Genomic DNA, 113,022 nt, shown 5'->3' with positions numbered 1-113,022 from the left:
ACGAGCCGCCGTTCAGCACCGTCTTCGCCTACTTCGCCAAGCAGGACACCGAGCTGGGCGGTCAGCGCATCCGCAAGGGCGACGGACTCCTCCTCGGTATCGCGCCAGGCAACGTCGACCCGCGGGTGCGGCCCGACCTCAACGCCAACATGCAGGGCAACCGCGCTCATCTGGCCTTCAGCGGCGGACCCCACGAATGCCCGGGCCAGGACATCGGCCGTGCCATCGCCGACGTCGGCGTCGACGCGCTGCTGACCCGGGTCCCGGACATCCAGCTCGCCTGCGGGGAGCACGAGCTGCGCTGGCACGAGTCCATCTCCAACCGGCATCTGGTGGAGCTGCCGGTACGGTTCGCGCCCAAGCCCCCGCAGGACGTCATCCTGCGGCCCGGCACCAGGCCGGTGCCGCCGCAGCGCCGGGGCACCCTGGGGGCCGCCGCACCACAACCCCGGCCCGCCGCCGCGGAACCCGCCGTCCCGGCGGCCGAGCCGATGACCGCACCCGAACCGGCCCGCCGGCCTGGCCTGTTCCGGCGCATCCTGCACTGGTGGCGGACCGGCTGACGCCGTCGTCGTACGCGCCTACTCCGCCCACGCGTCGTACGACGACCAGGCCCGCAGCGCCCGAGGGCTGACGAACCGGTGCGCGCGCCCCGTGACCGGATCGGTGAACTCCAGACTCCGCGCCAGCAGTTGGAGCGGACGTCGGAAGTCACCGGCCGCCACGGGGCCGGTCACCACCGGATAGAGGGGATCCCCGAGGATGGGCACCCCCGACGCGCTCATGTGTACCCGCAGTTGGTGAGTCTGCCCGGTGTGCGGCGTCAGCCGGTACCGGGCGCGGCCCTCACGGTGCTCCAGCAGTTCGATCCGGCTGACGGCGTTGGGCTCGCCCTCGACCTCACGGGCGGTGAGGACCCCCCGCTCCTTCACGATCCGGCTGCGCACGGTCCGGGGCAGCGTCAGCCGGGGGTCGTACGGTGCCACCGCCTCGTACTCCTTCGCCACCCGTCTGTCCCGGAACAGCGACTGGTAGGCGCCGCGCTCCTCGGGACGCACGGTGAAGAGCACCACGCCGGCGGTCAGCCGGTCCAGCCGGTGGGCCGCGGTGAGCGTCGGGACACCGAGCCGCCGCCGCAGCCGGGCCAGGGCGGTCTCGGCGACATGGCTGCCGCGTGGGGTGGTGGCGAGGAAGTGCGGCTTGTCGGCCACGACCACGTGTTCGTCGCGGTACAGGACGTCCACGTCGAACGGCACCCGTTCCTCGGCGGGCAGGTCCCGGTGGAACCACACGAACATGCCCGGCACGTACGCCCTGTCGCGGGACACCGGACGCCCGGCGGCATCGACGATCAGCCCCGCGTCGAGCATGCCGTCGATCACCCCGGCCCCGGCGGAGAGCCGTGCCACGAGGTGGTCACGTACCGTCGCCCACGCGTCCCCGGCGGGCAACCGCACCCGCACCGGATCCACCCCGTCGCGCTGCGGCAGGGGAGAGGGCGGGGCAGGGGCACGGCGTCTCATCAGGTCAAGCATACGAGCGGCGCGACGGGCCCGGCCGGGACGGCCTGAGTCCCGGCCCCCCTCGACCACCGTCACCTGGCGCTGGCCGTCCGGCGCTCAGGCGGGCAGCCTCGTGGCCCGCGTCGACTCCTGCCTGACGCCCGCGTGGAGACGGTGGAGACGCTCCACGTCCTGCGCTTCGCCGGCGCCGGGCGACTCCGTGAGGCGCACGCGGTTGGCGGCGGTGAACGCCTCGTCGAGCCATTCGTCCGTCGGTTTCTCACCGAAGAGCCGGGTGAGTTCCCGCAGCATGGGCGGCGCGAGCGGAAATCGTATTCCCCGTCGCCGCTCCTGGTAACGGTCCTGCAGTTGTACGAAGAGGAATCCGCTGCGACCGAAGTGAACCAGCGATTCCGGTGCGCCTGAGAAGACCAGGTCGTCGATGAGATCCAGGTAGATCGACCGGTAGCTCGCCTTCCTCGACTCCGACCGGCGGTCATGCGAAGTCGGCTGGTGATTGTCCACCGAGTAGACGCCGAGTGCGGACTTGCTCAGATCCATGGAGAGGCAGTCACAGATGGAGCTGTCCATGAGCCACGGGAAGGATACCGGACCAGTCCCGCTGTTCCGGACCACCATGATGGCGGTGCCGTATGCATTTCCGGTATTCCCCCGGAATATGACACCGTCCCACATGTTCGGAGAGCTGTTGAGCGCCTCATGGAGTCCGACGTGTTCGTCCCCCGGGCGGAAGTCCATCTTCTCCGCGTACTGGACGACGGCCTGCCTCACCAGCGACAGCAGTGCGTGCACGCCGTCGCGTCCCCAGCCGGCCGCGTCCATCCGCCGCATCAGGTCGCCCACGGACCTGCCGTACATGCGGAAGCGGCCCCTGACCAGGTCGAGCGGGGGGATGCAGATGTCGTCGATGATGGTGGCGAAGGCTATGTAGTGCAGGCCCAGCGGGTCCGCGTCATAGTCCTCGCCGCACCAGCAGGCCATCCACTGGACCGTGTCACGGCACGCGCGGGACACCGTGTCGGCTGCCTGGGCGTCATGCTTCTTCGTCCAGTCGGAGTAGTGCGACGGGATCCTGCCCCGTCGCTCTCCGGCCGCGTCCCACCGCTCCACCACCTTGTCCAGCAGTGGCCACACGTTCACCTCGTGGTATTGGGGTACGGGGCCCGCGTACCCGCCTTCTCCCATGACGCCGTACAGGTGTGCGGTCTGCTTGTTGTAGCGCGAGCGTGTGGTCTGCGGGGCGGTGGTATGCAGCCTGTTTCGCGGGTAATGGAGGAAGGTGCATGTCGTGTTGCGTGCGCAGTCCGAACCGCACCATAAGTCATGGGCGAGGTTCAGCATTTCCTGAATTCCGCGGGTGCCTGACAGCTGTTCCAGTGCCTCGTGCGCCGTACCCTTCCAGGCGAGCATGTCCGGGGTTACCGTCGCGCTCTGAACGCCACTTGATGCCATAGCCGAGCCTCCGCAAGAAGTTCCCACTTCTGGCTGCGATCGCAGCGTGCGCGCGACGCTGTTTTCCGTTGAAGAGCGTACGGCGAGCGTACAGCGGCAACAAGGGGCGCATTTGACTGGAAAACTGTCACGGGTGGTGTTCGAGGTGCCTGGCGATGCGCAGGGCTGATCGTGACTGAACGCGGGGCGGCTGTGTGAAAAGTGGACCGGAGCGCCCCGTTCAGCCGTTGCCCGGTCCGCGGCGCGGGTGACGGGGATGCCTCGACGGCCGAGGGGAAGCGCGGTCTGCCGGCGGCTCTATGCTGAGCGGCCTCGGTGAACCAACTCCACGACGAGGAGCCGCGGATGAATGACGCGTCGCCCGCCCACCGGCTCCTGCCGGGTGCGCCGGAGTCACCCGTGCTCCTGCATGTGCCGCACGGTTCACGGGTGATACCGGCGGCCGTGCGGGAGGGGATCGTCCTCGACGACGCCGCGCTGGAGCGGGAGCTGGACCACATCACCGACGCGTACACGGACCGGATCGCGGCGCGGGCCGCCGCCCGCGCGGGGATGACGCCCTGGCGGTTCGTCAACCAGCTGTCGCGGCTGGTCGTCGACCCCGAGCGGTTCCCGGACGAGCGGGAGGAGATGCTGGCCGTGGGCATGGGAGCCGTCTACACGAGGACCACGCACCGGGAGACACTCCGCGCGGACGGCCACGACGGCCGGCCCCTGATCGACACCTACTTCGTGCCGTACGCCGCTGCCATGACCGACGCCGTGACGAGGCGCCTCGAGTCCGCCGGGCGGGCCGTGGTCGTCGACGTCCACTCGTACCCGACCGAGCGACTCCCCTACGAACTCCACGGCGACGGCCACCGCCCGCCGGTCTGCCTGGGGAGCGATCCCTTCCACACCCCGCCCGCGCTTCTCGCCCTCGCGGAGGAGGCCTTCGCCGGCTTCGGCGGGACGGGCGTCAACAGCCCCTTCGGGGGTGCGTACGTGCCGCTGGAGTACTACGGGAAGGACCCACGGGTCGCCGCCCTGATGATCGAGATCCGCCGGGACCTCTACATGGCCGAACCGGGCGGCCCGGCCGGCCCCGGCCTGGAGGAACTCGCCGACACGCTGGCCGACTTCGTCGACGCGGTGACGAACGCCTGAACCCCACCTGGCGGAGGTCGCGGGTCCCGGCGGTCGTTTCGGACGTCAGGCCCTCGTGTCCGGCGGCCGGTTCAGGCGGAGGCGGCGGCGCCGTCCTGCTCGGCCTCCACACGGGCGTTCCACTCCTTCTTCGTGGCCTGCCAGCCGTCCTCGTTGTGGCCGAGGCGCCAGTAACCGGAGACGGACAGGTCCTCACGCGGGATCTGGCGTTCCACGCGGAGCAGTCGACGCAGCTCCTTCACGAAGCCCGCCTCGCCGTGGACGAAGGCGTGCAGCCGGCCCTCGGGAAACTCCAGTGCGCCTACGGCCTCGACGAGCAGCGAGCCGACGGGGCGGTCACCGCGGTGCAGCCAGACCACCTCCACGTCGGAGTCGATCTTCTGCTCCTCCTCGGGCCCGGCGACCTCGATGAACGCGTAGGCGCGGGCACCGTCGGGAAGAGCCTCCAATGAGGCGCCGATCGCGGGCAGGGCACTCTCGTCCCCGACGAGCAGATGCCAGTCGGCCTCGGGGTTGGGCGCGTACGCGCCGCCCGGACCCAGGAGCCGGACCGCTTCGCCCGGCTGGACGCGGGTGGACCAGGGGCCGGCGAGGCCCTCGTCGCCATGGAGGACGAAGTCGAGAGTGAGCTCGCGCAGTTCGGCATCCCAGGCGCGCACGGTGTACGTCCGGGTCACCGGCCACTGGTCTCGCGGCATCTCCGAGCGGATCCGCTCCAGATCGAACGGTTCCGGGTAGGTCACGCCTTCAGGGCCGAAGAGGAGCTTCACGTAGTGATCGGTGCTGCCGCGCGTGGCGAACCCGGCGAGACCGTCGCCGCCCAGGACGACTCGCTGCATGTGCGGGGTGAGTCGCTCGGTGCGGACGACTCGTGCGGAGTGGGGCTTGGGGCTCCTGCGTTCCGGACGCTCTGCCATGACGGCCTCCCGAATACCTAGTAAGGCTTACCTAAGTTATCATCTCCCCCTGGCATTCGCCCCATGCTCAACCACCGGACGACAACTTCGTGATGTGACTCGTGCCTCAGAGCCTCACCGCCGAAGGGTCATCCCAACCCCGGCGTACGCCCCACCGGGACCGGTTCGCGGCATTCCGGCCGGCCGTCGCGCTGCCGCAGGACCGGCCGCACGGCTGTCACCCCTGGAGCGTGGTGAGCAGTCGCTGCAACGATCCTCCCAGGCCCCAGCGAGTGGCAAGGGTCTCCAGCGCGGCCGGATCCCGAGGTGTCCTCGGCAGCACGGTCTCCACGTCCGGCAGCGGTACGTCCGAGGCCACCCGCACCACCTTGGGCGCGACGGCCACATACGCGCGGGCCCCGTCCAGCCGCTTGCGCTGCGACGGCGTGAGCGCCGCCGCCGGATCGTCGACCGCGGCCATGATCCCGGCCAGGTCGCCGAACTGCGCGAGCAGCTTCGCGGCCGTCTTCTCGCCGATGCCGGGCACGCCCGGCAGACCGTCGCTCGGGTCGCCGCGCAGCAGTGCCAGATCCGCGTACCCCTGGCCGACCACTCCATACTTCTCGCGCAGCACCGCCTCGTCGGTGAGCTGGAGGGTACCCACGCCCTTGAGCGGGTACAGCACGCGGATGCCGCGCTCGTCGTCGACGAGCTGGTACAGGTCGCGGTCGCCGGTGACGATGTCCACCGGGTCCTTCGCGAGGGCCGTGAACGTGCCGATCACGTCGTCCGCCTCGTACCCGGCGACGCCGACGCGCGCGATGCCGAGCGCGTCCAGCACCTCCTCGATCACCGGCACCTGCGGCGACAGGGTGTCCGGCACCTCCTCCTCGTCGGGCCCGGCCTCGTGCTCCTCGGCCACGCGGTGCGCCTTGTAGGAGGGGATCAGATCGACCCGCCACTGCGGCCGCCAGTCCGCATCCATGCACGCCACCAGGTCCGTCGGGCGGTGGTCCTTCACCAGGCGGTCGATGAAGTCCAGCAGCCCGCGCACCGCGTTCACCGGGGTACCGTCCGGGGCCTTCACGGACTCCGGCACCCCGAAATAGGCGCGGAAGTAGAGCGAGGCGGTGTCGAGAAGCATCAGGCGTCCAGTCACGTCCCGCATCATGCCGTACGGCGCCGACAGCGGGCCCCTGACGCAACCGTCCGCGCACCGTGCGTGCGGGGTGCGGGGAGGTCGGTGCCCTGGTCGACGGCCAGGCCCGGAGCCATCGCCTACCGGTCAACGCGCCGCACCGCCGCGACGCTTGACGGCGCCCATGCGGCGACCGGACGCGGCCGCACCGCCGCCCGTTCCGAACGAGCGCAGCGGCCACGTACTGACGTACGGGAAAGATCCGGACAACCGCTGCGAGGTGTGCGGCCATGCCGGGCTCGAACGCATCGACCGGTACCGGCACGCATGCGCGACCCGGCGTCAACCACGGTCCGACTGAATACCCGGACCGGTGACAGGCCGTGTTGGAATGATCACACTCGGCATCCGGCCTGGCGGCCGGAGCGCCTTCCTTCCTGGCGTGAACTGTGAGCATGGCCCCTCGCCGGGTTTACGGGGATGTGATGGGCGCGTGAAACGGTTTGCCGAACATGCGTAGGGTGCAGAGAACTCATCAGGAGAACCGCACCGGATGAGTGCCGGGCCGTCGACCATCCGTACTCGGAGCCGTAGGCGTCCTCGAACCGACCTGCGAACGAAGTCCCCGGGCGAAGAGCTACGAGTGAAGGAGGGAGCCGGAGCTATGGGCGACCACAAAGAGCAGCCCCTTCGGGTGGGCGCGGCCGTCCGGCGGCGGCGCCGGGCACTGGAGCTCACGCTCTCGGCCGTGGCCGAGCGCAGCGGCCTGTCGGTTCCCTTCCTGAGCCAGGTCGAGAACGAGCGCGCCCGCCCCAGCAAACCCTCCCTGGAACGCATCGCGGACGCCCTCGGCACCACGGCCGTCGAACTGCTCGCCGCGGCCGACCCGGCCTGCAGCGTCGACGTCGTACGCGCCGAGGACGACTCGGTCCCGCCCCCCGTCTCCAGCGCGCGCTCCCTGGTTCGTGGTCACCACCAGTTGCACGCCATGGAGTTCACGGGCGACCACGACGAGGGCCGCGAGGTCCAGCACCGCAACGACGAGCTGATGTACGTCGTGGAAGGCGCCGTCGAGGTCGAGGCCGAGGGCCGCGCCCACCGACTGGGGCGCGGTGACACGCTGTACATGTCCGGTGGCGTACGGCACCGCTGGCGGGCCACTGTCCCCGACACCCGGGTCGTCGTGGTGGCCGTCGCCGACCACATCGAGGCGCTGGAGGACCGGCACCGCCGGGGGGCGTGACGCGATGCGGCGCGTCGTCTCCCTCGTCCCCTCCCTGACCGAGGCCGTCGCGGTCACACTGCCCGGAGCCCTGGTCGGTGCCACCGACTGGTGCGCCCATCCGCACGATCTCGATGTCGTACGGATCGGCGGCACCAAGAACCCCAGGACCGATGCGATCCTGCGGCTCGCCCCCGACCTGGTCGTCGCCAACGAGGAGGAGAACCGCGCCCCCGACCTGACCGTCCTGCGGGAGGCGGGCGTCGAGGTCCTCGTCACCGAGGTGCGCAGCGTCCCCGAGGCCTTCACCGAACTGGACCGGGTCCTTCGTGCCTGCGGCGCCCGGTCGCGGCCCGGGTGGCTCGACGAGGCCGAGTCGGCATGGGCCCGGCTGCCGGCCCCCGACCGCCGCAGGACCGCAGTGGTGCCCATCTGGCGACGCCCCTGGATGGTGCTCGGCCGGGACACCTTCGCCGGTGACGTCCTCGCCCGGCTCGGCGTGGACAACCTGTACGACGGGCACGCCGAGCGCTACCCCAGGGTGCCCGTCGAAAAACTGCGTGCCGCCGCCCCCGACGTCGTGGTCCTCCCCGACGAGCCGTACAGGTTCACCGCCGACGACGGCCCCGAGGCGTTCCCCGGACTGCCCTGCGCGTTGCTGAGCGGCCGCCATCTCACCTGGTACGGGCCGTCGCTGGCCGAGGCTCCGCGGGTGGTCGGCGCGGCCCTGCGAGCAGCTCTCCGCTGACCAGCCCGCGCACGGTGCGGACGGCGGCCGCCGCCCAGGCCGCCAGCAGCAGAGCGCAGAGCGCGACGGCGAGGACGTCGAAGGCGACGAGCCCCGTGTGCCGGGCCAGCCCCTCCGCGCCGGTCGCGCAGGTGCCCACCGGGAAGGTGAACGCCCACCACGCCATCGAGAACCCCATGCCCCGCCGCCGTGCCCGCCCGGCCAACGCCCCGGCCAGGGCGAGCCAGAGCAGCGCGAAGCCCATGACCGGCACGCCGTACAGGACGGCGAGGACGGCCCCGTACGGTGTCGACGCCGTCAGGGCGGTGGGCGCGGCGTCGGCGAGGTTGCCCGCCGCGGTGGTCGACTGGCCGAGCGGCCCGAGGACCAGGAACAGGCTGGGGGTCAGAGCGAGCGACAGCGGACCCGTCGTCACCAGCCGCGCGACGACCAGCGGCAGTACGAGCAGCGTGGCCAGCAGACTGAGCCCGAACAGTGCGAGACAGCCGAACAGGAGGGTCTGCCGGGCCTGACCGGGCGGCAGGTGCGGGACGAGCAGCGGGCCGAGAGCGGCGGACACCATCGGCGCGACGAGGGGGAGCAGCAGGACGGGGGTGACCCGGCCGGGCTCCACACGGTGCCGGACGATCAAGAGGTACGGCACGACGACCGCCGCGACGACCCCGACGAGTGTGCCGGCCCCGAAGAGCACGGCGTCCAGCAGGACGGCGCCCCGCACACCGGTCCAGTCCCGCCCGACGACCAGCGCTCCGCCGCCCACGGCGAGCAGGGCCATGGAGAGGCAGCCGTAGAAGGGGGCCACGGCGGGGTCGAGGAGATGGGCGCGGGCCTGGTCGGGGTGGCGGCACCAGTGCAGGACGCGGGCGCCGACCACGGTGACCAGGGCGAGCAGAGCGAGGGCCCAGACCGCCGCGCAGACCGTCCGTACGCCGGGCAGGTCACCGGGGAGCCCGGCACCGGCGGTGGCCACGATCGCGGTGCCCATGACCGGGGCGTACCACTGGGGGCCGAAGTGACGGAGGGACACGGCCCGCGGGCCGTTGATGAGGGGAGCAGCGGGGACGGTGCGGACTGCGGTGACCATGCTACGAGCGTCCCGTCGGTGTGCGGGCCCCACCAGGGAGTTCGTGTGTATGAGGACATAAGCTGGCGTTATGAGTGAGCTCGGGGAGCCGCGGGGCGGCGGGCTGGGGCATCGGGTGCCGGACCTGGGTGCCCTCGAACTGCTGCTGGCCGTCGCCCGGCTGGGCTCGCTCGGGCGGGCGGCGCGGGAGCTGGGGATCACCCAGCCGGCCGCCAGCAGCCGGATCCGCTCGATGGAGCGGCAGCTCGGCGTGGCCCTGGTCGACCGGTCGCCGCGCGGCTCCCGGCTCACCGACGCGGGGGCGCTGGTCACCGACTGGGCCCGGCGGATCGTGGAGGCGGCCGAGGCCTTCGACGTGGGCGCGCAGGCGCTGCGGGACCGCCGGGACTCGCGGCTCCGGGTCGCCGCGAGCATGACCATCGCCGAGTATCTGCTGCCGGGGTGGCTGATCGCCCTGCGGGCCGAGCGCCCGGACACCGCGGTGTCGCTGCTCGCGGGCAACTCCACGATCGTCGCGGAGCGGTTGCTGGCGGACGAGGCGGACCTGGGGTTCGTGGAGGGGCCGACGGTGCCGGCCGGGCTCGACGCGGTGGTGATAGCGCACGACCATCTGATCGTGGTGACGGCCCCCGGGCATCCGTGGGCGCGTCGGCGCAGGCCTCTGGACGCGGCGGAGCTGGCCTCCACGCCGCTGATCCTGCGGGAGAAGGGGTCCGGGACGCGGCAGGTGCTGGAGTCGGCGCTGGGTGGGCTCGCCCGGCCCCTGATCGAGCTGTCGTCCACCACGGCGGTCAAGTCGTCCGCGCTCAGCGGGGCCGGGCCGGCCGTCCTCAGCGAGCTGGCGCTGGGCGAGGAGCTGTCCGCCCGTCGGCTCGTCCGTGTCCCCGTCGACGGGGTGCGCCTCCGGCGTGCCCTGCGGGCGGTCTGGCCCACGGGGCACCGGCCGGCGGGCCCGGCCCGTGACCTCCTGGGGTTGACCCGGGGCGGCACGCCGACCGCCGACTGACCGACGGTTCCCGCCTCCGCCGCCCCACCGTCCCGTCCCAGGGGCGCTGCCCCTTCGACCCCGTAGGTCAGCCCTGTCGTCGGCCGCGGGTTCGTCGTGGCTTGTCGCGCAGTTCCCCGCGCCCCGAGAGGCCGGGCCGCGCCTCGGGCATCTCAGACCGTCGGCGACCCCGACGCCAGCGTGAGGGCCCGCATCACTCCCAGGTCCTCGCCCATCTCCGGGTGCCACTGCACGCCCAGGACCCATGAGCCGCCGGGTGGTTCGATCGCCTCCACCGTCCCGTCGGCCGTGGCGTACGCCGACGCGATCAGCCCCTCGCCGAGCCGGTCGACCGCCTGGTGGTGGTACGTGGGCACATCGGTCTCCTCGGGCGCGATCTCCGCGTAACGGGTCCCCGGCACCGGCTTCACGGAGTGCCGGCCGAAGACCCCCACCTCGACCACGTGCCCGTCGAGGTGCTGGACGAGCGTGCCGCCGAGGGCGACGTTCAGCAGCTGCATCCCCCGGCAGACGCCGAGCAGCGGCGTCCCGGCCTCCAGTGCCGCACGGATCAGCGCCAGCTCCCAGGCGTCCCGCGCCGGCGCGGGCGGCCCCGTGCGCGGCGACCTCTCGGCACCGTAGTGGGCGGGGTCGACGTCCGGTCCGCCCGCGATCACCAGACCGTCGAGGCGCGCCACCGTCGCCGCCGCGTACGCCGGATCGTCCGGCGGGAGCATCGCGGCGAGACCGCCCGCCGCCTGCACGAGCCGGGGGTACCCGACCGGCAGCAGTGCGGCCTCCATCTCCCACACGCCCCAGCGCGCCCCGGACTCCAGATACGTACTCACACCGATCAGCGGCCTGGCCACGCGTGCTCCCTCGTACTCCCTCGTGCTCAATGGAGCACGTTCATACCTTTGCGGGGCCGGTGGTGGCAAGGCCTGCCGCCGACCGCTCCGCCGTCCTCACGTCAGGAACCCCCGCAGCAGTGCCGCCGTCCCCGAGCAGTGCTCCCGCATGATCTCGCGCGCCCCGTCCGCGTCCCCGTCGAGTACCGCGTCGACGAGCGCGACATGCTGTCGCTGCGAGTGCTCCAGATTCCGCACGAGAAGCGGAATGCAGTCGAGGAGGTCGTTGACGGAGGCCCGTACGGCCGCGTACTGGGCGGTGAGCGAAGGGGAACCGCACAGCTCCGCGAGGGTGAGGTGGAGCAGGGTGTCCTGGCGCCGGTACTCGGCGAGTGGCGCCTCATGGGTGCGTGACAGCGCCTGCCGCAGCCGCGCCGCCTGAGCGTCGTCCAGGCCGTGCGCCGCGCACAGACCGGCGGCGCCCACCTCCAGCACCTCCCGGAACCGCAGCACATCCTCGATGTCGACCTCGGCGATGCGGCGGCGTAGTTCGTCCTCGCCGCCCGCGTCGGTGCGCGGCAGCACGAACGTGCCGCCGTACCGCCCGCGCCGCGCCTCCACCAGGCCCTGGTCCTGGAGTACCTTCAGCACCTCGCGCAGCGTCACCCGGCTGATCCCGAGCCGTTCCGCCAGCTCGCGCTCCGCGGGCAGCCGCTCCCCGCCGGGCACCAGGCCCAGCCGGACGATCTGGAGGATCTGCTCCAGTGCCTCCTCGAAGCCGTTGCCGGCCCGCACCGGCCGCAGCACCGGTGTCAGCCGGTCCTCCGGTCCGCCGTCGGGTTCCACCGACATATGGCCGTGCCCCCTTCCCAAGCAATGGTTCTCGGCAATACCTTATGACTTCCGGCCCGGCGGATGAAGCGCGCGGTACGACGCAGTACGAGCAGAAGTGCGCAGCGACCGAAGAAAGCCCAAGGAGGCCACCCCGTGGCAGACCGCACACCCCCGCTCTCCGTCGAGGAACTGCACGCCCTCGTCGCCGGCGGTGAGATCGACACTGTCGTCCTGGCCTTCCCCGACATGCAAGGGCGACTCCAGGGCAAGAGGTTCGCCGCCCGGTTCTTCCTCGACGAGGTCCTCTCCCACGGCACCGAGGGCTGCAACTACCTGCTCGCCGTCGACACCGAGATGAACACCGTCGACGGCTACGCGATGTCCTCCTGGGACCGGGGCTACGGCGACTTCGCCATGCACCCGGACCTGTCCACCCTGCGCCGGGTGCCCTGGAACGAGGGCACGGCCATGCTGATCGCCGACCTCGCCTGGAACGACGGCTCACCCGTCGTCGCCGCCCCCCGCCAGATCCTCCGCCGCCAGCTGGAACGCCTCGCCGAACTGGGCTACACCGCCAACGTCGGCACCGAGCTGGAGTTCATCGTCTTCAAGGACACCTACGAACAGGCCTGGGACGCCGGCTACAAGGGCCTCACCCCGGCCAACCAGTACAACATCGACTACTCGGTCCTCGGCACCGGCCGTATCGAGCCCCTCCTCAGGAGGATCCGCAACGAGATGGCGGGCGCCGGACTGACCGTCGAGTCCGCCAAGGGCGAGTGCAACCCCGGCCAGCACGAGATCGCCTTCAAGTACGACGACGCCCTGGTCACCTGCGACCAGCACGCCATCTACAAGACCGGCGCCAAGGAGATCGCCTCCCAGGAGGGTGTCTCCCTCACCTTCATGGCCAAGTACAACGAGCGCGAGGGCAACTCCTGCCACATCCACCTGTCCCTCGCGGACGCCGACGGCACCAATGTGATGGCCGACGGTCACGGGATGTCCCAGGTCATGCGGTACTTCCTGGCCGGGCAGCTCGCCGCGCTCCGCGACTTCTCCCTGCTCTACGCGCCCAACATCAACTCCTACAAGCGGTTCCAGCCGGGCTCCTTCGCCCCCACCGCCGTCGCCTGGGGCTACGACAACCGGACGTGCGCGCTGCGGGTCGTCGGCCACGGCCGCTCGATGCGGTTCGAGAACCGGCTCCCCGGCGGCGACGTCAACCCGCACCTCGCCGTCGCCGGGCTCGTCGCGGCCGGGCTGTACGGCATCGAGCAGAAGCTGGAGCTGCCGGAGGTGTGCGAGGGCAACGCGTACACCGCCGAGTACGCCCATGTGCCGACCACGCTGCGCGAGGCCGCCGAGCTGTGGGGGAACAGCCCCATCGCCAAGGCCGCCTTCGGCGACGAGGTCGTCGCCCACTACCTCAACATGGCGCGCGTCGAACTGGCCGCCTTCGACGCCGCCGTCACCGACTGGGAGCTGCGCCGCTCCTTCGAACGCCTGTGAACCGCCCCGCGCTGAAAGGCCCTTACTTGTCCGGACAGTCCCCGCAGTACGAGCAGCAGCTCCAGGTGCTGAACCCCGCCACCGAGGAGGTCGTCGCCACCGTCCCCGCCGCCACCCCGGCGGACGTCGACGCGGCCGTCTCCCGGGCGACGAAGGCCCAGCGGGCGTGGGCCGCGCTGGCCCCCGCCGACCGGGCCCGGCTGCTGCGCCGCTTCGCCGTCACCGTGGACGAGCACCTGGAGGAGCTGGCCCTCCTGGAGGTCCGCGAGGCCGGGCACACCATCGGCAACGCCCGCTGGGAGGCCGGCAACGTCCGGGACCTGCTCGACTACGCGGCCGGCGGCGTCGAACGGCTCACCGGACGCCAGATCCCCGTCTCCGGCGGCCTCGACGTCACCATCCTCGAACCCCTCGGCGTGGTCGGCGTGATCGCCCCCTGGAACTTCCCGATGCCCATCGCGGCCTGGGGCGTCGCCCCCGCGCTCGCGGCGGGCAACGCGGTGCTCCTCAAGCCGGCCGAGACCACCCCGCTCACCGCCCTGCGCCTCGCGGAGCTGGGACGCGAGGCGGGGCTGCCCGAGGGGCTTTTCCAGGTACTGCCCGGACACGGCCCCGTCGCGGGCGACGCCCTCGTCGAACACCCCGGCGTCGCGAAGATCGTCTTCACCGGGTCGACGACCGTGGGCAAGCAGGTGCTCGCCAGGGGCTCGGCGCTCCTCAAGCGCGTCACCCTCGAACTCGGCGGCAAGAGCCCCAACATCGTCTTCGCCGACTCCGACCTCGAAGCCGCGGCGGCCGCCGCCCCCATGTCGTTCCTCGACAACTCCGGCCAGGACTGCTGCGCCCGCACCCGCATCCTCGTCGAGCGCTCCGTCCACGACCGCTTCCTCGACCTCATCGCCCCCGGCATCGAGTCGGTCCGCGTCGGCGACCCGGCCGACGAGGCCACCCAGATGGGCCCGCTGATCTCCGCCGTCCAGCTCGACCGCGTCCGCTCCTACGTCGACCCGGACGCGCCCGGCATCCGCGGCAAGGCCCCCGAGGGCCCCGGCTTCTGGTTCCCGCCGACCGTCCTCACCGGCGTGGAGCCGCACGCGCGCGTGGCCGCCGAAGAGGTCTTCGGCCCGGTCGCCGTGGTCCTCCCCTTCGACGACGAGGCCGACGCGATCCGCCTCGCCAACGACACCCCGTACGGCCTGTCCGGCTCCATCTGGACCCGGGACGTCGGCCGCGCCCTGCGCGTCTCGCAGGCCGTCCGCGCGGGCAACCTGTCGGTCAACTCCCACTCCAGCGTCCGCTACTGGACCCCCTTCGGCGGCTTCAAGCAGTCCGGCATCGGCCGGGAGCTCGGCCCGGACGCCCTGACCGCCTTCACCGAAACCAAGAACGTCTTCATCAGCACGGAGGGCCCCGCACAGTGACCCAGCCCCAGGACACCATCTGCCGCCGACTCGTCGGCCGCACCGCCGTCATCACCGGCGCGGGCAGCGGCATCGGCCTCGCCGCCGCCCGCCGCCTCGCCTCCGAGGGCGCCCACGTCGTCTGCGGCGACGTCGACGAGGCACGCGGGAAGGCCGCCGCCGAGGAGGTCGGCGGGACCTTCGTGAAGGTCGACGTCACCGACGCCGAGCAGGTGGAGGCGCTGTTCAAGACCGCGTACGACACCTACGGCAGCGTCGACATCGCCTTCAACAACGCGGGCATCTCCCCGCCCGACGACGACTCCATCCTGGAGACCGGCCTGGAGGCCTGGAAGCGGGTCCAGGAGGTCAACCTCACCTCCGTCTACCTGTGCTGCAAGGCGGCCATCCCGTACATGCGGCGCCAGGGCAGGGGCTCCATCATCAACACCGCCTCCTTCGTGGCCCGGATGGGCGCGGCGACCTCACAGATCTCGTACACGGCCTCCAAGGGCGGTGTGCTCGCCATGTCCCGCGAACTGGGCGTGCAGTTCGCGCGGGAGGGCATCCGCGTCAACGCCCTGTGCCCCGGCCCGGTCAACACCCCGCTGCTGCAGGAGCTGTTCGCCAAGGACCCGGAGCGGGCCGCGCGCCGCCTCGTGCACATCCCGCTCGGGCGGTTCGCGGAGGCCGAGGAGATCGCCGCCGCCGTGGCCTTCCTCGCGAGCGACGACTCGTCCTTCGTGAACGCCACCGACTTCCTGGTCGACGGCGGCATTTCGGGCGCCTACGTCACCCCGCTCTAGGGCATCCGGAACACCGCGCCGGGAACACCCGCCTCCTAGGTGTGATTAAAGTGCCGGGATGAGCAGTTCGCCGCCGCCCGGCTGGTACCGCGACCCGTCCTACCCGCTCACCGAACGCTGGTGGGACGGGTCCGCGTGGACCGACCACCGGCGTCAACCGGAGCAGCCTCCCGTCCCGCCGCCGGTCCAGCCCCGGCCGCCCAAGGGCCTCGGGCGCACCAAAGTGACGGCGCTGGCCGTGACCGGGGCCGTGCTGGTCGCCGGCGCGGTCACCGGCGGCATCCTCGTCCTGGGCGGCGACGGCGACGGGGGCCGGGAGCCGCGGACGGCCCCCACCGCCCCGTCGTCCGGCGGCGAGAGCCCGTCCCCCACCGCCCCCTCCTCGTCCCCCTCCGGGGCCGGCGGTGACGTGTCCGTCGTCGTGGACGACCTGAACGGCATCACCTTCCCGGTCCTCGACGGCTGGACCGACGGCGCTGACGCCGACGAGGACGCCGTCCTCGTCACCGACGGCACCTACGACTGCCCCGGTGACGACGGCCTCTGCCGCAGCGGCTGGGTCTACTCGCGCACCGTCACCCAGAGCGAGGAGACGTCCCCCAAGGTCCTCGCCGAGAAGGACATCGAGGACGCCGCGAACGACGCGTACGAGCGCGACGACCTGGACCGGCGCCCGTACAACGGCATCACCGGCCACGAGGTCGTCGCCTCCGGCTCGGTCGCCGTCGCGGGTCGCGCCGGATACTTCGTGCGGTGGCGCGTCACCACCGACGCCGGACCCGGCGGGTACGTCCAGTCCCTCGTCTTCCCCTCCAGCGTCGGCTCCGAGGCGCCGGTACTCGTCCGGTTCGCCCTCGACGCGGGGGGCGACGGCCCGCCGGTCGGCGACATCGACAGGATCGTCAAGGGCATCCGAGCCGTGGGCGACGAGGGGACGGGCGGAGGAGTGGGCAGCAGCCTGGGCCCGTGACGTCCTGGGCCCAGGCGCCCGAAGCGGGCTCTACAGGAAGGTGTGGCCCTCGCCCCGGTACGTCGGGACCGTCGCCGTCACCTCGTCGCCCTCCACCAGGTGCAGCACGTCGAAGCGTTCGCACAGCTCCCCGGCCTTGGCGTGCCGGAACCACACCTTGTCGCCGAGCAGCAGATCGTCCGCGGGGGCGCCCAGCAGCGGCGTCTGCACCTCGCCCGGCCCCTCCTGCGGGTCGTACTTCAACCCTTCCGGCAGATACGGCACCGGCAGCCGGTCCGGTCCCGCGGCACCGGACGCCGGGTACCCGCCGCCGAGCACGGTGACCACGCCGACCCCGGGCCGCCGGACGACGGGCATCGCGAACAGCGCGGCCGGACGCCCGCTGAACGACGTGTAGTTGTCGAAGAGCCGGGGCACGTAGAGCCCGGAGCCGGCGCCGATCTCGGTCACCGCGTCCTCCGCCGCCGTGTGCTGCACGCTGCCCGTGCCGCCGCCGTTGACGAACTCCAGGTCCGGCGCGACCCGCCGTACGGCACGGACCACCTCGGCCCGGCGGGCGGCCAGCTCCTTCTTCGCGGTGGCCTGCATCAGCCGCACCGCACGCGAACGGAAGGGCCGCCCGGCCACCGAGTCGCCCACACCGGCGATATGACCCTCGTACGCCATGATCCCGACCAGCTTGAACCCCGGCCGCTCGGCGACGGCCCGCGCCACCTCGGCGACCTGCTCGGGGGAGTGCAGCGGCGAACGCCGCGCCCCGATGCGCACCCGGCCCCCGAGGAGCTTCAGCGACGTGTCCAACTCCAGGCAGACGCGCACCACTTCGGTGCCGCCGCGCCGGGACTTCTCGATCAGCTGGAGGTGGGCGGGGTCGTCGACCATCACGGTGACGGCGGCGGCGAGCTTGGGGTCGCCCGCCAGCTCCGCGAAGGCGTCCTGGTCGGCCGAGGGGTAGGCGAGGAGGATGTCGTCGAACCCGGAACGGGCCAGCCACAGGGACTCGGCGAGGGTGAACGACATGATGCCCCGGAAGCCCTCACGGGCCAGGACCCTCTCCAGTAGCGCCCGGCAGCGAACGGACTTGCTCGCGACGCGGATCGGCTTGCCGCCGGCCCTGCGGACGAGGTCGTCGGCGTTCGCGTCGAAGGCGTCGAGGTCGACGATCGCCAGTGGTGCGTCGAGATGAGCGGTGGCCCGGTCGTAGCGGGCCCGGTCGGCGGCGCGCGCAGTCATGAACGAAGCCTGCCAGACATGATTACCGCAGGGTAGGGGGACGTTCCGGGCTAAAGCCCCGGTGCCGCCGACTGGTTCCCGCTCGACCCCGGGCAACCCGTAGAGTGACGCGAACGCAGGGGACGACCTCGACGGGGATGCCGATCCGCTGCCACGGGTATGGCTTGCGTGTGGTGTGACCACGGGTGCGGTCGGCCTGTGGTGCGGCGCTTGCCCAAGGGACGGTCCCGTCGCATGCGTGCCGGTCGCTCCCCACGGGTGACCGGGACCCGGACCGCTCCGGGTCGGCCCGGGCACGAGGAAACGGGGGGTGCATGAGCACGGAAGCGCGTCGCGCCTCCATCCCCCCACGTCCACCGAGGCGGCCCTCGACGCCCCCCGTCCCCACACCGCCGAGCACCCCACCCCAGAACACCGTGCCCCCCATCGACACTCCGCCGCCCCGCCGCGACTCCGGCCCCACCGACGACGGCCCGCGAGGCGGACGTCCGCCCGGCGACGGCGCCACCGGCGCACGCCCGACCACCGGTGGGGCGCCGGGCGCACGCCCCTTCCGTGGAGGTGGCTCCGGCCCACGGCCCACAGGCGCAAGCGCCTCTGACACGCGTGCGGACGGCGCAGAGGGCTCGTCCTCGACACCTGGGACGGACAAGAGACTGTTCGGAGCGCGCCGGGTTGTGGGGGGTGCGGCCGGGGCGCGTCCGGCTCCCGGGGGCGCTTCCGGGAGGCCGCCCTCCGCGTGGCCGGGCGGCTCGGTGCCTCCTGCTCCGCGTGGGGGTGAGCCGGGCACGGGGTCGCTTCCCTCGCCCGGTTCCTCGGCGGCTCCGCCGCCCCGGCCGGATCGGGCGCCCTCGACCGGGGAAACGCCGACCGTGCCACGGCGTCCCCAGCGACCGCCCCTGACAGGCGTGCCCGCCCGGCCCACCGCTCCACCTCGCCCGTCCTCCGCACCGACCGCTCCACCTCGCCCGTCCTCGGCGCCGACCGCTCCACCTCGCCCGTCCTCGGCGCCGACCGCGACGCAGGGCGCGCCTCGGAGCGACCAGCGACGGGGCACGGGGGACGGGCAGCGCCCTGCGTACGGCACCGACGCCGCCAACACGACACGACAGCACAGGAGTTCCGGCGAGCGGGGCACCTCGATGTCCTCACGTCCCCAGGGCTCCGGCCCGGTGTCCGGCCGTCAGCCCTCGCAGGGCACGGCAACGGACGACGGTCCCGCGCCGCGCCGCGCCGACCGCCCCCGCTTCTCCGACTTCCGAAGGACCGCCGCGAAGAGCGGTGCCACCCCACCGCCCCCCGCGGCCTCGGCCCGCTTCCCCGACGCCCCGCCCTCCTCGGCGCCCCGCCCCACCGGGCCGCCCGCGGGGCCCACGACCTCGACGCCCCGTCGCGTCGTACGCTCCACCAACTCGGAGCCGACCACCCCCGAACCGCCCGCCGACACCACCCCGCCCCGCCCGGTCGGCCGCCCCACCGCAGGCACCTCCTCGCGTACCACGGCAGGGGATCTCGGCGGTACTCCGCCCCGCCCTGCCGGGCAGCCCGCCGGCGGCACCTCGCCCCGCCACACGGGACAGCACCCTGGCGGCACCTCGTCCCGCCCTGCCGGGATGTCGGTCGGCGGCGTCTCGTCCCGTGCCACGGGAGAGCATCCCGGTGGCGCCTCGTCCCGCCCCGCAGGTCAGCCGGCCGCGGGTGCCCCGTCCCGTCCCGCCGGACAACCTGCCGACGGTTCCCCTCCCCGCCCCGAGGGCCGGCCGCCCGTCGGCCCGTCTCCCCGCCCAGCCGCACAGCCCCCCCGCAGCACCCCGTCCCGTGTCCCCGGGCAGTTCTCCGGCGGTGTTCCGCCCCGGCCCGACGGGGCGCCCTCCGCCTCGACGGTTCGTGGGTCCGTACCGGCCGGGGCCGGTGGCTCGGGGGCCCTTGCGGGAGAGGAGCGGCGTGGCCCTCGGTCCGAGGGAGGCGGGGCCGAGACCGGGAGACGGTCGCGGCCCGGGGACCCCGGTCATCCGGGGGCGTGGCAGCCGCCGTCGGGATCTTCCCGGCGGTCCGCCGACGCCATCGACGAGGCACTCGGCGTCGCCTCCGGGCGGCCGTTCGTGTCGTTCGCCGAGCCCGACACCTCGTCCTGGACCCCGTCCGAGCCGGACGACGTACGGCGCAGACCGCGCCCCACCGGCGCCCGTGCCGCGGCCGTGGCCGCGTGCGTGGTGCTGGGCGTCGGGCTCGTCGGCGGCGCGGCGGCGGGCAGCTGGCTCACCGGCGACACGGGCCCGGACGGCACCCGCGTCGGCTTCGCCGCGGCCGGTGCCCTCTGGCACGGCGTACCCGTCGACGAACTGTTCCCGCCCACCGTGCAGGGAGAGGGCGCCGGCCCCGGCGGCACCGACCGCACCTGGACCCGGGTCGCCGTCGCCCCCGACAGCGGCTGCGCCGACGCCTTCGACCCCCTGCTGCGCAAGGCTCTCGCCCCCGTCGGCTGCCTGCGGCTGCTGCGTGCCACCTACACCGACGCGACCCGCAGCAACGTCACCACCGTCGGCCTGATGTTCACCAAGGGCGACGCCACCGACATGGCCACCCTGAAGGCCCACTTCGCGCGGGACGGCCTCGACCGGCGGACCGACCTGATGCCCCGCACCTACGCCGCCCGGGGCACCGTCGCCGCCGGCTTCGGCGACGACCAGCGGGCCTCCTGGACCATCTCCGTCCTGACCGACGTCCCCGTCGTCGTCTACGCGGTCTCCGGCTTCGCCGACGGCCGCACCGTCACCGAACCGCAGCCCGCCGAGGACGCGATGCGCTCCGACGCCACCACCGCCCCCGCCCAGGCGGGCCTCGGCCACGAGGCCCAAGGCCTCGCCGACCGCATCGAACGCGGCCTCCGCAGAACCGCCGCGTCCGCCACGGAGCAGCCCTCATGACAGCCGAGGAGACAGGGAACATCGACGGATCCGGGAGCGCCGGCGAAACCGGGGGCACCGCCGAGGCCGGGGGCGTCCGGGCCGGCCGCCCCCGGCGCACCGCACTCCTGGCCCTCCCCCTGGCCTTCTCGCTGGCCCTCCTTCCCTCCACCGCCGCCCACGCCGACGGCATCCGGGACCAGCAGTGGGCGCTCGACGCCATGCACACCGAGGAGGCATGGCGCACGACCAAGGGGGAGGGGATCACCGTCGCGGTCCTCGACACGGGCGTGGACGACGAGCATCCCGACCTCGTCGGGAACGTCCTTCCCACGAGGGACCTGGTCGGCTTCGGGGCCAGGCGGGGCGACCGGTCCTGGGCCCGGCACGGCACCGCCATGGCCGGCATCATCGCCGGCCACGGACACGGCGCGAACAACGGCGACGGCGTCCTCGGCATCGCCCCCGAGGCGAGGATCCTGCCCGTCCGCGTCATCCTCGAAGACGGCGACTCCGCCCGCTCCAAGGCCCGCAGCACCCGCGGCAACGCCCTCGCCGAGGGCATCCGCTGGGCCGCCGACCAGGGCGCCGACGTCATCAACCTCTCCCTCGGCGACGACTCCGAGTCCGCCCACCCCGAGCCCTCCGAGGACGCCGCCGTCCAGTACGCCCTGAAGAAGGGCTCCGTGGTCGTCGCCTCAGCGGGCAACGGAGGCAAGAAGGGCGACCACATCTCGTACCCGGCGGCCTACCCGGGTGTCATCGCGGTGACCGCCGTGGACGAGGACGGCAACCGCGCCCCGTTCTCCACCCGCCGCTGGTACGCCACCGTCAGCGCGCCCGGCGTCGACGTCGTCATCGCCGACCCCGACCGCAAGTACTACGAGGGCTGGGGCACCAGTGCCGCCGCGGCCTTCGTCTCCGGAGCCGCCGCCCTCGTCAAGGCGGCCCACCCCGGTCTGACGCCGGCCCAGGTGAAACGGCTCCTGGAGGACACCGCCCGCGACGCCCCCGTCGGCGGCCGCGACGACTCCCGCGGCTTCGGCTTCGTCGACCCGGCCGCCGCCATCCGGGAGGGCGGCAACCTCAGGACCGACGACCTCGCGTCCGCGTCGTACGGCCGTAAGTACTTCGGCCCCGGCCCCGACCCCGTGAAGGACGAGGACACCGGCTTCGGGTGGGCAGCCCCCGCCGCCGGCGGCATCGGCGTGATCCTGCTCATCACCGCGGTCGTCATCTGGCGCGGTGACCGCCGGCGACCGGACGAGTTCCTCATCTGACCGCCCGGGACAGAGGCACCGATCACCGCGATGACCGCTCCCGTCCGCCGCGAGGTGGCCGATCGCCCCTATGACGACGAGGCCGCGCCCACCGTCGGCGAAGCGCCTTCCGTGTCCACCCTGCCCCCTTCGTCCGCCTCGCCCGCGAACACCGACACCCCCGCCCGGGCCGCCGCCTCGACCAGCGCGATGCCCTTCGCCTTCGTCGTGTTGCCGTTCGACACCACCGCGACCAGACAGTCCCGCCCGTCCACCGTGACCCGGCCGATGCTGTTGATGACCCACAGCCCGGTTGCGGTACGCGGCAGCCACCCGTTCTTCAACGCGAACCCCGAACCGCCGGAGCCGTCCGGTACGGCCGCCGACACACCCCAGTCCTGGCCCACCGCGATCTGCTCCATCAGCCCCCGCACATACGCCCGCGAGGCGTCGCTCAGCTCGGACTCGTCGTCGTCCCCGAACACCTGACGGAGCAGGGCGAGCTGATCGGCCGCCGTCGTCCGCGTCAGTCCCCAGTACAGTCCGTCGCCCCCCTCGGTCCGCGTCATACCGAACCGCTTGTTCGCCGCGTCCAGACCGGCCGCCCGGCCGATGGTCCTCCACAGCTCCGTCGCGGCGGTGTTGTCGCTGTCGCGGATCATCGTGGAGGCGTACGCCTTCTCCTGCGCCGTGAGCCGCCGGTCCGCGTCCTGCGCCCGGAGCAGCAGCGCGGCCAGGATGTCCACCTTCACGATGCTCGCGGTCTCGAACCGCGCCTCCCCGTACAGCGCGCTCTGCCCGGACTCCACGTCCAGCACCGCCACCGAGAACGCCGCCCCGTCCTCGACCGGCACTTGTGCGAGGGCCGTCGCGAGCAGCGCGTCGTGCTCCGCCTCGGGCGCCGCCACACGATCCACCGAAGCCTCCTCCGTGACCCGGTCCGCACCCGGCGCTGCGGAAGCGGAGGCCGAGGGCGACACCGAGGATGACGCCGCCGACGATGAGGCCGAGGGCGACACCGAGGATGACGCCGCCGACGATACGGCCCCGCCCCCGCCGTCCTGTGCCCGGGCCGTCACGTACAGCGCCCCGGCGGCGGCCGTGCCGCACACGAGGACGGCGACGGCAGGCGCCGCCGCGCGGAGGAGCGGGAGACGAACGGCCGGACGGGCACGGCGACGGGCTCTGCGAGGAGGCATGCCGCGATGGTTGTGGCCCGTGCTGTGCGGTGGGTTAGGCCCGTGTTAGATGCATGTCAGGACGAGCTGAGAAAACCGTGAGGGGTGTGACCGTCACGTTTCCGGCCCGGCGAACGCCCGGGAGACCGCCCCCGATAGGGTCGGTGACCGTGGCGAACAAGAACATTCCCGACCCCGGCTACTCCGACGACGACGGCTCGGCCGACCCCCGGCTGAGCGCCGCGCTCGCCGCCTGGGCGGAGGACCGCACCGCCGTGGGGCCGGTCCTCGAAGCGCTGAAGGGCGCCCGGCTGCTCGTCCCCGTGGTGGCCGTGCTCGGTGAGGTCGAGGAGGACGAGAACGGGCTGCGCCGCGAGAAGACCAGCGACATGGCCGTGCCCACCCTGAAGGCCGGCGGCCGCACCGCCCTGCCCGCCTTCACCTCCACCGACTCCCTCGTCCGCTGGGACCCCGCCGCCCGCCCCGTCGCCGTACCGACGCACCAGGCCCTCCAGGCCGTCGCCCACGAGAAGGCCGACACGCTCGTCCTGGACCTGGCGGGGCCCGTGCCGTTCGAGCTGACGGGGTCCGCGCTCCTCGCGCTCGCCGAGGGGCGTACGACGGCCGACCCGCTCGCCGACCCCGCGGTGATCGACGCGGTGCGCGCGGCGGTGGCCGCCGAGTCCTCCGTGCTCCGCGCCCACCTCGGGCCCGGACAGGCCGACGGCACCCTCGCCCTGGTCCTCGACCCCGCCGCCGTCCCGGCCGAGGCCGCCCGAGCGGTCGCCTCGCGGCTCGCGGCCGACGAAACACTGAGGGCCCGCCTGGTGCGCGGCCTCGACCTGGCACTTCTGCCGGCCGGGACGACGCCTCCGGGCGAGCCCCTGTACGTGAAGGGTTAGCTCAGCCGTAGACCGGGCCGGTGTACTTCTCGCCCGGACCCTGGCCCGGGTCGTCGGGGACGACCGATGCCTCGCGGAACGCCAGCTGCAGCGACTTCAACCCGTCGCGCAGCGGCGCCGCGTGGAACGAGCTGATCTCCGTGGTGGACGCGTCGAGCAGGCCCGCGAGGGCGTGCACCAGCTTGCGGGCCTCGTCCAGGTCCTTGTACTTGTCGCCCTCCTCGGTCAGACCGAGCTTCACCGCGGCGGCGCTCATCAGATTGACGGCGACCGTCACGATCACCTCGACCGCGGGGACCTCGGCGATGTCACGGGTCATCGAGTCGAAGTCGGGGGACTCGGGGGACTCAGGAGGGGTGTCACTCATGCCTCACACGATAGGCCCCGGCGCATACGCTCCCACCTGGGGGAGTCCGCTGCGCCCCGATTGGCACCCCAGGTTTGAACCCGCTATGGTGGGGTCTACGACCGGCTGGACATCTGTGTGCCCGGCCCGCAAGTGGAGGCTCCGAACTCCCACCTGGCCATCCTCCGGGACGGCAGGTCACCGGTCAGACGGCCACCACCGTTCCGTACGGACGGTGGAGTCGTCCGAATCGCGCCCCGCGGTCACCGCGGCGGTGCTCCGGCAGTCATTGGAGCCCCGCCTGTGTCCCGTCCGGGGCATTTTTCATGCGCCGTGATGGTTGGTCCTTATGTCAACCAGACATGACGCGGCGGTCCGCCAGACCGTCGTGGGGTGCTACCGAGGAGGATCCATCAGCGCCGAGCCCCGCATCAACGACCGGATTCGCGTTCCCGAGGTGCGACTTGTCGGTCCCAGCGGCGAGCAGGTCGGGATTGTTCCGCTTGCCAAGGCCCTGGAGCTTGCGCAGGAGTACGACCTCGACCTGGTCGAGGTGGCCGCGAACGCACGTCCGCCGGTCTGCAAGCTCATGGACTACGGGAAGTTCAAGTACGAGTCGGCCATGAAGGCCCGTGAGGCGCGCAAGAACCAGGCGCACACGGTCATCAAGGAGATGAAGCTCCGGCCGAAGATCGACCCGCACGACTATGACACCAAGAAGGGTCACGTCGTCCGGTTCCTCAAGCAGGGCGACAAGGTCAAGATCACGATCATGTTCCGTGGTCGCGAGCAGTCCCGGCCCGAGCTGGGCTACCGACTGCTGCAGCGTCTCGCGGAGGACGTCCAGGACCTCGGGTTCGTCGAGTCGAACCCGAAGCAGGACGGCCGAAACATGATCATGGTTCTCGGTCCGCACAAGAAGAAGACCGAGGCGATGGCCGAGGCCCGTCAGGCTCAGGAAGCGCGGAAGGCGGAAGCGAAGGCCAACCCTGGCAAGTCGCAGAACGCCGCCGACGCCGAGCACGTCGAGGTCGAGGCGCCGGCCGAGGAGCCTGCCGAGGCGTAAGTCCCCGGGACGAGAGTCCGGGGGAAGCCCTGGACACGAGTCCGGGGTGTCAACCGATAGAAATGACGTTCCGTTGTGCCCGGTTTAGCGACCGGGCACCGGAGCGCCACTGACGAGGAGAGAACGGCGCTATGCCGAAGAACAAGTCGCACAGCGGTGCCAGCAAGCGCTTCAAGGTCACCGGCTCCGGCAAGGTGCTCCGTGAGCGCGCCGGCAAGCGCCACCTGCTCGAGCACAAGTCGTCCCGCGTGACGCGTCGCCTCACCGGCAACGCCGAGATGGCCCCGGGCGACGCCGCGAAGATCAAGAAGCTTCTCGGCAAGTGACGAAGCGGCGCTGATCGTCCGTCGATCACTTCGCGCCGTACGTCAGGACCGGGACCCAATCGATTTCGGGTCGTGTGAGGACAACCACGGCCCCGCTACAAGGAGTTAAAAAGTGGCACGCGTCAAGCGGGCAGTCAACGCCCACAAGAAGCGCCGGGCGATCCTCGAGCAGGCCTCCGGCTACCGCGGTCAGCGTTCGCGCCTCTACCGCAAGGCCAAGGAGCAGGTCACCCACTCGCTGGTCTACAACTACAACGACCGCAAGAAGCGCAAGGGCGACTTCCGTCAGCTGTGGATCCAGCGCATCAACGCCGCTGCCCGCGCCAACGGCATCACGTACAACCGCTTCATCCAGGGTCTGAAGGCCGCGAACGTCGAGGTCGACCGCAAGATCCTCGCCGAGCTCGCCGTCAACGACGCCACCGCGTTCGCCGCGCTGGTCGAGGTCGCGCAGAAGGCGCTGCCGGCGGACGTCAACGCGCCGAAGGCCGCGTGACGCTGCGCTGGCCTTGAGCCGGACGTCGACGTGAACCCCGGACCCGTGGGCCCTTCGAGGCCTGCGGGTCCGGTGTTTGTTTCGCCCAACAACTCGGGGGCCGCTGCTCTCGGGCGACTGCGGGTGGGTGGGGGTTGTTCGCGCAGTTCCCCGCGCCCCTGAAATGCGCCCGGGGCTGCGCCCCGTGCTTTTCATGTGAAGGGCGGGCCGCAGGCCCAACCCTTCAGGGGCGCGGGGAACTGCGCGAACAACCCCACCCACCCGCACACGCCGACCAGATGCGTACCCCCGAGCTCTCAGGCGCCGCCCCCAAACCCACACCCCCGCCCGACCCGAAGGTGATCCATGCCCCCCGCCCCCGAGTTGATCTCCCCCCGTTCCGCCCGGGTCTCCGCCGCTCGACGGCTCACCAGGCGGAACTTCCGGGGCAAGGACCGCCTGTTCCTCGCGGAGGGCCCGCAGGCGGTACGGGAGGCCGCGGCACACCGGGCACCGGCGGACGGCACGCCCACCCTCGTCGAACTGTTCGCGACGGTCGACGCCGCGGAGCGGTACGCCGACATCGTGGGCGAGGCCCGCGCCGCGGGCGCCCGCGTGCACCTCGCCGACGAGACCGTCATCGCCGACATCTCCACGACCGTCACCCCACAGGGACTCGTGGGCATCTGCCGCTTCCTGGACACGCCGTTCGAGGAGATCCTCGCCGCCCGGCCCAGGCTCGTCGCCGTACTCGCCCACGTCCGCGACCCCGGCAACGCCGGCACCGTCCTGCGGTGCGCGGACGCCGCCGGCGCCGAGGCGGTCGTCCTCACCGACGCCTCCGTCGACCTCTACAACCCCAAGGCCGTCCGGGCCTCCGTCGGATCGCTGTTCCATCTGCCCGTCGCCGTCGGCGTGCCCGTCGAGCAGGCCGTCGCGGGGCTCAGGAACGCCGGCGTACGCATCCTCGCCGCGGACGGCGCCGGGCAGGACGACCTCGACGACGAACTGGACAAGGGCACCATGGGCGGGCCCACGGCGTGGGTGTTCGGCAACGAGGCATGGGGCCTTCCCGAGGAGACCCGGGCGCTCGCCGACGCCGTCGTGCGGGTCCCCATCCACGGAAAGGCGGAGAGCCTGAACCTCGCGACCGCCGCCGCCGTATGTCTCTACGCGTCCGCCCGTGCGCAGCGCGCCTTCGGAGGGTGCCGCACCGTCACTCCCAGCTAGTAGGGTGACGGGCTCGGGGGCCCACTGCACAACGGAGAGGTGGGGTACGGGGATGAGGGTCGGCACGAGCAGCACACTGGGGGGACCCGGTGTGCGCGCCACACCCGCGGCGCCGCACGCCGAGATCGCCGGACTCGGCATCGACCCCGACGACCTCCCCGACGGGCTCGTCGTCGCGGACGACCAGGGCCGCGTGATCTGCTTCAACGCCGCCGCCGCCCGGATCACCGCCATCCCCGCCGACGACGCCCTCGGTCTGCCCCTCGAGCGGGCGCTGCCCCTGGAGGATCTCGAAGGCCGCCGCTGGTGGCAGCTGACCGACCCGTACGGGGGCCTCGCGATCCGCGTCGGCCAGCCCGAGCGGAACCTGCTGCTGCCCGGCGCCCGCGAGGTCCTCGTATCGGCCCGTTACATCCGTACGGAACCCACCGGGCCCGTCCGTCGCGTCGTCGTCTCCCTTCGCGACACCGAGGCCCGCCGCCGCACCGAGCGCAGCCACGCCGAGCTGATCGCCACCGTCGCCCACGAACTCCGCTCGCCGCTCACCTCGGTCAAGGGATTCACGGCGACCCTGCTCGCCAAATGGGAGCGGTTCACGGACGACCAGAAGAAGCTGATGCTGGAGACCGTCGACGCCGACGCCAACCGGGTCACCCGGCTGATCGCCGAGCTGCTCGACATCTCCCGGATCGACTCCGGGCGGCTGGAGGTGCGCAGGCAGCCCGTCGACATGGGTGCGGCCGTCGGACGGCACATCCAGGCATACGTCGCGGCGGGACAGCCCGCCGACCGGTTCCTGCTCAGGATCGAGCAGCCGCTGCCCGGCCTGTGGGCCGACCCCGACAAGATCGACCAGGTGCTCAGCAACCTGCTGGAAAATGCCGTGCGGCACGGCGAGGGAACCGTCACGATTGACGTCACGCCCACGGCGTCCCCCCGCGAAGGGGAGGACACCGGTACGTCGGTCACGGTGAGCGACGAGGGCACCGGTATCCCGGAGGAGTCCATGAACCGCGTCTTCACCCGCTTCTGGAGGGGCAGCAAGCGCGGTGGCACCGGCCTCGGGCTCTACATCGTCAAGGGCATCGTCGAAGCTCACGGCGGCACCATCACGGTCGGACGCGCCCAGAGCGGCGGCGCCGAGTTCCGATTTACCTTGCCCGTGGGGGCCCCGGCCTATCTGGCCTAGGGTCGTCAGAAGGGCCCTGGCCGCCCACGGGCACGTTCGCACACCTCAACCCCGTTAGACTCGGCCTTTGGCACCTTTGCGTCCCACTAGCGGAGACGATTCGTCCACGAGTCGGTGTGACGGGGACCTTCAGCCAGCCAATCGGAAGCACGGGAAGAGATGTCGGCACCGAATAAGTCGTACGACCCTGTAGAGGTCGAGGCGTTGAAACCGGAAGAGATCGAGCGCATGCGGGACGAGGCGCTCGCCGCCTTCGCCGCCGCGGACTCCCTCGACGCGCTCCAGGAGGCCAAGGTCGCCCACACCGGCGGCACCTCCCCGCTGGCGCTCGCCAACCGCGAGATCGGCGCCCTGCCCCCGCACGCCAAGGCCGCCGCCGGAAAGCTCGTCGGCCAGGCCCGCGGCGCCGTGAACAAGGGCCTCGCCGCCCGCCAGGCCGAACTCGAGGCCGAGCGCGACGCGCGCGTCCTGGTCGAGGAGGCCGTGGACGTCACGCTGCCCTACGACCGCGTACCGGCCGGCGCACGTCACCCGCTCACCACGCTCTCGGAGCGCATCGAGGACGTGTTCGTCGCCATGGGCTACGAGGTCGCCGAGGGCCCCCAGGTCGAGGCCGAGTGGTTCAACTTCGACGCCCTCAACATCGGCCCGGACCACCCGGCCCGCGGCGAGGCCGACACCTTCTTCGTGCAGGGGCCCGACGGCGGCACCGAATCCGGTGTCGTGCTGCGCACCCACACCTCGCCCGTCCAGATCCGCTCCCTGCTCGAGCGCGAGCTGCCGGTGTACGTGATCTGCCCCGGCCGCGTGTACCGCACCGACGAGCTGGACGCCACGCACACCCCGGTCTTCCACCAGGTGGAGCTGCTCGCCGTGGACGAGGGCCTGACCATGGCCGACCTCAAGGGCACGCTCGACCACATGGTCCAGTCGCTGTTCGGCGAGGGCATGAAGACCCGGCTGCGGCCCAACTTCTTCCCGTTCACCGAGCCGTCCGCCGAGATGGACATGGTGTGCTACGTCTGCCGCGGCGAGTCCGTCGGCAACCCCGACCGGCCCTGCCGCACCTGCTCCAGCGAGGGCTGGATCGAGCTCGGCGGCTGCGGCATGGTCAACCCCAAGGTGCTCACCGCCTGCGGTGTCGACCCGGAGAAGTACAGCGGCTTCGCCTTCGGGTTCGGCATCGAGCGGATGCTGATGTTCCGCCACAACGTCGAAGACATGCGAGACATGGTCGAGGGTGACGTCCGGTTCACCCGGCCGTTCGGGATGGAGATCTGATGCGGGTCCCGCTTTCCTGGCTGCGGGAGTACGTCGACCTGCCGGCGACCGAAACCGGCCGTGACGTCCAGGCCAGGCTCGTGTCGGCCGGTCTCGAGGTCGAGACCGTCGAGCAGCTCGGAGCCGACCTCAAGGGCCCCCTCGTCGTGGGCCAGGTGCTGACCATCGAGGAGCTGGAGGGCTTCAAGAAGCCGATCCGCTTCTGCACCGTCGACGTCGGCACCGCCAACGGCACCGGCGAGCCCCAGGAGATCGTCTGCGGCGCCCGCAACTTCGCCGTCGGCGACAAGGTCGTCGTGGTCCTCCCGGGTGCCGTGCTGCCCGGCGGCTTCGCGATCTCCGCCCGCAAGACGTACGGCAAGACGTCCCACGGCATGATCTGCTCCAGCGACGAGCTGGGCATGGGCGACGACGGCACCAAGGGCATCATCGTGCTGCCGCCGGAGACCGAGGTCGGCAAGGACGCGATCGAGCTGCTGGAGCTGGTCGACGAGGTCCTCGACATCGCCGTCACCGCCAACCGCGGCGACTGCCTGTCGATCCGCGGCGTCGCCCGCGAGACCGCCATCGCCTACGGTCTGCCGCTGCGCGACCCGGCGCTCCTCGACGTGCCCGGCCCGAACGCCTTCGGTCACCCCGTCCAGGTCTCCGACCCGCTCGGCTGCGACCGCTTCACGGCCCGCACCGTCACCGGTCTCGACCCCGAGGCGCGCTCCCCGATCTGGCTCAAGCGCCGGCTCCAGAAGGTCGGCATGCGCCCGATCTCCCTCGCCGTCGACATCACCAACTACGTGATGATGGAGCTGGGCCAGCCGCTGCACGCCTACGACCGCAACCTGGTCCAGGGCACCATCGGCGTCCGCCGGGCCGCCGAGGGCGAGAAGATCGTCACCCTCGACGGCGTCACCCGGAAGCTGCACGCCGAGGACCTCGTCATCACCGACGACCGCGGCCCCATCGGCCTCGCGGGCGTCATGGGCGGCGCCGACACCGAGATCGCCGACCACGACGATCTGGAGAACGCCTCCACCGAGGTCGTCATCGAGGCCGCCCACTTCGACCAGGTCACCATCGCCCGCACGGCCCGCCGGCACAAGCTGTCGTCGGAGGCGTCCCGCCGCTTCGAGCGCGGCGTCGACCCGCTTGCCGCGTCCGCCGCCGCCCAGCGCACCGTCGACCTGCTGGTGCTCCTCGCCGGCGGCACGGCCGACGCGGGCGTCACCGAGGTCATCGCCCCGTCCGCGCCGCACACCATCGCGGTCCCGGCGGACCACCCCGACAAGGTCGCGGGTGTCGTCTACGGCCGCGAGACCGTCGTACGCCGCCTCCAGGAGGTCGGCTGCGACGTCTACGGCCAGGACGAGCTGATCGTCACCGTGCCGTCGTGGCGGCCCGACCTCGCCGACATCAACGACCTGGCGGAGGAGGTCATCCGCCTGGAGGGCTACGAGAACCTGCCCTCCACGCTGCCCAAGCCCCCGTCCGGCCGCGGCCTCACCCACCGGCAGCGGCTGCACCGCCGGGTCGGCCGGGCGCTCGCCGGCGCCGGGTACGTCGAGGCGCCCACCTACCCGTTCATCAGCGAGCAGGTCTTCGACCAGCTCGGGCTGGACGCCGACGACCCGGCCCGCCGTGTCGTCCGGCTCACCAACCCGCTGAGCGACGAGGAGCCCGCGCTCCGCACGTCGCTGCTCCCGGGCCTGCTCGGCGCGCTGCGGCGCAACGACGGCCGGGGCTCGCACGACCTGGCTCTCTTCGAGACCGGGCTGGTCTTCCAGCCGCGCGCCGAGCGGGGCGTCGCCGTCGCGCTGCCGGTCGACCGCCGGCCCACCGACGAGGAGATCGCGACGCTGGACGCCGCGCTGCCCGAGCAGCCGCGCCATGTCGCCGTCGTCCTGGCCGGGGCCCGCGAGCAGGCCGGCTGGTGGGGCAAGGGCCGTCCGGCCGACTGGGCCGACGCGGTCGAGGCGGGGCGCACGGTCGCCCGTGAGGCCGGCGCGGAGCTGATCGTCCGCAAGGGCCAGTACGGGCCCTGGCACCCGGGCCGCTGCGCCGAGTTCGTGGTCGTCGTCGACGGCGCCGAGCGCGTCGTGGGCCACGCCGGTGAGCTGCACCCGCGTGTGGTGAAGGCCCTGGGGCTGCCCGCGCGCACCTGCGCGGCCGAGCTGGACCTGGATGTGCTGGAGCGGGTCGGGGACGACACCCCGCAGGCGCCGAGCATCTCCTCGTTCCCGGTCGCCACGCAGGACGTCGCGCTCGTCGTCGACGAGTTCGTGCCGCACACCGAGGTCGAGGCCGCGCTGCGTGAGGGTGCCGGTGAACTGCTGGAGGGCATCCGACTGTTCGACGTCTACGAGAACGCGGAGCAGCTCGGCGAGGGGCGCAAGTCGCTGGCGTACGCGCTCCGCTTCCGGGCCGGGGACCGGACGCTGACCGTGGACGAGGCGTCCGCGGCGCGGGACGCGGCGGTCGCCCTCGCGGGCGAGCGCACGGGGGCGGTCCTGCGGAGTTAGAGCGCCTGAAGGGGGCGGGGAGCTGCGGTTTTCCGACGGCTGCGGGATGTCCGTGGCGCGTCCCGCAGCTCCCCGCACACCTTTTACGGCCTCGTCCCTCGTGCAGACTCGGCCCTCACCCTCCCCATGGCCTCCGCCTCACTCATTCGAGTGAGAACTTCGGGCGATTGGGCCCGAACAGGGCATCCGGTCGACAGAATCGGACCGGCCTCTCTGGGCCGTACCGCTGTCAGGGCCTGATGGGGGGCCAACGGCATGATTCGAATCAGGACAGGGGCGCCTCCGCGGGCATGGGTCCAAAGGCGCCGCCCGTCCGACCGGCGGTCTGTCCGACGGGCCCTGGCATTGGGGTTGCCGGCGGTGTGGGGCGCGACAGCGATCACCTACAGATGGGCCTGCCCGGTGGCGCGGAACAACGGGCTCGGGGCCAGGCTCGCCGGCGGCGCCGCGTTCCTCGCGGTGGGCGCCGGGCTGGTACTGCAGGTCAGACAGGCGGTGCTGCGGGAGATGCGGCAGGCGCGCCGGGTCGCCGGTGCCGCGCAGAGTGCGCTGCTGCGACCGCTGCCCGCCCGTATCGACGGACTGGCCACCGCCGCCGTACAGCTCTCCGCCGACCGGGGCGCGAGCGTCGGCGGAGACCTCTACGAAGTGATCGCCACCGAGCACGGCGTACGGGTCGTGATCGGCGATGTGCGCGGCCACGGCGTCTCCGCCATCGGCACCGTCGCCGCCGTGCTGGGCAGCTTCCGCGAGGCCGTCCACGACGAGGCAGAACTCGCCGGTGTCCTCGCCCGTCTCGACCGCGCCCTCGCCCGGCATCTGCGGGACCGGGCCCGGATCGAGGACACCGAGGAGTTCGTGACCGTCCTCCTGCTGGAGATCGCCTCCGACGGTGAGGTCCGCGCCCTCAACTGCGGCCACCCCTGGCCGTATCTGCTGAGCGCCGGCCGGGTGGAACTCATGGACCGCGCCGACCCGTTGCCCCCGCTGGGTGTGTTCCCGCTGCCCGCGGAACTGCCACCCACCCCGTGCGGCAGGCTCCTCCCCGGAGAGGCCCTCTTCCTGTACACGGACGGGGTCGAGGACGCCAGGGACGGCCACGGCCGCTTCTTCCCGCTGCCCGCCGCCCTGGCGGGGGCCGTCCGGGGCCGCCCCCTCTCGCCCCACTCCGTGCTGCGTGCCGTCTTCGCCCGACTCCTGCGCCACACCGGGGGAAGGCCCAAGGACGACATCGCAATACTGATCATCCGCAACGACCGGCTCATCAGGGCCGCCGCCGCAGTCCGAAGCGCGGGGAACTGCACGATCGGCCCCCACGGGCCGGCAGCCGACACACCGCCCGTCGCCCCCGGGCCCTGAGGGCTGTCCCGTCCTCGCGACAGGGCCACCGCGCTGTACGAGGGGGAGCCGGTGGCCCAGTCGGCCTCTTGCGAGGCATTCCAGTCAAGCGGCCCGAAACTCTCCGCAACAGCGCGCGTACAGGCTGAATTCGGGCACACCGTTCACACCCCGTGTGAAGAGGGAGGCGCTACGCTGCCAGTCGCCGGCACCGAGCCACCGGAGGGCACCCATGCAGCCCAACACCCTGCTCGACGCGATCCTCGACGAGGCCGGTATCTCGCACGCCGGACTCGCCGCGCACGTCAACCAGGCAGGGCGGGCGCGAGGCCTGTCGCTGAGATACGAACACACCGCCGTGGCCCGGTGGTTGAAGGGACAGCGACCGCGCGGCCAGGTGCCCGACCTGATCTGCGAGGTGCTCGCCGGGCGGCTGCACCGGACGGTCACCCTCGACGACATCGGTCTCGGCGTGCCGGGCGAGCCGACCTCCCAGCACGGCGCCGGGCTCTCCGGGTTCGTGGAGCGCGCCACCGCCCTGTGGCGCTCCGACGAACAGCAGCGCCCCCATGTCCTCGGCGCGCCCGCCGTCACCGGAACCCCCGCCGTGATGCCGGTGTGGGAGTGGGAGAACCCGCCGGAGGACGTCGACGTGTCCCGCGGCGGACGGCATCGCGTCAGCATGGCCGACATCGAGATGCTGCGCGCGGCCCGTTCGCACTACGAGCAGATGTACCGCAAGGCGGGCGGCATAGCGACGCGCACCCGCATCGTCGGATTCCTCAACGCCGAAGCGGCGCCCCTGCTGCGCGGCAGCTACACCGACGCCACCGGCCGCCAACTGCACCGGGCCACCGGCGGGCTGGTGGCCGTCGCCGGCATCTGCGCGTACGACTCCGACGCGCACGGGCTCGCGCAGCGCTACTTCCACCAGGCGCTGCGGCTCGCCAAGGCCAGCGGTGACCGGGGGCTCGGGGCGTATGTGATCGCCCTGCTCGTCAACCAGTCGCTGTTCATGCGGGAGTACCGGCAGGCCGTCGCCTTCGCCGAGGCCGCGCTGCGCGCCGCGGGCAAGCACATCACCCCGGCGCTCGCCGCGGATCTCTACGCGATGCAGGCGAAGGCGTACGCGCACCTCGGCGACGGTACGAGCGCGCTGTCCTGCATCCGGCGGGCGGAACAGGCCGCCGAGCGCATCCGGCGCGGCCATGAACCCGACGAGACCGGCTATGTCCAACCCGGCCTGGTCAATGTGCAGGTGGCGGAGGCGCTGCTCAGCCTCGGCGACCTGACGGCGGCGGCGGAGCACGCCGCGGCGGCTGTCGACACCCCGGCGCACGACCGGGGCCGGGTGCACCGGCTCGCCATGCTCAGCCAGATCGAACTACGGCAGGGCAACGCCGACAAGGCGGCGGAGACCGCCGTGGAAATGGCCGAACGGGCGCGCGGAATGGAGTCCATGCGCCTGCGCGACAGACTGCGGGCGGTACGCGAACATCTCGTGCGAAACAGCTGCGCGGGGACCGCGGAGGCCGCCGAACTCATCGACGGGGCGCTGCGCGTACCGCTCTGACACCGCGCTCCCGGCCGGGTCATGCACCGTCCGTGCGCCTGCTGCCACCACGCTCCTGCTGCGATATTGCCACTTACTCGGCGGAAGGTGGCAGAACCGTGCAGTGGACGAAACAGAGCGAACAAACTGTGTATTCGAACCGCTGGTTCAGGGTCAATCTCGCAGATGTCGCGTTGCCGGACGGGCGGCACCTGGACCACTTCCTCATACGGCTGCGGCCCGTCGCCGTGGCCACCGTGGTCAACGAGGCCAACGAGGTGCTGCTGCTGTGGCGGCACCGCTTCATCACCGACAGCTGGGGGTGGGAGCTGGCGGCCGGCGTCGTCGAGGACGGCGAGGGCATCGTCGACGCGGCCGCCCGGGAACTGGAGGAGGAGACCGGATGGCGGCCGGGACCGCTGCACCATCTGATGAGCGTCGAGCCCTCCAACGGGCTCACCGACGCCCGGCACCACATCTACTGGGCCGACGAGGGCGAGTACGTCGGTCACCCGGTGGACGACTTCGAGTCGGACCGCAGGGAATGGGTCCCCCTCAAGCTCGTGCCCGACATGGTCGCCCGCGGTGAGGTCCCGGCCGCCAACATGGCGGCCGCACTGCTTCTCCTGCACCACCTGAGGCTCGGACAGGACGCGGGACACTGATCCCCGTACGTCCCACCCGTGCCGGTCAGCGGCCGACGGCCTGCCAGATGGCCACCACCAGGGCTCCCACGGCTGTGAGGGCCGCGACCGCGGGCAGCGGCCAGCGGGAGTGCTCCAGGGTGACGACCCGTGTGCTCAGGTCGTCCAGCTCCTTGGCGGTCTGTTCGGCACGGTGGCTCAGCAGGGTGAGCCCTCCCTCGACGCGTGCGTGCGCCACGTCCAGGCGGCGGCGTAACTCTGCGAGTTCACCGTGGACCACGGGATGCTCGGGGTCGATGGCCACGAGTCCGCTCCTCTCTGTAGTCGTCTCGGTAGGCGTCACATCCCTTACATGCGCACGGCAAGTCAACTCGGCTGGTGGGTGCGTGGGGAGCGTGTGCGAGGGGCATATGCGGGTCCGCCGCGCACACGGTGTGTGAATACGACGGGCCCGGCACCCTTATCGGTGCCGGGCCCACGGGGCGGACCACTTCTCACGGTCCGTAGTCCTGGAGTGGTGATCAGCCGTACGTGTAGAAGCCCGAACCCGTCTTCCGGCCGAGCCGGCCCGCGTCGACCATGCGCTGGAGCAGCGGGGGAGCGGCGTACAGCGGCTCCTTGTACTCCTCGTACATCGAGTTGGCGATCGAGACGATCGTGTCCAGGCCGATCAGGTCGGACAGCTTCAGCGGGCCCATCGGGTGGGCGCAGCCCAGCTCCATGCCGTTGTCGATGTCCTCGCGGCCGGCGATGCCCGACTCGAACATGCGGATGGCGGAGAGCAGATACGGCACCAGCAGCGCGTTGACCACGAAACCCGAGCGGTCCTGCGCGCGGACCGTGTGCTTGCCCAGGATCTTCTCGGCGAACAGCTGTGCCCGGCTGAGAGTGCCCTCGGAGGTGGTGAGGGCCGGGATCAGCTCGACCAGCTTCTGCACGGGGGCCGGGTTGAAGAAGTGGATGCCGATGACCTGGTCCGGACGCGAGGTGGCGACCGCGAGCTTCACCAGGGGGATGGAGGAGGTGTTGGAGGCGAGGATGGCGTCGGGGCGGGTCAGCACCTGGTCGAGCACCTGGAAGATCTCGGTCTTCACCTGCTCGTTCTCCACGACCGCCTCGATGACGAGGTCGCGGTCGGCGAACTCCCCGAGGTCGGTGGTGAAGCTCAGACGCGCCTGGGTGGCGTCCCGCTCCTCCTCGCTGATCTTGCCGCGCTCGGCCGCCTTGGACAGGGAGTTGAACAGCCGGGTACGGCCGATCTCCAGGGCTTCGCCGGTGGTCTCGGCGACCTTGACGTCCAGACCGGCGCGGGCGCACACCTCGGCGATGCCCGCTCCCATCTGGCCGCAGCCCACGACTCCGACTCGCTCGATGTCGGTCACATCGTCCCTTTCGCTGGTCTACGTGCCTGGCAGATACCCCGGGTGCGGGCCTGCGCCAAACCTGCACGTTACCTTCGGCCGCTACCGATCAGTATCGCGGGTGCCCCATGGAAGGCTGGCACCATGAACGGTCCGCAACGAGGCGGACACGAAGCGGTACGCGGAGGTACGAGGATGCATCGGAAGCCCCGGATGTCACGTCGGGCGTTCTGGACAACCGCGGTGGCCACGCTCGTGGCGGCGGGCGGGGTGGCGGCGGGCACCGCCATCGCCGGTCAGGACCCTGCCCGCCGCAGGTGGACCTCCGGTGAGCTGCGTGGCATGTGGCTGGCCACCGTCGCCAACCGGGACTGGCCGTCCAAGGCGGGCCTCACCGCCGACGAGCAGCGCGCCGAGCTGCTCGCCCACCTCGACACCGCCGTGGAGCGCCGCCTCAACGCGGTGATCTTCCAGGTCCGCCCCACGGCCGACGCGTTCTGGCCCTCCCCGTACGAGCCCTGGTCGCAGTACCTCACCGGCACCCAGGGCCGGGACCCCGGCTGGGACCCGCTGGGCACGGCGGTCGAGGAGGCCCACGCCCGTGGGCTGGAGCTGCACGCCTGGTTCAACCCGTACCGGGTCGCCAACCACACGGACCCGAGCCGTCTGTCGGCCGGCCATCCGGCCCGCCAGCACCCCGACTGGGTCGTCCCCTACGGCGGCAAGCTCTACTACAACCCGGGCATCCCCGCCGTGCGCGCCTTCGTCCAGAAGGCCATGCTCGACGCCGTACGGAAGTACCCGATCGACGCGGTGCACTTCGACGACTACTTCTATCCGTACCCGGTCGCCGGTCAGGTCTTCGACGACGACGAGGCGTACGACACCTACGGCGGGAGCTTTTCGAACCGGGGCGACTGGCGGCGCGACAACATCGACAAGCTGGTGCGGGAGATGGCGGCGCAGATCAGGTCGGTCAGGCCGGGAACGCAGTTCGGCGTCAGCCCCTTCGGGGTGTGGCGCAACGCCGCCACCGACGAGCGCGGCTCGGACACCCGCGCCGGTGTGCAGACGTACGACGACCTGTACGCCGACACCCGGAAGTGGGTGCGGAAGAACTGGATCGACTACATCGTCCCTCAGCTGTACTGGAACATCGGCTTCGCCGCCGCCGACTACGCCAAGCTGCTGCCCTGGTGGGCGCAGACCGCGCGCGACACCGGGACGCGCCTCTACATCGGCGAGGCGCTCTACAAGGCCGGTGACCCGGCACAGCCGGCGGCCTGGCAGGACCCCGCCGAGCTGTCCAGGCATCTGTCACTGGCCCGTGACGTCCCGGAGGTGCGGGGACATGTGTTCTTCTCGGCCAAGGAGGTGACCGTCGACAGGATCGGGGCGATGGCGCGCGTGGTCGCCGACCACTACCAGCAGCCGGCGGAGCCACCGCGCTGAGACCCGCTGCCGGGTCTACTGCTGCGCTTCCCTGTGCCGGATCTCCGTGTCCGGGCCGGGCGAGCACACGCCCTCGTGGCCGTCCTCGAACCGGACGCGGTACGGGGGGTTCCCCTCCTGGCCCATGACTTCGACGATCTCGCCGACCTTGTCGTGTTGCCCGACCACCCTGCCGTGCTGGACAAGCTGGTCGCCCACGGTTGCACGCATCTCTGGGCCTCCTCACCAGGCGCGGGAGCATCGGTCCGTGGCCTGAGTCTACGGCGGGCGGGCCCGCTCGGATCCTGCCCGGACCCCACTCAGCCACGGGCCCGTTGGGTGACGGCGATGCACACCAGCACCGCCGCGGCCGTCAGCGGGGCGGCCACTGTCAGGTGCTCGCCCAGCAGCAGCACCGACCACACCAGTGTGAGCAGCGGCTGGGCCAGCTGCAACTGGCTGGCCCTGGGTATGCCGATGGCCGCCATGCCCCGGTACCAGACGACCAGACCGAGGAACTGGGACCCGGCGGCCACCCACAGCAGCCCCGTCACGCTGTGCGCGGTCAGCTGGACGGGCTCGTACGACAGGGCCAGCAGCGCCCCCGGCACACTGAGCGGCAGGCAGAACACCAGCGCCCAGCCGATGACCTGCCAGCCGGGCATGACCCGGGCCAGCCTGCCGCCCTCGGTGTAGCCGGCCGCACACACCAGGAGGGCGGCGAAGAGGTAGAGGTCGGCGGTGCCGAGGGCGCCGCCGCTCTGCGCCACCGTGAACGCGAGGACGGCGGCGGCTCCGGCGAGCGCGGCGCACCAGAAGGTGCGCGAGGGCCGGGAGCCCGTCCGCAGCGCCGAGAGCAGCGCCGTGGTCAGCGGGAGCAGCCCGACGACCACGGCGGCGTGCGCGGTGGTCGAGGTCTCCAGGGCGAGCGTGGTGAGGAGCGGGAAGCCGACGACCACTCCCGCGGCGACCACCGCCAGACCCGCCCGGTGCCGACGGCCGGGCAGCGGCACCCTCAGGGCCAGCAGACAGCCGCCCGCGATGACGGCGGCGAGGACACTGCGCACGGCGACGAGGGACCAGGGGCCGAAGCCCTCCAGACCCCAGGCGGTGGCCGGGAAGGTGAGGGAGAAGGCGACCACCCCGAGGGCCGCCTGAAGGGTGCCGCCGCTGCTCCGGGGACGGTGGGCCTCGGCCGGGCCGGTGCCGACCGCTACTGTACGTCGGCCGATAGCGCTACTCTGTACTCTCATGCAAGAGCGTAGCAGTGTCGCAGAACTGGCGGAACAGCTCCGAAAGGAGCTCGACCGCTACTCGCCTGGTGGAAAGCTGCCGTCGAGTCGGGCGCTCGTCGACCGCTTCCGGGTGAGCCCGGTGACCGTCTCACGGGCCCTGGCCCAGCTGGCCGCAGAGGGCCTCGTGGTGACCAGGCCCGGCGCGGGCGCGTTCCGGGCGCGGCCGCGCGAGACCGCGGCGGCCGCGGGGGACACCTCCTGGCAGGAGGTCGCGCTGAGCGCGGACGGCACCGCCGAGCCGACACCACGCACGGTCGACGCCTCGGGCGTTCTGGTCTCGCTCGCCTCCCCGCCGCCCGGAGTGATCGAGTTCAACGGTGGTTATCTGCACCCGGCGCTGCAACCGGAACAGGCCATGGGTGCCGCCCTGTCGAGGGCCGGGCGGCGCCCCGGTGTCTGGGCGCGGCCCCCGGTCGAGGGCGTCCCGGAACTACGCGAGTGGTTCGCGCGGAGCATCGGCGGCGCCATCACGGCGGCCGAGGTGATCGTGGCGGCGGGCGGCCAGTCCGCGCTGACCACGGCCCTGCGCGCGCTGGCGTCGCCCGGCGCTCCGGTGCTGGTCGAGTCGCCCACGTATCCCGGCATGCTGGCCATCGCCCGGGCCGCCGGTCTGCGGCCCGTCCCGGTGCCGGTGGACCCGGACGGGGTGCGGCCGGCCCTCCTCGCCGACGCGTTCAAGGCGTCCGGCGCCCGGGTCTTCGTCTGCCAGCCGCTCTTCCAGAACCCCACCGGGGCCGCGCTGTCCGTCGAGCGGCGAGGCGAGGTGCTGCGGATCGCGCGCGAGGCGGGGGCCTTCGTCATCGAGGACGACTTCGTCCGCCGACTCGTCCACGAGGACGCGGGGCCGTTGCCGCCCCCGCTGGTCGCCGACGACCCGGACGGCGTCGTCGTGCACGTGTCCTCACTGACCAAGGCGACCTCGCCCAGCTTCCGGGTGGGCGCGCTGGCCGCCCGCGGACCGGTCCTGGAACGGCTGCGGGCCATTCAGGTCGTCGATACCTTCTTCGTGCCGCGCCCCCTCCAGGAGGCCGCCCTCGAACTCGTCGGCTCACCTGCCTGGCCCCGGCATCTGCGTTCGGTGTCAAGGGAATTGAAGAACCGTCGGGACGCGATGACCTCCGCCCTTCGACTGCACCTCCCCGAACTGGCCCTGCCCCACATCCCCTCCGGCGGCTACCATCTGTGGCTCCGCCTGCCCGACGGCACCGGGGGCACCGGAGGCAGTGCGGTCACCGCCCAGGCGTTCGGCTCCGGTGGAGAGTCCGCCCTGGTCGCCGCCGCCCTCCGCGCGGGTGTCGCCGTCACCCCCGGCCGTCCCTACTTCAGTGCCGAACCCCCGGCCGCACACCTGAGGTTGAGCTTCGCCGGTGTCAGCGGCACTGGGGAGATCGTCGAGGGTGTACGGCGGCTGCGGGCGGCGGTAAACGGTTCGACAGCGAGGCTCTGACCTGCGAACGTCCGGCCATGACCGACGAGTTCACTTTGCCCGAGGGCTACGAGATCTCCACCGACGCGACCCGTCTGGACGTCCAGCGCGTCCACCGCTGGTTGTCCGGCGACGCGTACTGGGCCCTCGGCCGGCCCCGTGAGAAGCAGGAACGCGCGATCGCCGGATCACTCAACTTCGGTGTCTACGAGACGACTTCCGGCGAGCAGATGGCGTACGCGCGGGTGGTGACCGACAGGACGACGTTCGCCTGGCTCTGCGACGTGTATGTCGATCCGGCCCTGCGCGGCAAGGGAATCGGCACGGCACTGGTGGGTGCCGTGCGCGCCCACCTCGAACCGCTCGGGCTGCGCCGCGTCCTGCTCGCCACCCAGGACGCGCACGGTGTCTACGAGCAGCTCGGCTTCCAGCCACTCGCGGACCCGGACCGGTGGATGGCGCTCGTGTTCGAGTGAGGCGGCGGGCGGTCGCCGGGGGAGGGGTGCGGGTGGTCGCCGGGGAGGTGTGCGGGCGGGCCGCCGGTCAAGGTGCGGACGGTCGGGCAGACGGGCGGCGGGTCGCCCTCGCGGGGGGCCGGACGGTCACCAGGCAGGCCGCGGCGCGTGCCCTGCGACTGCTCGGGGGCCTCTCGTAACCTATGGGTAACACCTCTTGACCTGCCCAGTTCCGGCCACCACGATCGCCGCATGCATCTTCGGGTCACGTTCGTCGCCGCCGCGCGCTGCTCCTCGCTGCTCGCTGAGCGTTTCGAGGACGACCGGCCGCTGGACCAGGCCGGCTGGGACGAGGTGCAGCGCGCCGCCCACGAGCTGGTGCCGTTGGCGGCGGCCGAGCTGCGCTACTGCTCACCGACGCCCCGCAGCCGGGCCACCGGCGACGCCCTCGGGTACGCGCCGCTGGTCCAGCCCGCGCTGCGCGACTGTGACATGGGCCGCTGGCGTGGCTTCACGCTCGGTGAGGCCATGGCGCGGGAGCCCTCGGCGGTGGATGCCTGGCTCGCCGACCCCCGCTCCACCCCGCACGGCGGCGAGTCCCTCATGGCCTTCATCTCCCGCATAGGGGGCTGGCTCGACACCCGGCCGAAGGACGACGGCGGCCGAATCGTCGCCGTGGCCGAGCCCTCCGTGCTCCGTGCCGCCCTGGTCTACGCGCTCAAGGCGCCGCCGTCGACGTACTGGCACATGGACGTCCGTCCCCTGTCGACGCTCACCGTCGCGGGGCAGCCGGGCCGCTGGAACCTGCGGCTGGGCGCCGCCTAGGCGGACCGCCCCGCGGGGCGGGTCACGCCCGGCCGTCAGGCCGGTGGCCGGCGCCGCCGTCCGGCTCGGCGTCCCGGGTGCGTGTGTAGTCGGTGACCAGGAGCTGCTCCTTCGTGGGGCCGCCGACGCGCCAGGTCGTCCGCCAGTGGTCCTCGTCGTACACCTCGAACTCGCCCCGGTAGAGATCGGCGGCGCAGGGGTGGTCCGTCCGCCAGCGGCCCGACGTCAGGTCCAGGTCGTGGAAGGGGCGGCCGTCGGCGAAGCGGACGTCCGCCGTGCCGGGGGTGGGGCCCGGCAGGAAGCACAGCGTGCGTTCGGCGGGGCGCGCGACGCCCTGCCAGACGAAGATCCCGGCCTCGCGGTGGAGCAGGCCGCCGTCGCGCAGCGGGCCGAAAACCGTCGTCCCGGAGAACTCTCCCGTCGCACCGCTCGCCAGATCCCGCACCGAACGCGTGACCCGCCAGCTCCCGGACAGATAGCCCAGCACATCGGGCACTGGCCGGAACTCGCCCATGCCGGGCCTCCCTTGAGTCACATAGGTGGCCGCACGCCCCATTGACGCCTCCAGACCCCCTCCCTATCTTGCCGTTCGATGTGCTGATCATTGTCTGATATTTCGAACAACTCCATGACCCCCACCAAGAGCCGCGGAGTATCCATGTCACGCAGCACCCGCACCCGTTGGAGACTCGGTCTCACCGCCACCGCCTTCCTGGTGGCGGCCGCCTCGCTTCCGGCCCCCGCCCACGCCGAGGACGTCACCGACTACACGATCACCGTCGACCCCGGTGCCAAGGGCGCCAGGATCGACGACACGATGTACGGCGTCTTCTTCGAGGACATCAACCGGGCCGCCGACGGCGGTCTCTACGCCGAACTCGTCCAGAACCGGTCCTTCGAGTACTCCACCGCCGACAACCGCGCGTACACCTCTCTCACCTCCTGGACCGCCGACGGCGCGGCGCAGACACTGAACGACAGCGGCCGGCTCGACGACCGCAACCGCACCTACCTCTCCCTGGGCGCCGGTTCGGCCGTCACGAACTCCGGCTACAACACCGGCATCCGCGTCGAGAAGGGCAAGAAGTACGACTTCTCGGTGTGGGCACGAGCCGAGAGCGGTACGACCCTGACCGTCACCCTGAAGGACGCAGACGGCACACTGGCGAAGGCCCGCCGGGTGGCCGTCGCGACCGGCGGCTGGGCCAAGTACCGGGGCGTCCTCAAGGCGACCCGCACCAGCTCCGACGGCCGCCTCGCCGTCGCCACCTCCAGGGCTGCCGCCCTCGACGAGGTGTCCCTCTTCCCCCGCGACACGTACAGGGGCCGCAGGAACGGTCTGCGCAAGGACCTCGCCGAGAAGATCGCCGCCCTGAAGCCGGGCTTCCTCCGCTTCCCCGGCGGCTGCCTCGTCAACACCGGCTCCATGAAGGACTACAGCGAGGCCTCGAACTGGGAGCGCACACGCGCGTACCAGTGGAAGGACACCATCGGCCCGGTCGAGCGGCGTGCCACCAACGCCAACTTCTGGGGCTACAACCAGTCCTACGGCCTCGGCTACTACGAGTACTTCCAGTTCGCCGAGGACATCGGCGCGATGCCGCTGCCCGTCGTGCCCGCCCTCGTCACCGGCTGCGGCCAGAACAAGGCCACCGACGACGAGGCCCTGCTCCAGCGGCACATCCAGGACACGCTCGACCTGATCGAGTTCGCCAACGGGCCCGCGACCAGCGAATGGGGCCGGGTGCGGGCACGGATGGGCCACCCGAAGCCCTTCCACCTCACCCACCTCGGCGTCGGCAACGAGGAGAACCTGCCGAACGAGTTCTTCGCCCGGTTCCAGAAGTTCCGGGCCGCCATCGAGGCGAAGTACCCCGAGATCAAGGTCGTGTCCAACTCCGGCCCCGACGACGCGGGCAGCACCTTCGACACCGCATGGAAACTGAACCGCGAGGCGAACGTCGACATGGTCGACGAGCACTACTACAACAGCCCCCAGTGGTTCCTCCAGAACAACGACCGCTACGACTCCTACGACCGGAAGGGCCCGAGGGTCTTCCTCGGTGAGTACGCCTCCTGGGGCAACGCCTTCAAGAACGCCCTCGCGGAGGCCGCGTTCATGACCGGCCTGGAGCGCAACGCCGACGTCGTCAAGCTGGCCTCCTACGCGCCGCTCCTCGCCAACGAGGACTATGTGCAGTGGAGCCCCGACATGATCTGGTTCAACAACCACGCGTCCTGGGGCTCGGCCAACTACGAGATGCAGAAGCTGTTCATGAACAACGTCGGGGACCGTGTCGTCCCCTCGACGGCCACCGGCACCCCGGCGGTGAGCGGCCCCATCTCGGGAGCCGTGGGCCTGTCCACCTGGGCCACGACCGCCGCGTACGACGATGTGCTGGTCACGGGCGCCGACGGGGCGACCCTCCTCAGCGACGACTTCAGCGGGGACGCCTCGCAGTGGACCCACACCGGTCGCGGCAGCTGGTCCGTGCAGGACGGGCAGTATGTGCAGACCGACGAGGCCGCCGAGAACACCATGGTCTCGGCCGGTGACCCCTCCTGGCACGACTACGACCTGAAGGTGAGAGCCACGAAGAAGTCCGGCAAGGAGGGCTTCCTCGTCGCCTTCGGCGTCAAGGACACCGGCAACTACTACTGGTGGAACCTCGGCGGCTGGAACAACACGACCAGCGCGGTCGAGCAGGCCGTGGACGGCGGCAAGTCGTCGCTGATCTCCAAGCCGGGGACGATCGAGACGGGCCGCACGTACGACATCGAGGTCAAGGTGCGGGGCCGCAAGGTGACCCTGCTGCTCGACGGCCAGGAGTGGGGCAGCTTCACCGACGACAAGCCGGCGGAGCCGTTCCGGCAGGTGGTGACGCGGGACGCCAGGACCGGTGACCTGATCGTCAAGGTCGTCAACGCGCAGCCGGTCGCGGCGCGTACGGCCGTCGACCTCGGGGGCGCGAAGGTACGGGGCACGGCGCGGGTGACCACGCTCGCGGCGGCGCCGGATGCCGTGAACACGGAGACGGCCACGCCGGTCGCGCCGGTGACGTCGACGTTCCGTGGGGTGGCGAGGAAGTTCGGCTACACGTTTCCGGCGAACTCGGTGACGTTCCTGCGGATCAAGAAGCGGTGAGGTGAGGCAGGGGCAAGGGCAGCCGGGCGTTGCGCTTCGGCTGCCGGTGTGGGGAGCTGGTCGCGCGGTTCCCCACGCCCCTTCATGGGCCTGCGGCCCACTTCGAGGGGCGCGGTCTCTTCTCGGAGACCGCGGTCCCTTCGAGGGCTGAGGGCTCACGAGCGGCGGCGGGGCTTTCCCGTTCTGCCGCCGCTCTTCGCGTTCCTGGTGCCGCCGGAGCCGGTTCGGGGGGTGCGGGCGGCCGGCTTTCCGCTGGAGGACTGGCGGCGGGTGCCGGCGGTGGGCTGACGCTTGGGCTTCGGCTGCTGCTTCTCCTCGGGCGGCTTGGGGCGGCCCCGGGAACTGTTGACCGTGCGGCCACGGACGATGCCGATGAAGTCCTCGACCATGTCGGTGGTCGCGTCCTGCGGCCAGGACAGGGCGACCCTGGACTCGGGGGCGTCGGTCAACGGGCGGTACGTGAGGTCCTTGCGGTGGTGGAGGCGGGCCAGCGACTGGGGGACGACGAGGAGTCCGATGCCGGCCGCCACCAGCTCGATCGCGTCCGCCGTGGTGGCGGGGCGCTCGAACGCCGGCTGCCCCGGCGGGCGCTCCCAGCCGAGGGTGTCGTCGAGGGGGTGCAGCACCACCTCGTCCACCAGGTCTCCGGTGGACACCTGGTCGACGGCCGCGACCACATGGTCCTTCGGGACCACGACCACCGTGGTCTCGGTGTAGAGAGGGATCGCGCTGAGATCGGTCCCGTCCACCGGCAGCCGGACGAAACCGGCGTCCGCGGCGCCGCCGCGCAGCGCACCGAGCGCCTCGGCGGCGGACACCTGGACGAGGGTGAGGGGGATGTCGGGCAACCGCTCGTTCCAGATCCGCACCCACTTCGTGGGCGTCACTCCCGGGACGTACGCGAGCCGGAACGAGGGCGATGCTTCCGAGCCTGTCACACGACCAGGCTATCGGGCGCCGCCGTCGCCTCCGCTCTCCGGGCGTGGTCAGCGGTGGCGCACATGCTCGATACCCTGGACACCATGACGTCGCACCAGACCGCACCCCAGACCATGAAGCCCGCTACCGCGGCGAAGAAGCTGGGTGTGTACCTCGAAGCCACCCCCGCGGAGTTCCGGGAGGGCGTCGTCTCGCGCGCCGAACTGAACGCGCTCCAGGCAGACCCGCCGGCCTGGCTGCAGGAGCTGCGCCGCAGCGGCCCGCACCCCCGCCCGGTCGTCGCCGCCAAGCTGGGCGTCTCGATCGCGGGGCTGGCCCGTGGTGGTGTCACCGAGGCCCTCACCACCGAGCAGATCGAGGCGCTGAAGGACGAGAACCCCGAGTGGCTCCAGCGGGAGCGCGCCACGCAGGCCGAGGTCCGCAAGGAAGGCGCCCGCATCAAGAAGCGGAACGCGGAGCGGGCTGCGGAACGGCCCGGGGGACACCAGGCCTGACCGGGCGGCCCCCACGGCAGGAAGCGGGCGCCCTCGGGCGCTGCGGAAGGGTCGCCCTCAGAGCGTGAGCACCGGCCGTACGGTGAAGTCCTCGAAGAGATCCTCGCCGTCCTCCCCGTACACGAACTCGGCCATTGACGGGTTGATGCTCGCCGTGGCCAGGGGCAGCCAGCCGAGCAGGGCGCCGTAGCCACCGCACACGGACTCGCCGCCGTCGCCGCCGCGCACCACCGAGGGGTCGCTCGTCAGCTCCGTCGTGTACGTGTCGTACGCGATGCGCAGGCCGAAGGCGTTCGGTTGCTGCTGGGGGCCGGTGGGGTCGTCGTACGGGACACGGTCGAGAGGGCAGTCGTCGCCCCAGCGGAAGAGGGTCCCGGCGCCCGCCCCGCAGGCGTGCTCCCACTCGTCCGAGGTCGGCATGCGCAGACCGCGGGCCGCGAGGACGGCCGGCGTCTCGGCGGGCGGCTCCGTCAGGTGTTCGCCCTCCACCGCCATGAGCACGGTGGCCAGCACGACGTCACGGCGTGGGCTGAGCACCTGAGCGAGATGCTTCCGCAGGTCGGTGTCGTACCCGTACCCCTGGGCCGCGCTCCGGGCGTAGTCCGCGGACTGCTCGGGCGTCGGCCGCCAAGCGGCGGCGTCGAAGCCGAGCGTGACCCGGCCGCCCGGTATCAGGGCGAACTCCTGCCCGCCCCGCTCGATCAGCACACGGTGCAGCGGAGCACCGAGATGCTCGACAGTGTCGACGCGGACCACCCGACCTCCCACCTGGGCGGCGGCGTCCTGGGCGACCTGCTGCGCGGTGGCCGGCGCGAAGGAGCGCCATACGTCGAGAGTGAGACCGGCGAGAGACATGCGACGCAGTGTGACACGGGGGTCTGACAACGCCCCGGCGTGTGACGGCGACCGCGATCGCCGATCGGAAAATCTCTCGGCGGCGGCCACCCTCGGTGACAGGATGACCGCCGGGATACGGACGGACACGGGTCACGGGGTCATGGGGGCGCGAGTGGCGGGCTTCGCGGTGGAGGCGTTGGACGACGTGCCGTGGGAGCGGCTGGAGCCGGTGCTCGAACGGCGTCCGGCGGCGGGGACGCGTGGGGCCCTGCGGGCGCTCGCGATGAAGGGCGAGGCAGCGACCGAGGAGGACTGCTACCCGCTGTACGACTGCCTCGCGCTCGAGACCGGACGCCTCTCCCCCCTCGGTACCGCCGCACTCCCGTTCGTCGCCGCCCTCGCCGGCGATCCGGCCTGCGGAGCCCGGCGCACGCTCGTCGAGCTTCTGGGGAGCCTCGCGCGGACGGTCGCCGAAGCCGCGCCGGGCCAGGTGGACGAGGCATGGCGGCGGCAGCGTCCCGCGTTCCTGGCGCTGCTGACGGACCCCGACCCCGAGATACGTCGGGAGGCCCTGCCCCTCGCACAGGACGTCGGCCCGCTGCTCGACCGCTGGCGGACCGAGACCGACCCGACGGTGCGGCCGGCCGTCCTGCTGGAACTGGGGACCGCCGCCGGTGCCGCCGGCCCGGAGGCCGCGGACCGGGTACGGGCGGTGGTGGCCGAGGTGCTGCGGACCGACGACCCCGTCCTGCGGGTCGCGGCCGTGCACGCCTGGGCCGCGTTCGATCCCGAGGCGCCGGTCCGGGAACGGGACCTGCTGACGGAGATCCTCACCGACCCGGCGGTGCGACCGCAGTTCGAGGCGGCCTGGTACGTCCCCGACATCGAGACGGCCTTCACCCGCGAGGACGTCGTCTCCTGGACGGTCGGCCTCTTCGCCCCCGTACCGCCGACGATGCTCGACTTCGTCCTCGGGCTCATCGAGGCGGCCCGCCGGAACGGGGACGCCCCGCTGTGCCGCGTCGCGCTCAACGAGGCGTGGCGGCTGCTGGTCCTCCGGCCGTCCGTGGCCGAGCGACTGCTGCCGTACGCCGGCGCGCTGCTCGCCGACCGGGACGACGGCGTCCGCTACCGGGCTGCCCACCTCCTCGCGGTGCTCGGCCCCCGCGCGGCCCCCTACGCCGACGACCTCGCCGCCCTCCTCGACAACCGGGGCGAGGACGAGGACGACTTCCTGGAGGGCACCGTCGGCGACCACGCCCGCTGGGCGCTGACCCGCATCGGCGACCCGCGCGCCCTGCCGGGCCTGATCGAGCGCCTGTTCGCCCCTTACGAAGGCCGGAATGGGCGCTCCTACTGTTCGGGCGATCCACGTCTGCCGGAGGTCGAGGACGTCCTGACCCCGCTGGCGCCGCACGCGCAGACCCTGGTGCCGGACATCCGCGCACGGCTCCGGAAGGATGGCAAGGGCGGCGGGCTGACCCGCTGTCTGCTCGGCGTCCTCACCGCGTGGGGTGAGGCGTCTGCGCCCGCCCTGCCGGAGGTGGTGGCGCTGCTGGACGACGCCCGGTACTCGCTGGACGCGATCGACGCGCTGGTGGCGATGGGACCGGCCGCGGCGTCCGCCGCATCCGCTGTGCGCCGGGCCACCGTCCCCGATCACCCCGGCAGCCACCGGAAGGTGGCGTGGGCCGCCTCGGTCCTCGACGGTGACGGCGCGTCGGCGCTGCGGCTCGTCGGCGAGAGCATGGTGACCGACAAGCAGCCCTTCCACGGTCCCGTCCACCTCATCGGTCACTTCGGCCCGGCTGCCGCGCCCTACGCCGACCGGGTACGACAGCTCATGGAGCGCGGCGACGGCTGGCTGCGGCTGAACTCCGCGGTCGCGCTCGCGTCGATCACGGGCGAGCCGGAGCCGAGTGTGTCCGTCCTCGGGGAGTATCTCCGGCCGCTGGCCGACGGCGACGACTCCTACGGCTACTTCGTCGACGCGCTGCGGGCCCTCGTCCGTATCGGCGCGGTCACTTCGGAGACCCGGGCGGTCCTGTGCCGGTCGCGGGATTCCGACCGGCGGCTCGCACCGCACGGGGACTACCGGACGATCCTGTTCGACGAGGAGATGCGATCGCTGATCGACGCCGTCCTCGCCCTGCCGTGACGACGGGGCGACCCGGCAGCGCGGTCAGGACGCCGCCTCGCCCCAGCGAGCCGGTGTGCCGCTCCCGTCGCCGTAGGCGAGGTGTGCGGATGCCCGATCACAGGCCCCCAGCAGCCGTGTCCGTACTCCCACGGCGTCTCCCCGTCGCGGCCCACGGCACGTACCGCCCGCTGCCCCGAGAACACCGCCGGCGAGGCAAGTCGGGACCGAAGGCGGGATGCACGTGACCTTCACGTGAGTTGGCCGAGCTGCCGCGAAAGTGACTCAATGCTGCTGCCGGTCCGTCGGGCTACGTACGCCTGATACGGGAGCCCAGCCGGGCGCTGATGCCGACGGAGGGACAGTCAGCGGCGGACGGTTTGTGCCACCAGTGACTGCACCCGTTCGAGCAGTTGCGTTCGCGGCGTCGTCCGTCGGCGATCGCGAGCACCGCGACCAGCAGTCGGAAGGCCGTTCGGCGTTCGTTGCGGGGGGCGAGAGCGGCGGACTTCTACAGTTGATGGTTGATCCGGCCACGTGTGATCAGCACCGCTGGCGTGTGCGTCGGGCGCAGACCGGCACGGCGGATGCCCTCACGTCCGTCCTCGGCGACGGTGCGTGCCTGGGCTCAGTGGTGGCGCAGAAACAGCAGGGCCTCGGACTGCTCCTCGGGGTCGAGTGCGTCGAACCACTTCGATGCCCTGGGACATCGGGCGGTGCCCCTGGGAAGGTTCGTTGAGTATGACGTCGCGTCCGGTCACGCCTGTCTCCCGTCGGGAAAGCGGCGCTTCGCCGCGAAGTCGAGGTCAGTGGAACCATGCGACGAGTCGCACATGGTCCGCTCCATGGAGTTCGCCGAGTGTCCGCATCACGTTCCAGACCGGCCCCCAGTCGCTTCCGTCTCCGGCGACCGATTCTCGGCTTCGCGTGCCGGAGATGTCTGTTTCCTGCCAGTCGATCGAGGCGAGTTCGGCCCACGTGATCCATGTCGTGCCGTGGGTGTCAGGAGATCCGCCATACGCGGCGTACTCGGTCCGGAGCCCCTCGGACGCGTCGCTCGGAAAGCCGCGGCTTTCGGCCAGAGGGCGGAAGCCGAAGTGGTTCCGGATGCCGAAGAGGCAGGCGAGGGCGTCGTAGGCGTTGCCGTTGTTGAGTAAAAAGAGGTCGATGGTGGCGTGCCACACCGAGTCCTCGTCGTCGGGGCCCCAGAGGCGGGCACCTGGCCGACACTCGATCAACCCGCTGACTTCGGTAGACATGCAGGCATGCTGCCCGCACGGCCCGTGAGTCGGCACCTGCTTTTCCTCCGACCCGCCTCACCAGACGCGCAGGTGCCAACTGCAGCGCTCAGCGTGATGTGGTCTGGATGGGGCGGTGGGGTGCTGGGTTATCCGCCATCGCGTGCGAGGGCCTCATGGGCTGAGGCCCAGATGCGTTCGAACTCGACCGCTTTGATTTCAGTTGCGGACTGGGTGTCCTGCCAGCCGTCCAGGCTGCCTTTGGCAAGGATGCCGTGCTTGTGCTCGTAGACGGCCATCGCTGTCTGGTCATGCTGGTCGCGGAGGTCCAGGACCCCGCTCAGGGTGGCTGCGGTGACGGGCTGCAGGGTGGGGCCCTGCAGGTCGACGTGACGCAGTGCCCGGTTCTCGTTGTCGAGTTCGAAGCAGGACCAGGTGTCGAGCTCGTCATTGTAGGAGTGATCCATCGGGTGGCTGATGTGGGCACTCCCTGGGGGCGGCAGGTCGGGGGACGACTGCGGCGGGGGTCAGAGGTGCTCCTGAGCACCTGAATGCGGCAGATCACCTCCGCCCCGGACCTCTTCCGCGCTGTCGTCCACCGCCGGGCCCATCCGGCCCCGTCTCCAACCGCCCGAAGGCCCCCGGGGCGGTGCTGTAGGGCGCGACGAGATCGTCCAGAGTGCACGTGTGTGTCACACCGGCCGGGACCCGGCCGGCGGTGTCCGGACCGATACCTCCATGCCCGCAGCACAGCCCGCCGCACCGGCCTCGGGCACCGGTTTCCGCGAAGACTCCCCATGTGAGAGACCAGCCCGCTACCCTGCCCGCCAGCTCAAGCGCACAGGCCCGCCAAGTCAACGACTCAGTCGCCAGGTGAAGCGCTCAGTCTCAACGGGGCGGCGCCGAACTGGACCGTCATTGCATAAACGTGCAGCGAAACGTATAGTCATGCCATCCAGGAGGAGGGTTTCCATGGCGGTACGTGCAGCGGTGGCGGGAGCGAGCGGTTATGCGGGCGGCGAAGTGCTGCGCCTGCTGCTCGCGCACCCCGAGGTCGAGATCGGCGCCCTGACCGGCAACTCGAACGCGGGCCAGCGCCTCGGCGCCCTCCAGCCGCACCTGCTCCCGCTGGCCGACCGGGTCCTGACGGAGACCACGGCCGAGGTCCTCACCGGGCACGACGTCGTGTTCCTTGCGCTGCCGCACGGGCAGTCCGCCGCAGTGGCCGAGCAGCTCGGCCCGGACGTGCTCGTCATCGACATGGGCGCCGACTTCCGGCTGCAGGACGCGGCCGACTGGGAGAAGTTCTACGGCTCCCCGCACGCCGGGACCTGGCCCTACGGCCTCCCCGAACTGCCGGGCGCCCGCGCCGCGCTGGAGGGGTCCAAGCGCATCGCGGTGCCCGGTTGCTACCCCACGGCCGCGACCCTGGCCCTCTTCCCCGCGTATGCGGCGGGCCTGGTCGAGAACGAGGCCGTGATCGTGGCCGCGTCCGGCACGTCCGGCGCGGGCAAGGCCCCCAAGCCGCACCTGCTCGGCAGCGAGGTCATGGGGTCGATGAGCCCCTACGGCGTCGGCGGCGGCCACCGGCACACCCCCGAGATGATCCAGAACCTCGGCGGGGTCGCCGGCGAGCCGGTCTCCGTGTCCTTCACCCCGACCCTCGCACCCATGCCCCGCGGCATCCTCGCCACGTGCAGCGCCAAGGCCAGGCCGGGCGTCACCGCCGAGGCCGTGCGCGCCGCGTACGAGAAGGCCTTCGCCGACGAGCCCTTCGTCCACCTCCTCCCCGAGGGACAGTGGCCCGCCACGGCGTCGGTCCACGGCTCCAACGCCGTGGCGGTGCAGGTCGCGTACGACGAGGCGGCGGGCCGCGTCATCGCGATCAGCGCCATCGACAACCTCACCAAGGGCACCGCGGGCGGTGCCGTCCAGAGCATGAACATCGCCCTCGGGCTCCCCGAGTCCACCGGGCTGACGACGATCGGAGTGGCGCCGTGAGCGTGACGGCAGCACAGGGATTCACGGCGGCGGGCATTGCCGCCGGGATCAAGGAGAACGGCAACCCGGACCTGGCCCTCGTGGTCAACAACGGGCCCCGCCTCGCCGCCGCGGGCGTCTTCACCTCCAACCGGGTCAAGGCCGCGCCGGTGCTCTGGTCCGAGCAGGTCCTCAAGGGCGGCCAGGTCTCGGCCGTCGTCCTCAACTCCGGCGGTGCCAACGCCTGTACGGGGCCCAAGGGCTTCCAGGACACGCACGCGACCGCCGAGAAGGTGGCCGACGTCCTCGGTCTGAACGCCGCCGAGGTGGCCGTCGCCTCCACCGGCCTCATCGGCGTACTGCTCCCCATGGACAAGCTGCTCCCCGGTGTCGACACGGCAGCCGCCCAGCTGTCCGAGCACGGCGGCGAGAAGGCCGCCATCGCCATCAAGACCACCGACACCGTGCACAAGACGGCCGTCGCCCGGGGCGAGGGCTGGACCGTCGGCGGCATGGCCAAGGGCGCGGGCATGCTCGCCCCCGGCCTCGCCACGATGCTCGTCGTCCTCACCACCGACGCCGACGTCGACGCCGGGACCCTCGACAAGGCCCTCCGGGCGGCCACCAGGGTCACCTTCGACCGGGTCGACTCCGACGGCTGCATGTCCACCAACGACACCGTCCTGCTGCTCGCCTCCGGCGCCTCCGGGATCACCCCGGAGTACGCCGAGTTCGCCGAAGCCGTGCGCACCGTCTGCGACGACCTCGGACAGCAGCTCATCCGGGACGCCGAGGGCGCCAGCAAGGACATCAAGGTCGAGGTGATCAACGCCGCGACCGAGGACGACGCCGTCGAGGTGGGCCGCTCCATCGCCCGCAACAACCTCCTCAAGTGCGCCATCCACGGCGAGGACCCCAACTGGGGCCGTGTGCTGTCCGCGATCGGCACCACTAAGGCCGCGTTCGAGCCGGACCGGCTGAACGTCGCCATCAACGGCGTCTGGGTCTGCAAGAACGGCGGCGTCGGCGAGGACCGCGACAACGTCGACATGCGCTACCGCGAGGTGCACATCGTCGCCGACCTCGCCGCCGGGTCCGAGACCGCCACCGTCTGGACCAACGACCTCACCGCCGACTACGTCCACGAGAACAGCGCCTACTCCTCATGAGCACCACGCGGAAGCACACCGCCCTCCCCAAGGCCCAGATCCTCATCGAGGCGCTGCCCTGGCTGACCCGCCACAACGGCAAGACGATCGTCATCAAGTTCGGCGGCAACGCCATGATCGACGAGGAGCTGAAGGCCGCCTTCGCCCAGGACGTCGTCTTCCTGCGGCACGCCGGCCTCAACGTCGTCGTCGTGCACGGCGGCGGCCCGCAGATCAGCGCAGCCCTCGACAGGCACGGCATCGTCAGCGAGTTCAAGGCCGGTCTGCGCGTCACCACCGAGGACGCCATGGACGTCGTCCGCATGGTGCTCGCCGGACAGGTGCAGCGCGAACTGGTCGGCCTGCTCAACCAGCACGGACCGCTCGCCGTCGGACTGACCGGCGAGGACGCGCACACCATCACCGCCACCAAGCACCAGCCGGAGATCGACGGCGAACTCGTCGACATCGGTCGGGTGGGCGAGATCACCGACATCGACACGGGCGCGATCGAGGCCCTGCTCGCCGACGGCCGCATCCCGGTCGTCTCGTCGATCGCCCGGAGCGAGGACGACGGACATGTCTACAACGTCAATGCTGATACGGCGGCTGCGGCACTCGCTGCTGCTCTGGGCGCCGAGACCCTCATGGTCCTCACCGACGTCGAGGGTCTCTACGAGGACTGGCCGAACAGCGACGAGGTGATCAGCCGCCTCACCGCTTCCCAGCTGGAGAAGCTCCTGCCGGAGTTGTCCTCCGGCATGGTGCCGAAGATGGAGGGCTGTCTGCACGCCGTACGGGGCGGCGTCAACACCGCCCGCGTCATCGACGGCCGGGTCCAGCACTCGATCCTGCTGGAGATCTTCACCGACGAGGGCATCGGCACGATGGTCGTGCCCGACGCCGTGACCGAGGGGGACGCCGAATGACCGGGACCGCGAGCAACGAAGAGCTGACCCGGCGGTGGCAGGGCTCGCTCATGAACAACTACGGCACCCCGAGGCTGCCCCTCGTCCGCGGTGAGGGCAGCAGGCTGTGGGACGCCGACGGCAAGGAGTACCTGGACTTCGTCGGCGGCATCGCGGTCAACGCCCTCGGCCACGCCCACCCCGCGATCGTCGACGCCGTCAGCAGGCAGATCGCCTCCCTCGGCCATGTCTCCAACCTGTTCGTCGCCGAGCCGCCCGTCGCGCTCGCCGAGCGGCTCCTGGAGCACTTCGGCCGGGACGGCAAGGTCTTCTTCTGCAACTCCGGCGCCGAGGCCAACGAGGGCGCCTTCAAGATCGGCCGGCTGACGGGGCGCACCCACATGGTCGCCACCACGGGCGGCTTCCACGGCCGGACCATGGGCGCCCTCGCCCTCACCGGCCAGCCCGGCAAGCAGACCGGCTTCCACCCGCTGCCCGGCGACGTCACCCACGTCCCCTACGGCGACGCCAAGGCCCTGGCCGCCGCGGTCACCGAGGAGACGGCACTCGTCATCATCGAGCCGATCCAGGGGGAGAACGGCGTGGTCGTCCCGCCCCCCGGCTACCTGAAGGCCGCCAGGGCGATCACCGCGGCCACCGGGTCCCTGCTGGTCCTCGACGAGGTGCAGACCGGCATCGGCCGGACCGGGCACTGGTTCGAGTACCAGGCCCACGAAGGCGTCCTGCCGGACGTCGTCACCCTCGCCAAGGGCCTCGGCGGCGGACTCCCGCTGGGCGCGACCGTCGCCTTCGGCCGGGCCGCGGAGTTCTGGCAGCCCGGTCACCACGGAACCACCTTCGGCGGGAACCCCGTCGCGTGCGCCGCCGGACTCGCCGTCCTGGAGACCATCCGCGCCGAGGGCCTGCTGGAGAACGTCAAGCGGCAGAGCGAGCGGCTGCGGGAGGGAATCGAGTCCCTCGGCCACCCGTTGATCGCCCATGTCCGTGGTGCGGGTCTCCTGCTGGGTATCGTGCTCACCGAGCCGCTCGCGCCCCAGGCGCAACAGGCGGCTCAGGACGCCGGTCTCCTGGTGAACGCGCCCGCCCCCGATGTCGTACGGCTCATGCCGGCGCTCAACATCGGCGACGCCGAGGTGGACGCCTTCCTCCGGGTGCTGCCCGGTGTCCTGGACGTGGCCAAGGGGGACGGATGATCCGGGGAATGGGACGACGATGAGCCAGGAGCAGGAGCACGACCAGGCGGGGCCCGCGGTGCCGCAGACCCGTACCGCACGCCACCGGCGGATCGTGGACATCCTCAACCGGCAACCGGTGCGCTCGCAGAGCCAGTTGGCGAAGCTGCTGTCCGACGACGGGCTGAGCGTCACCCAGGCGACGCTCTCCCGGGACCTGGACGAGCTGAACGCGGTGAAGATCCGCAACACCGACGGCGACCTCATCTACGCGGTGCCGAGCGAGGGCGGTTTCCGTACGCCCCGGGCGCCGCTGGGCGAGTCGGCGAAGGAGGAGCGGATGCGGCGGCTCTCCGCGGAGCTGCTGATCTCCGCGGAGGCGTCCGCGAACCTGGTGGTGCTCCGTACGCCGCCGGGCGCGGCCCAGTTCCTGGCCTCGGCCATCGACCAGGCGGAACTGCACGACGTGCTGGGCACGATCGCCGGAGACGACACGCTGCTGCTGATCAGCCGTGATCCGGTGGGCGGGCAGGCGCTGGCGGACCACCTGCTGCGGCTGGCCCAGAACGGCCACTGAGGGGGAGACGCGCGGGGACACCGGCCGCGAGTGGGATGCGGTCGGTCGCCCGCGCGGTCCCGCGCGGTCCCGGCGCGGGCCGGTCGGCCCGGTCAGCCCAGGCGGGAGGCCAGCCCTCCCGTGCAGCGCACCTCGTCGCCCGCCGTGATCAGCAGGGCCTCCACGTCCGGCAGGGACTCCAGCCAGGCCAGGCCCTCCCGCGACCCCATCGCGAAGGCCGCCGTCGCCCAGCAGTCCGCCCAGGTCAGCCGGGGAGCGACCACCGTCACCGACACCAGGTCCGTGACCGCGGACTTGCCGGTGCGGGGGTCGACGATATGGGCGCCCCGCTCGGCGGTGCCCGAAGTGGCGACGGCCAGCCGGTCGGCGCCGGCCGCGGTGACGACCGCGGCCAGCCCACCCGGCCGCAGCGGATCGGCCACGCCCACCCGCCAGGGCCGGTCGGGGCCCGGTACACCGCACAGCTGGACGTCGCCGCCGCCGTTGACGCTCACCCCTTCCGCGCCCGCCTCGACCAGACGCAGGGCCGCCCGTTCGGTCGCCCACCCCTTCACCAGGCCGGTCGGATCGAAGCGGCCCTCGTAGGTCGCGCTGAACCAGCCGTTGCTCACCCGCTCGGCCTCGGAGCACAGTCCGAGCACCTCGGCGACCTCCGGGACGCACTCCTCGATCGTCGTCTCGGCCCGGGCGAGCCGGGAGATCTGGCTCTGCTCGCGGTAGGTGCTGAACACCTCGTTCACGGTGTGGAGCCCGGCCACCGCCTCGTCGAGCGCGGCCCTGATCGCCGTCGGCTCGCCTCCCCGGATGTCGAAGGAGAAGACGGTGCCCATGACCTCCTCGGCGTGCCGCAGCTGGGCGGGCGCGGCGGCCCCGGCGGGTTCGGCCACAGGATCAGCCCGCCTGGTCGAGGGCGGACTGCACGGACTTCTTGTACCCCTCGCTGGTGTACGTGGCACCTGAGACAGCATCGATGTCGGCGCTCCCCGCCGCGACGGCGTTCTGGTTGAGCTTGGGGATGGCGGTGCCGCTGATCTGGGTGGAGCGGCCGCCGCTGGGCTGCTGCAGCGCCTCGGCGTCGGTGATTTTGCCGTCGGTGACGGTGATGCGGACCTGCACCGGTCCGTAGTCCGTCTTGACGGCCGAGCCCGTGAGCACCTGGGTGCCCGTCGCCTTCCCGGCCCCTGAGTCCGCGGCGCCTTCGCCCGCGCCTTCGCCCGCGTTCTGCGATCCGCCCGCCTCGGTACCCGAGCCCTGTGCGCTGCCGGCCTGGTCGAGGGCGGACTGGAGGGACTGCTTGTAGCCGTCGCTGGTGTAGGTGGCGCCGGAGACGGCGTCGATGTCGGCGGAACCGGCGGCCACGGCCGCCTGGTTGAGCTTCGGAATCGCGGTGCCGCTGATCTGCGTTGAACGGCCGCCGCTGGGCTTCTGGACGGCTTCGGCCTGGGTGATCTTGCCGCCGTCGACGGTGATGCGGACCTGGACCGGGCCGTAGTCGGTCTGCACGGCGGTACCCGTGAGGGTCTGCGCGCCCGAGGCCTGGGCGCCGGAGCCCTGTGCGCTGCCGGCCTGGTCGAGGGCCGACTGGAGGGACTGCTTGTACCCGGTGCTCGTGTACGTGGCGCCGGACACCGCGTCGATGTCGGCGTTGCCCGCTGCCACGGCCGCCTGGTTGAGCTTGGGTATGGCGTCGTTGCTGATCTGCGTTGAACGGCCGCCGCTGGGCTTCTGGACGGCTTCGGCCTGGGTGATCTTGCCGCCGTCGACGGTGATGCGGACCTGGACCGGGCCGTAGTCGGTCTGCACGGCGGTACCCGTGAGGGTCTGCGCGCCCGCCACCACCCCGCCCTGGGCCGACGGCGCGCCCCCGGCGGCTCCGGCCTGTACCGATCCGGCCGGGTCCGAGGCCGGTTTCAGCGACAGCAGCAGCACGATGCCCGACACGGTGGCGGCGGTGGCGAGCAGGGTCCGCCGGATGGGGTGGCTCTTCTTCATCGCTCCTTCAGCTCCTGAAGTGTGAAGTCTCGTAAGGGGAAGCCCCGTGGGGAAGCCCCCATGGGCAGGGGTCGGCGGGGGACGGCCCCGTGGTGAGCGCTCGACGGCCCGAAGGCCCGTCGCTCACATCTCGAACGACTCGTGGTGGATACGGCGGGTGGGAACGCCCGCCCCGCGCAGTGCCTCGTACACGCCCTGGGCGAAGCCGGGCGGACCGCACAGGAAGACGTCGTGGCGATCGATGTCCGGGATCTTCCGGCGCAGGGACTCCGCCGAGATGTCCGGGCGCTCGCCCTCCGGGCTGTTCACCGCGTACATCAGCCGCGCCCCGCGCTCCTCCGCGATCTGCGCGAGTTCGTCCCACAGGGCCAGGTCCTGGGTGCTGTTGGCCCGGTAGAGCAGGGTCAGGTCACCGGCCGCGCCGGGCAGCGTCTCGAACAGCGCCCGCATCGGGGTGATGCCCACCCCGCCGGCCACCAGCAGCACCTTGCCCCGGCTGCGCTTCGCGGCGGTGAGCGCCCCGTACGGGCCCTCGGCCCACACCCGGGTGCCGGGCTCCAGGTCGCGCAGGGCGGAGCTGTGGTCGCCGATCGCCTTGACGGTGATGCGCAGCATGTTGGGGCGGGGCGCCGCCGACAGCGAGTACGGGTGCGAGCTGAACCGCATACCCGGCGCCAGGAACCGCCAGCGGAAGAACTGCCCGGCCTCCGCGCCCATCCGGTGCAGCTTGCGCCCGCTCATCAGCACCGAGACGATGCCGGGCGACTCCTCGATGACCGCCTCGACCCGCAGCCGGTGCCTCATGTTCAGCCGGATCGGGGTGAGGATCCGGTACCAGATCACCAGCGCGGTCACCGACCCGTAGAGCGCGTACCAGGCGGTCTTCGCCTCGGGGGTGGCGGCGAACTCGTTGCCGGTGGTGATCTGGTGCCAGAACGTCAGGAACGTCGCCGCGTACGTCAGCAGGTGGGTGTGGTACCAGAGGTCGTACGGGATCCGCTTGCGCACCGGGCCGATCGAGATCAGGCCGATGAACACCAGCAGACCGGTGCCGATGGCGGCCTTGCCCATGTCCGGCAGTTGATTGATGGAGTCGATGGTCTGCTGGAGGATCGCGGTGTGGGTCAGACCGGCCTGCAGGGCGTACCCGTACATCGTGAGAACGACGTGCGCCACGACCAGGCAGAGCGTGTAGCGGCCGGTCATCGCGTGCCAGCGTGCCACCCGGTCGGAGCCGACCCGGCGTTCCAGAGCGGGCACCCGCGCCATCTGGAGCACGACCAGCGCCATCAGGTACCCGCCGAGCAGGCCCGTGATCCGGCCGGCGTTGACCATCTGGCTGCCCTGGTCCGCGATGGACGGCGTGTTGTCCCACCACAGCCACACCACCGCCGCCGCGCCCGCCCAGAAGACGATCAGGAGCGGGACGGCGGGGGAGCGGCGAGGTCGGATGCGGCGCATCGTCTGGCGTCGCGCGGCGCGACCTCCGGCGATCGTGGACACGGTTCCTCCGTGGTGGGCTGGACCCTTGGCCCACACGTACGTGCAGGGAGTGCCGTGTGTTCAACGTGGTGGGGAAACCGCTCGGCGAACGGGATGTTCCGTTTCAGCCGGCCGAGGGCGGCAGCGGCAACGGCAGCCCGGGCAGTCCGTCCAGGCTGGTCTCGATGTGCTCCTTGGAGCGGAAGTACGCGGTGAGCGAGTCGTCGTCCTCGCGCGCGAAGCGGCGCCCGTGCAGATCCCGGTCCTCCTCGTACGCCATGAAGGGCACCGCGTAGCCGCAGCTGTCGCGGACGAGTTCGGCCCGCACGACGACGACGGCGCGCAGACCGTGTTGGGCGGGGTCGATGTCCGGGAAGCGCGCCAGGAGCTCCGGGAAGCGCGGGTCGTCACGGAAGACGGCCTCGCCCTTGCCGTGGACGCGCACGATGGTGGGCGGCCCCTGGAAGGCGCACCACATGAGGGTGATCCGGCCGTTCTCCCGCAGATGCGCGATGGTCTCCGCGTTGGACCCCGCGAAGTCCAGGTAGGCCACGGTGAGTTCGTCGAGGACGGCGAACGAGCCGCGCAGGCCCTTGGGGGAGAGGTTGACCGTGCCGTCGGCGGACAGGGGCGCCGTCGCGGTGAAGAAGAGGGGCTGGGCCTCTATGAACGTACGCAGGCGGCCGTCGATGCGCTCGTAAGTCTTTCCCATGACTCATGATTCTCGGCGTATATCGTTCGCCTGTCTAAGGAAAAACGAATTCCGGGTGGATCGCCATCGCTGGGATCCACCCGGAATCGGAGCCGGTCTTGCATGGCCGCCCCGGCCGGCGCGCGGGGCGGCCACGGCCCCTGTCGCCCACGGGGGCGCAGGAGGTCACTCGCCGGATGAGCGGGTCGGCACGAGCGGCCGACCCGAGCGGCACTCGCCGGGCGAGTCCCCGGCACGGCTCACTGGTTGAGCTGGCAGGGGGCGAGCTTCTCCAGGCCCTCGGGCTTGGCGGCGGCGCGGCCGATCGCGGTCTCGATGCGGTTCAGCGCGGCGACGCGCTTGTCCTCCAGCGGGCCGAGGATGGCGTTGTTGACGAAGTTGGGGCCGCCCTGGCCGGCGGTGTCGACGAGGCGCTTGTTGGCCTCCTGGATCTGGGTGTCGAGCAGCTCCAGGTTGCGCGTGACCTCGGCCTGCGCGGACGCCGGGATGGCGGGCAGGCTGCCCTCGACGGCCGGGCAGGAGATGGTGCCCGGGGCGCCCGCGTTGTTCTCGGCACCGGCGTTGCCCGCGTTGCCCGCGTCCTCGCCCGCACCGGCCTCGGCGCCGGCTCCGGCCTCCTCGCCCGCGCCCGCCTGGTCACCGGCGCCCGCGGCGCCACCCTGGTTGAGCTGGCAGGGGGCGAGCTTCTCCAGGCCCTCGGGCTTGGCGGCGGCGCGGCCGATCGCGGTCTCGATGCGGTTCAGCGTCGCGACGCGCTTGTCCTCCAGCGGGCCGAGGATGGCGTTGTTGACGAAGTTGGGGCCGCCCTGGCCGGCGGTGTCGACGAGGCGCTTGTTGGCCTCCTGGATCTGGGTGTCGAGGAGGGCGAGGTTGCGGTCGACCTCGGCCTTGGCGGAGGCGGGGATGGCGGGCAGGCTGCCCTCGACGGCCGGGCAGGAGATGGTGCCCGGGGCGCCCGCGTTGTTCCCCGCACCGGCGTTGCCCGCTTCGGCCCCGGCGTCCGCACCGGCACCGGCGCCCGCCTGGTCACCGGCGCCCGCGGCGCCGCCCTGGTTGAGCTGGCAGGGGGCGAGCTTCTCCAGGCCCTCGGGCTTGGCGGCGGCGCGGCCGATGGCGGTCTCGATGCGGTTCAGCGTCGCGACGCGCTTGTCCTCCAGCGGGCCGAGGATGGCGTTGTTGACGAAGTTGGGGCCGCCCTGGCCGACCGTGTCGACGAGGCGCTTGTTGGCCTCCTGGATCTGGGTCTGCAGCAGGGCGAGGTTGCGGTCGACCTCGGCCTTGGCGGACGCGGGGATCGCGGGCAGGCTGCCCTCGACCGCCGGGCACGCGATGGTGCCGGGGGACGCGGCGTCCTGCCCGTTCTTCTTGCCACCCTCACCGGCGAGAGCGGAACCCGCGATGACCGCTCCGGAGAGCACGACCGCGGCGGCGCCGCCGATGATCCCTACGCGACGCTTGTTGTACTTCGGAAGAGCCCTGGACATGCGGATGCCTCACTCGGGTCAGGTGTGGTCGGTGTGATCTAACGCGGCGCCTGCGTTCGGGGAGAGGTACGGGTAAGCGGTTTCGCGTGTTCAAGGGTTCTTGCTTTTCTCTTGAACTTCTCTCACATTGACGATTCATGCAGAGTTCTGCATAATCATGCATGGCAAGCGTCGGCCGCCGACGGTCGCGGCGGACGCCCGTGGAAGATCCACACCTCTCTAGGAGCAGCGCAAGTGAGCAGCAACAGCGGTGACGTTCGGCTCTGGGGCGGCCGTTTCGCCGACGGTCCCGCCGAGGCCCTGGCGAAGCTGTCCGCGTCCGTCCACTTCGACTGGCGACTGGCGCCCTACGACATCGCGGGCTCCCGCGCCCACGCGCGCGTGCTGCACAAGGCGGGGCTGCTCACGGACGACGAGCTGACCGACATGCTGGCCGGGCTCGACCGGCTGGAGGCGGACGTCGCCGACGGCTCCTTCGTCGGCACCATCGCCGACGAGGACGTGCACACCGCCCTGGAGCGGGGACTGCTGGAGCGCCTCGGCCCCGACCTCGGCGGCAAGCTGCGCGCCGGCCGCTCCCGCAACGACCAGGTCGCGACCCTCTTCCGCATGTACCTGCGTGACCACGCCCGTGTCATCGGCGGCCTCATCGCCGAACTCCAGGACGCGCTGGTCAGCCTGGCCGAGGCCCACCCGGACGTGGCGATGCCCGGCCGCACCCACCTCCAGCACGCCCAGCCGGTGCTGTTCGCCCACCACGTCCTCGCGCATGTGCAGTCGCTGTCGCGCGACGCCGAGCGGCTGCGTCAGTGGGACGAGCGCACGGCGGTCTCCCCGTACGGCTCCGGCGCCCTCGCCGGCTCCTCCCTCGGCCTCGACCCGGAGGCGGTCGCGAAGGACCTCGGCTTCGAGCACGGCAGCTCGGGCAACTCCATCGACGGCACGGCCTCCCGCGACTTCGTCGCCGAGTTCGCCTTCATCACCGCGATGATCGGGGTGAACCTCTCCCGGATCGCCGAGGAGGTCATCATCTGGAACACGAAGGAGTTCTCCTTCGTCACGCTCCACGACGCGTTCTCCACCGGCTCGTCGATCATGCCGCAGAAGAAGAACCCGGACATCGCCGAGCTGGCCCGGGGCAAGTCCGGCCGCCTCATCGGCAACCTGACCGGCCTCATGGCGACCCTGAAGGCCCTCCCGCTCGCCTACAACCGCGACCTCCAGGAGGACAAGGAGCCGGTCTTCGACTCCATCGACCAGCTGGAGGTCCTCCTGCCCGCCTTCACCGGGATGATGGCCACCCTCACCGTCCACCGCGAGCGCATGGAGGAACTGGCCCCCGCAGGCTTCTCCCTCGCCACCGACATCGCCGAGTGGCTGGTCAAGCAGGGCGTGCCGTTCCGGGTGGCGCACGAGGTCGCCGGCGAGTGCGTCAAGGTCGCCGAGTCCGAGAACAAGGAGCTCGACGAGCTGACGGACGAACAGTTCGCCAAGATCTCCGCCCACCTCACCCCCGAGGTCCGCACGGTCCTCAACGTCCCCGGCGCCCTCGCCTCCCGCAACGGCCGCGGCGGCACGGCCCCCTCCGCGGTCGCCACCCAGCTGGCGGAGGTCAAGGAGAACCTGGCCGTCCAGCACGCCTGGGCGACGGCGAAGCAGGGCTGACGCCGACGCCGGTCGCCCCGGCACCGCACAACCAAGGTCATCGCGGGTTACGTTGGTCGCAAGCCGTAAGGAGCCGACCGAACGGAGCCCGCGATGCCCTTCGCGCGACTGGCCTCAGCGACCACCCCCACCTGCCACATCGGACTCGGCCTCGCAGCCGTCGGCCGCCCCGGCTACATCAACCTCGGCCGGGACGAGGACCTCGGACCCGACCGCGGCGTCGAGGCGCTGCGCACCCGCACCCACGAACTCCTCGACGCCGCCTACGCGCAGGGCGTCCGCTACGTCGACGCGGCCCGCTCCTACGGCCGCTCCGAGGAGTTCCTCGCCGACTGGCTGAAGGCCCGCCCCGACATCGACGACATCGTCGTGGGCAGCAAATGGGGTTACACCTACACCGCCGACTGGACCACCGACGCCGAGCACCACGAGGTCAAGGACCACGGCGTCGCCACGTACGAGCGGCAGCGCGCCGAGACCGCCGAGCTGCTCGGCGACCGGCTCGACCTCTACCAGATCCACTCGGTGACCCCGGACAGCCCGGCCCTCACCGACAAGGAACTCCACGCCAAGCTGGCCGAAGCGGCCGCCCAGGGCATCACGATCGGTTTCTCCACGAGCGGCCCGGCGCAGGCCGACGCCATCCGGGCCGCCCTCGCCGTGACGGTCGACGGCGAGCCCCTCTTCCGCACCGTCCAGTCGACGTACAACGCGCTGGAGACCTCCGCCGCCCCCGCCCTCGCCGAGGCGCACGACGCCGGGCTCACCGTGATCGTCAAGGAGGGCATGGCCAACGGCAGGCTCGCCGAGCCGCACGCGCCGGACGCGCTGCGAGCCGTGGCCGCGGAGACGTCCCTCGGCTGCGACGCGGTCGCCCTCGCGCTGATCCTCCGCCAACCATGGGCGGGCGTCGTGCTGTCCGGTGCCGCCACCGTCCACCAGCTCGCCTCCAACCTGCACGCGGCGGTCGTGGACCTGGACGACGACCAGCTGACCCGGCTCGAGACGCTCGTCGAGGAGCCGCGCACCTACTGGGAGAAGCGCGGCCAACTGCCCTGGCACTGAGCGGCACGGGCTGAGCGGCACGGGCTGAGCGGCCAGGGGCTGAGCGGCACGGGCTGAGCGGCGCGCCGTCGCAGGCTGGCAGTACGCCGGTCGAGCGGTGCGCCGACCTCAAGCCACGCACACCTGAGACGTGAGACATACATGCCCGTGCTGAGACAAGAATGTCTCACGTGGTCTATGGTTGTCTCATGGCTGTCGACCGTGACCACGTGCTGCGCAGTGCCGCGGCCCTGCTGACCCGTAAATCCACCGCGACCATGGACGAGGTTGCCAAGGCCGCCGGGATCAGCCGGGCCACGCTGCACCGTCACTTCGCGGGGCGGGACGCACTCGTCCTGGCGCTGGAGGCGCTCGGCATCGCGGAGTGCGAGACCGCGCTGGACGCGGCCCGCCTCGACGACGGCCCGGCGCGCGACGCCGTACGACGCCTCGTGCGCGAGATCGAACCGGCCGCGGGCCTGCTCGCCTTCCTCTACACCGAGAACCAGCTGTTCGAGGGGGAGGGGCAGAACGAGGGCTGGGCCAGGATCGACGACCGCGTCGCGGCCCTGTTCAGACGAGGTCAGGCAGCCGGAGAGTTCCGCATCGACCTGACGCCGGCCTGGCTCACCGAGGCGCTGTACGGCCTGCTGGCCTCCGGCGCCTGGGCGGTGTCGGAGGGCCGGGTCGCCGGCAAGGACTTCACCCACATGATCGTCGAGCTGTTGCTCGGCGGCGCACTACGGAGAGAGGAATCATGACCAGCACCCTGCAGCCGGCGTCCACGACCGAGGCGGTGAAGCGGCCGGGCCGTTGGCTCGCGCTGTGCGTCCTCGTGCTCGCCGTGCTGCTGGTGGCCGTCGACGCGACCGTCCTCGGTCTCGCGACCCCCTACATAAGCGAGGACCTCAAGCCCTCGGGCACGCAGCTGCTCTGGATCGGTGACGTCTACTCGTTCGTCATCGCGGGCCTGCTGGTCTCGGCCGGCAGCCTCGGCGACCGTATCGGCCGCAAGAAGCTGCTGCTGATCGGCGCCACGGCGTTCGGCGCCATATCCGTGCTCAACGCCTATGCGACGACGCCCGAGATGATGATCGTCGCGCGGGCGCTGCTCGGCGTCGCGGGCGCGACCCTGATGCCCGCCACCCTCGCCCTGATCCGCAACCTCTTCCACGACCCGCGGGAACGCAGCCTCGCCATCGGCATCTGGGGTGCCACCGCCTCCGCCGGAACCGCGGTCGGTCCCGTCGTCGGCGGATTCCTGCTGGAGCACTTCTGGTGGGGCTCGGTCTTCCTGATCAACCTGCCCGTGATGATCGTGCTGGTCCTCGTCGGTAGCAAGCTGCTTCCCGAGTCCCGCCACCCGAACCCCGGCCCGTGGGACCTGCTCAGCGTCGGCCTGTCCCTCGTCGGCATGATCGGTGTGGTGTACGCCGTGAAGGAGATCGCCAGCCACGGCATCGACGGCAACGCGCTCGCCGCGGGCCTGTTCGGCGTCGCCGCCCTGTTCTTCTTCGTGCGCCGTCAACTGGCCCTGCCGCAGCCGCTGCTGGACATGCGTCTGTTCCGGGACCGTGGGTTCTCGGGCGCCGTCCTCGCCGACCTGCTGACCGTGTTCGGCCTGTCCGGCCTCGTCTTCTTCCTCTCCCAGTACCTGCAACTCGTCCAGGGAAGGCGGCCCTTCGAAGCGGGCCTCGCGGAACTCCCCGCCGCCGTGGGCGCGGTGGTGGCCGGTCTGATCGCGGGCCGCACGGCCCGGCGCTTCTCGGTACGGGCCGTCGTCGCCGGCGGCCTGGCGTCGACCGGCCTGGCGCTGGGCGTCCTGACGGTGATCGACGAGTCCACCGGCTATCCGCTGCTGGGAGCCGCCCTCCTGGTCGTCGGCGTCGGCGCGGGCTTCTCCTTCACGGTGACCGCCGACGTCATCCTCTCCTCGGTACCCAAGGAGCAGGCCGGAGCGGCCTCAGCGGTCTCCGAGACGGCATACGAACTCGGCGCGGCCCTCGGCATCGCCCTGCTCGGCTCGATCGTGACCGGCGTCTACCGGGGCTTCGCCGCACCGGCGGGCACCCCGGCCGGGGCCCACGAGTCGCTCGGCGGGGCGGTGGAGGTGGCCGCCGGCCTCCCGTCGGAGCGGGCCGAGGCCCTGCTCGCATCGGCCCGGGAGTCCTTCGTCGACGGCCTCACGCTCGCGGCCGGAGTGGGAGCGGCCATCCTGCTGGCAACGGCGGCCGCGGCCTGGTTCATGCTGCGGGGGCAACGGCTCGACAGCAAGGCCTAGATCGGGTGCAGATCCCGTCGGGGAAAGCCAGGGCGCCGTCGCGGCCGTGAACCACTGCGGCGCCCTGGCGCACGATCGTGCCTTGGCGCACGGCCCACGAGCCCCCTCCGACAGCCCTAGCGCGGTCGCATCAGAGCGAGGTCCTCGCCCCACGCGTCCAGCACGCCGCCGTGCCCGGCTGCTCGCGCCGCCGCCTCGACACGGGCGAAGAGCTGCCGTTGCAGGGAGACGTCGCCGGTGGTCGAGACGTGCTCCACGGCACGAAGCAACACGGTGGTGTCCCAGCCCGGCAGCGGGTGCCGGCCGAGCTCCCACTCCAGGTACTTGTTGTACGGGCGGGGGCGACGGTCGAGAGCGAAGAGCAGTTCGAGCAGAAACCGCACGCTGTCGGCGGCGTCGAGACGCGCGGCGAGTGCCTGGCCGTCCCGGTGGTTCTTGACGGAGCGGTAGAGAGAGTTGGCGTAGGCGTCGAGCCGACCGCCGACGGCCCGGAACGCCTCGTCGGCGTCCAGTCGGGCCTTGTCGGCGAGGATCCGGGCGATGCCTCCGTCGAGGCGGTCGAGCACGATCCGGGCGCGGGCGAGGGCGTAGCGCTCGAAACCGGGCATGCCGGCCGCCCGGAAGGCTTCGAGGGAGAGGACGACGAGGTCCAGCTCGGGGGTGCGATGGCCCGTGAACCGGGTGAGATCGCTTGTCGCCTCATCGGCGAGGACCACGTACAGGTCGTGGTCGGAGTGCTCGGTGCTCATGCCGTCATGAGCCCGCGAGCCCTTGAGGACGAGGCCGACGACGGCTGGATCGGCGCCGGCGAGCCGGACGAACGCGTCGTAGGTGAGCGTCTGCTGCACGGTCATGGTGCGGATCTCCGGTGGTGTGACGACGGGTATGCCTGCGGGACGGCCCCCGTCAGGGAGCCGCCCCGCACCGTCTGCGGCAGCACACGGCTGCCGCCCGGAAGATCAACGCACACCGGGACCCTACCGCCCCTCCGGGCGCCGGGTAAGGGGTCCTTTCACTATGAGCGTCCGATCAGGTCGCGTGGTCCGGTGCCGTGCATAGCAAGGCACCGGAAGGTCCTCGTAGCGGAGCTAACAGGACCTCTGGGCAACGCGGCGAGGTGCGGTGCCAGACCGCGCGACCCGGGCGGGCACAGTGAAAGGACCCCCAAGGCCCGGAAGACGCCGGAGGACTCCCGGCGTCCTCGTCACGAAGCTCGGGGAGTTACGCCGCTTCCTTCGCCTTGGACGCGTACATGTCCACGTACTCCTGCCCGGAAAGCCGCATGACCTCGGCCATCACCGAGTCGGTGACCGCCCGCAGCACATACCGGTCCCGGTCCATCCCCTCGTACCGGGAGAACTCCATCGCCTCGCCGAACCGCACCGTCACCCGGTGCGGCCGGGGCAGCCCCGCACCCCCCGGCTGGATCTTGTCCGTGCCGATCATGGCGAACGGAACGACCGGAGCGCCGGTCATCAGCGTCAGCCGGGCGATACCCGTACGTCCCCGGTACAACCGGCCGTCGGGCGACCTCGTGCCCTCGGGGTAGATGCCGAACACCTTGCCCTCGTCGAGGATGCGCCGCCCGGTCATCAGGGCGGCGACACCGCCGCGTCCGCCGTCGCGGTCGACGGGGATCATGCCGACGCCGGTGAAGAACCACGCCATCAGCCGCCCCTTGAGGCCCTTGCCGGTGACGTACTCGTCCTTGCCGATGAAGCAGACCTGGCGGTCGCAGACCAGCGGCAGGATCATCGAGTCGATGAAGGTCAGATGGTTGCCGGCGAGGATCACCGGGCCGTCACCCGGAATGTGCTCCGCACCCTCCACCCGGGGGCGGAACATCAGGCGCATGATCGGTCCGAGCACTGCCTTGATGAGCGCGAAGCGGGACAACAGGCCCTCCCATGTCAAGGTTCCGGAACAAGTCTGTGCAGGTGAGGACGATACTCCCGCCCCCGAGGCCGGCGCACATCGGTTCACCGAGTGGATACGCACTGTTGACATACCTTTACCTGCGGTATCGCCTGGATGGCGGACGCCCGCCGCCCCGGACCATGTGACGGACATCGCGCCAGACATCCGACACTCCGTCAAACTCCGCCACTCTCATGACACAAGGCGTCACCCGTGTGTTCGGTACCAGGTCTCCCTACGGTCACCTCGCGGCACCTACGATCAACCCGGTTTGACAGGTGCAGGGCACAGCGGTGGGAGGAGCCGACATGGGGACGCAGGAGTCGCGTCAGTCGCAGGACCCGAACGAGCAGGGGCGCGGAACGGGCAGGCGGGCGCTGCTCGGGGCGGCGGTGCTCGGCGCGGGCGGAGCCGTCCTCGGGCTGCCGGCCACGGCGAGAGCGGACGAGGCGAAGGCGGCCGGCGCGTCGTCGCACGGCGGCTACCGGAGCCTGCCGGTGCCGACGGTCATCGCGCACCGAGGGGCCAGCGGCTACCGCCCGGAGCACACCATCGGCTCGTACCAGCTGGCCCTCGACATGGGCGCGCACGTCATCGAACAGGACCTCGTGCCCACCAAGGACGGCCACCTGGTGTGCCGTCACGAGAACGACATCACCGGCACGACCGACGTGGCGGCCCACCCGGAATTCGCCGACCGCAGGACCACGAAGGTCGTCGACGGCGTCTCCTACACCGGCTGGTTCACCGAGGACTTCACCCTCGCCGAGCTGAAGACCCTGCGCGCCAAGGAACGCATCCCCGGCACCCGGCAGGAGAACACGCTCTACGACGGCCGCTGGGCGATCCCCACCTTCGAAGAGGTCCTGCGCTGGGCCGACAAGGAGGGCAAGCGGCGTGGTCGGCGGATCTGGCTGCACGTCGAGACCAAGCACCCCACCTACTTCCGCAAGCTGGGTCTCGGTCTGGAGGAGCCGCTCGCCAACCTGCTGCGCAAGTACGACCGCCACCGGAAGAACTCGCCGGTCTTCCTGCAGTCGTTCGAGCCGAGCAGCATCCAGCGCCTCAACCGCCTGGTGGACAGCCCCCTCGTCGTCCTGCTGTCCGGCGCCGCCACCCGCCCCTGGGACTTCGTCGAGGCCGGTGACCCACGCACCGTCGCCGACCTGGTCAAGCCCGAGGGTCTGGCGTGGATCGCCTCCTACGCCAACGGCATAGGCCCCACCCTCGACCTGATCATCCCGCGCGACTCGGGCGGCCGGCTCACCACGCCCACCACCCTTGTCGCGGACGCGCACGCCAAGGGCCTGATCCTGCACCCCTACACCATGCGCAACGAGAACAGCTTCCTGCCCGCCGACTTCCGCAGGGGCACCGACGCCAACGCCTACGGCGACGCCTTCGGCGCGTTCAAGGTGTACTTCGAGACGGGCATCGACGGCATCTTCACCGACAACCCGGACACGGGCCTGCTGGCCCACGCGGACTTCGTCGGCGACTGACCCGCGGCCCCGGAGCCTCCTCGGGGAGCCTCCTCGGGGAGCCCCCCCCGGTGCCTCCACGTCAACCGATGCACCGCATGCACCGATTGGGGTGACACCCCGCCGCCCCGGCAACCCCCTGCCGGGGCGGCGGCGTCCCGGGGCATATGACACCCGAGATGCTCGCCACCCTCCGCCCCCAGCTCGTCGCCGAGGTGTCGGCCGAGGCGTACGCGGCCGGCACCGAGGAGGGAGACCTGGAGCAGGCGGTCTGGCTGCGTCTGCTGGAACGTCTCGACACCGACGGCCCGCCCAGCGATCCCGAGAGCTGGCTGCGCAGCGCCGTCCGCTTCGAGGCCCGCCTCAGCCGCCGCGCGGCCAGGATCGAACAGCCGTATGGTGCGGAGCCCGTCGACGTCCACGCGCCCGGTCCGGAACAGCTGGCGCTCACCGCGGCCCGCCGCCGGGCCCTGTACGCCGCCGTCCGCCGGCTTCCCGGCCGCTGCCCCCGGCTGCTCGCGGCCCTGCTCTCACCACGGGACCTCACATATCGCGAGATCGCGGGCGAGTTGGGTATCTCACAGGGCAGTCTCGGTCCGGAACGTTCCCGATGTCTGGGATGTCTGAGGCGATTGCTGGCGGCGGAGGTTGCGGCACGCGAACCGCGGGGATAGGAGTGAGGGACAACAGGTGAGCAGGTGAGCGGGAGGCATGCACACATGGGCATGAGCGTGACCATCTCGGTGGCGACCGAGCAGGACGCCGAGCAGATCTTCAGGCTGCAGTACCTGTGCTTCCAGAGTGAGGCCGCGCTGTACGGCAACTACCGCATCGATCCGCTCGTCCAGACCCTCGACTCGGTCCGCGAGGAGGTCGCCTCGGACTGCGTGTTCGTGGCCCGCCTCGGCGAAGAGGTGGTCGGCTCCGTACGCGGCGCCCTCGGCGAGGACGGCGCCGCCTCCATCGGCAAGCTCTGCGTCCATCCGCGCCTCCAGGGCCACGGCATCGGCGCGCGCCTGCTCCGTGCGGCCGAGTCGGCTCTCGTGGAGGAGCACGGGGCCACCAAGTTCCGCCTCAGCGCCGGCCACCGCAGCGAGAGCAACCTCCGGTTGTACCGCCGCGTGGGCTACCAGGCGGTCGGCACGAGCCAGGGGCGCGACGGCGTACCGATGGTGATCCTGGAGAAGCCGGCCCAGGCGTACGTGGCGACGGCCTGACGGCCACCCGTGGAGGTGCGGGGACCGGCTGTGAGCGGCCATGGACGGCACGCGGCCGCCTGACGGACCTCAGGCGGCGTTCCCGTCACGCGCGCTCTTCCGCAACCAGTACATCGCGGTGATCGGCAGGATCACCGGGATGAACAGATAGCCGATCCCGTAGTCCGACCACACCGTCTTGTCCGGGAACGCCGAAGGCTCGACCAGCGTCCAGGTCCCCACGATCAGCACCCCCGCCAGCTCGACCGCGCAGCACACCCGTGCCGCCTTCCGGGCGAACTCCCCGCCCCGCACCAGCGAGTAGGTGATGAACCCGTACACGACGCCCGCGACCGCGGAGAGCGAGTAGGCGAGCGGCGCGTGCTCGAACTCGGTGGAGATCTGGACGACGGACCGCGACACCGCGCCGACGACCATCACGCCGTAGAGCCAGACGAGCAGCATGCCGGGCCCGCCGATGAGACGGGTCCGCTTCGTCTCCCGCGGCTCGTCGTTCTTCTCCCGCTGCTTGTCGTCCGTGGCCGCCACCTCAGCCTCCCCAGATGTCGTAGAGCCGTACCTGCAGCACCGCGAGCACCACGCCGCCCGCCGCGACGGTCACGCTGCCCCACCGGGTGCGCTCCGCCAGGGACATGAACCCCGCCACCGGGATACAGGCGAAGGACCCGAGCAGATAGGAGACGAAGATCGTGGTGCCCTGCTCCGGCTTCTCGCCGCGGGCCAGCAGCACGATCCCGACCGCCAGCTGCACCAGGGTCAGCACCGTCACCACGGCCATCCCGATGAAGTGCCAGTCCTTGGTCGGCTGGTCCCGGTACGCGGCCCAGCCGCACCACGCGGCGAGCAGAAGTGCGGCGACGGCGGTCGCCACCGTCAGGGCAACAAGCATGCCGCGACCCTAGTACGGCGAAAAACGCCCGCCGTCGCCGACCCCGGGCGATGGCGCGCCCGCGCCGGGCGCGGTGGCATTCGACACAGTGGCCGTTGCCCAGAGAATGGACAACGCCGACGTGACCTGCAGCTCTGCCTTTCTGGTCTGTCCAGTATGCGGACAGCCGGCCCTCGCCCCCGACATGCGTCTGCTTTACTGATCTCATGACCACGACGAGCTGCCGCATCTGCGCGACCGAGGCGACCAGGACGCCCGGTGCTCGTTGTATGTGTCGAATGTGCGCCTTCTAGAGGGCCCCCGCACCACCCCCTGAGCCATGGGGGTACCCCCGCTCGAGCCAAGCCGAGAGTGGGGAGCCCCGAAGCGAGCACCTGTGGCACGTCCGTACGCCTCACGCCGTACGTGACCTTCATGCCCCGCGCACACCTTTGTCTCTCGTACCCGGGCACATCCACGCCCGCGTACTCGACAGTGATGGAAACCCAGTGATCACCACATCGGGCCTGACCAAGGTCTACCGCAGCCGCGGCCGCGAGATCACCGCCCTCGACGGCGTCGATCTGCACGTACGCGAGGGCGAGGTGTACGGCGTGATCGGCCAGTCCGGCGCCGGCAAGTCCTCGCTGATCCGCTGCGTCAACCTCCTCGAACGACCCACCTCCGGCACCGTCACGGTCGCGGGCCAGGACCTCACCGCCCTGGCGGGGCGGGGCCCCCGCGCCGGCCGGGAACTGCGCAGGGCGCGCAGCCGTATCGGCATGGTCTTCCAGCACTTCAACCTGCTGTCCACCCGCACCGTCCAGGACAATGTCGAACTGCCGCTGGAGATCCTCGGCACGTCCGGCAAGGAGCGTTCCCGCAAGGGCCTGGAACTGCTCGACCTCGTCGGCCTCGCCGACAAGGCCCAGGCCTACCCGGCCCAGCTCTCCGGCGGTCAGAAGCAGCGCGTCGGCATCGCCCGCGCGCTGGCCGGCGACCCGAAGGTGCTCCTCTCCGACGAGGCCACCAGCGCCCTCGACCCGGAGACGACACGCTCGATCCTGACGCTGCTGCGCGACCTGAACCGGCAGCTGGGCCTGACCGTCCTGCTCATCACGCACGAGATGGACGTCGTCAAGTCGATCTGCGACTCGGCGGCCCTCATGGAGAAGGGCCGCGTCGTCGAGTCCGGCACCGTCGGCGAACTGCTCGCGACCCCCGGCTCCGAACTGGCCTCCGCGCTCTTCCCGGTCACCGGCGAGGCGTCCGGCGACGACCGCACCGTCCTCGACGTCACCTTCCAGGGCGAGACGGCCACCCAGCCGGTCATCTCGCAGCTCTCCCGCACCTACAACATCGACATCTCGATCCTCGGCGCCGCCATCGACACCGTCGGCGGGCTCCAGATCGGCCGCATGCGCATCGAACTGCCCGGCCGTTACGAGGACAACGTCGTCCCGATCGGTTTCCTGCGCGAGCGGGGCCTGCAGATCGACGTCCTCGGGCGCGCCGGCCAGGAGTCCGTTCTCGCGAAGGAAGGTGTCAGGTGAACTGGACCGAGATGCGGCCCCTGCTGGAGCAGGCGTGTGCCGACACCTTGTACATGGTCGGCTGGTCCACGCTGATCGCGGTCGCCGGCGGACTCCCGCTCGGCCTGCTGCTCGTCCTCACCGAGCGCGGCGGACTCCTGCAGAACGTCCTCGCCAACAAGGTCGTCGGGCAGATCGTGAACATCGCCCGCTCGCTGCCCTTCATCATCCTCATGGTCGCGCTGATGGGCTTCACCCGCTGGATCACCGGCTCGACCATCGGCCGTGAGGCCGCGATCGTGCCACTCGCCATCGGCGCCATCCCGTTCTTCGCGCGCCTCGTCGAGACGGCCGTCCGCGAAGTGGACCGCGGGCTCGTCGAAGCCGTGCAGGCCATGGGCGGCAACACCTGGACCGTTGTTCGCAAGGTCCTCGTCCCGGAGGCCCTGCCCTCGCTGATCTCCTCCGCCACCACCACGGTCGTCGCCCTCATCGGCTACTCCGCCATGGCCGGCACCGTCGGCGCGGGAGGCCTCGGCGACATCGCCATCCGGTACGGCTACCAGCGCTTCGAGACCGACCTGATGTGGATCACCGTGGCGGTCCTCGCGGTCGTCATCTCCGTCATCCAGTTCGCCGGCGACTGCGCGGCCCGCGCCCTCCACCGCCGCGGCGGCCGCTCGGGAGCCGCCCCGAGGCTCCGGCTGCTGAAGGCCAGGGCTGCTGCCCCCGAGGTCACCAAGGTCTGACCCCGCATACCTCTCCCGGCACCCGCAGACCTCCCGTCCCACCCACGACGGGACAGCTCCACCCAAAAGGAAAGGCACTTTTCGTGCGTAACACCGCCAAGTTCACCACCGCCGTACTCGCCGCCGGAGCGCTCGCCTTCGGGCTCACCGCCTGCGGCTCCGGCGAGGCCGACACCGCGTCCGACAGCAGCGGACCGCTGGTCGTCGCCGCCAGCCCCACCCCGCACGCCGAGATCCTCACCTTCGTCAAGGACAACCTGGCGAAGAAGGCCGGCCTGGAGCTGGAGGTCAAGGAGTTCACCGACTACGTCCTGCCGAACACGGCCACCGAGGACGGCTCCGTGGACGCCAACTACTTCCAGAACCAGCCCTACCTCGACGACTTCAACAAGAAGCGGGGCACCCACATCGTGCCCGTCGTCACCGTGCACCTGGAGCCGCTCGGCCTCTACTCCGACAAGGTCAAGAGCAAGAACGACCTGAAGACGGGCGCCACCATCGCCGTCCCGAACGACACGGTCAACGAGGCGCGGGCCCTCAAGCTCCTCGACGCCGCCGGGATCATCAAGCTCAGGGACGGCGCGGACAACGCGGCGACCCCCGCCGACATCGCCGAGAACCCGAAGAAGATCGCGTTCAAGGAACTGGAGGCGGCCCAGACCCCGCGCTCCCTGGAGGACGTCGACGCGGCCGTCATCAACGGCAACTACGCCATCGAGGCCGACCTGTCGCCCGCCGACGACGCCCTCGCGGTGGAGCCCGCCAAGGACAACCCGAACGGCAACTTCCTCGCCGTGAAGGAAGGCGGCGAGGACGACCCGCGCGTGAAGAAGCTGGCGAAGCTCCTCACCTCTCCCGAGGTGAAGAAGTTCATCGAGGACAAGTGGAGCAACGGCTCGGTCCTCCCGTCCTTCTGACCGTCCCGCTGAATCGGCGGCACGTATACGGCGTATCGCCACGCATGGGGTCCGCTCCCTCACAGGGAGTGGGCCCCGTGGTGCGATCCAGTGCTTTCATGCTGCATGCTGGGCAGTTCAGCAGCCCCCAAAGGTTTCGAAGGTTACGGAGCGGCGCATGACGAGCACCTTTCCCGACATCTCCATCAGCACGGAGCGGTTGGTCCTGCGCCCGTTCGACGAGGACGACATCCAGGCGCTCACGGAGATGATGAACGACGAGCAGGTGATGGCCTGGACCGACGTCCCGCAGCCTTTCACCGAGGCCGGCGCCCGCAACTGGATCACCGAGTACGCGCCCACCGAACGCACCTCCGGCCGCGGCCTCGACCTCGCCGTCACCGAGTTCCTCACCCAGCGCCTGGTCGGCGTCATCCAGCTGACCAAGACCAACTGGCACGTCCGGTCCACCGAACTGTCGTACGTCGTCGCCCCCTGGGCACGTGGCGAGGGCTACGCTTCCGAAGCGGCCCTGGCCACCGCCCAATGGCTGTTCCGCGAGCAGAAGTTCGAACGGATCGAACTGCGCACCGCCGCCGACAACACCGCCTCCCAGCAGGTCGCGCAGAAGATCGGCTGTATCAGCGAGGGCGTCCTGCGCAACGCCTGCATAGCCCGCGCCCGCACCCCCGAGGACGGCTGGACCGAGGTGCGCACCGACTACATCGTGTGGAGCCTCCTCCCGGAGGACATCGAGGGCGTCAGCGAGGAACTGGCCGACAGCGGCGGTTTCGGCGCGTACTCGGACTGGAACTGACCACCCGCGGGTGCACACGGCCGCCGCCCGGCCGCCGGGCCCCGCCTCTTCACCAGGTACGCTCACGGGACCCCGTGCGGGCTTCCCTGACGAGCTGCGAAAACCTTCTGGAGACTGACGACGATGGCCGACCGGGTCACGGTGATCGGCTGGGACGGCTCCCCCCTGACCGCCGCGGCGCGCTCCGCCCTCGGCGCCGCCACGCTTGTCGCCGGCGCCGCCCACCATCTGGCCCTGCCCGAAGTACCCCCGGCCGCCGAGCGCATCCGGCTCGGCAGCGTCGCCCTCGCCGCCCGCCGTATCGCCGCCCATCGTGGCACGGCGGTGGTCCTCGCCGACGGCGATCCCGGCTTCTTCGGAGTCGTCCGCACGCTCCGGGCCCCCGAGTTCGGCCTGGAGGTCGAGGTCGTCCCCGGTGTCTCCTCCGTGGCCGCCGCCTTCGCCCGCGCCGGAATGCCCTGGGACGACGCCCAGGTGGTCGTCGCGCACCGTCGTACGCTCCGGCGCGCCGTGAACGTGTGCCGCGCCCACACCAAGGTCGCCGTGCTCACGTCACCCGGCGCCGGACCCGCCGAACTCGGCCTGCTCCTCGAAGGAGTTCACCGCACCTTCGTGATCTGTGAGGAACTCGGCACCGAACGCGAACGCGTCACCGTCGTCACCTCCGACAAGGCGGTCGACCACACCTGGCGCGACCCCAACCTCGTCATCGTCATCGGCCCGGCGGGCACGACCGAGGGTGGTGGCTGGGTCGCCGGCCGCGACCCCGGCGCCGGTCCCCGCGGCTGGTCCCTGCCCGCCGACGTCCACGGCGGTGCACTGGGCGAGGGGGAGGGCCGGCTGCTGCGCTCGGCCCAACTGGCCGGCCTCGGACCACGGGTGGGTGACCTCGTCTGGGACATCGGCTCCGGGAGCGGCGCCTTCGCCACGGAGGCGGCCCGCTGCGGCGCCGCTGTCATCGCCGTCGACCGCGACCCCGAGGCCTGCGGCCGTACGGCCCTCGCCGCCCGCCGCTTCGGCGTGCAGCTCCAGGTGGTCCACGGCGTCGCCCCGCACATCCTGGAGAACCTGCCCGAACCCGACGTCGTGCGCATCGGCGGCGGGGGAGCGGCGGTGGTCTCCGCCGTCGCCGACCGGCGCCCCCAGCGCATCGTCACCCACGCGCTCACCCGCCCCGCCGCCGAGCGCGTCGGGCGCGACCTGACCGAACACGGGTACGACGTTGAGTGTGAGTTCGTGCAGTCCGTCGAACTCGACACGAGGGTCTGGACGGAGCGGGAACGGAGCGTCGCGTTCCTGCTCAGCGGGACTTTGCCCGATCGTTCCCAGTGATCCGGTTGTCGTACCGGCGCGGTAGGCTGGCCGACTGTCGTACCGCGCTCCGGCATCCGGCACTTCGTCGGTCAATGTCCGGAAAACGCGCCCGTTTTGAGGGCGTGTGTGGTACGGCGGAACCGGAGGACGCGCAACGTGGCGCAGTCCACAGCGGACCGTCGCCGATCAAGCTGTCGCGACGGCGGGGCGACCGCGACAATGGCCATCGAATGGCTTTGTCGACTTGAAGGCGGGTCGTCACGTGCCGCTGGGCACGCACGCTCGTTCTCCACATGTGGAACGGTCGGTGCGCCGTTCCGGGCCAGCTGGCATAGAGGCACTAACCGATGGGCGAGGGGTACGCATGACCGACACCGGCCAGGTCCCGGGCGAGGGGCAGCCGGAGAGCGCAGGCATGGTGGAACAGCCGGGCGTCGCCGCCCCGGATGCGTACACCTACCTCTCCGAGCCCCCCGTCGAGGACGACGAGCTGCTGCTGCCGGGTGCCCAGGGCGCATGGGGCAACGAAGTGCCCCCACCCGCCCCCGAACCCGTCGTGCAGGTCGTCCATGAGCCCGGTCCGCACGAGACGTCCGGCCGGGACAGCGGCTCGATCGACCTCGGAGCCGTGCGCCACACCGTCGCCACTCCGGTCCCGCAGCCGCCGGTGGCCCGCCGACCGCTGCACCTCGGCCCGCCCACTCCGGACGCCTCCGCCAGCCCGGTCCGCTCGCTCGCCGACCGCGGCCCCGCCGGAGCCCCCGTCCCGCCCGGTGCAGTGCGTCAGCCCGGCCCGCCCACCACCGGACCCGAGTACCTCGATGTGCCCCCGCAGGGCGTGGCCCCGTGGGGCACCCCTGTGGCCGCGGCCGTGACGGCACAGACCGCGCCCGCCGCCCAGGGCCAGGCCGCAGAAACGGTCGTTCCGCAGGAAGTGCCGGCCGTCGTCGCCGAGACGCCGCAGGTGCGGGAGCCTGCGCAGGTCACGGACGTGGCGCAGGACGCCGAAGCCCTGCATGACGCCCAGGACGCCGCCTACGCCCAGGCTCAGGAAGCGGCGGTCGCCCAGTTCTCCACCGGTCAGGTGCAGGTCGCGGAAGCCGTCGCCCAGGCCGCCGCCCCGCAGCCGGCCGAGGCGCCGCCCGTTCCTGAGGCGGCCGTGATCCAGCCCGTCGGCGAGTCCTTCGAGCCCCAGCCTCCCGCTGAGGCCCCCGAGACTCAGCCGGCCGCCGAGGCCCAGCCCGCCCCCGAGGCTCAGCTCGTCGCCGAGGAGGCGCCCGCCGCCGAGACGCAGTCGGCTGGCCCCGCCGTCGAGGACCAGCCGGTCGTGGAGCCCGCCCCCGTCGCCGAGGCCCCGCAGAACCCCGAGCCGGTGGAGACGGCACCCGAGGCGCAGGCACCGCAGGAGGCCGCGCCCGTCGTCCCGGGTGCTTCCGAGCCGTCCGTCGTCGGCACCCCCACGGAGTCGGCCCTCGACGCACTCGTGGCCCGGGACGCCCAGGTTCCGCCCGCCACGCCCTTCCCGCCCGCCGCCCAGGGCCCGGAGCCGATCCAGGCCCAGGTACCCGCCGACGCTCGGGACGTCTCCCCGGTCGCGCAGCAGCCCGACGCCGCCGCGCCCGTGGACGCGTCCGCCGCGCCGCAGGCGGAGGCCGGGACCCCGGCACCGGAGGCCGTGTCGGTCGACGCGGCCGAGCCGCCCACCGAGACCCCTGACCCGCAGGCGGCGCCCGCCGCCCGGGAGGAGCAGGCAGCCCCCGCGGCTCCGGTGGACGAGACGGCCGCCCCCGCTGGTGAGCAGCCCGCGGCTGACGTGCCTGCGGAGCCGGCCGCCGAGGAGGCCGCGCTCGCCGGGGACGCGCAGCAGCAGCCGGACGCGCCGAACGCCCCGGACGCCCAGAAGGCGGCGGAGCCGCAGGAGCCGCAGCCGGCCGACGCTCCGGCAGCCGACGCTCAGCCGGCCGAGCCCTCGGCGGCGCAGCCCGCTCAGCCGGAGCCGCAGGAGACCGCGGCCGAACAGGTCGCTGCTGAGCAGCCCGCTGCCGAGGCGGCGCGGACGCCGGAGCCCGCGCAGCCGCAGCCCCCCGTGCAGGGCCCCCAGGCCACCGAACCGGTCGCCCTCGCCGAAGACGCCGCCGAGCAGGCACCCCAGGTCTCCGAGGCCGCCGTCCAGCCGTCGGAGACCGGGACGGAGGTCGCGGACGCGACCGTGGAAGCACAGGAGGCGGACCAGCCCGGCGAGACCGCTCCCGCCGCGCCCGTCGCCGCCGAGGAGCCGCCCGCCGAGGAGGCTCCCGCGCAGTCCGCCGAGCCGGTCACCGAGGAGTCTGCCGCGCAGTCTGCCGAGCCCGTCGCCCCCGAGGCCGTCGCCCCCGAGGCCGTCGCCCCCGAGGCCGGGGCCGCCGAGGCCCCCCAGGCCGTGGTGGGCTCCCAGGTGGACGCGCCCCAGGGCGCCGTCCTCCAGCCCATGCCTGGGTCCACCGGCGACACCCCGCACGGGGACGAGGCCCATGAGGCCGACGCCGAGCAGCCGACGGGCGAGTCCGTGCCGGAGGAGGGCTCGTTGCCCACCACTCCGCACCCGGCCCCGACCCCGCCCCAGGGCATGGCCGTACCGCCGGTGCCCACCGACGACCGGTCGACGCCCGCCACCGCGCAGGCGCCCGGAGAGACCGCTGACGAGGCACCGGAGCGGGAGCCCGCGGCGGAACCCGTCGCCATGGTGCCCGCCCCCCGCGACTCCGAGGCCGAGACGATCGTCGTACCGCAGCCGGTCGCCGCCGCGGCCGGGGCGCAGCCCGACGTCGTCCAGAACGCGGAGGACCTGGACACCCGGGCCGCCGACCAGGAGGACGGCGAGGAGGCCGAGGCAGTGGAAGCAGCCGACGAGAGCGTGGCCCCGGTGGACGAGGCATCCGAAGACGGGCAGGAAGAGGTACGGCAGCCCACCGGCCCGGCAGCTCCGCCCTACGACGACGCCGAGCGCGAGGCCGTCCTCAAGGTCATGCGCGAGCGCCGTGACATCCGCAACGGCTTCCGCAGCGACCCCATCCCGCACGACGTCCTCCTCCGCGTCCTGGAGGCCGCCCACACGGCGCCCTCCGTCGGCCACTCCCAGCCCTGGGACTTCGTCGTCATCCGCTCCGCCGAGACCCGCCGGACCATGCACGAACTGGCCCAGCGCCAGCGTGAGGCGTACGCCAAGTCGCTGCCCAAGGGCCGGGCGAAGCAGTTCAAGGAACTGAAGATCGAGGCCATCCTCGACACCCCGGTCAACATCGTGGTCACCGCCGACCCGACCCGCGGCGGCCGGCACACACTGGGCCGCCACACCCAGCCGCAGATGGCCCCCTACTCCTCGGCCCTCGCCGTCGAGAACCTGTGGCTCGCGGCCCGCGCCGAGGGCCTCGGCGTCGGCTGGGTCAGCTTCTTCGACGAGCGCGAGATGGTCCGCGCCCTCGGCCTGCCCGAGCACCTGGAGGTCGTGGCGTACCTGTGCGTCGGGTACGTCGACGAGTTCCCGGCGGAGCCCGAGCTGATGCAGGCGGGCTGGGCCAAGCGCCGCCCGCTGTCCTGGGTCGTCCACGAGGAGACGTACGGCCGCCGCGCCCTGCCCGGGGCCGAGCCGCACGATCTGCTCGCCGAGACCGTCGCCGGGATCCGCCCGCTGGACGCCAAGGCGCTCGGCGAGGCGTGGGAGCGGCAGAAGCGCATGACTAAGCCGGCCGGCGCGCTCGGCATGCTGGAGATCATCTCCGCCCAGCTGGCGGGCCTGTCCCGCCAGTGCCCGCCGCCCATCCCGGAGCCCGCCGCCGTCGCGATCTTCGCCGGGGACCACGGCGTCCACGCACAGGGCGTCACCCCCTGGCCGCAGGAGGTGACGGGCCAGATGGTCGCGAACTTCCTCGGCGGGGGAGCGGTCTGCAACGCGTTCGCCAACCAGGTGGGCGCCGAGGTCTGCGTCGTGGACGTGGGCGTGGCGAGCGACCTCCCGGCGACCCCCGGCCTGCTGCCGCGCAAGGTGCGCGCCGGTACGTCCGACATGACCACCGGTCCCGCGATGACCCGCGAGGAGGCCAAGAAGGCCATCGAGGTCGGGATCGAGACGGCCCGCGACCTGGTCGCCGCCGGGAACAAGGCCCTGCTGACGGGCGAGATGGGCATCGCCAACACCACGGCGTCCGCCGCCCTCATCTCGGTCTTCACCGGCGCCGACCCCGCCGAGGTCACGGGCCGGGGCACCGGCATCAACGACGAGACCCTCGCCCGCAAGACCGAGGTGGTCCGCCGGGCCATCGAGCTCCACCAGCCGGACCCCGCCGACCCCATCGGCGTCCTGGCCGCGATCGGCGGTTTCGAACACGCCGCGATCGTCGGTCTGCTCCTCGGCGGCGCCTCCCTCCGTACGCCGGTGATCCTCGACGGCGTCAGCGCCGGCGCCGCCGCCCTGGTCGCCCGAGCCATCGCCCCCGAGGTGCTCGCCGCGTGCATCGCGGGCCACCGCAGCGCCGAACCCGGCCATGTGGCGGCCCTGAAGAAGCTCGGCCTCCGCCCTCTGGTCGACCTCGACCTCCGTCTCGGCGAGGGCACCGGCGCCCTCCTGGCCCTGCCGGTCGTCCAGAGCGCGGCGCGGGCGATGCACGAGGTGGCGACCTTCGACTCGGCGGGGGTCACCGAGAAGTAGAAGGGGAGCGGGTGACGGGCATCCCGATACCCGCCGCCGGGGTTGCGGACGGTCGTTCCGCACGGCGGAGCGGGTGTGGGCACACCTCCCACCGGGCAGCGCACCCGGGGCCCCGCGGCCCCGGGAAGGGGCGCGCGCGGGGGAGACAAATCCCACCCCACCCCCGCCGCCTCCTCTCACGCACCTTAAAATCCGCACGTCAGGGGCCGCTCCAACGCCGCAGGGGCTCCGTCTCGCACCTCCGCCGCAAGAGGAGCCGCACCCTCATGGCCGAACACCCCGCCTACCCTGTGGGCCTCCGCCTCACCGGCCGCAAGGTCGTCGTCCTCGGCGGCGGCCAGGTCGCCCAGCGCCGCCTGCCCGCCCTGATCGCGGCAGGCGCCGACATCCTCCTCGTCTCCCCGACGGCCACCCCCTCGGTGGAGGCCATGGCCGACGCCGGCGAACTGACCTGGGAGAAGCGGACGTACACCGAGGGCGACCTCGCCGACGCCTGGTACGCCTTGATCGCGACCAGTGACACCGAGGCGAACACCCGGGCCTCGGCCGAGGCGGAGCGGCACCGCGTGTGGTGCGTTCGCTCCGACGACGCGGACGCGGCCACCGCCTGGACCCCGGCCACCGGGACCAGCGCGGGCGTCACCATCGCGGTCCTCACCAGCGACGCCAAGGGCCGCGACCCCCGCCACACCGCCGCCATCCGCGACGCCGTGGTCGAAGGGCTCCGCGACGGCACCCTGGTCGCCCCGCACCACCGCACCCGCACCCCCGGAGTCGCGCTGGTCGGAGGCGGCCCCGGCGACCCGGATCTGATCACGGTGCGTGGACGCCGCCTCCTCGCCGAGGCCGACGTGGTCATCACCGACCACCTCGGCCCGCGCGACCTGCTCGCCGAACTGCCGCACAGCGTCGAGGTGATCGACGCGGCGAAATTGCCGTACGGCCGGTTCATGGCCCAGGAGGCCATCAACAACGCGCTGATCGAGCACGCCCGGCAGGGCAAGTCGGTCGTCCGGCTCAAGGGCGGCGACCCGTTCGTCTACGGCCGCGGCATGGAGGAGGTCCAGGCACTGGCCGAAGCGGGCATCCCCTGCACGGTCGTGCCCGGCATCTCCAGCACGATCTCCGTCCCGGGTGCCGCCGGTATCCCGGTCACCCACCGGGGTGTGGCCCACGAGTTCACCGTGGTCAGCGGTCACATCGCCCCCGACGACGAGCGCTCCCTGGTCGACTGGCCGGCCCTGGCCCGGCTCACCGGCACCCTGGTGATCCTCATGGGGGTCGGCACGATCGGCAAGGTCGCCGAGACGCTCATCGCCCACGGCAAGTCCCCGGACACGCCCGTCGCCCTGGTCCAGGAAGGCACCACGGCGGCGCAGCGCCGGGTCGACGCCACGCTCGCGACGGCCGCCGAGACGGTCGTCGCCCAGGAGATCAGGCCCCCGGCGGTCATCGTCATCGGCGAGGTCGTGAACGTGGGCCCGCACCCCTCCGCGTAACCGCGGGTAACCCAACCCGTACCGAGCCGTTGGCACCACACCCAGGACAAGGCAGTATCACCCTGTGGCCGAACTCATCACCGTCGAGGACCCAGCCGACCCGCGCCTGCGTGACTACACGGGCCTGACCGACGTCGAACTGCGCCGCAGACGCGAACCCGCCGAGGGCCTGTTCATCGCCGAGGGCGAGAAGGTCATCCGCCGGGCCAAGGACGCCGGGTACGAGATGCGCTCGATGCTGCTCTCCGCCAAGTGGGTCGACGTCATGCGCGATGTCATCGACGAGCTCCCGGCCCCCGTCTACGCGGTCAGCCCGGAGCTCGCCGAACAGGTCACCGGTTACCACGTGCACCGTGGTGCCCTCGCCTCCATGCAGCGCAAACCGCTGCCGACGGCCGTCGACCTGCTGCACACCGCCCGCCGGGTCGTGATCATGGAGTCGGTCAACGACCACACCAACATCGGCGCGATCTTCCGCTCGGCCGCCGCCCTCGGCATGGACGCGGTCCTGCTCTCCCCGGACTGCGCCGACCCGCTCTACCGCCGCAGCGTCAAGGTCTCCATGGGCGCCGTCTTCTCCGTGCCGTACGCCCGCCTGGACACCTGGCCCAAGGGGCTCGAAGCGGTACGCGACGCCGGCTTCACCCTCCTCGCCCTCACCCCGGACGAGAAGGCGAAGTCCCTCGACGAGGCCGCACCGCACCGGATGGACCGGGTCGCCCTGATGCTCGGTGCCGAGGGCGACGGCCTCTCCATCAAGGCGTTGATGGCCGCCGACGAATGGGTCCGCATCCCCATGGCGCACGGCGTCGACTCCCTCAACGTGGGCGCGGCGGCGGCGGTGGCGTTCTACGCGGTGGCCACTGGACGACCGCAGACGTGAGGACCGGGGCCCCGCCCCGAGAGGGGGGCTGCGGCACTCGGCCCCGGGACCGTCAGTCGCGGTCCGGGTCCAGCACCGCCCGCTCGTGCCGCACACCGTCCACGCCGAGTCCGCGCGCCGGACCCTGACATCCCTGAGCAGCCGCGATGCCGAGCGCCGCCAGCAATGTCACCACCACGAACACCACGAGCCGCTGACGCAGCAGCCGCGGATTGGCGGGCCTCCGCCCGGTTCCGGTCGTACGGGGCCCCGGACGCCCGGCGCCACTGCGGGGCGCGGGCCGCTTCCCGGACCCGGTGGCGCCGCGGCCCGACGTGGACCGCCCGCCGGTCCGTGAACCCCCGCCGGTCCGGGAGCCACTCCCGGTGCGGGGCAGCGGCGTCCCCGGCGCACTCGACTTCCCCGGCTGTGTCGCACGGCTCTCCGGTGGTTGCCGCAGAGTGCGCTGCTCGACGTACTGCTCGGCGAGCCGCCCCGAGGGCCGGTCCGGGTCGGTGCGCGGCGCGGGTGGCCGGACGTCGGCCAGTCCCTGCGCCTCACGGGCCGCGATCTCCTTGAGCCGCAACGACAGTTGCAGCGTGCTGGGCCTTTCCTCCGGGTCCTTCGCGAGGCACGCCCGCACGAGTGGAGCCAGCGCGTCCGGCACCCCGCGCAGCTGCGGCTCCTCGTGCACCACCCGGTAGAGCATGACCTCCGAACTGCCGTGCCCGAAGGGGGAGTCGGAGGTCGCCGCGTAGGCGAGTGTGGCCCCGAGGGAGAAGACGTCGGTGGCCGGGGTGACGGCTGCCCCTCGAACCTGCTCGGGGGCGAGGAACCCGGGCGACCCCACGGCAGTACCGACGTGCGTCAGCGTCGAGGCACCGGTCGCCCACGCGATGCCGAAGTCGATGATCCGCGGCCCCTTCGGGGACAGCAGGATGTTGGACGGCTTCAGGTCGCGGTGGACGACACCGGCCTCGTGCACCGCGACCAGTCCCTCGGAGAGGGCGGCACCGACCGCGGCCACCTCGGCGGCCGAGAGCGGCCCCTCCTCATTGACCTTGTCGTGCAGCGAGGGCCCCGGGACGTACTGGGTGGCGAACCACGGTCGCTCCGCCTCCAGATCGGCGGCGACCAGCCGGGCCGTGCACCCGCCCCTGATCCGCCGCGCGGCCGACACCTCGCGGGCGAAACGCGACCGGAACTCCTGATCCTCCGCCAGGTCCGGCCGGATCACCTTCAACGCGACTCGCTGTCCACGCCGGTCGGAGCCCAGATAGACAACGCCCATCCCGCCCGCGCCGAGCCGTCTGTGGATCCTGAACGAGCCGACGACGCGCGGGTCCTCGCGCCTCAGGCGCATCATCGCCATGTTCATCCCCGCTGCCCGTTCCGTCTGACGAGCCACAGCTTACGTTTCCACGGCCGGGCGTGCGCAGAGGCCGCGCCCTCGCGACCCGATCGATTGTCGGGGCCGCCCACGAGACGTGAAAGGCGGTCAGGGAACAGGAGTTCGGGCAGGGGTTGAGCCCCCGGTGATCCCAACCCCCGGCCAGGCAAGGGGTATTGGCAAACCGAAGACAGGTTCAGGGGAGAGGGGTTTGAGTGTCGCGAGCATGACATGCGGAGCCGGGTTGGTCGTCGGGGGAGAGGACCGCCGGACGGCGTCGACGGTACGCCGGGCTGTCACGGAAGTGAGCGAAGTCACCCCTCCGCGCCTGCTCCCGGTCGCACGGCGTGACCCCGGACAGAAGGGACACTCCACGCATCTGCCGGTCGCCCCCTCCGGGAAGACCCCGAGACCTAGGACCTCGTCTCCACCCTGGGGAGTACATCGCAGGTCATCGCTCATCCTCCGGGAGGCCCGCCAATCGGTACGAGGGCATGACGACCCGCGCCCGCCCTGCGCCTAGATTTGAGGTCAAGCGGCGGGTGCAGCACTCGTCCCCCGAGGTCAGGCACCCGCCGCTGCCAACGACAAGCATCACAGACGAGATCGGTCAGGAGGAGGGATCATGGCCCACACGGCATCGCGGACGGAGTTCCGCACGCGAGAGCGCAGGGTGTTCACCGCCGAACGCCGGGCGGGCCGTCGCCACCCCTTGGTGGCGACCGCGATGGTCCTCCCCCTGGCGGCCCTGCTCGTGTACGCCTTCGGCGGCTGGGAGGCAGTGGTCACACAGGCGTCGTCCGTGGGTGTGATGCTGGGGCGCTGAGCGGCGACCCCAGGCCCGGAAGAGCGGTCCGGGTGGGGACATCCATCCATGAAACCCCGTGGGGACGGGGGTGCGGCGGACGGCAAAAGACGCCCGCGCAGCTGGGGAGCTGCGCGGGCGTTGTCCTTTGCCCCGCGGGCCTCGCGGCGACGGCCGTGGCCGCCTCCGTCCTGTGGCAGCGGACGGTCGTGCCGCCGGCACCCGACTGCGTAGGCTCACCGCCAGCGCGCCGTACCTTCCGCAGGGGGAGCCCATGACCATCGTCGACGTACTGCCCGCCCTCAGGGCCAAGGTGCGCAGCACGGCACACCCCCAGGCGGCCGCCTGCTCCCACCCCGACACCGTCCTCGCTGAACGTGAGGACGGCACGGTCGTCCGCCACGCGGACACGGTCGCCAAGGCACACGCCCCGGACACCGCCCCCGCCCGTCTCGCCCTCCGCCTCGCCGTCGCCACCGCCCACCCCGACGTCCTCCTGGCCCCCCTCCGCCCCGCCCCGTCCTCCCTCCACGGCCGACTGATCACGTTCTGGCCGTACGGCACCCCGGTCGACCCCGAGAACCCCGAGAACGCCCCATGGGAGGAGGCGGCCACCCTCCTCGCCCACCTCCACCGGCGCCCGGCACCCCCGGGCCTCCCGCCCATGCGCGGCCCCGCGAAGGCGGCCCGAGCAGTGGCGCGCCTCACCGGGACCGCGCCGGACCACCCGGCCGCACCCTCCGTCCTCCGTGCCTGGCGCACCCTCCCCGCCTGGGCCAGGGGCGAGGCCCCCATGCCCGACACGACCACGCTCTGCCACGGCGACCTGCATCTCGGGCAACTCGTCCGCCACCCGGCGACCGTCGGCGCCTGGCGCCTGATAGACGTCGACGACCTCGGGGTCGGCGTACCCGCCTGGGATCTCGCCCGCCCGGCAGCCTGGTACGCCTGCGGTCTCCTCCCGCCCGACGTCTGGACCCGATTCCTGTCCGCCTACCAGCGGGCGGACGGCCCCACGGTCCCTGCCGACGCCGACCCCTGGCCCGTACTGGACGTACCGGCCCGCGCACTCACCGTGCAGACGGCCGCGCTGGCCATCGCCAAGTCCACGGCGGCCGGCCGGCCCCTGGACGACGTCCAGGGGGCCGTTATCGACGCATGTGACCGAATGGGTACCATCCCGCCGGAGTTGGCGAACGTTTTCCCGAAGTAGGGTGCAACCGACCACCGCCGGGCAGTGTCTGTCCTGGCGTAACGCGAAGCAGCACCAACGGCGAGGAGTTGAGCCGAACCATGCACATGCAGTGTCCGAAGTGCCATGCGCCGATGCACACGTACAACCGCAATGGCGTCCAGATCGAGCAGTGCAGCGGCTGCCGCGGGATCTTTCTCGACTACGGCGAGCTGGAGGCGCTGACCCGTCTGGAGTCCCAGTGGGGCGGTCCGGCCGTCCCACCGCCCCCGGCCGCCCCGCAGTACCCGGCCGGTGGTCACCACTCCGCTCCCGCCTGGGGTGCCCCGCACGGCGGCCACCACGGGGGTCACCATGGCGGCCACCACAACCGCGGCTTCGGTCACATGCTGTTCTCCAGCTGAAGCCCAGCACGCCGAAGCCCCCGACCGTACGAGACGGCCGGGGGCTTCGAGATGTGTGGACGATACTGGGATTGAACCAGTGACCTCTTCCGTGTCAGGGAAGCGCTCTCCCGCTGAGCTAATCGTCCTCGGGGTGTGATCCGAAGATCACAGACATACTGCGTGCGCGATACTGGGATTGAACCAGTGACCTCTTCCGTGTCAGGGAAGCGCTCTCCCGCTGAGCTAATCGCGCGGGCCAGACCTTCGATGATCTGTCGAAGATCCAGTGGACGATACTGGGATTGAACCAGTGACCTCTTCCGTGTCAGGGAAGCGCTCTCCCGCTGAGCTAATCGTCCTTGGAGGTGGAGACGGGATTTGAACCCGTGTAGACGGCTTTGCAGGCCGTTGCCTCGCCTCTCGGCCACTCCACCAGGAGTGAGGGGTTCGGGAAGATCCCCTTGTTCCTTCGAGCGGACGACGAGGCTCGAACTCGCGACCTCAACCTTGGCAAGGTTGCGCTCTACCAACTGAGCTACGTCCGCTTGTCGTTTCGGACCGCTCTCGCGTCCCGGCGACGAGTTGAACTCTAGCGGATTCCGGGGCCAGTACAAAAACGCGTTTGTGCAGCGTGCTGCGGTGCGTCCACTCCGCCACCCGGCCGGGGCCGCCCACGGGGCGCCCGTCCTAGACTCGACTGCGTGTCCGACCTGCCTCCCCTCGCCCGCTTCGGCAACCTTGTCGCCACCGGTCTCACCGATGTGACCAGCGATCCCGCCGCCCTGGACTCGTCCGGCTTCTGGGCCGTCCGCGCCGATTTCGAGGGCGATGTGGTGTGCGCCCGCTTCAGTGACGTACGGCACGAGCCGGTCCCCCTCCCCGTGCCGGGGCAGTGGCACGGTCCGGCGGTCGACGACTGGACGTCGTCGCTCGACCGCACCGCGTACACGGCGGGTGTACGCCGCATCCGGGAACACATCGCGGCCGGCGAGGTCTACCAGGCGAACCTCTGCCGGGTGCTGTCCGCGCCCGTCGCGCCCGACGCCGACGTGGACGCGCTGACCGCGCTACTGGCACGTGGCAACCCGGCACCGTTTGCCGGAACGATTCGCCTGCCGGCTCACGGCGTGGAGATAGCCACCGCGTCCCCCGAGCTCTTCCTGCGGGTCGACGGCCGGATCGTCGAGTCCGGCCCGATCAAGGGGACCGGACGGACCGAGGCGGACCTCCTGGAGAAGGACTACGCCGAGAACGTGATGATCGTCGACCTCGTGCGCAACGACATCGGTCGGGTCTGCGCCACCGGCTCCGTGACCGTGCCGGACCTGTGCGTCGTGGAGAAGCACCCGGGGCTCGTCCACCTCGTCTCGACGGTGCGGGGCGAACTCCGTGAGGGCGCCGGCTGGCCGGAGCTCCTCGCCGCGGCCTTCCCGCCGGGTTCCGTCACCGGCGCCCCGAAGTCCAGCGCGCTGCGCATCATCGACGCCCTGGAGACGGCACCACGCGGCCCGTACTGCGGGGGCATCGGCTGGGTCGACGCCGACCGGGGCACCGGAGAGCTGGCCGTCGGCATCCGTACCTTCTGGATCGACCGGGCGGCGGGCGAGCTGCGGTTCGGCACCGGCGCGGGCATCACCTGGGGGTCGGACCCCGAGGCGGAGTGGCAGGAGACCGAGCTGAAGGCCGCCCGACTGCTCGCGGTAGCGTCGGGAACGTACGAGGCGAGTGGGAGGACCCTTACGTGAAGATCTGGCTCGGCGGCGGACTGCAGGACATCGACTCCGCCCGTGTCTCCGTCCTCGACCACGGGCTGACCGTGGGCGACGGCATCTTCGAGACCGTCAAGACGGTCGACGGGCGGCCGTTCGCCCTCACCCGCCATCTCGACCGGCTCACCCGCTCCGCGCGCGGCCTCGGGTTGCCCGAGCCCGACCTCGACGAGGTGCGCCGCGCCTGCTCCGCCGTCCTCGACGCCAACCCGATGCCGCTCGGCCGGCTGCGCATCACGTACACCGGCGGTGTCTCCCCGCTCGGCTCCGACCGCGGAGACCTCGGCCCCACCCTCGTCGTCGCCCTCGGCGAGACCGCCCGGCGCGCCGACTCCACCGCCGTGATCACCGTCCCGTGGACCCGCAACGAGCGCGGCGCCCTCACCGGCCTGAAGACCACCTCGTACGCGGAGAACGTCATCGCCCTCGCCCGTGCCCGCGAACAGGGCGCGAGCGAGGCCCTGTTCGCCAACACCGTCGGCCGGCTCTGCGAGGGCACGGGCTCCAACGTCTTCGTCGTCCTCGACGGCGAGATACACACCCCGCCGGTCGCCTCCGGCTGTCTCGCGGGCATCACCCGCGCGCTCGTCGTCGAATGGACCGGCGCCCGCGAGACCGACCTGCCACTGGACGTCCTGGAGAGCGCCGACGAGGTCTTCCTGACGTCGAGCCTGCGGGACGTGCAGGCCGTGCACCGCGTCGACACCCGCGAACTGCCCGGCGCGTCCGGACCGGTCGCGGCCAAGGCCATGCGGATCTTCGACGAGCGGTCCGGGAACGACCTCGATCCGTAATCGCTGAGAATATTCAGCAGACATGCGGCGGTGAGGCGGGTAGAACACCCGTGATGACGACCACCCTGCGGCCCATCGAGCCGCTCCAGTACGCAGCCGACGGGTCCCGTTCGCGCCGCTACCAGGTGTGCGTGAACAGCCGTCCCGTCGGCGGGATACACCTCGGCACCCGTCCCGACCCCGGGTCCTCGGCCGCCCGGATCCTGGACCTGCGGATCGAGGAACCGGACCGTCGGCGCGGCCGGGCCACCGTGGCCGCGCTGGCCGCCGAGGAGGTGGCCCGAGGCTGGGGGTGCCGACGGATCGAGGCATCCGTCCCGGCCGGCGCGGAGCCCGCCCTGCGGCTGGCCGAGACGCTCGGCTACGTCCTGCGCAACCGCAGCATGCGCAAGCCCCTCGACGGCACCCAGCCCGCACTGCCGGAGGGCAGCCGGGGCCGGCCCATGACCGAGGCCGAGTTCGGCCCCTGGAAGGAGGCCGGGCTCGACGGCTACGCCCAGGATCTGGTCACCCGCGGCGTGCCCGAGGCGGAGGCTTACGCGAGGGCCGCCGACGACTACGAACGGTGCCTGCCGCACGGACCGGCCTCCCCGAACAACGTGTGCAGCGTCCTGGAGGACGAGGGCACCAGGGTCGGCACCCTGTGGCTGTGGCTGACCGACGAGGCCGCCTGGGTGTACGACGTGGAGGCGGACGCCGCCCACCGGGGCAGGGGGCACGGCCGTACGCTCATGCTGCTGGCCGAGGCCCAGGCGCTGGCGGCCGGGAGGACCGTCATCATGCTCAACGTCTTCGCGGGGAACGTCCGGGCCGAATGCCTCTACGAGTCGCTCGGTTACGAGACGACCGCCTACCACCTGTCCAAGCCACTGCTCTGACGGCCGGCGGCCGGCGGGGCCGTGTGTCAGGCGCCCTCGGCCAGCAGCCGGTCGGCGATCTCCTCGACGCGCTCGCGCAGCCCTTCCTGGCTCTTGCCACCGTCGAGGCGCTCGCCGCCGATGACGTACGTGGGGGTGCCGGTCACGCCGATCGCCTTGCCCTCGGCCTGGTCGGCGTCCACGATCAGAATGTGCCTGCCGTCGATCAGGGCGGTGTCGAACTCCTCGGCGTCCAGCCCCAGTTCCCGGGCCACCTCCACCAGGAACGGCTCCCCGGCGCGGTCCAGCTCCTCCACCCTGCCCAGCACCGCCTCGACGTACGGCCACGCCTGCCCCTGCTCCGCGGCTTCCTCGGCGGCCTGCGCGGCGGCGAAGGCGTGCTTGTGCTTCTCCAGCGGGAAGTGCCGCAGCCGGACCTCGAGCCGGTCGCCGTAGCGGGCCCGCAGCGTCCGGAGGTCGTCGAGGGCCTTACGGCAGTCCGGACACTGGAGTTCGCACCAGACGTCCAGGACGACGGCGGGCGGCACGGGGGAGGAGTCGCTCATGGGGCCAGTCTTCCAGCCCGTGACCGCACCGGCCCAATCGGCCGGCCTCGCAGCGGCCCCGTCGCACCGTCCCGATGGGCATCCTTCTCCGGCCGGCCCGACCGCGCACCTCCGGCCCGGCTGCGGCGGTGGGTGACCCCGAGACGACCCGGAGATGTCCCTGAGGTCTCCCCGGACCATGGCATATCGGGCGCGTGGCGGTGCAGGATGGAAGGGACGGACCGACCCCGCCCGACCGCGCTGCGCCTTGGAGGACCGGATGATTGCCGAGACAGTTTGCGCCGCCGTCTCAGCGGCCGGCCTGGGCCTCGCCGCGGTCACGGCGTACCGGAAGCGGTTCCTCAGAGCGACGCGCATCGCCGCCTACGCGCTCGTGCCCATCGGCCTGGTGATGACCGGAGTCGTCGAGTGGGCGGCGGACACCGCGTTCAGTCCGACCGCGTGGGCCGGCTTCGGGGTGCTGGGCGCCGCATGGTTCCTCTTCATGACCACACGTGCCGTGGAGCGGCGTCGGGGTGACACCGGCAAGGACCGCAAGGCGTCCCGGGCGGAGGCGATAGCCCTGGCAGCCTCGGCGCCCTCACTGGGAGGCAGCGCGCGCCCGGCGAGCCGCCCCACCACCGGTTCCCGGCCGACGAGCCCCGGCGCGTCCGCCGCGGACGACTTCAGCGACATCGAGGCGATCCTGAAGAAGCACGGCATCTGAGCGCGCGCCTTCACCGGCAGCGCACCGACCAGACTGAAACGACACACTAGGTCGGCCGGCGGCGCCGAAGTGATCACGATCGCTCCGGACGTTGTGGATATTGGCGAACTCTCCGTCATTCGGGGTTGGTTGATCGCGCGGAGGGTCCTCGCTGCGTCATCATCGCGGCGAGATGCTGGATACAGAACAGAGCGACACCACCGCCCCGCCCGAGGAGCGGCGAGGTTGTCTCTTCGCGCTTTCCCAGCCACCGCTGATGATCTTCCTTGCGGTGATCGGCTGCCTGCTGCTCATTGCGTCACTGCACGACCTGCTGATGCTCTGAGCCGTAAACGGAGCCCCTGGCGTCACCCGTCGAGGGCTCCGTCAGACCCAGCACACCCTCAGCCCCGCCGCCGGCCGGGCCCGGAGGGGCCGTCCCTTCAGCCCGCCGCTTCCTTGCGGCGCGCCCGGTAGGCGGCCACGTGCAGACGGTTACCGCAGGTGCGGCTGTCGCAGTAGCGGCGCGAGCGGTTGCGGGAGAGGTCGACGAAGGCGCGCCGGCAGTCAGGTGCCTCGCAGCGGCGCAGCCGTTCCTGTTCCCCCGCGACGACGAAGAAGGCGAGAGCCATCCCGCAGTCGGCCGCGAGGTGATCGGCGACCGACGCGCCCGGCGCGAAGTAGTGCACATGCCAGTCGTAGCCGTCGTGGTTCGTGAGCCGGGGCGTGGTGCCTGCCGCGGCGACGAGGTCGTTGATGACCGAGGCGGCGGAGCCGGCGTCCGACGCCGAGAAGACCTCGGCGAACCTGCCGCGCACCTTCCGCACGGCGGCGAGATCGAACTCCGACAGCGTGCCCACATCGCTGATCTCGTGCTTCTGTACGAAGTCGTCGAGCGACGCGACATCCGTGAGCCCGTCCGTCGCCGTGTCGTTCTCCGGTGCGGTGTTCACCAGATCCACCACGGTGTCGAGGGCACACCGGGTGTCGTGGGTGATCAACACGTTTCGCTCCCTGGCCTGCGAGGGTCGGGCAGCCGCCCGCCGATGCTGGCCGATGGTAACGGCTCCCCGGACCGGACGGACCGGGCCAGAGCCCGGGATCCGTCGGTGACGTGATCAGAGGGGGTGCCGATGCCGGACGGCTGGATGTGGTCCGTTCGGCGGCCCGTCCGGATGCGCTCCGTCACCGACACATGCGGACGCCGTCGCGCGGAGCCCCGCTGCGACGGCGTCGATCGGTCGGCCTGAGCCGTATGCGGTTGTCTGGGCCCGAGCCGTCTCCCCGAGTGGACGGCGCCGGGCGGCTCTGTGGGGTCTCGGTCTAGCTCTCCGCCAGGATGTGCGAGAGCTCCTGATCGAGGTCGAAGTGCCGATGTTCCGTGCCGGGCGGCACGGCGGCGTCTGTGCGCTTCAGGAAGGACTCCAGAGCCCGCGCCGGGGCTTCGAGCAGTGCCTCGCCCTCCGGAGAGCTCAGGGCGATGCAGACCACTCCCTGACCGTGACTGCGCGACGGCCAGACACGGACGTCGCCGGTGCCGGTGGGCCGGTGGAGCCCCTCGGCGAGGAGGTCGCGGGCGAACACCCATTCGACCGTTTCCTCGGCTCCGGTGTGGAAGGTGGCGTGCACGGCGTAGGGATCGGCCGTGTCATACCGCAGTCCCGCGGGAACAGGCAGTGAGGACTCGCTCGACACAACGAGGCGCAGGTGCAGCTCGCAGCTGACCGTGGTGTTCATAAGCGCCAAGGCCTTTCGCTCAGTGTGCGCTCGGGGATTCGCACGTCGGCGAAATCGACATGCCACCTACGGTGCCGTTGTAAACCCCTCTGAGAGTTTTGCGTCGCTTTTGGTAGCTCATCCGGCCGAGACCGTCTTCGTCCGGTACGACCATTCCGGTGACCGGTTTCTCTCCGGTAGGGTTCGGGCGTATGGACACGGGGAGTAACGGAACGGGGGAGGTCGCCGTGGCGGCCGATGAAACGAAGAGTGAGACAAACGTAGCGAACAGTGAGGCCGATGTGGCGAAGAAGGAAGCGCCGCTCGGGTCGCGCGCGCCGGAATTCGTCAAGGCGCGCCGGATGCTGCACCTGAGCTGGCAGGTGGCCGTCTTCGTCATCGGGCTCGCCGTGGTCGTGGCGGGCGTGATCATGCTTCCCCTCCCGGGCCCCGGCTGGGTCGTGATCTTCGGCGGCATGGCGATCTGGGCCACCGAGTTCGTGTGGGCTCAGCTGGTTCTCCGCTGGACCAAGCGGAAGGTCACCGAGGCGACCCAGCGCGCCCTCGACCCGCGGGTCCGGCGCCGCAATCTCATCCTGACGACGATCGGCCTGGTGATCGTGGCCGTCCTGGTCGGGATCTACCTCTGGAAGTTCGGCTTCGAGATGCCCTGGAAGATCAAGAACCAGTAGCCGCGGGAGGGGGCGCCGAGGGGCATCCGCACCCTGTCCGAGGCACCCCCTGACATGGGGTAATGTTCTTCCTGCGCCCGGGCGATTAGCTCAGTGGGAGAGCGCTTCGTTCACACCGAAGAGGTCACTGGTTCGAACCCAGTATCGCCCACCAGTCGAAACGACTCGGTCCACGGTTTCCGTGGACCGAGTCGTTTCGCGTGTGCAGGCAGCGTGTGGCGGCTCGGGCGGTGGCGGGCGGCAGGCGCCTTCCTCGCGGGGTTCGAGAGTTTCGCCGTGCCCAGGGCCCAGACCCCCTCTCGGGTACCGAGCATCGCGTCGCCGAAGGGGTAGAGGCGAATCCCGGACATGGCCGCCGATCGACATGCGTCAGCGGCCGGTGCCCGGGGTTGCGTCGCCCGCCCGTGCCGACGCCCAGGGCGTCGGCACGGAGGCCGGATCCGGTCGCCGAGCATCTTCTCGGCGGCCCGGCCCGCGGATGCACTCGCGCCCTGCCGCAGTCCCGCGGATGCACTCGCGCCCTGCCGCAGTCCCGCGGATGCACTCGCGCCCTGCCGCAGTCCCGCCGGTGCGCTCACGCCCTGCCCGGTGCCTTCCGCTTCCGAGGTCGGTAAAGCAACTGTTCAGGGCCGGAAAGGCAGTCGGTATCCGGGCGACGCCCCCGTCCCCGACGCACCCTGTGAAGGTCCACCCGCGCGTCCGGCCTGGTCCGTCATCCCCATCCGCCCCGCCCGTCGGCCCGGCGCCCCGCGCTCTCCGGCCGAAGCCCCTCACCCCGTCCGCCCGAGCCTTCTCCCCGTCCGAGTCACCTCCCGCTCGCCGGTAATTGGCCAGTTCCAGCCCCTGGAAGCCCCTCGCCCCTCGTCGTCGACGCTCACCGCCTCCTCACCCTCTGTCAGATAGCGAAGTCGGCGGCGTCGATCCGCTCGGCCCGGTGTCACAGCCCCGTGGCTCCTTTCGGCCTCGCTGGGACTCAGGCCGACTGCCCGTCTCACGTTCGATTGGTCGGTCACAACTCGCCCACCTGCAGGTTTGATTGACGATCGGTCACCGGGGCCGGCCTGTGACCCCCGCTCGGTGGGCCCTCGGCTTTCCATCAATTCCTGTCCGAATCATTGACGTCTCCTGAGGGGCTCCGTACCTTGTGCCAGCAAGCGCTTACTTGAAACGATTCATGAGGCGGACGCAACGTCGCGGGGAGGCCCAACCATGCACCAGGACAAGAATGTTGAGAGGCGGACTGTCCTCAAGGCGGCCGGAGCCTCACTGGCCGTCGCGGGGCTCGGGGCGACAGCCACGGCCTGCGGCGGCGACAGCGGGTCGGGGGATGGGACGGTGACGATCCGTTACGCCTGGTGGGGTGCCGAGGACCGGGCGGAGCGCATCAAGAAGACCATCGCCCTTTTCGAGAAGAAGTACCCGAAGATCAAGGTGAAGACCGACTTCCAGGTGTACCCCGACTTCTGGAAGAAGTTCAACACCCAGGCCTCCGGTGGAAATCCGCCGGACGTCTTCCAGAATGCCATCGGCTTTCTGCGGAAATACGATGCGAAGAATGTGTTGCTCGATCTCAACGCACAGGTCGAGGCGGGCAACCTCTCCCTGGACGGCTTCAGGGCGGGTCTGGAGAAGTTCGGCGAGGTCGACGGGAAGCTGCTCGGGATCCCGGTCGGTTCCAACTCGATGGCCCTGGTGATCGACAAGCCCGTCTACACCAAGTCCGGTGTGAGGCCGCAGCAGGGCTGGACCTGGGACGACTTCGACGCGGCGATGAAGAAGATCCGTGACAAGGCGGGACGGGCCGGCGACAGCGGCATGTACGGCGTCATGTACCTCTACGACCTCTACCTGCGCCAGAACGGCAAGGCGTTCTTCACCGAGGACGGTCTCGGCTTCACCGAGGCGGACCTGAAGCAGTGGTGGACGAAGGCGGAGAAGGGCGTCAAGGAAGGCATCTACGCCGATCCCAAGAAGGTCGCCCAGACCAAGCCCAAGTCGGCGGTCGCCGCGGAACTCGCCGCCGGTGAGTTCACCTGGGACAACTTCACGGTCCGTTACACCTCCGAGGGCAAGAGCGAGTACGGTCTGGCCCCCATCCCGACCACCGACGGCAAGAAGACCGGCCAGTACCTCGGCTCCCTCATGCTCAGCGCCTCCAAGCGCACCCAGCACCCCAAGGAAGTCGCGCAGTTCATCAACTTCATGGTGCACGAGCCCGAGGTCGCCAAGATCATGGGCTACGACCGCGGTGTGCCCGCGACGCAGGCCCAGTACGACGCGTTCAAGCCGACCGACCCGGTGAACAAGGCCATCGCGGAGTACGAGGAGTCCCTCGTCACGGCGGGCGTCCTGGAACCCATCACCCCGCATCCGAACGGCGCGGACATCTGTGAGGCCGGCTTCATGCGCATCGCCGAGGAGCTCGCCCTCGGCAAGCGGTCGGTCGACGACGCCGTCAAGCAGTTCTTCACCGAGTCGAAGACGGCTCTCGGCAGCTGATGGGAACCGCCGTGACACACGCCCCTGCGATGGAGGGCCTGACCAAGGACTCCGAGCCGCGGCACCGTCCGGCCAAGTCTCCGCGCCCCGCCGCCCTCAAGCGGCGGGGCCGCCGGGAGACCTTGGCCGGCTATCTCTTCATGTCCCCGTGGATCGCCGGGTTCCTCCTGCTGACAGCGGGCCCGATGGCCGCCTCGCTCTACTTCGCCTTCACCGACTACAACCTGTTCGACGCGCCCAAGTGGATCGGCCTCGACAACTTCTCCGAGATGTTCGCCGATCCGCGCTGGCAGAACTCGGTGCGGGTGACGCTCTGGTACGTCGTCGTCGGTACGCCGATCAAACTGATCGCCGCCCTCGGTGTGGCGCTGCTGCTGGCCCAGAAGCGCCGCGGACAGGCCTTCTACCGTGCCGCTTTCTATGCGCCGTCGCTGATCGGGGCGAGCGTCTCCATCGCGATCGTGTGGAAGGCGATCTTCTCGGACGACGCCATCGTCGACCGTACGCAGAAGCTCTTCGGGATCGACGTCGGGGGCTGGACCGGTGACCCGGACCTGATCATCTACAGCCTGGTGGCGCTCACGGTCTGGCAGTTCGGCGCCCCCATGGTGATCTTCCTGGCCGGTCTCAAACAGGTCCCCCGCGAGCTCTACGAGGCGGCCGAGGTCGACGGAGCGGGTACGTTCCGGCGGTTCTGGAACATCACCCTGCCGATGATCTCCCCGGTCCTGTTCTTCAACGTCCTGCTGGAGACGATCCACTCCTTCCAGATCTTCAGCTCGGCGTACATCGTCGGCGGCGGCGCCGGCGGCAACGCCTGCGGTCCGGCCGACGGTTCGATGGTCTACACCTGTTATCTGTACGTCCAGGGCTTCGAGAACAGCCGGATGGGCCTGGCCTCCGCCATGGCCTGGGTGCTGCTGGTCGCGGTCGCCCTGGTGACGGCGGTGCTGTTCTGGTCCCAGAAGCGCTGGGTGCACTACGAGGAGGGTGCCTGATGAGCTCCCCCAATCTCTCGACTTCGCTCGATCAGGGGGCACCCCCATCGGCCACCGAGATCACTCCGGCCCCGGCCCCGTCCGCGAAGGAGGGTGCCCTCCGGCGCAAGCTGCCAGGCTCCCTCGCCTGGCACATCGGGTCCCTGCTGATCCTCGCGGTGATCCTCTATCCGGTGATCTGGGTCGTGGGGGGCTCGTTCAAGAACAGTGACGACATCGTCGGCAGCCTGGACCTGTTTCCGAGCGATCCGATCGTCTCCAACTACACACGGCTCTCGGACGGCATCGCCGACATCCCGATCTCCACGTTCTTCCTCAACTCGCTCACGCTCGCCGTGGGGTCGGTGGTCGGGATCCTGGTGTCCTGCTCACTGACGGCGTACGCCTTCTCGAAGATCAAGTTCGCGGGCCGGAACCTGCTGTTCACGCTGATGATCGGCACGCTTCTGTTGCCTTACCACGTGCTGCTGATCCCGCAGTACGTGCTGTTCCGCAACATGGACATGATCAACACCAACACTCCGCTGCTGCTGCCCAAGTACCTGGCGACGGAGGCGTTCTTCGTCTTCCTGATGGTGCAGTTCATGCGGAACCTGCCCAAGGAACTCGACGAGGCGGCCCGTCTCGACGGCTGCGGGCACTTCCGGATCTACTGGTCGATCGTGCTGCCGCTGTCCCGGCCCGCGCTCATCACCAGTGCGATCTTCACGTTCATCAACGCCTGGAACGACTTCATGGGCCCGCTGATCTATCTGAACGACCCCGAGAACTACACGGTCTCGCTCGGTCTGAAGATGTTCGTGGACCAGGACGCCGTGGCCAACTACGGCGGCATGATCGCGATGTCGCTGGTGGCCCTGTTGCCGGTGCTCGCCTTCTTCCTCGCCTTCCAGCGCTATCTGATCGACGGCATGGCCACGTCCGGCCTGAAGGGCTGAGGTGAACCGATCATGGCCCAGGCCCGGGCGAAGGCCGTCGCACCCCGTGGGGAGTCCCCGCTCGCCGAGCGGTTCGCGCTGTTCGCCGAGTGTCTGCTGACCGGGGTGTGGATCGCTGTGGCCTCGCTGCCGCTGGTGACGTACCCCGCCGCGTTCGCCGCAGGTTCCCGGCACCTCCGTCGCCGTACCGCCCACATGGGCGGCGGTCTGCGCGAGTTCGTGGCCGATGTCCGGACGGCGGTGCGCGGCGGCTGGCTCGTCGGGCTCGCCGGCTGGGTGGCGCTCGCGGCGGTGTGGGTCGACGTCCAGGCCGTCCGCGCCGGGATTCCGGGCGGACCGCTGGTCGGTGCCGTCGGCATCCTCGCGCTGATCGGCGCCGCCGTGTCGATCCTGCGCGCGGCGGCGCTCTGGGGGCCCGGTGCCGCCTGGCGCACCCTCCTCGCCGCCGCCGGGCGCCGGACGCTGCTCGACCCCGCCGGGTCCTTCCTCCTCGTCGGCGGACTGGCCGTGGTCGCCTGCTCCGCCTGGATCGTCGCCCCGCTGGCGGTCCCGGTCCTCGGGGCCGTCGCCGCGGCGGCCGTCGCCGTGGAGGAGCGGTACCGGCGCCGCCACTGAACGAAGGCGGTGCCTCGCACAAGGTCGGCGCCCGGGGCGCCGCACCTTCCTCTGCCATGCCCATGAGCATCCGCAGGCACGACTTCCCGTACGGAAAGGAAAGGCCATGTCCCCCATCGACCGCAGGTCCCTGCTCAAGGCGGCCGCCGTCGCCGGAGCCGCCACACAGCTCAGTTGGGCGCTAGGGAGTACGGCCGCCCAGGCGGCACCGAGAGCCGAGGCCGCGGAGGCGGACCCGGTCACCCTGGACTGGCTGGAGGAAGGCGGCCTCGGTGCCGCGCCCGGCTCCACCTTGGGTGTGCCCTGGCCGAAGGGCGTGTACCAGAAGGAACAGTCGTTCGCCTTGAAGGACGAGGACGGCAAGGAGATCCCCGTCCAGTCCTGGCCCATCGGCTACTGGCCGGACGGCTCCCTGAAGTGGACCGCCCACGCGGTCGGCGCGGGCGCCGGCTCCGGCAGGCTCACCCTCACCGCGGGCACCCCCGCCGCGCCCGCGAAGAAGGTCACCGTCGACAAGCGCGGTGGCACCATCGACGTGTCGACCGGCGTCATCACCGCCAGGATCGGCAAGAGCGGTTCCACCCTCGTCAAGTCGGTGCTGCGCGGCTCCACCGAGGTCGCCCGGACCGGTCGCCTCGTCCTGCTGCGCCAGCCCGAGATCGAGGACGGCGACCAGGGCACGGTCAAGTACGAGCGCTTCGAGAGCGTCATCGACCAGGTCGAGGTCGAGCAGGAGGGCCCCGTCCGCGCCGTGGTCCGCATCGACGGCAAGCACCGCAAGGGCAGCCGCAGCTGGCTCCCCTTCTCGATCCGGCTCTACTTCTACGCGGGCGCCGAATCGTTCCGCATGATCCACACCATCACCTTCGACGGCACCCAGGAGCCCGGAAAGGCGAGCGGCGACTTCATCCGCGGCATCGGTGTCCGCTTCAAGGTCCCGATGCGCGACGCCGCGTACGACCGGCACATCCGTATCGGCGGCGAGGGTACCGGTCTGCTCCGCGAGGCGGTCAAGGGCATCACCGGGCTGCGCCGCGACCCGGGCTCGGCCGTGCGCACCGCCCAGTTCGAGGGCAAGAAGCTGCCGGACCCGTCGACGTGGGACCAGCGGGTCACCACCCGTCTGCAGTACATCCCCGAATGGGGCGACTACACCCTCTCACAGCTCTCCGCCGACGGCTTCTCGGTCCGCAAGCGGACGAAGAAGGGCCACGGCTGGATCCCGGCGGGCGGCGGCCGGCGGGCCAGCGGCTTCGGTTACGTGGGCGGCACGAGCGGCGGATTCGCCTTCGGCCTCAGGGACTTCTGGGAGAAGTTCCCCGCGCAGCTCGACATCCGGGACGCCCACACCGACGAGGCCGAGGTCACCCTGTGGCTCTGGTCGCCCGAGGCACAGCCCATGGACCTGCGCTTCTACCACGACGGCATGGGCCAGGACACCTACCCGGAGCAGCTCGAAGGTCTCAACATCACCTACGAGGACTACGAGCCCGGCTTCGGCACCCCCTACGGCATCGCCCGCACCAGCGAACTCCTCTTCTGGGCGCATGAGTCGACGCCCGCAGCCGAGGACATGGCCAGGCAGGTCGAGGCCGTCCGCACACCCCCGCAGCTGGCCGCGCCGCCCCAGCAGCTCATCAAGGCCGGTGTCTTCGGAAAGCTGTTCTCCCGGCCGGACCGCTCGACCGCCGCCAAGGCGAAGATCGAGGACCACCTCGACTTCCTCTTCACCTATTACAAGGACCAGGTGGAGATGCGCCGTTGGTACGGCTTCTGGGACTACGGCGACATCATGCACAGCTACGACCCGAGCCGCCACCAGTGGTGCTACGACGTCGGCGGCTACGCCTGGGACAACTCCGAGCTCTCGCCGGACCTGTGGCTCTGGTTCGCGTACATGCGCTCGGGCCGCGCCGACGTCTTCCGCTTCGCGGAGGCCATGACCCGCCATACCGGCGAGGTCGACGTCTACCACCTCGGCAAGTGGGCCGGCCTCGGCACCCGCCACGGCGTCCAGCACTACGCGGACAGCGCCAAGCAGCAGCGCATCGCCAACACCACCTACCGCCGCTACTACTACTTCCTCACCGCCGACGAACGCGTCGGCGACCTCATGCACGCCAACGTCGACTCGGACGAGACGTTCCTCGTCCTCGACCCCATCCGCAAGATCCGCACCGAGCCGTACACACCCGACCGCAACGCCCTGTCGATCGGCTTCGGCACGGACTGGTCGGGCCTGGTCTCCGCGTGGCTCACCGAGTGGGAGCGGCGCGGCCCGAAGTGGGAGAAGGCCAAGGCGCGCGTCCTGTCGACCATGGAGACCATCGCCGCCCAGCCCAACGGGTTCGTCCAGGGCAACGGGCTGTACGACCTGGACACCGGCCAGTTCGCCGTCGCGGACAAGTCCGTCGTCAGCGTCTCGCACCTGTCGGCGATGTTCGGCCTGGTCGAGATGTGCGCGGAACTCATCGACCAGATCGACATGCCCAAGTTCAAGGAGGCATGGCTGGACTACTGCCGCTACTTCAACGCCACGAAGGCCGAGCAGGCCGCCCGGTACGGCTCCAACTTCGGAAACCTGCTGCTGTTCCAGGGACACTCACGGCAGGACGCCTACGCCGCCGTGCAGTTGAAGGACGACAAGCTCGCGGCCCGTGCGTGGCGGCAGTTCTACAACAGCGCCGACACCTGGGACTACAAGGAGTCGACCGACTGGACCACCAAGAAGGTGGAGGGGCCGACCGGGCTCGTCCCCGGCAGCGAGGCCGCGTGGGTGTCCACCAACGCGACGGCGCTGTACGGCCTGGCGGCCATTCAGAACCTGGCGCTGGTGGGCGCCAAGATGCCGTGACGCTCCACTGACGAGGACCGGGGGCGCCTCGGGGTGGGGAACCGCGGGCCCGTTGTGGCCGGGCGCGCAGTTCCCCGCGCCCTCAGGCGGACACTCCCCCCTGGGGAGACCCCGGGATCGTCAGGTCATCTTCCCGAGGACGTCGCGCACGCGTCGTGCGTCGCGCAGACGCTGCTCGTACGTGGCGCCCGCGGCCAGCAGTACCAGGCCGGCCAGGGCGGGAGGCGCCCAGCGGGGGAGGGCGTCGACCACCTGGGCGATGTACGGGGCGAGTTCGTGCAGGGTCACCAGCGTGAGGGTGGCGCCGCCCAGCAGGAGCGGGGCCCGGAGGCGGTGGCGGGCGCCGACGAAGGTGAGGGCCAGCGCCGCCGTGCCGAGGAGCAGGGGGCGCGGCCAGTGCGCGTCGCCCCAGGCCGCCACGAGGCTCGGCAGGAGCGTGGCGGCGAGGCCGGGGCCGTACGCCGTCCAGGACGAGGCCCCCGGATCGCGACGACGCCGGAGGAGGCCGACGGCCAGCGCCGGGACGGTCACCGGGAGCGTGTACGCCTCCGGGGACCCGACCTCCCAGGCCGCAAGCCGCACCCAACTGGCCAGCACCAGGAGCGCGGCGGCCGCATAGCCGACCGTGCGTCGGTCCGGGCGTACGGCGGTGCCCGCCGCGATGACCCCGCAGAGCGCGAGGGTCAGGGCCAGCATGGGCGCGTCGGTGACGGAGAGGGCGACGGCCAGGAGGCCCGCCGCGGCGCCGGTCGCCTCGACCGGGATGGTCATGGGGGAGGCGCCGAGGCGCGCCGCGAGCAGGGCGGCGATGGCCGGCACCGCCAGGACCAGCAGGGCCGCGTGCTGCGGCTCCCAGCCGGCGGACGCGCCGACCGCGCAGGTCAGCGCGGTGCCGTGGACGAGCGCGGCGGGCGCGGTGAGCGGACCGAGGTCCGTGCGCCAGGAGGCCAGGGCGAACAGGACGGCCGAGGCGGCCAGCACGGTCAGGGTCGCGGACTCGGTGGCGAGCGCCGTCAGCGCGAGGTTCACCGAAGTGACCAGGGCCAGCAGCGTGGCCGTGAGCGGGAGGGGAGCCTGGAGGCCGTTGCCGGCCGTCGGCCGTACGCGGGCCACCACCAGCGCGGCCACCGCCACGGCTCCCTGGGTCACCAGCCCCGCCGGGTGAGGGAGTTCCAGCACAGCCGGGAACACCAGGGCAGTCGCCCACCCGAGGACGAGCGCGCCGGCCAGGGCGGGGGTCCGCCAGGGGGTCGTACGTCCGGCCAGGGCCAGCACCCCGGCGATCACGGCCAGGACGAGGGGGACCGTCGCCGTGAGCGGCGGCCACGGCGCGCCCACCGTCACCGCGGCACGGGCGTCGGCGGGCGCGCCGGACCAGATCCGCTCGACCCAGCCGACCGGGCCCAGCAGGGTGACGGCGACCGCAGGGAGCGTGGTGACCACGGCGAGGGCCTGAACCGTCGCGGAGGACAGGACGAGACCCCGCCGTACCGGATCGGGCACACGGGTCCGGACGACCGCCAGCAGGGCGACACCGCACAGCAGATAGCCGGGGACCGTCCACACGTCCGGCAGCGCGGCCCGCAGGACCCCGCCGAGCGCCGCGACCGTCAGCAGGCCGCCGGTCAGGGCGGTGCCGAGGGCCAGGCCCGGCTTCGGGACGAGCCGGGCGGCGGTCAGGGCGACAGCGGCGGCGAGGGCGAGGAGCGCCGCCGCCCGTGCGGCGGCGCTCGGACCCGAGGCGGCCCACGAGAGCCACCCGGCTGCCAGAACACCCCAGGCGCCCCAGCCGAACGCGCCCACCAGGGCGACGATCCGGACCGGCGTGACTCGCACCTTGAGCGCGACCGCGCTGTCGGCGGCGGCCGTCACCAGCACCGCGGCCGTGACCGTCTCCACACCCGCGCCCAGCGCCAGCACCCACAGCAGCAGGGGGAGTTGTGCGGCGACCAGGGCAAGGGGGAACGGCAGGCGCAGGGCGCTGCGCAAGAGTCTCGGACCCGCGCCCGCCGGGTCGCGGCCCTCCTCGTCACCCGCGGGCGAACGGTGCGGCGAGCCGTCGCCGGCCGACGGGGCCGAGGGAACGGCCGCGCCCACGGCCATGCCGTACGCCGCCCATGTCGCCGCCAGCACCGCCGAGGCGGCCGCCGCGAACCCCGTGCCGTCGGTCCCCGTGAGGACGACCTCGTGCAGGGCGTAGGCGTCGAGCACGGTCAGGGCCAGGCCGAGGCCGGTCACCGCCTCGGCGGTCGAGCGCAGCCCCCGCCGCAGCAGCGCCACGGGCGTGGCGAGGGCGGCGAGGGTCACTCCGCCGAGGACCAGCGATCGGCCGGCGATCCCCATGTGCCCCCAGCTGACCAGGGTGAACGCGATGGCCGCGACGGTCAGCAGGACACCGCCGAGGAGCAGCAGCACATTCTGGACACCGGGCGCCGACGCCTCGGGACCCCGGGCCGACGGTCGCGCGGAGGGGTGGGGCGGCACAGGAGCCTGGGCGTACAGCGCGTTGACCAGCCAGGCGCGGCGCGTCAGCAGGAAGGCGCGGCGGGCGTCGAGCTGCCGCAACTCGGTGTCGAGGAGGCGCAACTCCTCGGCCGGGGACGAAAAATGCGTCATGGGTCGGAGTGTGGTCCGGGTCACGCCGCACGGCATGAGCGTACGTACTCAGGGCGGTACTCAGGTCCAGCCACCTTGGCCCCCGTACGGGCACAATCCGAGCATGGACTGGTGCCACTACCGATTCCACAGCCTCTGGGTCCTGTCCGCGCCGCCCACCGCCGTGTACGACGTGCTCCAACGGGTCGAGGACTATCCGCGCTGGTGGCGTCAGGTGCGCGAGGTGATCCCGGTCGACGACACCGGCGGCACGCTCCGGATCCGCTCGGTCCTGCCGTACGACCTCGTCCTCACGGCGCGCGAGGTACGGCGCGACCCGGATGCCGGGATCCTGGAGATCGGGATGAGCGGGGATCTCGAGGGCTGGGCCCGCTGGACGCTCACCGCCGACGGGACGGGCACCCTTGCTCGCTACGACCAGGAGGTCGACGTCGCCAAGCCCCTGATGCGACGGCTCGCCGTGCCGGGCCGGCCCCTGTTCCGCGCCAACCACGCGCTGATGATGCGGGCGGGACGCCGGGGACTCGTCGCGCACCTCGCGGCCCGCGGACAAGCGGTTTGAACCAGAGCCGTCGGGACCTGTATTGTTCAGTGCGTTCCCGGGCGATTAGCTCAGTGGGAGAGCGCTTCGTTCACACCGAAGAGGTCACTGGTTCGAACCCAGTATCGCCCACCCGGAAGAGAACCGGTCCGACAGAGTCGGGCCGGTTCTTCGTTTCCCCGCTCACACCGACGCGTCGTCGGCCGCTCGATCTGCCGTTCACGCCGCCGCGGCCAGTCCCGGGCGCAGGGGCCACGCCGGATCCACCGTCTCCTCCGTGCCGCTGCGCGCGAACCACGCCTGAAGGCCGCGTGCCTGCGCCGCGTGCCACACCGCCTGCAGGGTGTGCAGCTCGGCGGGGGAGAGGCGGTCCAGCCTGGTGGCGAAACGCCGCCCCACGGCCCGTACGACGTCCATCGCCGCCTGCGCGTCGGCCGCCGCGTCATGCGCGCCGTCCAGCACGACCTCGTAGTGCGCGCAGAGATCGGTCAGGGTGCGGCGGCCCTTGCGGTAGCGGTCCAGGTGCTTGTCCAGGACCCGAGGGTCGAGCACGCGCAACGGTGTCGTCTCGAACCACCGGTCGAGCGACGAGGCGCGGTGACGCCGCAACTCCCTGTCCAGCAGCGTCAGATCGAATGGCGCGTTCATCACCACCAGCGGGCGACCGCGCGTCGCCTGCTCGGCCAGCGCCCTGGCTATCTCCTCCATCACGGGAGACGGCCAGCGCCCCTCGCGCTGCAACCGCTCGTCCGTCAGCCCGTGCACCGCCGTCGCCCCGGCCGGCACCGGCACACCCGGGTTCACCAGCCACCGGGTCACCCGGGGGCGGGTGCCCGGAGCGTCCTGGACGACGACGGCGGCCGACACGATCCGGTCGGTCTCGACGTCCACGCCCGTGGTCTCCGTGTCGAAGGCCGCCAAGGGCCCCTCGTACCAACACGTCATGCGTATTCAACTCCTCCGTCACCCAGCGCAGCTGACGCCCCGTCTTCTGCCCGTTTGTTGATACCCGGGCTGTTTGCGCCGTACGCCGGGAGGAGACAACAGAAGTACGGGTCTGCGCAGTTCAGGGGCTCGGCACGGGAAGGACCTGTAGGGGAAGGCTGTTGGTCATGGCCATAGCGCAGCCCGAGCGGGGCGGGCTGCTGCCCGAGCACGCGGAGTCACACCGCGGCTCCCTCGCCACCACCGCCTGCATGGAGACACTGCAGGTGGGCTATCTGCACGCGGTCGCCGCCGCGGCCGGCTGCTCGCTGTCCCAGCCCTTTCCGGACAACGGCATCGACTGGCACGTCAGCCACGGCTCACCCGGCCACACGGTCGACGACGAGGTCACCATCAAGGTGCAGCTCAAGGCCACCTACCAGGTCGCACCCAACCCGGCCGGCCGCACCTTCTCCTTCACGCTCGACAACGACCACCTGGCGAAGCTCGCCCGCACACCCGTCTCGGTGCACAAGATCCTCGTCGTGATGATCGTCCCGAGATCGAGGGACCAGTGGCTGCGCGCCGGGCACGACCGGCTCGACCTGCGGCACTGCTGCTACTGGGTCAACCTCGCCGGACACCCCGTCACCGGCCGGCACCGCACGACCGTGCGCATACCGACCTCGCGCATCTTCGACGACCGAGCGCTCTGCGAGATCATGACGCGGGTCGGAACGGGAGGCAGACCGTGACCCACGGCCCCATCGACCAGCCCCTGCGCCCGCTAGGGCCCCACCCCGTCGAACCCGTGTGGACCCAGCCGCCCGACCCCGCCCGGGTCGACCCCGCCGTGCTCGGCGCCCTGCTGCTCCGGCACGGCTGGCAGCGGCGCGGTGGAGCCGCCGGACGGTACGGCCGCTGGACCCCACCGGGCCCGGGCGGCAGGGGCATGAGCCTGCTCGTCCCCGAGAACCGGGCCTTCCCCGACAGCGACGACCTGCTGGGCGAGGCGCTGACGGCCCTCTTCCGCAGCGGATCGCCGGCCGCGCGTGACGTCCTGATCGGCCTCGCCGTGCCCAGCGACGAGATCCGCTGGTGGCGTGACGTGCCGACCGGGCCCGTGGGTACGTCCTCCTGGGTCGTCGAGGACCAACTCCGTTCCGCCGCACGCCAGATGCTCCTCGCGGCGGCGCTCGCCACACGCGCGCGCGCCGGCTACCACGGGGCCCGTCACCGCCTGCCTGCCGCCGCCCTGCTCGACGGGGTTCTCGTCGGCGCCGCGCCCGGTGGCCGCAGCCTCACCGCCTTCGTCCCCGTGGCCACCGGCCGCCCCCTCGCCGTACGCCTCCAGCAGGCCCTGTACGCCGCCCGCGAGGCCATCGACTACCAGCGCGCCACCGGCGGCATGGACGCCTTCGACGGCGCCGTGGAGGCCGGGGTGAGCCACGAGCTGACCGAGGCCCTCGTCGCCCTCGTCCGCGGCACCGAGGGAGCCCGTGTCGCCGTCGAGTGGGCGCCCGCCGCCGGGGTCCCCGAGGGTGGCTCGACCCCGCCCGAACCCGTCGAGTTCTCGCCGGGCGATCTGCCGGTGCTGCGCGAGGCCGGGGCCCGATACCTGCGGGCGGAACCCTCGATCCCGGTGTGCCTCACCGGGGCCGTGGTGCGGATGCGCCGGTCGGCCGCGCGCGGTGAGGGAACCGTACGGCTGCGCGTCCTCGCCGGAGCCGAGGTCCCGCACGTCCGCATGACCCTCGACGAGGAGGCGTACCGGATCGCGGGGCACGCCCATCTCGTCGGGCTGCCGGTACAGGTCCAGGGACGGTTGGAGAGCAGGGGCGGCTTCCGGCGGCTCACCGACGCGGGCGGGGTCGCACCCGTGGAGGTCGACGAGGCGGAGCGGGACCGCCTGATGAAGTCCCTCCAGGAGACGGCGGAGATCACGGCGTTCTTCGAGGAGGCGTGCGGAGGCGAGTGAGAGTACTCACGGGCGGGTGACCGGGAAGAGCCCCGCGACGGGCGGGCGGCGGGCGCGTGGGGGTTTTCGGCGTCCCTCGCCGGCCCGCGGTGACCGGCGACGGCATAACCGTTTCGCAGAGGGCACCCCCGGCTCGGTACGATTCCTGTCTGCGTACGCGGACGCGTGCGCGCTCACCCATCAGGCAGGAGAGACCGGTGTCAGACGTCCGTGTGATCATCCAACGCGATTCCGAGCGGGAAGAGCGCGTGGTGACGACGGGCACTACGGCCGCCGACCTCTTCGCCGGCGAGCGCGCCATCATCGCGGCCCGCGTGGCCGGCGAGCTCAAGGACCTCGCGTACGAGGTGAAGGACGGCGAGAGCGTCGAGGGCGTCGACATCTCCTCGGAGGACGGTCTCAACATCCTGCGCCACTCCACCGCGCACGTCATGGCCCAGGCCGTGCAGGAGCTGTTCCCGGAGGCCAAGCTGGGCATCGGGCCGCCGGTCCGGGACGGGTTCTACTACGACTTCGACGTCGAGAAGCCGTTCACGCCCGAGGATCTCAAGGCCATCGAGAAGAAGATGCAGGAGATCCAGAGGCGCGGCCAGCGCTTCTCCCGCCGTGTGGTGACCGACGAGGCCGCCCGCGAGGAACTCGCGGACGAGCCGTACAAGCTGGAGCTGATCGGCCTCAAGGGGTCGGCGTCCTCGGACGACGGCGCGGACGTCGAGGTCGGCTCCGGCGAGCTGACCATCTACGACAACCTCGACGCCAAGACCGGTGACCTGTGCTGGAAGGACCTCTGCCGCGGTCCGCACCTGCCCACCACCCGCAACATCCCGGCGTTCAAGCTGATGCGCAACGCCGCCGCGTACTGGCGCGGCAGCGAGAAGAACCCCATGCTCCAGCGCATCTACGGCACCGCCTGGCCCTCCAAGGAGGAGCTGAAGGCGCACCTCGACTTCCTCGCCGAGGCCGAGAAGCGCGACCACCGCAAGCTGGGCAACGAACTCGACCTGTTCTCCATCCCGGACGAGATCGGCTCCGGCCTCGCCGTCTTCCACCCCAAGGGCGGCATCATCCGCCGGGTCATGGAGGACTACTCGCGGCGCCGCCACGAGGAGGAGGGCTACGAGTTCGTCTACACCCCGCACGCCACGAAGGGGAAGCTCTTCGAGGTCTCGGGCCACCTGGACTGGTACGCCGACGGCATGTACCCGCCCATGCAGCTCGACGAGGGCGTGGACTACTACCTCAAGCCCATGAACTGCCCGATGCACAACCTGATCTTCGACGCGCGCGGCCGCTCGTACCGTGAACTTCCGCTGCGCCTCTTCGAGTTCGGGACCGTGTACCGCTACGAGAAGTCGGGCGTCGTGCACGGGCTGACCCGGGCCCGCGGCTTCACCCAGGACGACGCACACATCTACTGCACCCGCGAGCAGATGGCGGAGGAGCTCGACAAGACGCTCACCTTCGTCCTGAACCTGCTGCGGGACTACGGCCTCACCGACTTCTACCTGGAACTGTCCACCAAGGACCCGGAGAAGTTCGTCGGCTCCGACGAGGCGTGGGAGGAGGCCACCGAGACGCTGCGCCAGGTGGCCGAGAAGCAGGGGCTCCCGCTGGTGCCGGACCCGGGCGGCGCCGCCTTCTACGGTCCGAAGATCTCCGTGCAGGCCCGTGACGCCATCGGCCGTACCTGGCAGATGTCGACGGTTCAGCTCGACTTCAACCTGCCCGAGCGCTTCGACCTGGAGTACACCGGCCCGGACGGCTCCAAGCAGCGCCCTGTCATGATCCACCGCGCGCTGTTCGGTTCCATCGAGCGCTTCTTCGCGGTGCTCCTGGAGCACTACGCGGGGGCGTTCCCGGCGTGGCTGGCCCCTGTCCAGGCGGTCGGCATCCCGATCGGCGACGCGCATGTCGAGTATCTGCAGGACTTCGCCGCCGAGGCGAAGAAGAAGGGGCTGCGCGTCGAGGTCGATTCCTCGTCCGACCGGATGCAGAAGAAGATCAGGAACGCGCAGAAGCAGAAGGTGCCGTTCATGATCATCGTGGGTGACGAGGACATGAACGCGGGCACGGTGTCGTTCCGCTACCGGGACGGCTCGCAGGAGAACGGCATTCCTCGCGACGAGGCGCTGGCGAAGCTTGCCGACGTGGTGGAGCGCCGCGTCCAGGTGTGAGCCGCCCGCCCGCGTGAGCGCGTGAGACGGAGGCCCCCGGGGTTCCAGTTTGACGCTGTTGGTTTATTCGGGGGCTCGCGTGACGTCGGCCTTCAAGACCCGGTTGTGGTCTTGAAGGCCGACGTTGTTGTGTGGGGTGGATGTCG

The 113,022-nt window shown here is 71.6% G+C and carries 102 protein-coding genes, 7 tRNA genes and 2 pseudogenes (1 of these 111 only partly in view); 70 read left to right on the top strand and 41 right to left on the bottom strand.

What is annotated here, in order from left to right; translation table 11 throughout:
* A protein-coding gene (locus ACZ43N_RS22120) for a cytochrome P450 (protein WP_468099656.1) crosses the window boundary here: on the top strand, positions 1–563 show its 3' end. 910 nt of this gene lie to the left of the window's left edge; the window shows 563 of its 1,473 coding nt (coding positions 911–1,473); its start codon lies beyond the left edge, outside the window; it ends in the stop codon at positions 561–563.
* A gap of 18 nt (positions 564–581) precedes the next feature.
* Here ACZ43N_RS22120 and ACZ43N_RS22115 read toward each other — a convergent pair whose 3' ends face one another.
* Both ACZ43N_RS22115 and ACZ43N_RS22110 read right to left on the bottom strand, forming a co-directional pair.
* Positions 582–1,523 carry an RluA family pseudouridine synthase gene (locus tag ACZ43N_RS22115; protein ID WP_468099654.1) on the bottom strand — a complete coding sequence of 314 codons (942 nt, stop codon included), beginning with the start codon at positions 1,521–1,523 and terminating at the stop codon, positions 582–584.
* A 96-nt stretch (positions 1,524–1,619) separates the two neighbouring features.
* The gene (locus tag ACZ43N_RS22110) at positions 1,620–2,663 is read right to left on the bottom strand and encodes a hypothetical protein (protein ID WP_468099652.1); all 1,044 of its coding nucleotides are present in this window, start codon (positions 2,661–2,663) and stop codon (positions 1,620–1,622) included.
* 358 nt (positions 2,664–3,021) lie between these two features.
* Here ACZ43N_RS22110 and ACZ43N_RS22105 point away from each other — a divergent pair, with 358 nt between their 5' ends.
* Both ACZ43N_RS22105 and ACZ43N_RS22100 read left to right on the top strand, forming a co-directional pair.
* Positions 3,022–3,144 carry a hypothetical protein gene (locus ACZ43N_RS22105; protein WP_468099650.1) on the top strand — a complete coding sequence of 41 codons (123 nt, stop codon included), beginning with the start codon at positions 3,022–3,024 and terminating at the stop codon, positions 3,142–3,144.
* Between the two features lie 176 nt (positions 3,145–3,320).
* Positions 3,321–4,121 carry an N-formylglutamate amidohydrolase gene (locus tag ACZ43N_RS22100; RefSeq protein ID WP_468099648.1) on the top strand — a complete coding sequence of 267 codons (801 nt, stop codon included), beginning with the start codon at positions 3,321–3,323 and terminating at the stop codon, positions 4,119–4,121.
* Positions 4,122–4,192: 71 nt separating this feature from the next.
* Here the strand turns inward: ACZ43N_RS22100 and ACZ43N_RS22095 are convergent, their stop codons facing one another.
* Complete coding sequence (locus ACZ43N_RS22095) at positions 4,193–5,038, bottom strand: siderophore-interacting protein (RefSeq protein WP_468099647.1); 846 nt, start codon at positions 5,036–5,038, stop codon at positions 4,193–4,195.
* A 217-nt stretch (positions 5,039–5,255) separates the two neighbouring features.
* A complete protein-coding gene (locus ACZ43N_RS22090; RefSeq protein ID WP_468099948.1) occupies positions 5,256–6,185 on the bottom strand; it encodes a 5'-3' exonuclease in 930 nt (309 codons plus the stop codon).
* A 634-nt stretch (positions 6,186–6,819) separates the two neighbouring features.
* Here ACZ43N_RS22090 and ACZ43N_RS22085 point away from each other — a divergent pair.
* Positions 6,820–7,398: a helix-turn-helix domain-containing protein gene (locus tag ACZ43N_RS22085; RefSeq protein ID WP_468099645.1), complete on the top strand. Its 579-nt coding sequence runs from the start codon at positions 6,820–6,822 to the stop codon at positions 7,396–7,398.
* Between the two features lie 4 nt (positions 7,399–7,402).
* Entirely contained in the window at positions 7,403–8,125 is a 723-nt protein-coding gene (locus ACZ43N_RS22080) for a helical backbone metal receptor (RefSeq protein WP_468099644.1), read from the top strand.
* Here ACZ43N_RS22080 and ACZ43N_RS22075 read toward each other — a convergent pair.
* Positions 8,052–9,209 (bottom strand): SLAC1 family transporter, encoded by a 1,158-nt coding sequence (locus ACZ43N_RS22075; protein ID WP_468099642.1) that lies wholly within the window; start codon positions 9,207–9,209, stop codon positions 8,052–8,054. The two genes, ACZ43N_RS22080 and ACZ43N_RS22075, sit on opposite strands and share 74 nt — an antisense overlap.
* Positions 9,210–9,279: 70 nt before the next feature.
* Here ACZ43N_RS22075 and ACZ43N_RS22070 point away from each other — a divergent pair, with 70 nt between their 5' ends.
* Entirely contained in the window at positions 9,280–10,215 is a 936-nt protein-coding gene (locus tag ACZ43N_RS22070; RefSeq protein ID WP_468099640.1) for a LysR family transcriptional regulator, read from the top strand.
* A gap of 152 nt (positions 10,216–10,367) precedes the next feature.
* Here the strand turns inward: ACZ43N_RS22070 and ACZ43N_RS22065 are convergent, their stop codons facing one another.
* A complete protein-coding gene (locus tag ACZ43N_RS22065; protein WP_468099638.1) occupies positions 10,368–11,063 on the bottom strand; it encodes a gamma-glutamyl-gamma-aminobutyrate hydrolase family protein in 696 nt (231 codons plus the stop codon).
* A 96-nt stretch (positions 11,064–11,159) separates the two neighbouring features.
* Positions 11,160–11,894 carry a FadR/GntR family transcriptional regulator gene (locus tag ACZ43N_RS22060; protein WP_468099636.1) on the bottom strand — a complete coding sequence of 245 codons (735 nt, stop codon included), beginning with the start codon at positions 11,892–11,894 and terminating at the stop codon, positions 11,160–11,162.
* A gap of 135 nt (positions 11,895–12,029) precedes the next feature.
* Here ACZ43N_RS22060 and ACZ43N_RS22055 point away from each other — a divergent pair, with 135 nt between their 5' ends.
* The 4 genes from ACZ43N_RS22055 to ACZ43N_RS22040 are packed head-to-tail and all read left to right on the top strand — an operon-like array spanning position 12,030 to position 16,564.
* Positions 12,030–13,388, top strand: a complete 1,359-nt coding sequence (locus ACZ43N_RS22055; RefSeq protein WP_468099634.1) for a glutamine synthetase family protein — start codon at positions 12,030–12,032, stop codon at positions 13,386–13,388.
* A 26-nt stretch (positions 13,389–13,414) separates the two neighbouring features.
* Positions 13,415–14,809: an aldehyde dehydrogenase family protein gene (locus tag ACZ43N_RS22050; RefSeq protein ID WP_468099632.1), complete on the top strand. Its 1,395-nt coding sequence runs from the start codon at positions 13,415–13,417 to the stop codon at positions 14,807–14,809.
* The gene (locus ACZ43N_RS22045; RefSeq protein WP_468099630.1) at positions 14,806–15,594 is read left to right on the top strand and encodes a 3-oxoacyl-ACP reductase; all 789 of its coding nucleotides are present in this window, start codon (positions 14,806–14,808) and stop codon (positions 15,592–15,594) included. Before ACZ43N_RS22050 ends, ACZ43N_RS22045 begins: the two co-directional genes overlap by 4 nt.
* Before the next feature lie 58 nt (positions 15,595–15,652).
* Positions 15,653–16,564 carry a DUF2510 domain-containing protein gene (locus ACZ43N_RS22040; protein ID WP_468099628.1) on the top strand — a complete coding sequence of 304 codons (912 nt, stop codon included), beginning with the start codon at positions 15,653–15,655 and terminating at the stop codon, positions 16,562–16,564.
* A 30-nt stretch (positions 16,565–16,594) separates the two neighbouring features.
* Here the strand turns inward: ACZ43N_RS22040 and ACZ43N_RS22035 are convergent, their stop codons facing one another.
* The gene (locus tag ACZ43N_RS22035; RefSeq protein ID WP_468099626.1) at positions 16,595–17,797 is read right to left on the bottom strand and encodes an amino acid deaminase/aldolase; all 1,203 of its coding nucleotides are present in this window, start codon (positions 17,795–17,797) and stop codon (positions 16,595–16,597) included.
* Between the two features lie 1,183 nt (positions 17,798–18,980).
* Complete coding sequence (locus ACZ43N_RS22030) at positions 18,981–19,274, bottom strand: hypothetical protein (protein ID WP_468099624.1); 294 nt, start codon at positions 19,272–19,274, stop codon at positions 18,981–18,983.
* Between the two features lie 625 nt (positions 19,275–19,899).
* On the opposite strand from ACZ43N_RS22030, the gene ACZ43N_RS22025 reads away from it, so the two are divergent.
* Positions 19,900–20,724 (top strand): hypothetical protein, encoded by an 825-nt coding sequence (locus ACZ43N_RS22025; protein ID WP_468099623.1) that lies wholly within the window; start codon positions 19,900–19,902, stop codon positions 20,722–20,724.
* A complete protein-coding gene (mycP, locus tag ACZ43N_RS22020) occupies positions 20,721–21,983 on the top strand; it encodes a type VII secretion-associated serine protease mycosin (RefSeq protein WP_468099621.1) in 1,263 nt (420 codons plus the stop codon). The genes ACZ43N_RS22025 and mycP overlap by 4 nt, the downstream gene beginning before the upstream one ends.
* Before the next feature lie 68 nt (positions 21,984–22,051).
* Here the strand turns inward: mycP and ACZ43N_RS22015 are convergent, their stop codons facing one another.
* Positions 22,052–23,161, bottom strand: coding sequence for a serine hydrolase (locus tag ACZ43N_RS22015; RefSeq protein WP_468099619.1), 1,110 nt, complete (start codon positions 23,159–23,161; stop codon positions 22,052–22,054).
* A gap of 149 nt (positions 23,162–23,310) precedes the next feature.
* On the opposite strand from ACZ43N_RS22015, the gene ACZ43N_RS22010 reads away from it, so the two are divergent.
* Positions 23,311–24,042: an SseB family protein gene (locus ACZ43N_RS22010; protein WP_468099617.1), complete on the top strand. Its 732-nt coding sequence runs from the start codon at positions 23,311–23,313 to the stop codon at positions 24,040–24,042.
* Between the two features lies 1 nt (position 24,043).
* Here ACZ43N_RS22010 and ACZ43N_RS22005 read toward each other — a convergent pair whose 3' ends face one another.
* Positions 24,044–24,409 (bottom strand): DUF1844 domain-containing protein, encoded by a 366-nt coding sequence (locus tag ACZ43N_RS22005; RefSeq protein ID WP_468099615.1) that lies wholly within the window; start codon positions 24,407–24,409, stop codon positions 24,044–24,046.
* 367 nt (positions 24,410–24,776) lie between these two features.
* Here ACZ43N_RS22005 and infC point away from each other — a divergent pair, with 367 nt between their 5' ends.
* The 10 genes from infC (at position 24,777) to ACZ43N_RS21955 (ending at position 36,023) form a co-directional block, all read left to right on the top strand.
* The gene (gene infC / locus ACZ43N_RS22000) at positions 24,777–25,454 is read left to right on the top strand and encodes a translation initiation factor IF-3 (protein ID WP_079049634.1); all 678 of its coding nucleotides are present in this window, start codon (positions 24,777–24,779) and stop codon (positions 25,452–25,454) included.
* A gap of 131 nt (positions 25,455–25,585) precedes the next feature.
* Positions 25,586–25,780 (top strand): 50S ribosomal protein L35, encoded by a 195-nt coding sequence (rpmI, locus tag ACZ43N_RS21995; RefSeq protein WP_004933563.1) that lies wholly within the window; start codon positions 25,586–25,588, stop codon positions 25,778–25,780.
* 112 nt (positions 25,781–25,892) lie between these two features.
* Entirely contained in the window at positions 25,893–26,276 is a 384-nt protein-coding gene (gene rplT / locus ACZ43N_RS21990; protein WP_004933571.1) for a 50S ribosomal protein L20, read from the top strand.
* A 345-nt stretch (positions 26,277–26,621) separates the two neighbouring features.
* A complete protein-coding gene (locus ACZ43N_RS21985; protein ID WP_468099612.1) occupies positions 26,622–27,485 on the top strand; it encodes a TrmH family RNA methyltransferase in 864 nt (287 codons plus the stop codon).
* 52 nt (positions 27,486–27,537) lie between these two features.
* Entirely contained in the window at positions 27,538–28,674 is a 1,137-nt protein-coding gene (locus ACZ43N_RS21980) for a sensor histidine kinase (RefSeq protein WP_468099611.1), read from the top strand.
* A gap of 159 nt (positions 28,675–28,833) precedes the next feature.
* Entirely contained in the window at positions 28,834–29,955 is a 1,122-nt protein-coding gene (gene pheS, locus ACZ43N_RS21975; RefSeq protein ID WP_468099609.1) for a phenylalanine--tRNA ligase subunit alpha, read from the top strand.
* Complete coding sequence (gene pheT / locus ACZ43N_RS21970) at positions 29,955–32,468, top strand: phenylalanine--tRNA ligase subunit beta (RefSeq protein WP_468099607.1); 2,514 nt, start codon at positions 29,955–29,957, stop codon at positions 32,466–32,468. Before pheS ends, pheT begins: the two co-directional genes overlap by 1 nt.
* 402 nt (positions 32,469–32,870) lie before the next feature.
* Entirely contained in the window at positions 32,871–33,827 is a 957-nt protein-coding gene (locus tag ACZ43N_RS21965) for a PP2C family protein-serine/threonine phosphatase (RefSeq protein ID WP_468099605.1), read from the top strand.
* Positions 33,828–34,038: 211 nt separating this feature from the next.
* Positions 34,039–35,379 (top strand): transcriptional regulator, encoded by a 1,341-nt coding sequence (locus tag ACZ43N_RS21960; protein ID WP_468099603.1) that lies wholly within the window; start codon positions 34,039–34,041, stop codon positions 35,377–35,379.
* A gap of 98 nt (positions 35,380–35,477) precedes the next feature.
* Complete coding sequence (locus tag ACZ43N_RS21955; RefSeq protein ID WP_468099601.1) at positions 35,478–36,023, top strand: NUDIX hydrolase; 546 nt, start codon at positions 35,478–35,480, stop codon at positions 36,021–36,023.
* A gap of 25 nt (positions 36,024–36,048) precedes the next feature.
* On the opposite strand, the gene ACZ43N_RS21950 is transcribed toward ACZ43N_RS21955, so the two are convergent.
* Positions 36,049–36,306 (bottom strand): hypothetical protein, encoded by a 258-nt coding sequence (locus ACZ43N_RS21950; RefSeq protein WP_468099600.1) that lies wholly within the window; start codon positions 36,304–36,306, stop codon positions 36,049–36,051.
* Between the two features lie 217 nt (positions 36,307–36,523).
* Positions 36,524–37,384 carry a 3-hydroxybutyryl-CoA dehydrogenase gene (locus tag ACZ43N_RS21945; RefSeq protein WP_468099599.1) on the bottom strand — a complete coding sequence of 287 codons (861 nt, stop codon included), beginning with the start codon at positions 37,382–37,384 and terminating at the stop codon, positions 36,524–36,526.
* 174 nt (positions 37,385–37,558) lie between these two features.
* Between ACZ43N_RS21945 and ACZ43N_RS21940 the strand changes: the two genes are divergently transcribed.
* Entirely contained in the window at positions 37,559–38,815 is a 1,257-nt protein-coding gene (locus ACZ43N_RS21940) for a glycoside hydrolase family 10-like protein (RefSeq protein ID WP_468099598.1), read from the top strand.
* Positions 38,816–38,830: 15 nt separating this feature from the next.
* Here the strand turns inward: ACZ43N_RS21940 and ACZ43N_RS21935 are convergent, their stop codons facing one another.
* Entirely contained in the window at positions 38,831–39,025 is a 195-nt protein-coding gene (locus tag ACZ43N_RS21935; protein WP_468099597.1) for a DUF1918 domain-containing protein, read from the bottom strand.
* 89 nt (positions 39,026–39,114) lie between these two features.
* Positions 39,115–40,047 carry a DMT family transporter gene (locus tag ACZ43N_RS21930; RefSeq protein WP_468099596.1) on the bottom strand — a complete coding sequence of 311 codons (933 nt, stop codon included), beginning with the start codon at positions 40,045–40,047 and terminating at the stop codon, positions 39,115–39,117.
* Here ACZ43N_RS21930 and ACZ43N_RS21925 point away from each other — a divergent pair.
* The 3 genes from ACZ43N_RS21925 (at position 40,046) to ACZ43N_RS21915 (ending at position 42,795) form a co-directional block, all read left to right on the top strand.
* Entirely contained in the window at positions 40,046–41,536 is a 1,491-nt protein-coding gene (locus ACZ43N_RS21925; protein ID WP_468099594.1) for an aminotransferase-like domain-containing protein, read from the top strand. The two genes, ACZ43N_RS21930 and ACZ43N_RS21925, sit on opposite strands and share 2 nt — an antisense overlap.
* A gap of 17 nt (positions 41,537–41,553) precedes the next feature.
* Positions 41,554–41,991 (top strand): GNAT family N-acetyltransferase, encoded by a 438-nt coding sequence (locus ACZ43N_RS21920; protein ID WP_468099592.1) that lies wholly within the window; start codon positions 41,554–41,556, stop codon positions 41,989–41,991.
* A 231-nt stretch (positions 41,992–42,222) separates the two neighbouring features.
* Positions 42,223–42,795 (top strand): histidine phosphatase family protein, encoded by a 573-nt coding sequence (locus tag ACZ43N_RS21915; RefSeq protein ID WP_468099591.1) that lies wholly within the window; start codon positions 42,223–42,225, stop codon positions 42,793–42,795.
* Positions 42,796–42,817: 22 nt separating this feature from the next.
* Here the strand turns inward: ACZ43N_RS21915 and ACZ43N_RS21910 are convergent, their stop codons facing one another.
* Positions 42,818–43,309, bottom strand: coding sequence for a DUF6314 family protein (locus ACZ43N_RS21910; protein WP_468099589.1), 492 nt, complete (start codon positions 43,307–43,309; stop codon positions 42,818–42,820).
* 144 nt (positions 43,310–43,453) lie between these two features.
* On the opposite strand from ACZ43N_RS21910, the gene ACZ43N_RS21905 reads away from it, so the two are divergent.
* Positions 43,454–45,940, top strand: coding sequence for an alpha-L-arabinofuranosidase C-terminal domain-containing protein (locus ACZ43N_RS21905; protein WP_468099587.1), 2,487 nt, complete (start codon positions 43,454–43,456; stop codon positions 45,938–45,940).
* A 155-nt stretch (positions 45,941–46,095) separates the two neighbouring features.
* Here the strand turns inward: ACZ43N_RS21905 and ACZ43N_RS21900 are convergent, their stop codons facing one another.
* Positions 46,096–46,878, bottom strand: coding sequence for a LysR substrate-binding domain-containing protein (locus ACZ43N_RS21900; RefSeq protein ID WP_468099585.1), 783 nt, complete (start codon positions 46,876–46,878; stop codon positions 46,096–46,098).
* A gap of 84 nt (positions 46,879–46,962) precedes the next feature.
* On the opposite strand from ACZ43N_RS21900, the gene ACZ43N_RS21895 reads away from it, so the two are divergent.
* The gene (locus tag ACZ43N_RS21895; protein ID WP_468099584.1) at positions 46,963–47,373 is read left to right on the top strand and encodes a DUF5997 family protein; all 411 of its coding nucleotides are present in this window, start codon (positions 46,963–46,965) and stop codon (positions 47,371–47,373) included.
* A 57-nt stretch (positions 47,374–47,430) separates the two neighbouring features.
* Here ACZ43N_RS21895 and ACZ43N_RS21890 read toward each other — a convergent pair whose 3' ends face one another.
* Positions 47,431–48,228 (bottom strand): hypothetical protein, encoded by a 798-nt coding sequence (locus ACZ43N_RS21890; protein ID WP_468099582.1) that lies wholly within the window; start codon positions 48,226–48,228, stop codon positions 47,431–47,433.
* A 103-nt stretch (positions 48,229–48,331) separates the two neighbouring features.
* Here ACZ43N_RS21890 and ACZ43N_RS21885 point away from each other — a divergent pair, with 103 nt between their 5' ends.
* Positions 48,332–50,368 (top strand): hypothetical protein, encoded by a 2,037-nt coding sequence (locus tag ACZ43N_RS21885; protein WP_468099580.1) that lies wholly within the window; start codon positions 48,332–48,334, stop codon positions 50,366–50,368.
* 289 nt (positions 50,369–50,657) lie between these two features.
* Here ACZ43N_RS21885 and ACZ43N_RS21880 read toward each other — a convergent pair.
* The 3 genes and pseudogenes from ACZ43N_RS21880 to ACZ43N_RS21870 all read right to left on the bottom strand — a co-directional run bounded on the left by ACZ43N_RS21880 (position 50,658) and on the right by ACZ43N_RS21870 (position 52,052).
* A pseudogene (locus tag ACZ43N_RS21880) lies at positions 50,658–50,921 on the bottom strand (DUF5958 family protein).
* Positions 50,922–51,153: 232 nt separating this feature from the next.
* Positions 51,154–51,606 (bottom strand): hypothetical protein, encoded by a 453-nt coding sequence (locus ACZ43N_RS21875; protein WP_468099579.1) that lies wholly within the window; start codon positions 51,604–51,606, stop codon positions 51,154–51,156.
* A gap of 128 nt (positions 51,607–51,734) precedes the next feature.
* Positions 51,735–52,052, bottom strand: a complete 318-nt coding sequence (locus ACZ43N_RS21870; RefSeq protein WP_468099577.1) for a hypothetical protein — start codon at positions 52,050–52,052, stop codon at positions 51,735–51,737.
* 505 nt (positions 52,053–52,557) lie between these two features.
* Between ACZ43N_RS21870 and argC the strand changes: the two genes are divergently transcribed.
* From argC to ACZ43N_RS21845, 5 genes are read left to right on the top strand one after another with little or no spacing between them, the layout of a single operon-like run.
* Entirely contained in the window at positions 52,558–53,586 is a 1,029-nt protein-coding gene (gene argC / locus ACZ43N_RS21865; RefSeq protein WP_468099575.1) for an N-acetyl-gamma-glutamyl-phosphate reductase, read from the top strand.
* Complete coding sequence (gene argJ, locus ACZ43N_RS21860; RefSeq protein ID WP_468099573.1) at positions 53,583–54,734, top strand: bifunctional glutamate N-acetyltransferase/amino-acid acetyltransferase ArgJ; 1,152 nt, start codon at positions 53,583–53,585, stop codon at positions 54,732–54,734. Before argC ends, argJ begins: the two co-directional genes overlap by 4 nt.
* Positions 54,731–55,642: an acetylglutamate kinase gene (gene argB, locus ACZ43N_RS21855; RefSeq protein ID WP_468099572.1), complete on the top strand. Its 912-nt coding sequence runs from the start codon at positions 54,731–54,733 to the stop codon at positions 55,640–55,642. Before argJ ends, argB begins: the two co-directional genes overlap by 4 nt.
* Positions 55,639–56,835 (top strand): acetylornithine transaminase, encoded by a 1,197-nt coding sequence (locus tag ACZ43N_RS21850; RefSeq protein ID WP_468099571.1) that lies wholly within the window; start codon positions 55,639–55,641, stop codon positions 56,833–56,835. Before argB ends, ACZ43N_RS21850 begins: the two co-directional genes overlap by 4 nt.
* 19 nt (positions 56,836–56,854) lie before the next feature.
* Positions 56,855–57,391 carry an arginine repressor gene (locus tag ACZ43N_RS21845; RefSeq protein WP_468099569.1) on the top strand — a complete coding sequence of 179 codons (537 nt, stop codon included), beginning with the start codon at positions 56,855–56,857 and terminating at the stop codon, positions 57,389–57,391.
* Between the two features lie 92 nt (positions 57,392–57,483).
* Here ACZ43N_RS21845 and ACZ43N_RS21840 read toward each other — a convergent pair whose 3' ends face one another.
* From ACZ43N_RS21840 to ACZ43N_RS21820, 5 genes and pseudogenes are all read right to left on the bottom strand, one after another.
* Complete coding sequence (locus ACZ43N_RS21840; RefSeq protein WP_468099567.1) at positions 57,484–58,278, bottom strand: FAD:protein FMN transferase; 795 nt, start codon at positions 58,276–58,278, stop codon at positions 57,484–57,486.
* A 4-nt stretch (positions 58,279–58,282) separates the two neighbouring features.
* Entirely contained in the window at positions 58,283–59,383 is a 1,101-nt protein-coding gene (locus ACZ43N_RS21835; RefSeq protein WP_468099566.1) for an FMN-binding protein, read from the bottom strand.
* Positions 59,384–59,506: 123 nt separating this feature from the next.
* Complete coding sequence (locus ACZ43N_RS21830; protein ID WP_468099946.1) at positions 59,507–60,844, bottom strand: ferredoxin reductase family protein; 1,338 nt, start codon at positions 60,842–60,844, stop codon at positions 59,507–59,509.
* Positions 60,845–60,989: 145 nt separating this feature from the next.
* Positions 60,990–61,577, bottom strand: coding sequence for a pyridoxamine 5'-phosphate oxidase family protein (locus ACZ43N_RS21825; RefSeq protein ID WP_468099565.1), 588 nt, complete (start codon positions 61,575–61,577; stop codon positions 60,990–60,992).
* Between the two features lie 659 nt (positions 61,578–62,236).
* Positions 62,237–63,061, bottom strand: a pseudogene (locus ACZ43N_RS21820) (hypothetical protein); the annotation flags it as partial.
* A 234-nt stretch (positions 63,062–63,295) separates the two neighbouring features.
* Here ACZ43N_RS21820 and argH point away from each other — a divergent pair.
* From argH to ACZ43N_RS21800, 4 genes are all read left to right on the top strand, one after another.
* Positions 63,296–64,726: an argininosuccinate lyase gene (gene argH / locus ACZ43N_RS21815; RefSeq protein ID WP_468099563.1), complete on the top strand. Its 1,431-nt coding sequence runs from the start codon at positions 63,296–63,298 to the stop codon at positions 64,724–64,726.
* A 93-nt stretch (positions 64,727–64,819) separates the two neighbouring features.
* Positions 64,820–65,791, top strand: coding sequence for an aldo/keto reductase (locus tag ACZ43N_RS21810; protein ID WP_468099562.1), 972 nt, complete (start codon positions 64,820–64,822; stop codon positions 65,789–65,791).
* A gap of 188 nt (positions 65,792–65,979) precedes the next feature.
* Complete coding sequence (locus ACZ43N_RS21805; protein WP_468099560.1) at positions 65,980–66,531, top strand: TetR/AcrR family transcriptional regulator; 552 nt, start codon at positions 65,980–65,982, stop codon at positions 66,529–66,531.
* The gene (locus tag ACZ43N_RS21800) at positions 66,528–68,051 is read left to right on the top strand and encodes an MFS transporter (protein ID WP_468099558.1); all 1,524 of its coding nucleotides are present in this window, start codon (positions 66,528–66,530) and stop codon (positions 68,049–68,051) included. Before ACZ43N_RS21805 ends, ACZ43N_RS21800 begins: the two co-directional genes overlap by 4 nt.
* A gap of 116 nt (positions 68,052–68,167) precedes the next feature.
* On the opposite strand, the gene ACZ43N_RS21795 is transcribed toward ACZ43N_RS21800, so the two are convergent.
* Together ACZ43N_RS21795 and ACZ43N_RS21790 are read right to left on the bottom strand one after the other, a co-directional pair.
* Positions 68,168–68,905: a hypothetical protein gene (locus tag ACZ43N_RS21795; protein ID WP_468099556.1), complete on the bottom strand. Its 738-nt coding sequence runs from the start codon at positions 68,903–68,905 to the stop codon at positions 68,168–68,170.
* Positions 68,906–69,272: 367 nt separating this feature from the next.
* The gene (locus ACZ43N_RS21790) at positions 69,273–69,947 is read right to left on the bottom strand and encodes a lysophospholipid acyltransferase family protein (RefSeq protein ID WP_468099554.1); all 675 of its coding nucleotides are present in this window, start codon (positions 69,945–69,947) and stop codon (positions 69,273–69,275) included.
* Positions 69,948–70,276: 329 nt separating this feature from the next.
* On the opposite strand from ACZ43N_RS21790, the gene ACZ43N_RS21785 reads away from it, so the two are divergent.
* The 3 genes from ACZ43N_RS21785 to ACZ43N_RS21775 all read left to right on the top strand — a co-directional run bounded on the left by ACZ43N_RS21785 (position 70,277) and on the right by ACZ43N_RS21775 (position 72,666).
* Positions 70,277–71,470 (top strand): glycerophosphodiester phosphodiesterase, encoded by a 1,194-nt coding sequence (locus tag ACZ43N_RS21785; protein ID WP_468099552.1) that lies wholly within the window; start codon positions 70,277–70,279, stop codon positions 71,468–71,470.
* A gap of 146 nt (positions 71,471–71,616) precedes the next feature.
* The gene (locus ACZ43N_RS21780) at positions 71,617–72,123 is read left to right on the top strand and encodes an RNA polymerase sigma factor (RefSeq protein ID WP_468099551.1); all 507 of its coding nucleotides are present in this window, start codon (positions 71,617–71,619) and stop codon (positions 72,121–72,123) included.
* A 45-nt stretch (positions 72,124–72,168) separates the two neighbouring features.
* Positions 72,169–72,666, top strand: a complete 498-nt coding sequence (locus ACZ43N_RS21775; protein WP_468099549.1) for a GNAT family N-acetyltransferase — start codon at positions 72,169–72,171, stop codon at positions 72,664–72,666.
* Positions 72,667–72,735: 69 nt separating this feature from the next.
* On the opposite strand, the gene ACZ43N_RS21770 is transcribed toward ACZ43N_RS21775, so the two are convergent.
* Positions 72,736–73,110 (bottom strand): hypothetical protein, encoded by a 375-nt coding sequence (locus ACZ43N_RS21770; RefSeq protein WP_468099944.1) that lies wholly within the window; start codon positions 73,108–73,110, stop codon positions 72,736–72,738.
* 85 nt (positions 73,111–73,195) lie between these two features.
* Positions 73,196–73,555, bottom strand: a complete 360-nt coding sequence (locus tag ACZ43N_RS21765; RefSeq protein ID WP_468099547.1) for a hypothetical protein — start codon at positions 73,553–73,555, stop codon at positions 73,196–73,198.
* A gap of 488 nt (positions 73,556–74,043) precedes the next feature.
* On the opposite strand from ACZ43N_RS21765, the gene ACZ43N_RS21760 reads away from it, so the two are divergent.
* The 8 genes from ACZ43N_RS21760 to ACZ43N_RS21725 all read left to right on the top strand — a co-directional run bounded on the left by ACZ43N_RS21760 (position 74,044) and on the right by ACZ43N_RS21725 (position 85,908).
* Positions 74,044–75,087, top strand: coding sequence for a methionine ABC transporter ATP-binding protein (locus ACZ43N_RS21760; protein ID WP_468099545.1), 1,044 nt, complete (start codon positions 74,044–74,046; stop codon positions 75,085–75,087).
* The gene (locus ACZ43N_RS21755; RefSeq protein WP_468099543.1) at positions 75,084–75,815 is read left to right on the top strand and encodes a methionine ABC transporter permease; all 732 of its coding nucleotides are present in this window, start codon (positions 75,084–75,086) and stop codon (positions 75,813–75,815) included. Before ACZ43N_RS21760 ends, ACZ43N_RS21755 begins: the two co-directional genes overlap by 4 nt.
* An 83-nt stretch (positions 75,816–75,898) precedes the next feature.
* Positions 75,899–76,732, top strand: coding sequence for a MetQ/NlpA family ABC transporter substrate-binding protein (locus tag ACZ43N_RS21750; RefSeq protein ID WP_468099542.1), 834 nt, complete (start codon positions 75,899–75,901; stop codon positions 76,730–76,732).
* A 157-nt stretch (positions 76,733–76,889) separates the two neighbouring features.
* Entirely contained in the window at positions 76,890–77,528 is a 639-nt protein-coding gene (locus tag ACZ43N_RS21745) for a GNAT family N-acetyltransferase (protein WP_468099540.1), read from the top strand.
* 123 nt (positions 77,529–77,651) lie between these two features.
* Positions 77,652–78,860: a precorrin-6y C5,15-methyltransferase (decarboxylating) subunit CbiE gene (gene cbiE, locus ACZ43N_RS21740; RefSeq protein ID WP_468099538.1), complete on the top strand. Its 1,209-nt coding sequence runs from the start codon at positions 77,652–77,654 to the stop codon at positions 78,858–78,860.
* A 346-nt stretch (positions 78,861–79,206) separates the two neighbouring features.
* Positions 79,207–83,526 carry a nicotinate-nucleotide--dimethylbenzimidazole phosphoribosyltransferase gene (gene cobT, locus ACZ43N_RS21735; RefSeq protein ID WP_468099537.1) on the top strand — a complete coding sequence of 1,440 codons (4,320 nt, stop codon included), beginning with the start codon at positions 79,207–79,209 and terminating at the stop codon, positions 83,524–83,526.
* Between the two features lie 266 nt (positions 83,527–83,792).
* Entirely contained in the window at positions 83,793–85,025 is a 1,233-nt protein-coding gene (gene cobA / locus ACZ43N_RS21730) for a uroporphyrinogen-III C-methyltransferase (protein ID WP_468099535.1), read from the top strand.
* Between the two features lie 64 nt (positions 85,026–85,089).
* On the top strand, positions 85,090–85,908 hold the full coding sequence (locus ACZ43N_RS21725; protein ID WP_468099533.1) for a TrmH family RNA methyltransferase: 819 nt from the start codon (positions 85,090–85,092) through the stop codon (positions 85,906–85,908).
* A gap of 52 nt (positions 85,909–85,960) precedes the next feature.
* On the opposite strand, the gene ACZ43N_RS21720 is transcribed toward ACZ43N_RS21725, so the two are convergent.
* Positions 85,961–87,265, bottom strand: a complete 1,305-nt coding sequence (locus ACZ43N_RS21720; RefSeq protein WP_468099943.1) for a serine/threonine-protein kinase — start codon at positions 87,263–87,265, stop codon at positions 85,961–85,963.
* Positions 87,266–87,902: 637 nt separating this feature from the next.
* Between ACZ43N_RS21720 and ACZ43N_RS21715 the strand changes: the two genes are divergently transcribed.
* From ACZ43N_RS21715 to ACZ43N_RS21705, 3 genes are all read left to right on the top strand, one after another.
* Complete coding sequence (locus ACZ43N_RS21715; protein WP_468099532.1) at positions 87,903–88,103, top strand: hypothetical protein; 201 nt, start codon at positions 87,903–87,905, stop codon at positions 88,101–88,103.
* A 253-nt stretch (positions 88,104–88,356) separates the two neighbouring features.
* Complete coding sequence (locus tag ACZ43N_RS21710; protein ID WP_468099530.1) at positions 88,357–89,295, top strand: aminoglycoside phosphotransferase family protein; 939 nt, start codon at positions 88,357–88,359, stop codon at positions 89,293–89,295.
* A gap of 86 nt (positions 89,296–89,381) precedes the next feature.
* Positions 89,382–89,678 carry a TFIIB-type zinc ribbon-containing protein gene (locus tag ACZ43N_RS21705; RefSeq protein WP_099965768.1) on the top strand — a complete coding sequence of 99 codons (297 nt, stop codon included), beginning with the start codon at positions 89,382–89,384 and terminating at the stop codon, positions 89,676–89,678.
* Between the two features lie 56 nt (positions 89,679–89,734).
* On the opposite strand, the gene ACZ43N_RS21700 is transcribed toward ACZ43N_RS21705, so the two are convergent.
* The 5 genes from ACZ43N_RS21700 to ACZ43N_RS21680 form a co-directional block, all read right to left on the bottom strand.
* Positions 89,735–89,806: transfer RNA gene (locus ACZ43N_RS21700), tRNA-Val, on the bottom strand.
* A 35-nt stretch (positions 89,807–89,841) separates the two neighbouring features.
* Positions 89,842–89,913 (bottom strand) — tRNA-Val (locus ACZ43N_RS21695).
* 34 nt (positions 89,914–89,947) lie between these two features.
* Positions 89,948–90,019, bottom strand: a tRNA-Val gene (locus tag ACZ43N_RS21690).
* A 1-nt stretch (position 90,020) separates the two neighbouring features.
* Positions 90,021–90,094, bottom strand: a tRNA-Cys gene (locus ACZ43N_RS21685).
* Between the two features lie 38 nt (positions 90,095–90,132).
* A tRNA-Gly gene (locus ACZ43N_RS21680) sits at positions 90,133–90,205 on the bottom strand.
* A gap of 156 nt (positions 90,206–90,361) precedes the next feature.
* On the opposite strand from ACZ43N_RS21680, the gene ACZ43N_RS21675 reads away from it, so the two are divergent.
* From ACZ43N_RS21675 to ACZ43N_RS21665, 3 genes are read left to right on the top strand one after another with little or no spacing between them, the layout of a single operon-like run.
* Entirely contained in the window at positions 90,362–91,405 is a 1,044-nt protein-coding gene (locus tag ACZ43N_RS21675; protein WP_468099528.1) for a chorismate-binding protein, read from the top strand.
* Positions 91,402–92,223, top strand: coding sequence for an aminotransferase class IV (locus ACZ43N_RS21670; RefSeq protein ID WP_468099527.1), 822 nt, complete (start codon positions 91,402–91,404; stop codon positions 92,221–92,223). Before ACZ43N_RS21675 ends, ACZ43N_RS21670 begins: the two co-directional genes overlap by 4 nt.
* A gap of 53 nt (positions 92,224–92,276) precedes the next feature.
* Positions 92,277–93,101 (top strand): GNAT family N-acetyltransferase, encoded by an 825-nt coding sequence (locus ACZ43N_RS21665; protein ID WP_468099525.1) that lies wholly within the window; start codon positions 92,277–92,279, stop codon positions 93,099–93,101.
* Positions 93,102–93,127: 26 nt separating this feature from the next.
* Here the strand turns inward: ACZ43N_RS21665 and ACZ43N_RS21660 are convergent, their stop codons facing one another.
* Positions 93,128–93,646, bottom strand: coding sequence for a DsbA family protein (locus ACZ43N_RS21660; RefSeq protein WP_468099523.1), 519 nt, complete (start codon positions 93,644–93,646; stop codon positions 93,128–93,130).
* Between the two features lie 259 nt (positions 93,647–93,905).
* Here ACZ43N_RS21660 and ACZ43N_RS21655 point away from each other — a divergent pair, with 259 nt between their 5' ends.
* Together ACZ43N_RS21655 and ACZ43N_RS21650 are read left to right on the top strand one after the other, a co-directional pair.
* A complete protein-coding gene (locus ACZ43N_RS21655) occupies positions 93,906–94,352 on the top strand; it encodes a hypothetical protein (RefSeq protein WP_468099521.1) in 447 nt (148 codons plus the stop codon).
* A gap of 172 nt (positions 94,353–94,524) precedes the next feature.
* Positions 94,525–94,677, top strand: coding sequence for a hypothetical protein (locus ACZ43N_RS21650; RefSeq protein WP_468099520.1), 153 nt, complete (start codon positions 94,525–94,527; stop codon positions 94,675–94,677).
* Between the two features lie 97 nt (positions 94,678–94,774).
* Here the strand turns inward: ACZ43N_RS21650 and ACZ43N_RS21645 are convergent, their stop codons facing one another.
* Complete coding sequence (locus ACZ43N_RS21645; RefSeq protein ID WP_468099519.1) at positions 94,775–95,335, bottom strand: CGNR zinc finger domain-containing protein; 561 nt, start codon at positions 95,333–95,335, stop codon at positions 94,775–94,777.
* Positions 95,336–95,654: 319 nt separating this feature from the next.
* Positions 95,655–96,068, bottom strand: a complete 414-nt coding sequence (locus tag ACZ43N_RS21640) for an SsgA family sporulation/cell division regulator (protein WP_004002642.1) — start codon at positions 96,066–96,068, stop codon at positions 95,655–95,657.
* Positions 96,069–96,259: 191 nt separating this feature from the next.
* On the opposite strand from ACZ43N_RS21640, the gene ACZ43N_RS21635 reads away from it, so the two are divergent.
* From ACZ43N_RS21635 to ACZ43N_RS21605, 7 genes are all read left to right on the top strand, one after another.
* Positions 96,260–96,739, top strand: coding sequence for a TIGR02611 family protein (locus ACZ43N_RS21635; RefSeq protein ID WP_468099518.1), 480 nt, complete (start codon positions 96,260–96,262; stop codon positions 96,737–96,739).
* 79 nt (positions 96,740–96,818) lie between these two features.
* Positions 96,819–96,893 (top strand) — tRNA-Val (locus ACZ43N_RS21630).
* A gap of 1,055 nt (positions 96,894–97,948) precedes the next feature.
* Positions 97,949–99,238, top strand: a complete 1,290-nt coding sequence (locus tag ACZ43N_RS21625) for an ABC transporter substrate-binding protein (RefSeq protein WP_468099517.1) — start codon at positions 97,949–97,951, stop codon at positions 99,236–99,238.
* Entirely contained in the window at positions 99,238–100,236 is a 999-nt protein-coding gene (locus ACZ43N_RS21620) for a carbohydrate ABC transporter permease (protein WP_468099515.1), read from the top strand. The genes ACZ43N_RS21625 and ACZ43N_RS21620 overlap by 1 nt, the downstream gene beginning before the upstream one ends.
* Positions 100,236–101,174 carry a carbohydrate ABC transporter permease gene (locus ACZ43N_RS21615; RefSeq protein ID WP_468099513.1) on the top strand — a complete coding sequence of 313 codons (939 nt, stop codon included), beginning with the start codon at positions 100,236–100,238 and terminating at the stop codon, positions 101,172–101,174. The genes ACZ43N_RS21620 and ACZ43N_RS21615 overlap by 1 nt, the downstream gene beginning before the upstream one ends.
* 12 nt (positions 101,175–101,186) lie before the next feature.
* On the top strand, positions 101,187–101,789 hold the full coding sequence (locus tag ACZ43N_RS21610; protein WP_468099512.1) for a hypothetical protein: 603 nt from the start codon (positions 101,187–101,189) through the stop codon (positions 101,787–101,789).
* 106 nt (positions 101,790–101,895) lie between these two features.
* On the top strand, positions 101,896–104,643 hold the full coding sequence (locus ACZ43N_RS21605) for an exo-rhamnogalacturonan lyase family protein (RefSeq protein ID WP_468099511.1): 2,748 nt from the start codon (positions 101,896–101,898) through the stop codon (positions 104,641–104,643).
* 120 nt (positions 104,644–104,763) lie between these two features.
* Here the strand turns inward: ACZ43N_RS21605 and ACZ43N_RS21600 are convergent, their stop codons facing one another.
* Entirely contained in the window at positions 104,764–107,259 is a 2,496-nt protein-coding gene (locus ACZ43N_RS21600) for an SCO7613 C-terminal domain-containing membrane protein (protein WP_468099509.1), read from the bottom strand.
* A 103-nt stretch (positions 107,260–107,362) separates the two neighbouring features.
* Between ACZ43N_RS21600 and ACZ43N_RS21595 the strand changes: the two genes are divergently transcribed.
* Together ACZ43N_RS21595 and ACZ43N_RS21590 are read left to right on the top strand one after the other, a co-directional pair.
* Positions 107,363–107,821, top strand: coding sequence for an SRPBCC family protein (locus ACZ43N_RS21595; protein WP_468099942.1), 459 nt, complete (start codon positions 107,363–107,365; stop codon positions 107,819–107,821).
* Positions 107,822–107,860: 39 nt separating this feature from the next.
* Positions 107,861–107,932 (top strand) — tRNA-Val (locus ACZ43N_RS21590).
* Between the two features lie 87 nt (positions 107,933–108,019).
* Here ACZ43N_RS21590 and ACZ43N_RS21585 read toward each other — a convergent pair.
* Entirely contained in the window at positions 108,020–108,745 is a 726-nt protein-coding gene (locus tag ACZ43N_RS21585) for an exonuclease domain-containing protein (RefSeq protein ID WP_468099508.1), read from the bottom strand.
* A 167-nt stretch (positions 108,746–108,912) separates the two neighbouring features.
* Between ACZ43N_RS21585 and ACZ43N_RS21580 the strand changes: the two genes are divergently transcribed.
* The 3 genes from ACZ43N_RS21580 to thrS all read left to right on the top strand — a co-directional run bounded on the left by ACZ43N_RS21580 (position 108,913) and on the right by thrS (position 112,876).
* Complete coding sequence (locus ACZ43N_RS21580) at positions 108,913–109,479, top strand: DUF4365 domain-containing protein (protein WP_468099507.1); 567 nt, start codon at positions 108,913–108,915, stop codon at positions 109,477–109,479.
* A complete protein-coding gene (locus ACZ43N_RS21575) occupies positions 109,476–110,702 on the top strand; it encodes a hypothetical protein (protein ID WP_468099505.1) in 1,227 nt (408 codons plus the stop codon). The genes ACZ43N_RS21580 and ACZ43N_RS21575 overlap by 4 nt, the downstream gene beginning before the upstream one ends.
* Positions 110,703–110,899: 197 nt before the next feature.
* Positions 110,900–112,876 (top strand): threonine--tRNA ligase, encoded by a 1,977-nt coding sequence (gene thrS / locus ACZ43N_RS21570; protein WP_468099503.1) that lies wholly within the window; start codon positions 110,900–110,902, stop codon positions 112,874–112,876.
* Positions 112,877–113,022 lie beyond the last annotated feature (146 nt).

The organism is Streptomyces sp. NPDC030814 (assembly GCF_055572155.1).
This window is presented reverse-complemented; position numbering and strand designations above follow the sequence as displayed.

Coding starts and splice junctions, on each gene's coding strand:
- ACZ43N_RS21595 (WP_468099942.1), top strand. CDS start 107,363: ATGGACTGGTGCCACTACCGATTCCACAGCCTCTGGGTCCTGTCCGCG.
- ACZ43N_RS21770 (WP_468099944.1), bottom strand. CDS start 73,110: ATGCTGCTCGTCTGGCTCTACGGCGTGATGGTCGTCGGCGCGGTGTCG.
- ACZ43N_RS22040 (WP_468099628.1), top strand. CDS start 15,653: ATGAGCAGTTCGCCGCCGCCCGGCTGGTACCGCGACCCGTCCTACCCG.
- ACZ43N_RS22015 (WP_468099619.1), bottom strand. CDS start 23,161: ATGCCTCCTCGCAGAGCCCGTCGCCGTGCCCGTCCGGCCGTTCGTCTC.
- ACZ43N_RS21785 (WP_468099552.1), top strand. CDS start 70,277: ATGGGGACGCAGGAGTCGCGTCAGTCGCAGGACCCGAACGAGCAGGGG.
- ACZ43N_RS22085 (WP_468099645.1), top strand. CDS start 6,820: ATGGGCGACCACAAAGAGCAGCCCCTTCGGGTGGGCGCGGCCGTCCGG.
- ACZ43N_RS21895 (WP_468099584.1), top strand. CDS start 46,963: ATGACGTCGCACCAGACCGCACCCCAGACCATGAAGCCCGCTACCGCG.
- ACZ43N_RS21800 (WP_468099558.1), top strand. CDS start 66,528: ATGACCAGCACCCTGCAGCCGGCGTCCACGACCGAGGCGGTGAAGCGG.
- ACZ43N_RS22115 (WP_468099654.1), bottom strand. CDS start 1,523: ATGAGACGCCGTGCCCCTGCCCCGCCCTCTCCCCTGCCGCAGCGCGAC.
- ACZ43N_RS21795 (WP_468099556.1), bottom strand. CDS start 68,905: ATGACCGTGCAGCAGACGCTCACCTACGACGCGTTCGTCCGGCTCGCC.
- cbiE (WP_468099538.1), top strand. CDS start 77,652: ATGGCCGACCGGGTCACGGTGATCGGCTGGGACGGCTCCCCCCTGACC.
- ACZ43N_RS21920 (WP_468099592.1), top strand. CDS start 41,554: ATGACCGACGAGTTCACTTTGCCCGAGGGCTACGAGATCTCCACCGAC.
- ACZ43N_RS21635 (WP_468099518.1), top strand. CDS start 96,260: ATGGACACGGGGAGTAACGGAACGGGGGAGGTCGCCGTGGCGGCCGAT.
- ACZ43N_RS21780 (WP_468099551.1), top strand. CDS start 71,617: ATGACACCCGAGATGCTCGCCACCCTCCGCCCCCAGCTCGTCGCCGAG.
- ACZ43N_RS22005 (WP_468099615.1), bottom strand. CDS start 24,409: ATGAGTGACACCCCTCCTGAGTCCCCCGAGTCCCCCGACTTCGACTCG.
- ACZ43N_RS21720 (WP_468099943.1), bottom strand. CDS start 87,265: ATGAACATGGCGATGATGCGCCTGAGGCGCGAGGACCCGCGCGTCGTC.
- pheT (WP_468099607.1), top strand. CDS start 29,955: ATGCGGGTCCCGCTTTCCTGGCTGCGGGAGTACGTCGACCTGCCGGCG.
- ACZ43N_RS21805 (WP_468099560.1), top strand. CDS start 65,980: ATGGCTGTCGACCGTGACCACGTGCTGCGCAGTGCCGCGGCCCTGCTG.
- ACZ43N_RS21640 (WP_004002642.1), bottom strand. CDS start 96,068: ATGAACACCACGGTCAGCTGCGAGCTGCACCTGCGCCTCGTTGTGTCG.
- ACZ43N_RS21745 (WP_468099540.1), top strand. CDS start 76,890: ATGACGAGCACCTTTCCCGACATCTCCATCAGCACGGAGCGGTTGGTC.
- ACZ43N_RS21605 (WP_468099511.1), top strand. CDS start 101,896: ATGTCCCCCATCGACCGCAGGTCCCTGCTCAAGGCGGCCGCCGTCGCC.
- ACZ43N_RS22060 (WP_468099636.1), bottom strand. CDS start 11,894: ATGTCGGTGGAACCCGACGGCGGACCGGAGGACCGGCTGACACCGGTG.
- ACZ43N_RS21980 (WP_468099611.1), top strand. CDS start 27,538: ATGAGGGTCGGCACGAGCAGCACACTGGGGGGACCCGGTGTGCGCGCC.
- ACZ43N_RS21870 (WP_468099577.1), bottom strand. CDS start 52,052: ATGGATCACTCCTACAATGACGAGCTCGACACCTGGTCCTGCTTCGAA.
- ACZ43N_RS21845 (WP_468099569.1), top strand. CDS start 56,855: ATGAGCCAGGAGCAGGAGCACGACCAGGCGGGGCCCGCGGTGCCGCAG.
- ACZ43N_RS21600 (WP_468099509.1), bottom strand. CDS start 107,259: ATGACGCATTTTTCGTCCCCGGCCGAGGAGTTGCGCCTCCTCGACACC.
- ACZ43N_RS21655 (WP_468099521.1), top strand. CDS start 93,906: ATGATTGCCGAGACAGTTTGCGCCGCCGTCTCAGCGGCCGGCCTGGGC.
- ACZ43N_RS21960 (WP_468099603.1), top strand. CDS start 34,039: ATGCAGCCCAACACCCTGCTCGACGCGATCCTCGACGAGGCCGGTATC.
- mycP (WP_468099621.1), top strand. CDS start 20,721: ATGACAGCCGAGGAGACAGGGAACATCGACGGATCCGGGAGCGCCGGC.
- pheS (WP_468099609.1), top strand. CDS start 28,834: ATGTCGGCACCGAATAAGTCGTACGACCCTGTAGAGGTCGAGGCGTTG.
- ACZ43N_RS22080 (WP_468099644.1), top strand. CDS start 7,403: ATGCGGCGCGTCGTCTCCCTCGTCCCCTCCCTGACCGAGGCCGTCGCG.
- ACZ43N_RS22070 (WP_468099640.1), top strand. CDS start 9,280: ATGAGTGAGCTCGGGGAGCCGCGGGGCGGCGGGCTGGGGCATCGGGTG.
- ACZ43N_RS21765 (WP_468099547.1), bottom strand. CDS start 73,555: ATGCTTGTTGCCCTGACGGTGGCGACCGCCGTCGCCGCACTTCTGCTC.
- ACZ43N_RS21620 (WP_468099515.1), top strand. CDS start 99,238: ATGGGAACCGCCGTGACACACGCCCCTGCGATGGAGGGCCTGACCAAG.
- ACZ43N_RS21705 (WP_099965768.1), top strand. CDS start 89,382: ATGCAGTGTCCGAAGTGCCATGCGCCGATGCACACGTACAACCGCAAT.
- rpmI (WP_004933563.1), top strand. CDS start 25,586: ATGCCGAAGAACAAGTCGCACAGCGGTGCCAGCAAGCGCTTCAAGGTC.
- cobA (WP_468099535.1), top strand. CDS start 83,793: ATGGCCGAACACCCCGCCTACCCTGTGGGCCTCCGCCTCACCGGCCGC.
- ACZ43N_RS22100 (WP_468099648.1), top strand. CDS start 3,321: ATGAATGACGCGTCGCCCGCCCACCGGCTCCTGCCGGGTGCGCCGGAG.
- ACZ43N_RS21615 (WP_468099513.1), top strand. CDS start 100,236: ATGAGCTCCCCCAATCTCTCGACTTCGCTCGATCAGGGGGCACCCCCA.
- cobT (WP_468099537.1), top strand. CDS start 79,207: ATGACCGACACCGGCCAGGTCCCGGGCGAGGGGCAGCCGGAGAGCGCA.
- ACZ43N_RS21830 (WP_468099946.1), bottom strand. CDS start 60,844: ATGCGCCGCATCCGACCTCGCCGCTCCCCCGCCGTCCCGCTCCTGATC.
- ACZ43N_RS21925 (WP_468099594.1), top strand. CDS start 40,046: ATGCAAGAGCGTAGCAGTGTCGCAGAACTGGCGGAACAGCTCCGAAAG.
- ACZ43N_RS21650 (WP_468099520.1), top strand. CDS start 94,525: ATGCTGGATACAGAACAGAGCGACACCACCGCCCCGCCCGAGGAGCGG.
- ACZ43N_RS21825 (WP_468099565.1), bottom strand. CDS start 61,577: ATGGGAAAGACTTACGAGCGCATCGACGGCCGCCTGCGTACGTTCATA.
- ACZ43N_RS21935 (WP_468099597.1), bottom strand. CDS start 39,025: ATGCGTGCAACCGTGGGCGACCAGCTTGTCCAGCACGGCAGGGTGGTC.
- ACZ43N_RS21915 (WP_468099591.1), top strand. CDS start 42,223: ATGCATCTTCGGGTCACGTTCGTCGCCGCCGCGCGCTGCTCCTCGCTG.
- ACZ43N_RS21890 (WP_468099582.1), bottom strand. CDS start 48,228: ATGTCTCTCGCCGGTCTCACTCTCGACGTATGGCGCTCCTTCGCGCCG.
- ACZ43N_RS22090 (WP_468099948.1), bottom strand. CDS start 6,185: ATGCGGGACGTGACTGGACGCCTGATGCTTCTCGACACCGCCTCGCTC.
- ACZ43N_RS21910 (WP_468099589.1), bottom strand. CDS start 43,309: ATGGGCGAGTTCCGGCCAGTGCCCGATGTGCTGGGCTATCTGTCCGGG.
- ACZ43N_RS22035 (WP_468099626.1), bottom strand. CDS start 17,797: ATGACTGCGCGCGCCGCCGACCGGGCCCGCTACGACCGGGCCACCGCT.
- ACZ43N_RS21715 (WP_468099532.1), top strand. CDS start 87,903: ATGGCCCACACGGCATCGCGGACGGAGTTCCGCACGCGAGAGCGCAGG.
- argC (WP_468099575.1), top strand. CDS start 52,558: ATGGCGGTACGTGCAGCGGTGGCGGGAGCGAGCGGTTATGCGGGCGGC.
- argB (WP_468099572.1), top strand. CDS start 54,731: ATGAGCACCACGCGGAAGCACACCGCCCTCCCCAAGGCCCAGATCCTC.
- ACZ43N_RS21585 (WP_468099508.1), bottom strand. CDS start 108,745: ATGACGTGTTGGTACGAGGGGCCCTTGGCGGCCTTCGACACGGAGACC.
- ACZ43N_RS21905 (WP_468099587.1), top strand. CDS start 43,454: ATGTCACGCAGCACCCGCACCCGTTGGAGACTCGGTCTCACCGCCACC.
- ACZ43N_RS21985 (WP_468099612.1), top strand. CDS start 26,622: ATGCCCCCCGCCCCCGAGTTGATCTCCCCCCGTTCCGCCCGGGTCTCC.
- ACZ43N_RS21885 (WP_468099580.1), top strand. CDS start 48,332: ATGACCGCCGGGATACGGACGGACACGGGTCACGGGGTCATGGGGGCG.
- ACZ43N_RS21835 (WP_468099566.1), bottom strand. CDS start 59,383: ATGAAGAAGAGCCACCCCATCCGGCGGACCCTGCTCGCCACCGCCGCC.
- ACZ43N_RS21610 (WP_468099512.1), top strand. CDS start 101,187: ATGGCCCAGGCCCGGGCGAAGGCCGTCGCACCCCGTGGGGAGTCCCCG.
- ACZ43N_RS21850 (WP_468099571.1), top strand. CDS start 55,639: ATGACCGGGACCGCGAGCAACGAAGAGCTGACCCGGCGGTGGCAGGGC.
- ACZ43N_RS21660 (WP_468099523.1), bottom strand. CDS start 93,646: ATGAGCGACTCCTCCCCCGTGCCGCCCGCCGTCGTCCTGGACGTCTGG.
- ACZ43N_RS21580 (WP_468099507.1), top strand. CDS start 108,913: ATGGCCATAGCGCAGCCCGAGCGGGGCGGGCTGCTGCCCGAGCACGCG.
- ACZ43N_RS21940 (WP_468099598.1), top strand. CDS start 37,559: ATGCATCGGAAGCCCCGGATGTCACGTCGGGCGTTCTGGACAACCGCG.
- ACZ43N_RS21625 (WP_468099517.1), top strand. CDS start 97,949: ATGCACCAGGACAAGAATGTTGAGAGGCGGACTGTCCTCAAGGCGGCC.
- ACZ43N_RS21930 (WP_468099596.1), bottom strand. CDS start 40,047: ATGAGAGTACAGAGTAGCGCTATCGGCCGACGTACAGTAGCGGTCGGC.
- ACZ43N_RS22095 (WP_468099647.1), bottom strand. CDS start 5,038: ATGGCAGAGCGTCCGGAACGCAGGAGCCCCAAGCCCCACTCCGCACGA.
- ACZ43N_RS21665 (WP_468099525.1), top strand. CDS start 92,277: ATGACGACCACCCTGCGGCCCATCGAGCCGCTCCAGTACGCAGCCGAC.
- ACZ43N_RS21810 (WP_468099562.1), top strand. CDS start 64,820: ATGCCCTTCGCGCGACTGGCCTCAGCGACCACCCCCACCTGCCACATC.
- ACZ43N_RS22075 (WP_468099642.1), bottom strand. CDS start 9,209: ATGGTCACCGCAGTCCGCACCGTCCCCGCTGCTCCCCTCATCAACGGC.
- ACZ43N_RS21710 (WP_468099530.1), top strand. CDS start 88,357: ATGACCATCGTCGACGTACTGCCCGCCCTCAGGGCCAAGGTGCGCAGC.
- ACZ43N_RS21775 (WP_468099549.1), top strand. CDS start 72,169: ATGGGCATGAGCGTGACCATCTCGGTGGCGACCGAGCAGGACGCCGAG.
- ACZ43N_RS21875 (WP_468099579.1), bottom strand. CDS start 51,606: ATGTCTACCGAAGTCAGCGGGTTGATCGAGTGTCGGCCAGGTGCCCGC.